Raw genomic sequence first — 115,343 nt, 5'->3', positions numbered from 1 at the left:
ACAGATATGGTATCAGGAGATATGAACCTGAATGCTTATGGTTATGGTTGGTATCGTGATATTGCAAATCTAACTGATTTACAAAATCCTTCTTCAACAACTAATCATAAACCATGGAGATTTTATTACTTTATGGTCCGTGCTACAAATTTAATTATTGTTGATTTAGCTGGACAAGATGGTAATGGAATTCCAACTTCAGATAAAGATAAAGTAGTATTGGCAGAGGCAAAAGCTTTACGTGCGTATATGTATTACAATCTAGTTAATATGTATACTGCTGGATATGATGCAAATGAGAAGATATTGCCTATCTATGAAGCTCCTATCTATACAAATACTCCTGCTAAGAAAACACAGGAAGTGTTTGCACTTATGGAGAAAGATTTGAAATCATCACTTTCTTTGTATGAAAGTGCTGGTGAAGATAGAGTGAAAGATCGTATTTCAGTTGATTATTTCGTAGCTAAAGGTATTTTAGCTTATGTATATGCCGCTAAAGGGACATCTGACGCATTGCTTGAAGCCGCTAAACTTAGTAAGGACGTTATTGAAGGAGGAGGATATTCTCTAGCTACTAAAGAGATTCTTTTAAAAGGATTTAATAAAGTAAATGACAATCCTAACTGGATGTGGGGAGGTAAGATTACTACTCAGACTGACTTAGATTTGGTCTCTTGGTGGGGACAAGTTGATGTGTTTACATATAGTTATGCAGCTATTGGAGATACGAAAGGTATGAGTGAACAATTGTATAATAGTATTCCAGAGAAGGATGTTCGTAAAGGTCAATTTAGTAATAAGAAGACTACTGACGTTAACGGAGATGTACGTGATTTTGGTGCTACAGCATATGTTGCGTATAATAAATTCTATTCAGCAACAGGTAGAATATTTATGGGACAAAGAATTATTGAATCTGATTACTTGTATATGAGATTAGAGGAGATGTATTTGTTAAATGCTGAAGTTAATGCGCGTGTAGGTAATGAAGGTGAGGCTAAAAATACTTTAAAAGAATTGATGGCTATAAGAATTGCTGATACTTCATACATTGATGGTTTGAGTTCAACAGGATTGGTTGATGAAATTCTTAAACAAACTCGTATAGAGCTTTGGGGTGAAGGTAAAGTTTATGCTGCTATTAAGCGTAATAAGAAATCATTCCAATATGGTTCTAATCATTTATTCTTAAGAGATAAAGTTTATAATTTTAATGATAAACAGACTACTTGGAGAGTTCCACAAGATGAATTGTTGAATAATCCAGTATATAATAACTAGTTATTTAAATAGTAAATTTAAGCCTGCTTCGTAAGAAGCAGGCTTTTTTATTTCTATAATTCATGATTTTATTAAGAAATTTTTAATTATTATTTTTTTGCAAATCTTTGTGACCTTGGTACTTGATAATGTGTTAAATAGAGTGGAAAGCTTTAAATAATATGTTTGTGATTGTATGTAAAATAACTGTTATTTATAATGCTTTTAGTTGTTAAAATTTAAGTATTGGTTTGTTTCATTTGGTTTATTTGTATTTAATTTAGTTTATTATATGTTTATTTTTTGTGAATTATTATAATTTTTGGTTTAATTTTTTTATTTAATGTATAATGTTTTGCTTTTTTAAAAACTTAAACAAAACTTAAAATATGTAAAATATTTTGTTAGATTTGCCTGCATAACTAATCAATAATTAAAATGAAATCAAAGTTTAAATGGATCTTGGTTGGCTCACTTGCTTTTCTAGTACAAGTGGGTTTTGCTCAAGAAAAGACTTTTAATGGGGTTGTAAGCGAGGGAGGTTTACCTCTTCCTGGTGTTTCCGTTACGATTTCTGGTACTACTGATGGTACTCAGACTGATTTAGATGGAAAGTATTCATTAAAAGTAAAGAAAGGTGATGTGATCATCTATTCTTTCGTTGGAATGAAAGATATCAAACACACTGTAGGTGGTGAAGCTATTTACAATGTTACTATGGCTGGTGATGATGAGATGTTAGATGAGGTAGTAGTAACTGCTCTTGGTATTAAACGTGACAAGAAGAAGTTAGGTTATTCTTCACAAGAGGTAAAGGGTGAAAACTTGTCTGATGCAGGTCAAGCGAATGCAGTTAATGCATTATCAGGAAATGTATCAGGTATCCAAGTTACTTCTCCTTCTTCTATGGGAGGATCTACTCGTATCGTGATGCGTGGTATTAAATCTGTGACTGGAAATAATCAACCACTTATCGTTATTGATGGTGTGCCATTAGACAATAGTAACTTTGCTAACTCTAATACTCAGAGAGGATCAGGTGGACGTGATTATGGTGATGCTACAGGAGATATTAATCCAGCAGACATTGAGTCAGTAACTGTACTTAAAGGTGGACCTGCTTCTGCTCTTTATGGTGCTCGTGCTGGTAATGGTGCAATTATTTATACAACTAAATCTGCTAAGAATGGAAAAGTTGATATAGAATTTAATACAGGGTTATCTTTTGAGAGTATTAATATTATGCCAGACCTTCAGAATTCTTATGGAGGAGGTATTAGCCAAACTTTCAAAAAGCAATTAATTAATGGTAAGGAGTATAACTTAGCTGATTATGCAGCTGATGAAAGCTGGGGGCCAAAGTTTGATGGTACTATGTATCTTCCATGGAATGCATTTGACAAAGAATTTGCAAATGATTATATGAAAGAAGTAGCATGGGAAGCTTCTAAAAACGATGTAAAAAAATATTTTAGAACTGGTATTACACGTAATAACTCATTCGCGATAGGTAAGTCTTATCAAGATGCAAGTGTTAGAATGTCATTTAATAATAATATGACGGATGGTATTTTACCAAATTCTAAATTAACACGTAATAACTTTAGTATTAATGGATCTGTAAAGCTTTCAGAGAAGTTAAAAGCAGAAGGTAACGTTAGTTATGTTCATACAAAAGGTTTTAATAGACCTGAGGTAGGTTATGGAGATAATTCAGTTGCAAAAAGTTTCTTCCAATGGAACCAAAGACAGTTAGATTATAGTGATCTTAGAGACTATAAACTAGCTAATGGACAACAAAGAACATGGAACAGAACGTCATGGAGTGATGCGACTCCTAAGTATATGGATAACCCATATTGGACGGCGCATATGAATACTTCTTCAGATGTTAGAACACGTACATTCGGTAATGCTAAGTTAACTTATAACTTTACACCAGAGTTTTATGCTGTTGGGACTGTGTATGCAGATAGTTATAGTTTAACGGTTGAAGAACGTACTGCTGTTGGTTCTAAAAAAGAATCTAAGTATTACTTAGCTAAGAGAAATGTTTCTGAGTTTAACTATGAAGGACGTATTCACTATGATAAAAATTTAACAGATTTTACTTTTAATATTTTTGCTGGAGCAAATAGATCTGAAAGAAGAAGAGATCATGTTGTAGCAGAAACACAAGGAGGATTAATCTTACCAGATTTATTTACGTTGAAAAATGCAAAAGGATCAGTTAGTGATAATGCATCTTTCCACAGAAGAGTAAATAGTATTTTTGGATCGGCATCGATTGGTTATAAGGAATTCTTATTTTTGGATTTAACTACTCGTACAGACTGGTTCTCTACAGTTACTAAATCTTCAACATATAATTCTGTAACAGGATCATTTATCTTCTCTAATATTGTTAATGCTTCTTGGCTTAACTTTGGTAAGTTGCGTTTAGGATGGGCACAAGTTGGAAATGATACTAATGAATATCAATTAGCAGATTACTATAATATAGAGCAATCTTTCCAAGGTGATCCTATGTATAGTGCAAAACTACAAGCTAATAATCCTAATATTAAACCTGAAACTCTTGAAACAAAAGAGATTGGTTTAGAGGCAAGTTTGTTTAATAATAGAGTTGGATTTGAAGTTTCATACTATGATATTTTAACTAAAGACTTAATTACTCCATTAGAGATTGATGCAGCTACTGGTTACACTAGTAAATTGGTAAATGCTGGAGAAATGAGTAACCGTGGTATAGAAGCTACATTAAACTTAACTCCAATTAAAAAAGGAGATTTCCAATGGGATATTACTTGGAACTTTGCTAAGAATAAGAATAAGCTAAAATCATTATATGATGGAGCTGAAACTTTAGAATTAGCTAAAGCGCCTTTCCGTGTTAGATTAATGGCTCAAGTTGATCAACGTTATGGACAAATCTTTGGTACTGATTACGTTTATGATGATAACGGAAATAAAGTAATCGATAGTAATGGTTTATATAAAGCGACTACTGATTTAAAACCATTAGGATCAGTTTTACCTGATTTCAATATGGGAATTCGCAATAGTTTTACTTATAAGAATTTTAGATTTGGATTCTTACTTGATATTCAAAAAGGTGGACATTATTTCTCTACTACTCATATGTATGGTATGTCTTCTGGTATGTTACAAGCTACAGTTGATGGAAATATTCGTGAGACAGGTGTAGTACTAGAAGGTGTTACAGCTGATGGAAAGAAAAATGAAAAGGTTGTTACTGGCCAAGATTATTCTAAAGGATTTAAGTCTACTGTAGATGCACAAAACGTTTTTGGAGCAGATTATATTAAATTAAGAGAAGTTACATTAGGATATGACTTACCAACTAAGTGGACTGGACCTTTTAAAGGAATTCAATTGTCTGTTTTTGCTCGTAACTTATTTACTTGGAACTTAGATTGGAAAGGTATGGATCCTGAAATGGCATCTTACGGAAGTGGTAATATCCAAGGTTTAGAGGGAGGTTCATTACCTTCAACTAGAAATTATGGGTTAAATGTTAAATTTAAATTCTAATTACAATGAAAAAATCAGTATTTAAGATTGCTTCATGTGTTTTATTTCTAAGTTTAGTTAGTTGTGATAAAAACTTTGATAGTATTAATACAAATCCTAACGAACCTGAAGTAGTAATTACTTATGGACTTTTTAATAGTGCAAATAAAAGATTAATAGATGGAACTCGTGGGCCATTCCCTTCAGGTCGTATGATCTTACCATGGGTACAATATTCTGCACAAAACAATTATACAGAAGAGGATAGATATCAGTTTAGACCTGATTCAAATTCTAACTTATATAATGCTATCAATAGATCTATTAAAGGATATAAAAATATTATTGATTTAGTAACAGATCCAAAAACTTCAGAACAAATGAAGTTATATGGTGATTTAGATAATCAATTAGCTGCAGCTCGTATTATGTTAGCTTATTCTTATTTACAATTAGTAGAGTTATATGGAGATGTTCCATATTATTCTTTTGGAAATAAAGATGCAGATTTTGAGGCACTAACTGTTGGAACTGATAAAGAGGTTATCGCTCCTAAATTTGCTCCACATGAGAAGATTTATGCTGACCTTTTAACAGAACTAGAGGCTTCTAGTAAATTAATTAATACAAAAGAAGAAAAGGTTTTCGCTAAAGGTGATTATGTTTTTGGTACTACTGTTAAAATGAAACGTTTTGCAAACTCTTTGAGATTGAGAATCGCTATTCGTGTTAAGGATGTTGTGCCTACAGCAGAGGCTCATATAAAAGATGCTATTGCTTCAGGAGTGATGGAATCTAATGCTGATAATGTTGGATTACAGTATGAAAATAATAATATCATGGGAAGTCCTATGTATATGGCTTATTTTGCTGGAAGTAAACGTGATGATTTTAATATCACCAATACGATGGTAGATTTATTAAAAGGTGAAGGTAAGGTTTCTGCTTTGAAATATCCAGCTGACCCTCGTTTACAACAGTATGCTGCACCTGTCGGAACAGCTGTAAAGAATTCAAGCAAGACTCCTATAAATGTTGAATTAGGTAATTATAAGGTTACTTATGATTTAAGTAAATATGCTGGTTTACCTTATGGTTTACCAAATAATATGGTTCCTTCTCAGGTAGGAAGTGCTTCTATGTTTAGTTATAATTATTTAAAAGCTGATTATAAGGAGATGTTGATGGAGTATTCGGAAGTAGCATTTTTATTATGTGAAGCTAGTAAATTCCAAGATGAATCTTTTTATGTTGCTGGTATAAAAGCTTCAATGGAAAAATGGGGGGTACCTGCTGATAAGATAGCAGAGTATCTTAAGAATAAACCTCAAATGAATAAAGAGAATGTAATTACACAAAAATACATTGCTTTATTCTTACAACCTATGGAAGCATGGTCTGAGTACAGACGTACTGGATTCCCTAATACGTTGTTAAAACCAGGAGAGACTTATAAATTAATAGCTGATTATAAAGATAAAGATGTAGTGACTAAAGAGTATAAATTTAATTCTCTTGTTACAGATCTAACAGATTTACCAGCTAGGGTTACATATCCGTCGCAATTAACGACTTTAAATGCCGCAAACTATCAAGCAGCTTCTGCTCGTATGGGTGGTGACAAAATGAATACAAAACTTATCTGGGCTAAGAAATAGTTAGCTTACTAAGTGTAAAATAGAAAGCCATCTTCGGATGGCTTTTTTTATTTAATTCAAAAATAAAATTACCTTTGTCCAAATTATAATTTTATGCGAAAGTACTTAAGTGTATTTCTAGTGTTTTTTTGTTTTGTAACTGCTAATGCACAGTTCCAAACTTTAGATATGCAGGGTAGTTACCGTCCTGACGGTGATCCAAATAAAAAAGAGAAGAAAGAGATAGGGAGCCTTAGACAGAAAGCTAAGAAAGACTCTGTTGCTCCTATTAGAGATTATAAGATTATATCAATTAAGAATGATACCATAGCCGTTGATACTGCTCTATCAGTAAAGAAACACTATGAGTTTAATTATTTAAGAAAAGACCCTTTTGGATTATTGCAATTCGCAAATGAAGGACAGACTTATAACATCCTTAAGTATAATTATAAAGCTAATAATGTTTTGCCTGGATTTGGATTCGAAGCTAAGCAGATGGCTTATTTAAATGTAGAAGATATCAAGTATTATTCTGCACCTACTCCTTATACGGATCTATATTATAGATCTGTAATGAAGCAAGGTCAAAACTTAGACGCTTTTATCACTTTGAATACAAGTAAAAACCTTAACTTCTTTGTGGGGTATAAAGGACTTCGCTCATTAGGTAAATATATTAATCAACTTTCTTCAACGGGGAATTTTAGAATTGGGTCTAGTTACCAATCAGAGAATAAAAAGTACTTGATGCGAACGCACTTCACTGCTCAAGACATTATGAATAAAGAGAACGGTGGTATTCGTGATCTTGATCTTTTTGAGTCGAGTGTCAAACCGTATAATAAGCGTGAGCGTCTTAATGTTTATTACCGTGATGTAGAGACGATGCTTAAAGGAAAGCGTCTATACTTGAATCATCAGTATCAGTTGAATAATTCGTTTGAGAATGGACTGTTATTAACGCACGAGTTTACTTATGAAGATAAGTTCTTTGAATTTAAACAGGAGAATATCAATAATCAATACACCGATAAAAAGCACTTCGGTGATGCGTTTCAAAGTACTATAAAAAATAAAACACGTTATTACAATATATTTAATAGAGTTGGAGCTGCTTATCAGTCTGATGTTGTAGGACGCTTTGAAGGATTTGTAGACTTTTATAAGTATAGATATAATTATAAGAGTATTGCGCATGTTAATGGAACTTTAGTTCCTGACCAATTAGAAAAGAATATTACTATGATTGGTGGACGTTATATCTACCATAAGGATAATTGGAAAGCGAATGCATTAATCAGTACTTCTTTAGGAAATGATAAGACTAGTAATATTGAGGCAAGCTTAAATTATAAGTTTTCAGAAGAAATAGCATTTGACCTAGGGTATCAAAACCTTAGTAGAATGGGGAATCTTAATTACTATTTATACCAAAGTGACTATGTAAATTACAATTGGTATAATGAATTCAAGAACGAAAAGATTAATCAATTTGATGCTTCATTTACTACACCTTGGGTAAAGTTATCAGGTACATACTCTGTCTTAAAAGACAAGCTTTACTTCTCTAACGATGCTACAGAATTTGATAAGTTTGGTATTCCTCAACAAGTGTTAGTTACTCCTAAACAATACAATGGAACAATCAACTATTTGTCTCTTCAAGCAGAGAAAGACTTTCGTTTTGGGAAATTTGGTTTAGATAACACAGTATTGTATCAAAAGGTAGATCAGAATGACAATATTCTAAACGTGCCTCAGTTTGTAACTAGAAATACGCTGTATTTTACAGATGCATTCTTTGATAAAGCATTAAAGTTCCAAACAGGTATTACGCTTAGTTATTTTAGTAAATACTATGCTAATGACTATAACCCTCTGATCGGTGACTTCTTTGTACAGGATAAAGTAGAGATAGGTAATTACCCTGTGTTTGACTTCTTTATTAATATGAAGATTAGAACTGCTAGGATATATATAATGCTTGAGCATTTTAATTCTAGTATGACGGGTTATAAGTACTATTCTGCACCTAATAATCCTTATAAAGATTTTACATTTAGATTTGGTGTTACATGGAATTTCTTCTCTTAAACGGGAAGTTTATATAAATAAGAAGAGCTGTTTTAAACTTGATTTAAAACAGCTCTTTTGTTATTCACCAAAGAGGACTCCGGATACATTCCAATAGCTAAAACTAGTGCCCTCTCTTCTGCCTTGCGGTATTTTAACCTCTATAGTATGTGTTCCCTTTTTAATATCTCCTAGAGGTACCCATATAGGAGGTGTAACAGTGCCTGGGCACCAATTAGAGCGGCTTAAGTCTGATGATGATAATCCTGTGTCAAAGTTGCCTGAAGCAGGATTGTATTCTCTATAAGAACCGCAGTCTTGTCGCCAAGGATAATAATCTAAGATCTTATTTTGATCTAATGAGATAGAGTTAAGTTTAGGGTTAAACTCATCTCCATTTTCCCAACCTCCATGACCTGTTGTGATATATCTTAATTTAGCATTCTTTATATCTGTAGTAGCAGTGAAGGTTATCTTTAAGCCCTCAGGTGAAGCGAACATAATAGGGTAATTCTGTCCTGCCATTTCCATTAGATTAGTGGTATTAAAAATAGGCATCATCGTTGTTACTTTATTCTTCTCTTCTTGTCCATCGGGGTGGATAGTGATATCAGCACTTATTTTATGCCCTCCTTTATCATAGTTGCCAATATAGACACCTACATACCATTCACTATTACTTAGTAGCGGTAAGAACTCTGTAATCTCTTGTCTGTAGTAGGCTTTGTCTTGCCATTTGTAATCTAAGACATCGATATGATTAAACCCTTTTACACCAAATGGTGTGAAGAAACGCATTAACTCAATAGGAGGGGTGTAGTTATTTGTCGCTATTACTCCTTGAAATTTCTCTGATGAGTCCTGATTTTGGTAGATAGGCAGTACACCTATACCTTGCTCTAATGCATCCATAAATGAGATTTCGTGGTAATGTGGTATTAAGAACACACTACCTGTTCTATCATAAGCATCTCCATTAGATTGTTCTGTTAAGTTAATAAATAGCTGATCAGTTGACTTTAAGGCAGGGATCTTTACTTTAGTGACGATAACTGTACCTTTAGCAAACCTCATTAAGTTTGGCTTGTTGATAACAGAGTCAGAGAAATTAACTATGTCATCTTCAAATAACTTTATGGTGGTAAATCTACTTTTCCAAAGTTCTGTTTTGTAATCTTTGGGATCTAATAATCTACTGTCTTCTAAGGTAAAGTAATCTTTGAGGTCTAGTTTAAGATCAGTATTGATTTTACTAGCTAGAGTTTTGTAGGTACCATTTCTATCAATTTCTAATACTACGCCTAAATTGGTGCCTAGTGTCATTGGACTTGCTTTAAACTTGAAGTCATTCGTGTACCACAGCGTGATGTTGTTAGAGTTAATCGTGATGGTTGTTTTTTTACATTTATAACCGAGTATAAGCTTCGTCTCATTGTGAAGTGTAAAGTTTTGCTTGGCTTCAGGTAGTAGCATCTTGATCTTGTTTTTCTTCGTAAGATGAGCTATGCTATATTGTGTTTTGTTTTTGTAGTCAGTGAAGGTCTGCTCATAAGGATATTTCTCAAGACCTATATTTAGTTGTTTTTTCTTTGCAATAAAGGAGGTTTGCTCATTTGCAATTACCATTATAGGGTCATCAGCATTAATTATTTTGCCATTTGAGTAAGTAAAGTATTCTATAACTGTGTTTTGGTTAGGTTTTTGTGCGTATATAACACTAGAAAACAAGGTCGTAGTAATACAAACGAAGTAGAATAGTATTCTCATAAGTTTGGTTGGTGTGATTATAGTTTTTTATAAAAATAGAGAAAACCATTTGATTATAACCAACACACTAAGACTTTTATGAAGGAAGCCTTCTTACACTACGTTTGGGCTAATAAGCTCTTTAATACTGACGAGCTACATACCGCTTCTAACGAATCATTAAGTATTATTTCATCAGGTACTTTCACAGGACTAGATGGTCCTGATTTTTTTAACGCTCGTATACTAATTGGTACTCAGGAATGGGCAGGTAATGTAGAGATACATATTAATGCCTCAGATTGGTACGCACATCATCATGAGGTAGATCAACGCTATGATAATGTTATACTTCACGTAGTTTGGGATAATGATACTCCTGTATTTAGAGCAGATGGAAAGGAAGTGACAGTGTTTATTCTTAAGAATTATGTGGATTCAGATGTACTCGCTAAGTGTAATGAACTCTTTATTCGCAAGCCTCATTTTAACTGTGATCAGGTTATCTCTAATGTACCTTCACATATATGGATGAACTGGAAAGAGAAGTTGTTCTTAGAACGCTTAGAAGAAAAAATAGTACCAATCCAAAATTTGTTAGCAGTAACTAATAATCATTGGGAGCATGTGTTCTTTTGTTTTTTAGCTAAAAGCTTTGGTCTTAATGCCAATGGGGAAGCATTCTTTGATGCAGTAAAGAACTTACCTATACTCTCTATCTATAAGCAATCTCAATCCTTACTGCAGATAGAAGCCTTGTTATTTGGTATTACTGGTTTGTTAGCAGAGGAGCAGGAAGTAGAGGATAGCTATGTCAAGGAATTAAAGAGAGAGTGGGTATTCTTAAAGCACAAGTATAATATAGAGGAACAGTCAGCCGCTGTTATTCGTTTTTTTCAGTTGAGGCCACCTAATTTTCCGACTATTCGCCTTGCCCAATTAAGTAGTTGGCTATTTCATCATCAGATACCCGTGCAGACTATTCTTACGTCTAATGATTTGACGTATTTTTATACTTTGTTTGATGTTAGGGTAAGTGAATATTGGGAGACACATTATGTGTTTAATAAGGAGAGTAAGAAACAAGCAAAGAAGGTGTCTAAAGACTTTATAGACCTTGTTATTATCAATGTAGTCTTACCAATGCAGATAGCCTATAAGCAATCTGCAGCTATTGATGAGTATGACGTAAGTGAAATAATAGACCTTGCTCTCAAGATAAAAGCAGAAAAGAACAGTATCATTACTTTATTTGAACAGTATAAAGTAGAAGTAGATAATGCATTAGATAGTCAGGCTTTAGTGCATCTTAAAAAGAATTATTGTGATAAAGACAGGTGTCTTGAATGTCAGATAGGCAAGCAATATCTAAAACAAAAGTAAGATATGCCTATAATAGTAAAGATAAAGACAGTGTAGTAAAATAATCCTTACATTTGCTATAGTGTATAAATAAGTTGATATGGTTACAGGATTAAGACATTATTTTGAGAAGAGAGGCTTTAGGGTTTCTAGTCGTGTGGCTGATAGATTAGGGATGCGTGCTACTAGTGTGCGCTTATTTTTTATCTATTTATCATTCTTTACACTAGGGCTAGCATTTGCCTTATATCTTACTTTAGCCTTTTCAGCTCGTATAAAAGACTTAATATATACAAAGAGATCATCTGTTTTTGACCTATAAGATACTTTGAATACTATATGTTTACCTATAGTTATTCTCGTAATTTTCGGGTAAAACAAAACTATGTTTTCAAACTATAGGAAAAGGTTTTACTACTACAGTAAGTCACAAAAAAGGGGATTATTCTTTTTAATTCTCTTAGTTATCTCAGCACAAGTATTTGTCTACTATTATCCTAGACAGAGCAAGGAATCTGTACAAGAGAAATATCCCACTTTATTTAGTGAAGAGTATTATGCTAGAGTGAGAATACTTGACAGTATCAATGCGATTAGTCAAAGTAAGCGAGATACTATCTATCCCTTTAATCCCAATTTTATTACTGACTATAGAGGTTTTATATTAGGAATGTCTACAGAAGAAATTAATAGATTATTAGCCTTTAGGAAAGAGAATAAATATGTGAATTCAGCAAGAGAATTTCAACAATTGACCAAAGTTTCTGATGAGTGGCTAAGTAAATATAGCTCTTATTTTAAGTTCCCTGATTGGGTAACTAATCCGAAAGGAAAAAGAGAATATGTGGATTTTAATAAACCGAAGGAAATAGTGCCGATTATTCCTATTTGTATAAATAGTGCAACTTTAGAAGACCTACAAAAGGTAAGAGGCATAGGACCATACTATGCTGAGAAGATTATAAAAGAAAGAGATAAATACGCTGGTTTTGTTTCTGTTCAGCAACTTAAGTTTATCTATGGTATATCAGATGAGACATTTGCGGAATTGTCTAAGTACTTCATTGTTGAAAAAGCGCCTACTGTAATTAGATTAAATGTCAATGAAGCAACGGTAAATCAATTGAAAGAAATACCTTATATGAACTACTATATAGCAAGAGAAGTGGTGAAGCACAGAAGTATGAATGGCGATTTTGTTAATAAAGATGAATTCTTGCAAATTGAGAAATTCCCTATTGACAAAATTGATATAATTAGTTTATATTTGAGATTTACGAATTAAAACTATCAACCATGAATTTTGAATACAATGAAACTCAAGCAATGATTGCTCAATCTATAAGAGACTTTGCAGAACAACATATTCGTCCACATATTATGGAATGGGATGAGGCTCAAATCTTTCCTGTAGACTTGTTTAAGAAGCTAGGTGAGATGGGGTATATGGGTGTTTTAGTTCCTGAAGAATATGGAGGGTCTGGATTAGATTATCACGAATATATCACTATAGTTGAAGAAATCTCTAAAGTAGATTCATCTATCGGACTATCAGTAGCAGCACACAATTCACTATGTACTAATCACATCCTTACATTTGCTAATGACGAGCAAAAGAAGAGATGGTTACCTAAGCTAGCGACAGCTGAGTGGATAGGTGCATGGGGATTGACTGAACACAATACTGGATCTGATGCTGGTGGAATGAGTACTACAGCGGTAAAGGATGGAGATCATTGGATTCTTAATGGTGCGAAGAACTTTATTACACACGCTATCTCTGGTGATGTTGCGGTAGTTATCGTACGTACAGGAGAGAAAGGTGATTCTCGTGGAATGACAGCTTTCGTAGTTGAGAAGGGAACTCCTGGATTCTCTAGTGGTAAGAAAGAAAATAAATTAGGAATGCGTGCTTCTGAGACTGCTGAACTAATCTTTGATAACTGTCGTGTGCCTGATACTAACCGTTTAGGTGAAGTAGGTGAAGGGTTTATTCAAGCGATGAAAGTATTAGATGGTGGACGTATCTCTATTGGAGCTTTATCATTAGGTATCGCTAAAGGGGCGTATGAAGCGGCTCTTAAATATTCTAAAGAGCGTATCCAATTTGGTAAACCAATCAGTGAGTTTCAAGCTATCAGTTTCAAATTAGCGGATATGGCTACAGAAATAGAGTGTTCAGAATTGTTATTACACAAAGCTGCTTTCTTAAAAAATAACCACAAACCAATGACTAAAATCGGCGCGATGGCGAAGATGTATGCGTCTGAAGTATGTGTGAAGGTATCTACTGAAGCTATCCAAATCCACGGTGGATATGGATATACTAAAGACTTCCCTGTAGAGAAGTTCTTCCGTGATTCGAAGTTATGTACTATTGGAGAAGGAACTACTGAAATACAGAAAGTAGTTATCTCTCGTAATATTTTAAAAGATTAAACCATGTATTTAAATACAAAAAAGGAAGCTATACAGCTTCCTTTTTTTGTTTTCGTTCATGAAAGGCTGTAGCCATAAGACTTAGAGCACCATCACCTACGATATTACAAGCAGTACCAAAACTGTCTTGCAGTGCGAATATAGTCAGTACTAAGGCTATCCCTGTATCGTCAAAACCTAATAATGAGGTTATCAACCCTAAGGATGCCATCAGCGCTCCTCCTGGTACTCCCGGAGCACCTAAGGCGAATACACCTAATAGCAATACAAATATAATTAGAGTTCCTACATCAGGTAGATGTCCATACAATACTAGTGATACGGTCATCACAAAGAAAGTCTCTGTTACCATAGCACCACATAGATGTACATTAGAGAAGAACGGAATCGTGAAGTTCGTTATTTCAGGTTTTAATATTTTACTCTTATGAGCAGACTGTAAGGCTACACCTAGACTAGCTGCTGATGACATAGTACCTAACGCTGTTAGATAGGTTGGTCCGTAGTGCCTAAGAACCTCCCACGGGTTCTTTTTAGCATATAGTCCTGCTATGATATATAAGACCGCTATCCATACGATGTGGGCTAGGATAACGATGAGGATTACCTTTAAGAAGATAGGTAATTGTGATTGTATTGTACCAACATAGCTTAGTAGTGCAAAATTACAGGCTATGTATAAAGGTAACAAAGGTACCAATACTCTATTGACTAGTAGTAACACAATATCTTTAAAATGATCGAAGGCTACCTCGAGTGGTTTAGATTGCGTCCATAGTATTCCTAGTCCTATCATTAGAGCAAGTACTAGTGAAGTCATGACATCAAATATAGGTGGGATATCTAATTTAAACAGCATAGTAGGTAATACTCTACCCGTAGTAGCTGATGCAGGGATATCTAACCAAGGCAATATAGTATAGCCTAGTGTACCACTAAAGAATCCTGCGCCTATACTGGATAGGTAAGCTATAGCCAATGAAAATCCTATAATCACTGAAGACTTCTGATCTAGTTTAGCGATAGAGGATACGATAAACCCTAGAATAATAAGCGGAACTAAGAACATAATGAGTTGCCCTAATATGTGTTTAGTTGATAAGATGATTTGCAGTACTATCTCGTTGAGGTAGGGACCTAATAGTAGCCCGATGATTACTCCTGAGATTAGTCTGACGATAGTGTTATTAGCTAGTTTCTTAAGCATAGTCTATTTATAATAAAAAAGGGAAGACATAATCTCCCCTTAAATATAGTTATTTTTCACTGTATTTGGTTACCATAAGGCTGAGCGCTCCATCACCTGTGATATTACACGCTGTACCAAAACTGTCTTGTAGTGCAAATATCGTTAATGTAAGTGCTATCCCCGCATCATCAAATCCTAAGACAGAAGCGATAATACCTAAGGATGCCATTACTGTTCCACCGGGTACACCCGGTGCCCCGATAGCAAATATCCCTAGTAAGAGTACGAAAAGAATCATGGTTCCTAGAGTAGGTATTGTACCATATAATACTTGAGAGACGGTCATCACGAAGAATACTTCTGTCAATACAGATCCACATAAGTGAATATTAGAGAAGAACGGAATCGTGAAGTTCGTTATTTCAGGTTTTAAGACTTTGCTTTTGTGTGCGGATTGAAGAGCCATTCCTAAAGATGCAGCCGAAGACATCGTTCCTACTGCTGTTAGATATGCAGGTGGATAATGCTTGATTACTTCCCAAGGATTCTTCCCTGAGTATAATCCCGCTATAGTATATAACACACCTAACCAAATAAAATGAGCTACTATCACGATTAATATCACTGTTAGGAATACAGGTAACTGTGACTGTATAGATCCTTCATAACTTAATAAAGCGAAGTTAGCCATAATGTAAAAAGGCAATACAGGTACCAGTACTCTATTCACTAATAACAATACAATATCTTTAAATGAATCAAAGGCACGTTCTAAGGGCTTAGACTCTGTCCATAGAATACCGATACCAATCATTAATGCTAGTGTAAGTGAAGTCATTACTCCGAATACTGGTGGGATATCTAACTTAAATAACATCTCAGGTAGTTCTTTAAGAGTCTCTACATTAGTCTCTATTTGTAAATGTGGGATGATGTTAAAGCCTAGTGTAGTACTAAAAAAACCTGCCCCAATACTTGAGATATAAGCAATGATAATAGAGAATCCGATAATACTAGTCTGCCCTTTGTCTAGCTTAGCGATAGACGATACCACAAAACCTAGTATGATAAGCGGAACTAAGAATAGGATAATTTGTCCTAAAATATGTCTAGTTGATAAGATAATCTGTAGCAAACCACTGGTAAGGTATGGACCTATAAGTAAACCTACGATCACTCCTAATAGCAATTTTACTATTGTATTATTAAAGAATTTCTTCATATTGCTTTCTTTGCTTTTTGTTTAAAGTACTAATAAATATCGTGCAAAGATATAGAATTGCATCAGGTTTTATTATTGTTTTAAGCAATATACCATATTTGTGGTATGTCTATTCTACTGGGGTAATTGGCTATTTTGTTGTGACTCATAGAGTAGCGATTAAACGTTAGCTTGTCAATCTTGTTGAGTGTGTCTACTTCTACCTTGTTCTCTGTACTTGTTTCAGAATAAGATAAGAGTTATACCCTAGTCTTTGAAGAAATTCTATCTCCTAATCAGTAGTGTAATAAATACCATACATTATAATTTGATATTCTATTTTTAGTTTTTGTACAAATATTAGTCATTTTAAAGCCCTTTTTATTTCTATTTAGCTCTACTTTTTTTCTAAACAACTTGATTTAAGCTCTAAATGGTTCTGTTTCTAAAAATAGTTGCCATTTTTTTTGAATGTCATATTTACTTATTACGATGTTATTTGGTTGTATTTTAGGTTGTTAGTGTTGAGTTGGTAAATGTAGCTCAATATCTTCAATGGCTCTTAATCGTAGTAAAGACAAGGCTTGACAGCAAGTTGTTCGACAATTCATGGAGTATAGTTAGTGAATAGTGGTAGTTAAGTGGTCATTTGTCCAAGAACTCTCCTTTTATAGTTCTTCTATTCTTCAATAAGTAGGCAATTAATTTAAACTTAGTATAGAGAATGTTTCTTTGTGGTAATTTGGATAGGTTAGTGGAGTTAGTATGATTGTCAATGAGAAAATCACCTTGTTAAGAAATAGTCGTTATCTTAGTTTGAAATTTTAGAGAAGGAGAACAATGGGATTTATAATAGAAACAGAACGATTGCTATTAAGAGAGTTGACTACAGATGATGCAGAGAACTTCTATCAGTTAAATCTAAATCCTAATGTAATACGTTATACAGGTGATGATGCATTTAGTGATGTAGAAGAAGCATATACTTTCTTAGTGAACTATGGCGATTACAAAAGAAATGGTTTTGGAAGATGGGCTGTAATACGCAAGGAGGATAATGCTTTTTTAGGATGGTGTGGATTAAAGCATAATGCTGATATAGGTGAGACAGATATCGGCTTTCGCTTCTTTGAAGAGTTTTGGAATAAGGGGTATGCTACAGAGAGTGCTAAGGCTTGCCTAAACTATGGCTTCAGTCAATTAAATCAAGAGATAATCATCGGTAGAGCAATGAAAGATAATATTGCTTCGATAAAGGTGCTGGAGAAGATAGGACTGCGTTATGATAGGGATTTTGACTTTGATGGTCAGGATGGAGTAGTTTATTTGGGAACATTTTAGAGACAGTTACTTTGCGTCTTACATAACATAATACAAAGTGAAATAATAATGAGAGCATATATACAAACAGATAAAGAAGGTGATTTCTATAATGTGAATGCCTTTATTGCAAATGAGGGGTTTAAACACTTTGGTTATGAAGTGATCAAATATTTTGATGTTGAGGCTATAGAGGAGATTGATCCTGAGGATATCTTAGTCGGAGGTATTGGTAATGTGAGAAAGCGTCTAGTCAATGTGGGGATAGATTTAGATCTGTCAGGAATAGATTATCCACTAGAACTAAAGAAATACCTAAAGAGAGAAATTTGGAAAAGTACTTTAGAAGAGATCTTAGAACAGAAACGCTTTGGGATATTTGTAAAGCCTGATGTGGAAACTAAGAAGTTCGCAGGTAAGGTATTTAACAGTGAACTTGATTTTATAGGATTAATAGATAAGGATAAACCTACTGTAGTGTTGTGCTCGGAGCTAGTGGATTTTAAGACAGAGTTTAGATGCTTTATACGTTATAGAGATATTCTGGATATCAGACGATATAAAGGCGATTGGGATAGAGTAATAGATGTGGAGGTAGTGCGACGTGCAATAGCAGATTTTGATACCCAACCTAACGCTTATGCTTTAGACTTCGGAGTGACTGAGACAGGAGATACTGTTCTAGTTGAGGTAAATGAAGGACACTCATTAGGTAGTTATGGATTATCACCACAACACTATGCTAAGTTCTTATCAGCTCGGTGGGCAGAGATGACAGGTACAGTTGATTATTTGAATTTTTAGAAGATAAAAAAAAACGGATAATAGCATAAGAGTTATTATCCGTTTTTTGTTTTTATTCGTTGATAAACTCAATAGTAGTTTTCAAGTTGGGTGCCCATACTTTTTATGGAGGTAGAGTGCTTTAGCCTCTTTCTTTTGTGCCAAATTTAGTAACATCACCAAAGTCTGTATGTATTTCTGCTAGTGTTGTTTCTTTATTAGTAGTGGTAATACCTAAAAGGTAGAAGTCGCTTTGGGTATCCACTTCTATTATTACATAATTCTGTGGCAAGTGCTGTTTATAAGCATTGACTAAGTATGTAACAGCGTCACCTCGTTGTAGATTGCCTTTGTCAAATTCTTGATACATTGTCTTGTAGATAGAAGCTGTGTCAATATTTATAGTTTGCTCTTCTAAAGCTAAACGCTCTATAAGAAAATCATATAATTGATCTTCATCATCTTCTCCTGTCCAATCTAAATAGAGTAAACTTTCGTACTCTTCTACTAGTATCTCATATAGGCTGTCATAGTCTAATGGAGTGTCTTTTATTATTTGATATTGTTTTTGTGTTAATAATAATTCTGCAATTTTTTGATAATCAGTGTTCATATCTTTAATATTTTAAGTAAAGTTAAACATCTTGAGAGAATTTGTAATGGTGTTTTTTGTGGAATAGATTAAAGTCAATAAGAATCATTCAGTTCGCTTAGGCTGTCAACTGTCAGCCGTACACTGTCAACCCTTCTCCCCATTCGAGCATTAAAACTAACCATTCGCGCAGGTACTTTTTTTGAGGAGGGAGAGGTGGTGTAGGTTTGTGGTAGAATTAATCGATAAGAAAGATGAGAACACTACTATGTATATTATTGACTTTGTGTATAGGTACTATGCAGGCGCAGCAGGTACAACTATCGGGTACGGTGGTAAACGAAAAGAATAAACCAATAGAGAATGTGAATGTGTATCTCGAGGATAGTTTTGACGGGGCGTTGACAGATGCTAAGGGATACTTTTCTTTGGTAGTGAATGATACAGTGGTGAGAGGAGTGCTTAAGTTGATGCATTCGCAGTATGGTAACTTGGATATTGAGATAAATACTAAGGAGAGTCTTAGTGAGCATTATGTGTTGCGTAAACAAGATGAGGTAATGGGAGAGATTATTATTACTGCAAATAGTAAGAATAAGCGAGGACGTGCAGAGAGTATTGGGTTTACCGCTATGGATGTAGTGAGTACTGCTGGTAGTCCGGGTAATATTATGGGGCTATTAAGTACGATGCCTGGTGCGCAGACTAATGGAGAAGATGGGCGTCTGTTAATACGAGGAGGTAGAGCAGAGGAGAGCGGGATATTTATTAATGGAGTAAAGGTGTTCCAACCTTACACAGCATCTGTAGGTAATGTGCCTGTGCGTTCTAAGTTTAGCCCGTTTCTGTTTAAGGGGATGTCTTTCTCAGCAGGTGGGTATAGTGCTGAGTTTGGAGATGCATTATCAGGAGTGTTGCAGTTAGATACATCTGATGATATAGATGTATCGCGTAAGGATATCTCTATTTCTACGGTAGGAGTGAGTTTTGCACAGACACATCAATGGGAGAAGAACTCTCTATCTTATAGTCTAAACTATATGAATTTGGGTGCTTATACAGCTGTGGTCAAACAACGTTATAATACGAATAAACCTTTTAATACGGCATCTGCTGAGGTAGTGTATAAACGAGAGGTTAAAGATGGTGGATATAAATTATATACTGCTGTGGATTTCTCCTCGATTGATTATGAGCAAGAGATCAAGCCAAGTAATCGAGTAGATACTTTAGCATTCAAATCAAATAATGTCTATATGAATAGTGTGTACTTCAAAAAGCTATCGTCTTATATGCGATTAGATATAGGGACAGGGTTAGGATATGCTGATTATAGAGGAGATAATAACGATAAATACATAAATAAGAACAGTTGGGATGTGAATCAGAAAGTAAAACTGACTTATCAATGGAACGGAAAGTTACAATCGTTTATAGGAGTAGATGTACAGTTGTCTAAATTAGATTTGACAAGAGGGATGGAGCGTTTCTCAGAGCGATTAGATACAGATGCGAATAGGTGGGCATTGTTCTTTGAGAATAATTATAAGGTGACTACAGACTTAACTTTAAGAGCAGGAGTGAGAGTAAGTAAATATTCGGCTATATCGGATTGGGCAGTAGAGCCACGTGCAATGTTGACTTATCAGATGAATACTAAACAGCAAGTGTCTTTTTCGTATGGAATGTTTAATCAAGCGATGAACTTAGAACAGTCTTTATCTCTAAAACAAGAGGACTGGATGCAGGCAAATCACTATATCCTAAACTATACGTATGAGTTTAAAAAACGTATGCTAAGAGCGGAGTTGTTTTATAAAGATTACAGTAAGTTACTGTTAACACCATTAGGGAGGCCGAGTGAGTATTCTCAGTTAGGAGAGGGATACGCCAAGGGATTTGATTTGTTTTGGAAAGATAATATAACCTTTAAGAACTTTAATTATTGGGTTACCTATACTTACATAGATTCTAAGCGAAAAGAGATGTATTGGAATGAAAATGTACAGCCTTCTTATGTGGTTAAACACAATGTATCTGTGGTGACGAAGTATTGGATAGAGCAGTGGAAGTCTCAGGTGAGTATGACGTATAATTATAGCAGTCCACGTCACTTCTATGATATAGATAATGCTAATAAAACGATCTATAAGAGTAGCCCAATACACAATGTGAGTGTGAGCTGGGCATATCTATTCAGCGGACAGAAGATACTATTTGCCTCTGTTGATAATCTATTAGGTAGAGATCCTGTCTATGCGTATCAGTTTAATCAAAGAGTAGGACGAGCAGATAATATTAATGCATCTGCTAAGCGCTTCGTGTATATCGGATTTATGTGGACAATCAGCGCTAATAAGAAAACAAACCAATTAGATAATTTGTAACTACAACTTAGACAAGAGAAACAACCACTCGCGCAGTTCGTTTTCTTGTCTTGTGATAATCAATATATTTTTACTCCTTAAATCTGCAGATAACATTTAAACGAGAATGAATTATACAAAACAGAGCTAATTGAAGTTATGTAAAGTAGAATTTATTCGCAGTAAATGGTGGTTGTAGATTTAAGGTTAATGTATAATCAAAACAATAAGTCAAATGAGAAAGTTATTTATTTTAGTATGCAGTGTATTTAGCGTAGTGTGTTTCGGACAATCTAAATACGAGTTGGGAATGCAGAAAGCATTACAGCAATGGCAAAGTGGACAACCTAAGGAAGCAATCGCTATCTTAGATCGCATAGCGGTATCAGATCAGGAGAATTGGATACCTGTTTATTATAAAGTGTTTATAGAAGTGACAGGAGGGCTTAATAATCCTAAAGGTACAGATGTAGAAGATATCGTAGAACGCAATCGCCTATTGATAGAGCAGTGGTTAGAAAAAGGAGGAGCAGAATGGTATGTATTAAAAGGGATGAATGAAACGTTAGAGTTGATTACTGATCCAATGAGTAAGGGAATGACACAAAGTCCAATTATCAATAAGGCATATGAGACGGCAGTAGCATTAGATCCTACTAACCCAAGAGCAGTATATTCGTTAGCGAGTTTTCATCTGAATAGCGCTAAATTTATGAAAGTGGATGTAGCATACTATTGTACAATGGTAGAGAAGTCGATCACGTTATTTGATCAACAGAAGAGCGATGTGTCTTTCTATCCATCTTGAGGAAAAGATTGGGCTGTGAAATCATTGGAACAGTGTAAAGGGAAGTAATAAATATGTAAATTAGATACTTTAAATAAAAGCAATATGGTTGTTAATTGGCGTCGACATATAGTATTTGCCTTGAGTTTTGGGGTGCTTCTAAGTTTAGCAATATCTTATTTTTCCTTTCAGGATAAAGGGAGTTTTGTTGAGCTATTAAGTAACACTAAGTTTAAGAAGGCAGCATTCTTCTCATTTGTTCTATCTGTACTGATTTATTTAGCTAATTTCGCTACTAGTACGCTAGTTGGATATAGTATAGCTAGACGTGAAAAGAAGATAAATGCACAGCTGAGTAAGAAGGTTAAGAACATTGCTTTCTTTATAAATGGAATGGTGACTTCAGTATTATCCTATTACTTATTTTTAGCTGTGATGCTCAATCTCTTTTATGGGCTTTCTTACGCTGATTTTTACAAAGGAGACCATATGCGTTTTGGCAATTTTTTAGCCATTATATTGATTAGTGTTTTTGTATTGCTGATAGTATTTGTCTTTGCATACAATGATCAGATGAGATTGTTAGAGTTGAAAAATAAAGAAATTGAGATAGCGTTACAAAAAAGTCAGATAGCGAGTATGAAAGAGCAGTTGTCTCCACATTTTTTGTTTAATAATATGAACGTGCTGATTAGTACTATTCAGGAAGACCCTGTGAAGGCGGAACAATTCGCCCGATCATTCTCTAAGATATATCGCTATGTGTTAGAGAAGCTAGATTATACGTCGTGTGCGCTATCTGATGAGCTGAAGTTTATAGCAGACTATGTGTATTTATTGAATGTGAGATACGAGGATGCTATTGACTTTAGGATTGATGATGAGGTATTGAAATATGGAGATGTAGAAGTGCCAACATTGAGCTTGCAGATATTAATAGAGAATGTGGTAAAGCACAATACTATTCCGTCAGAGGGGAAGATTCGTGTAGAATTGAAAATAAGAGAGGAAGGACTAGTGCTGTGGAATGAGAAATGTGCTAAGCCTAAACAAGTAGATTCGTCAGGAGTAGGATTACAAAACTTGTCTAGAAGAAGTCAATTCTTGTTTCAACGAGACATTGTGATAACGGATTTAGAAGATAGCTTTAGTGTAGGAATTCCTATGCCGTTTATAAAGGAGAAGATATGAATATAGTTATAATAGAAGATGAGAAGCCTGCTGCGAGGTTATTGACACGAGAGTTAGAGAAGTTGGGTTTTACAGTACAGCATATACTCTATTCAGTGAGTGAGGCTATCCCTTGGTTTGTACAGCATGAGCAGCCTGATTTGATCTTTGCGGATATACAGTTGGCGGACGGATTGTCGTTAGAGATATTTGAGCAAGTGGACTTGAAGAGTGCCATTATCTTTGTGACTAGTTTTGATCATTATGCGATAAAGGCATTTAAGTTGAATAGTATAGATTACTTGCTTAAACCCATAGAGCCCTCAGAGCTGTTGGGCGCTATTAATAAGTATAAGGCTCAGCATAGTATTTCACCTTCGAAGGTACAGGAGTTGAGAGAAAGTATCGGCGGTACGAGTTATGCTAAACGCTTAATGATAAAAGTAGGGATGCAGATAAAGATGGTCTTGGTAGATGAGGTGGTGTGTTTCTATAGGGAAGACAGAGGAGTGTATATCTCAACAGTAGAAGGGAAGATTCATCTGTTAGAAGAAGGTTCTATAGAAGCAGCTATAAAGATGGTTAATCCTGAGAAGTTCTTCCGAGTGAATAGATCTCAAGTGGTGTGTATAGACTTTATCGAGCAGATCGTTCAGTTATCTACTTCTCGCTTGAAGCTGTCTATGAAGAATTATAAAGAGGAGGTAATAGTTAGTAGAGAACGGGTGAGTGAGTTTAAGAGTTGGTTAGCGGAGAATTGATGACAAGTAAAAAGGATAATAGTCGTCATATATTTATTTAGTAATTTGGCGAGAATAAATAATGTAGATTGTTAATGAACGAAGATAAAGAACAGATGTCTGAAGGTAGTTTAAAAGTATCTGCTCATACACATAATAGTTTAGGGGTATTAGGGACTTATATGAAGTTCGTCAGTTATGTGATGATGTTGCTTTCATTAGGTGGTGCTGTCTATGCATTATATTATCTGAAGTACAAGGTCGAACCGCCTATGTTTGATAGCCCCTCATTAGATGATAGAATAATGACAGAGGGTACTTGTGTAGTGATAATGATAGTGTGTTTAGTTGTCTTTCTGATAAATGTACACCTGATGAGTAGTAGTAAGAAAGTGAGAAAAGCTGTAGAGGTGGATAACTCACTGTTATTAGAGAGTGGTTTAATGTCAGTGAGTAGAAGTATGAGAATTATGGGGATGTTTATTCTATTGCTAGTATTGTCTTTTATAGGATGGATTGCCTATATATTAATTGCAATTGATTTACCTTAATTTGTTTAAAGAATAATGACAGAAGAATTTGTATTTACCCCGAAGTCACTATCATACTTGCGTAGCATAGGTAGGTGGGGAGCTTTTATAGCAGTGTGTAATTTGGCATTGAGTGTTTTGTTAGCAGTTGTGTTCGGAATGGCATATTCAGATAAGATGGTAGTCGTTTTCGTTTTAGCTATTTTATTCTTGATGCAGATGGTTTCTGTGATAGGGATGTTAAACTATAGCATCGGTTTAAAATCTGTTATTAGGGATAAAGACATTGAGAAGTTAGATAATGCGATAGCAGGATTTAAAGGCTATTTTAAGTATCTGCTGTTTACACTGTGTTTAGCGTCTTTGGCTTTAGGGATAGGATTATTAGTTATCGGATAGAAATATATGGAAGTTGACTGTTAGGTCAGCTTTTTTTATGCACCATTATTATAAGAAGTTAGAAAAGTAAGCTATATGTATTGTCTTTGGGATAATATGAGCTCTTAGTATTCGTGCATAATCCTTGAGGTGCTGTTGCTGATAACTGCTGTTTTGGGAGGGGAACCTCAAGGAATGGGCACTTGTTGGGCAGTTAACCGCAAGAACACTTACTTATGCATAGATTAAAAAAAACATTCTTTAGAGATATTGTTTGTGATATATCTGTTATATTTATAACTAATTAACTTAAATTACGTGTAAATATATGGATTTAGAGGGCGTTGTTAATAATAAGCTTGTTATAGTTCCTGTTGAGACTAGGAGTTATTTAAAGAAATCTAGTACATATGCGAAGTGGATAAGTATTATAGGATTCATTTTTTGTGGATTATTGATCTTGGTCGCTTTAGGGTTATTGTTAGGTTTGTCATATATGGAAAGTGTTATCCCTGGGTTTGGATTGCTCTGGATATTAGGTGGAGATAAGTTTATGTACTTTGGAGTTGGGATTTTGGTATTTGTGGGAATTATGATTTTATTATTGATCAAGGTTTTTAAGTTCTCGGCGCTAACTTCCTCTAGTCTTTTGAATGAAAATAATGAAGAACTTGAATTAGGGCTTAAGGAATTAAAGTCATATTTTGTTTTTATTGGAGCATTAGTTATCGTAGGAATAATTTCAGGATTAGGGTTGTTGGTATTTGCTATGAGCGTAATAGCAAGGATTTAGTTGTCAAGTTAATTGTTTTAAAAGAGTTATTATGGATTTAGAAAATAAGAAATTAGCTTTTACAGTTAATGCACAGCGTTACTTAAATACAATGGCGGGCTGGGGAATGTTTATTTCAGTGCTTGGACTTATAGGAGGATTTATGTCGATGGGGAGTATTGTAAGTGCATTTACTTTAAGTATTGTGTTTGGTATATTTAGTTTAGGTAATTTGTTTGTTCAGGTTTTATCAGCAGTTGGGTTATTCCTTTTCTCGTTAAAGATAAAGTCCGCACTAGGAGGAGATGATGCAGTAGGCATAAATGAGGCGTTTAAAGGGTTAATGCGTTACTTTCTATTTGCGTCGATATCTATATTGGTTAGTTTTAGTATGTTATTCGTTGTTCGTTACTTTGTAGAATTCAAGTTGTTTTGAAAAAAAGTTATTTTTTTGTTGCGATGAATTAAAAAAGTTTTACTTTTGCACCACTAATGAGAGGAGGTGTATGAAAACATGTTAATCATTCCAATTAAAGACGGAGAAAATATTGATAGAGCACTTAAGCGCTATAAAAGAAAATTTGACAGAACAGGAACTTTACGTCAGTTAAGATCTCGTCAGGCATTCCATAAACCGTCTGTAGTTAAAAGAGACAAGATGCAAAAAGCTGCATATGTACAACACTTAAGAGATGCAGTAGAAATCTAGTAAGTAGTGAACAAAATTTATAACCGTTGTAATAAAGTATTAACTTTGTTGCAACGGTTTTTTTTATGTCAGAAAATTTAGAAAAGTTTATCGAGTATTTACAGAAAGAACGCAATTATTCGGATAAGACTATAGGAGCTTATCAGAATGATATTGGCGATTTTGTTTCTTTCTTGGAACAGCTGTCTTTAGATTATTTAAAGGTGGGGTACGATGGTGTGCGGTTATGGATCGTGGAATTGTCAGAACAAGGGTTGACTAATCGTTCAATTAATAGAAAGACAAGTGCGCTTAGTTCATATTATAAGTTTTTGCTTAAGATAGGAGAGGTGGATACTAATCCTCTTTATTTACATCGATCTTTAAAAGTTGAAAAAAAGCTACAACTTCCATTTTCTATAAAAGAAATTGATACAGTTCGGGCGATGTTTGAGGGAAAAGACGATTTCGAATCATTAAGAGATTTGGTTATTGTTGAGATGTTGTATTGTCTTGGTTTGCGAAGAGCCGAATTAGTAGCTTTAGAGTTAGTGGATGTTGATTTTTACTTACATCAAGTAAAGATCTATGGAAAAGGTTCTAAGGAGCGTGTTGTACCTATGTTGGATAATTTGGAAGGTTTGTTGAAATTATATTTAGAGTCTAGAAGTAAGGTTGTGGGAAAGACAATGGAGGAGAGGGCTCTTTTAGTGAATATTTCGGGTAAGAAAATTGACGAAATGTTTGTATATCGTATAATAAATAGTTACTTTAGTAATGCAACAACGAAGGAGAAGAAAAGCCCTCATATGTTGCGTCACTCTTTTGCAACGCATCTCTTAGAAGGAGGGGCTGATATTAATTCGATAAAAGAATTAATGGGACATGAGAGCTTGTCAACTACACAAGGATATGCACAAATAAATCTGAGTGAGTTGAAGAAAGTTTATCAGAGTTCGCATCCGAGAGGAAAGAATAGTAAAAAATAACCTTTTAAAACCATTAATTATGAAAGTTAACATTCAAGCAATTAATTTTAATGTAGATCGTAAGTTGGTAGATTTTGCAAATGAACGTTTGTCTAAGATTGAGAAGTTCTATGATAAAATAGTTTCGGTAGATGTATTTTTTAAACTTGAGAATACGGCAGACAAAGAAAATAAAATTACAGAGATAAAATTATTGATTCCGGGAGACGAAATAATCGTTAAGAAGGTATGTAAAAGTTTTGAAGAAGGAGTTGATGCTGGAGCAGAAGCTGTGGAAAGATTAGTGGTAAAACATAAAGAGAAAATGAAAGCTCATTAATTTAAAAAAATAGGTAAATTGTTTTTTTTAATCAATAAAATATATACATTTGCAGTCCGTTAGAAATAGCGGACTTTTTCTATTGAGTGATTTTGCCGGTGTAGCTCAGCTGGCTAGAGCAGCTGATTTGTAATCAGCAGGTCGTGGGTTCGAGTCCCTCCACTGGCTCTAGGAAAAGTAAATCAAACAAAAGTTTGAGGGGAGATACTCAAGCGGCCAACGAGGACGGACTGTAAATCCGTTGGGTAACCTTCGCAGGTTCGAATCCTGCTCTCCCCACAGAAGTAAATAAGAGGCGCAAGCCGGTGTAGCTCAGGGGTAGAGTGCTTCCTTGGTAAGGAAGAGGTCACGGGTTCAAATCCCGTCATTGGCTCAGGTTTTTTTATTATATTTGAACACTAATTATATAACTAAGATTAAATTATTAAATCATGGCAAAGGAAACTTTTGACCGTTCGAAACCGCACTTAAACATCGGTACTATCGGACACGTTGACCACGGTAAAACGACTACTACTGCTGCTATCACTAAAGTATTAGCTGACGCAGGTTATTCTGAGGCTCGTTCATTTGATTCAATTGATAATGCTCCAGAAGAGAAAGAACGTGGTATTACTATTAATACTTCACACGTAGAGTACCAAACTAAAAATCGTCACTATGCTCACGTTGACTGTCCAGGTCACGCGGATTATGTGAAGAACATGGTGACTGGTGCTGCTCAAATGGATGGTGCTATCTTAGTAGTTGCTGCTACTGATGGACCAATGCCACAAACACGTGAGCACATCCTTTTAGGACGCCAAGTAGGTATTCCAAGAATGGTTGTATTCTTAAACAAAGTTGACTTAGTTGATGATGCTGAATTATTAGAGCTAGTTGAAATGGAAGTAAGAGATTTATTATCTTTCTACCAATATGACGGTGATAATGGACCAGTAGTTCAAGGTTCTGCTTTAGGAGCTTTAAACGGAGAGCCACAATGGGTTGACGCATTATTGAAATTAATGGATGAAGTTGATGCTTGGATCGAAGAGCCAGTACGTGACAACGAGAAACCATTCTTAATGCCAGTTGAAGATGTATTTACAATTACAGGACGTGGAACTGTTGCTACAGGACGTATCGAAACTGGAGTTGCTAATACAGGAGATGCTGTTGAAATCATCGGTATGGGAGCTGACAAATTAACTTCTACTGTAACAGGAGTTGAGATGTTCCGTAAAATCTTAGACCGTGGAGAAGCTGGAGATAACGTAGGTATTTTATTGAGAGGTATTGACAAAGCTGATATCCGTCGTGGTATGGTTATTTGTAAACCAGGTTCAGTAAAACCACACGCTAAATTCAAAGCTGAGGTTTATGTATTGAAAAAAGAAGAAGGTGGACGTCACACTCCATTCCATAACAACTACCGTCCACAGTTCTACGTACGTACAACTGACGTAACTGGAACTATCCAATTACCAGAAGGAGTAGAGATGGTTATGCCTGGAGATAACTTAACTATCAATGTTGAGTTGTTAAGCCCAATCGCATTATCATTAGGTCTACGTTTTGCTATCCGTGAAGGAGGTAGAACAGTAGGTGCTGGTCAGGTAACTGAAATTTTAGACTAATTATTTTAGGATAAATAAATCACTAAAGTCAGTGGTTTCGGCCACTGACTTTTATTAACAAACGGGTGTAGTTCAAGGGTAGAATAGCGGTCTCCAAAACCGTTGATGGGGGTTCGAATCCCTCCACCCGTGCAAAAACAATATTAACATGGCAAAGGTTTTTAATTACATATCAGATGCTTTCACAGAGTTAAAAAGTAATGTTACTTGGTCTCCGTGGTCAGAAGTTCAGCGATACACTATAATAGTTGCTATTTTTGCAATTTTGTTTTCTTTGGCAACGTGGGGTGTAGACACTGCGTTCGGAAGAGTTTTAGGGGTATTTTATAATTGGGCTACAGCATAGAGAAATAAAAAAGATATTATGGCTGATACAAGCGTCAAAAAATGGTATGTGGTTCGTGCGGTAAGTGGACAAGAGAATAAGGTTAAGAATTATATCGAAACTGAAATAGCTCGCTTAGGTTTATCAGATTACTTATCACAAGTATTAGTACCTACTGAAAAAGTGGTTACTGTAAAGGATGGCAAGAAGAAAACTACAGAACGTGTTTACTTCCCAGGTTATGTTATGATTGAAGCTAACTTAACAGGAGAAGTTCCTCATGCTATTAAATCGATAACAGGAGTTATTGGTTTCTTAGGAGGTGAAAGAGGTGGTGATCCACTTCCTTTACGTGAGTCTGAAGTAAACAGAATGTTAGGTAGAGTTGATGAATTAGCTGTTAAAGTTGAGGCAGGATTAATTCCTTATGAAGTAGGAGAGTCAGTTAAAGTTATCGACGGACCATTCAATGGATTCGATGGAACAATCGAAAACATTAATGAAGAAAAACGTAAACTTGAAGTAATGGTTAAGATTTTCGGAAGAAAAACACCATTAGAGTTAAGTTTTACACAAGTAGAAAAATTATAATGTTACAATAATCACATCTTTGCTTCCAATAGAGATGTGCCAAATTTTTTTAAGAAATGGCAAAAGAAATTAGTAAAGTAGTTAAACTACAAGTTAAGGGAGGTGCAGCGAATCCTTCGCCACCGGTTGGACCTGCTTTGGGGGCTGCTGGAGTTAATATCATGGAGTTCTGTAAGCAATTTAATGCTAGAACACAAGATAAACCCGGTAAAATTTTACCAGTACAAATTACTGTGTACAAAGACAAATCATTTGACTTTGTTGTTAAAACGCCACCTGCTGCTGTTCAATTATTAGAGGCTGCAAAAGTGAAATCTGGATCTGGTGAGCCTAATAGAAAAAAAGTAGCTAGCGTGACTTGGGAACAAGTTCGTGCTATCGCAGAAGACAAAATGCCTGATTTAAATGCATTTAGTATTGAAGCAGCTATGAGTATGATTGCAGGTACTGCAAGATCTATGGGAATTTCTGTAACTGGAACTGCTCCTTTTTAATTGTAAAAGAAAGAAGAAATGGCAAAATTAACAAAAAAGCAAAAAGAAGCTGCAGCTAAAATCGAGAAGAATAGATTATATTCTTTGAAAGATGCATCTGCATTGATTAAAGAAGTTGCTTCTGCAAAATTTGACGAATCAGTAGATATCGCAGTACGTTTAGGAGTAGATCCACGTAAAGCAAATCAAATGGTGCGTGGTGTAGTTACATTACCTCACGGAACAGGTAAAGATGTAAGAGTGTTAGCATTGGTTACTCCAGATAAAGAAGCTGAGGCTTTAGCTGCTGGTGCTGACTATGTAGGATTAGACGAGTACTTACAAAAGATCAAAGACGGTTGGACAGATGTTGATGTTATCATCACTATGCCTGCTGTTATGGGTAAATTAGGTCCTTTAGGTCGTATATTAGGACCAAGAGGTTTAATGCCAAACCCTAAAACAGGAACTGTTACTATGGACGTAGCGAAAGCTGTTCAAGAAGTGAAAGCTGGTAAAATCGATTTTAAAGTTGATAAAACTGGTATTGTTCACGCATCAATCGGTAAAGTTTCTTTCGAAGCTGATAAAATTACTGAGAATGCAGCTGAATTAATCCAAACATTAATCAAATTAAAACCAACTGCAGCTAAAGGTACGTATATCAAGTCTATTAATATATCTAGTACTATGAGCCCTGCTATTGCTTTAGATCCTAAAGCAGTATAATTGGTAAATTAATAATTATTCGTATGACTAGAGAACAGAAAGCAGTAGCGATAGAAGATTTAAAAGCTAAGTTAGCTGACGCTAATATCTTCTATATCGCAGATATATCAGGATTGAATGCTGAAGTTACTTCAAACTTAAGAAGAGCTTGTAACAAAGCTGGAATTAAAATTGAGGTAGTTAAAAATACATTGCTAAGTAAAGCAATGGAAGCTTCAGATAAAAATTACGAAGAGTTACCTTCTACTTTAAAAGGAAATAGTGCTATCTTATTTGCAGATGTTGCAAATGGACCTGCTAAAATTATCAAAGATTTTAGAAAGAAATCAACGATTCCAGCTTTGAAAGGAGCTTACATCAATGAAGAAATCTATGTTGGAGATGAGAATTTAGATGCATTAGTTGCTCTTAAATCTAAAGAAGAAGTTATTGGAGAAATCATTGGATTACTTCAATCACCAGCTCAAAGAGTTATTTCAGCTCTTAAAAACCAATTTAAAGACGAAGAATAGTCTACGACTAGATCTAGTTTTTTAAGTTCATTAGAACGCACATTAATAAATTATATTTTTACAAATCATTAAAAGATAGAAAAATGGCAGATTTGAAACAATTCGCAGAACAATTAGTTAACTTAACAGTTAAAGAAGTTAACGAATTAGCAACTATATTAAAAGATGAGTACGGAATCGAACCAGCTGCTGCTGCTGTAGTAGTTGCAGGTGGAGCTGCTGAGGCTGCTGAAGAGCAAACTGAATTCACAGTTGTATTAAAAGAAGCTGGAGCTTCTAAATTAGCTGTAGTTAAAGCTGTTAAAGAATTAACAGGTTTAGGATTAAAAGAAGCTAAAGATATCGTAGATTCTACACCAGCTAACATCAAAGAAGGAGTTTCTAAAGATGAGGCTGAAGGTCTTAAAAAATCATTAGAAGAAGCTGGAGCTGTAGTAGAGCTTAAATAGTTTTTTTCTAAAAAATATTTTAGGTTTAGGTCTTGGGAGCTTCCCAAAGGCCTAAACCATTTTGCGTATAAAGAGATTTATAAGTAAAATACAATTCAAATTCTAATCAAAATTTTTTGTCCATTGATGATTACAAATCAGACTGAAAGATTAAATTTTGCCTCTACAAAGAATATACCTGCTTATCCAGATTTTCTAGATATCCAGGTTAAGTCTTTTAAAGATTTCTTTCAATTAGAAACGAAATCAGAAGAGAGAGGTAAGGAAGGTTTATACAATACCTTCATGGAGAACTTCCCGATTACTGATACAAGAAACCAGTTCGTGTTGGAGTTCCTTGATTATTTTGTTGATCCTCCTCGTTATTCAATCGAAGAATGTATTGATAGAGGACTAACATATAGTGTTCCGCTTAAAGCGCGTTTGAAATTGTACTGTACTGATCCAGAACATGAGGATTTTGAAACTATCGTTCAAGATGTTTATTTAGGGACAATTCCGTACATGGCGCCAAGTGGTACATTCGTAATCAATGGAGCTGAGCGTGTAGTAGTTTCACAACTACACCGTTCACCAGGTGTTTTCTTTGGACAGTCATTCCATGCAAATGGAACTAAGTTATATTCGGCGAGAGTAATTCCTTTTAAGGGATCATGGATTGAGTTTGCTACCGATATTAATAGCGTAATGTATGCTTATATCGATAGAAAGAAAAAGTTACCTGTTACAACATTATTCCGTGCTATAGGATTCGAAAGAGACAAGGATATCCTAGAGATTTTCGACCTAGCAGAGGAAGTTAAAGTATCGAAAACAGGACTAAAAAAATATAACGGAAGACGTCTTGCTGCACGTGTATTAAACACTTGGCATGAAGATTTCGTAGATGAGGATACAGGAGAAGTTGTTTCAATTGAGAGAAATGAGATTATCTTAGACCGTGATACAGTCCTAGATAAAGATAATATCGAAGAAATCATTGAGGCTAACGTTAAAACTATCCTTTTACATAAAGAAGATAATAATCAGGCAGATTATGCCATCATACATAATACGTTACAGAAGGATCCTACTAACTCTGAAAAAGAGGCAGTAGAGCACATCTACCGTCAGTTGCGTAATGCAGAACCGCCAGATGAGGAAACTGCACGTGGTATTATAGATAAATTGTTCTTCTCTGATCAACGTTACAATCTAGGTGAAGTTGGTCGTTATAGAATGAACAAGAAACTTAATCTTGATACTCCAATTGACAAACAAGTTTTAACAAAAGAGGATATTATCACTATTGTTAAATACTTGATTGAATTAATTAACTCTAAGGCAGAGATTGATGATATTGACCACTTATCTAACCGTCGTGTTAGAACAGTAGGAGAGCAATTATCAGCTCAGTTCGGTGTTGGTTTAGCACGTATGGCTAGAACAATTCGTGAGCGTATGAATGTACGTGATAACGAGGTGTTCACACCAATCGACTTGATTAACGCTAAGACTTTATCGTCGGTAATTAATTCATTCTTTGGTACGAACCAGTTATCTCAGTTCATGGATCAAACCAATCCATTAGCAGAGATTACACACAAACGCCGTTTATCAGCTTTAGGACCTGGAGGTTTATCTAGAGAGAGAGCAGGTTTCGAGGTACGTGACGTTCACTATACTCACTACGGACGTTTATGTCCTATTGAGACACCAGAGGGACCAAACATTGGTTTGATTTCATCTTTAGCTGTTTATGCTAAAGTAAATAATATGGGATTCATTGAGACACCTTACCGTCCAGTTGTTGATGGTCAAGTGGATATCGTGAATGCACCAGTTTATTTAAGTGCTGAAGAAGAAGAAGGGATGTTAATCGCTCAAGCGAACATTGCTGTTGATGAAAAAGGATTCATCACTGAACAAAAAATAGTTGTTAAAGAGGAAGGGGATTTCCCAGTAGTTGAACCGAAAGATATTCACTTTACTGACGTTGCTCCTAACCAGATTGCATCTATTTCAGCTTCTTTGATTCCTTTCTTAGAGCATGATGATGCCAACCGTGCATTGATGGGATCTAACATGATGCGTCAAGCGGTTCCATTATTACGTCCTGAATCTCCTATCGTAGGTACAGGATTAGAAAGACAAGTTGCTTCTGATTCACGTGTTTTAATTAACGCAGAAGGAGAAGGAACAGTTGAGTATGTTGATGCTCAGAAGATCATCATTAAGTATGATCGTACTGATGAAGAGCGTTTAATTAGCTTTGATCCAGATGAGAAATCATACAACTTGATTAAGTTTAGAAAAACTAACCAAAGTACAAGTATCAACTTGAAGCCTATCGTTCGTAGAGGAGATAGAGTAACAAAAGGTCAAGTACTTTGTGAAGGATATGCTACTCAACAAGGAGAGTTAGCTCTTGGACGTAATATGAAAGTGGCGTTTATGCCATGGAAAGGTTACAACTTCGAGGATGCTATCGTTATTTGTGAAAGAGTGGTACGTGAAGATATCTTTACATCTATCCATATTGATGACTATACTTTAGAGGTAAGAGATACTAAATTAGGTAACGAAGAGTTAACTAATGATATCCCTAACGTATCTGAAGAAGCAACAAAAGATTTAGATGAGAACGGTATGATCCGCATTGGTGCTGAAGTTAAGCCTGGTGATATTCTTATTGGTAAGATCACTCCTAAAGGAGAGTCTGATCCTACTCCAGAAGAGAAGTTACTACGTGCAATCTTTGGTGATAAAGCAGGAGACGTTAAAGATGCTTCATTAAAAGCTTCACCATCATTAAGAGGTGTTGTATTAGATAAGAAATTGTTCGCAAGAGCAGTGAAAGATAAACGTAAACGTTCTAAAGATAAAGACGAATTGGCTTTATTAGAAACAAGATTTGAAGTTAAATTCAATGAGTTAAAAGAGCGTTTAGTTGAAAAATTATTCTTCATCGTGAATGGTAAAACATCTCAAGGTGTATTGAATGATTTAGGAGAAGAGATTTTACCAAAAGGTAAGAAATTTACTCAAAAAATGTTATTTGCTGTAGAAGACTTCGCACACTTAACTAAAGGACAGTGGACAACTGATGAGGATACAAACGGTATGATTACTGATTTAATCCACAACTATAAAATCAAGTTAAACGATCTTCAAGGAGTTCTAAGAAGAGAGAAATTCATGATTACTGTAGGGGATGAGTTGCCTTCTGGAATTTTGAAATTAGCGAAAGTTTATATTGCTAAAAAACGTAAATTACGTGTAGGAGATAAGATGGCTGGACGTCACGGTAATAAAGGTATTGTAGCTCGTATCGTAAGAGATGAGGATATGCCTTTCTTAGAGGATGGAACACCAGTAGATATCGTATTGAACCCATTAGGGGTACCTTCTCGTATGAACATTGGACAGATTTATGAAACAGTATTAGGATGGGCAGGTCAAAAACTTGGAAGAAAGTATGCGACTCCAATCTTCGATGGTGCTGAATTAGATCAGATCAATGCGCTTACAGATGAGGCAGGTATACCACGTTTCGGACACACTTACTTATATGATGGAGGTACAGGGGAAAGATTCCACCAACGTGCAACAGTTGGAGTTATCTATATGCTGAAACTTGGTCACATGGTAGATGATAAGATGCACGCACGTTCTATAGGACCATACTCATTAATCACGCAACAACCATTAGGAGGTAAAGCTCAGTTCGGTGGTCAACGTTTCGGAGAGATGGAGGTTTGGGCATTAGAGGCATATGGAGCATCTAGTACATTACGTGAGATCTTGACGGTAAAATCAGATGACGTTATAGGTAGAGCTAAAACTTACGAAGCAATCGTTAAAGGAGAAACTATGCCAGAACCAGGATTACCTGAATCATTCAATGTATTAATGCATGAATTGAAAGGTCTTGGACTAGACATCAGATTAGAAGAATAAACTAAGGTTATAGAGTAAGCTGGTAAAACAGCTTACTCTTTATCATACACTTTAACAAGTAAGTTTACCATGAATAAAAATAAAGAGAAAAGTACCGTAAAAAGGTTTAATAAAATCTCAATCGGTTTAGCTTCACCTGAATCTATTCTTGCAGAAAGTAGAGGGGAAGTTTTAAAACCAGAAACAATCAACTATCGTACTCATAAACCAGAACGTGATGGTCTTTTCTGTGAGCGTATTTTCGGACCTGTAAAAGATTACGAATGTGCTTGTGGTAAGTATAAGAGAATCCGTTATAAAGGTATCGTTTGCGACCGTTGTGGTGTTGAAGTTACTGAGAAGAAAGTACGTAGAGATAGAGTAGGTCACATCAATTTAGTTGTGCCAATCGCTCATATCTGGTATTTCCGTTCTTTACCAAACAAAATAGGTTATATCCTAGGACTTCCTTCTAAGAAGTTAGATATGATCATATACTATGAACGTTATGTAGTAATCCAAGCTGGTATTGCTAAGAATGTTGATGGTGAATCAATCAATAGATTAGATTTCTTAACTGAAGAAGAGTACTTGAATATCTGTGATACTCTTCCAATGGAAAACCAATATTTAGATGATACAGATCCAAATAAATTCATCGCTAAGATGGGTGCGGAGTGTATTATGGACTTATTAGCTACAACTGATTTAGATCAATTGTCGTATACTTTACGTCACGCAGCTAATAATGAAACATCTAAACAAAGAAAAACTGAGGCGTTAAAACGTCTTCAAGTAGTTGAGTCTTTCCGTGATTCTAATTTGAATCGTGAGAATAGACCTGAGTGGATGATATTGAAAGTTATTCCAGTTATTCCACCAGAATTACGTCCATTAGTTCCACTAGATGGAGGTCGTTTCGCTACATCTGATTTAAATGACTTATACCGTCGTGTGATCATCAGAAACAACCGTTTAAAACGTTTAATGGAGATCAAAGCTCCTGAAGTAATCTTACGTAATGAGAAACGTATGCTTCAAGAAGCTGTAGATTCACTATTCGATAACACTAGAAAATCTTCTGCTGTTAAGACTGAATCTAACCGTCCATTAAAATCACTTTCTGATTCATTAAAAGGTAAACAAGGTCGTTTCCGTCAAAACTTACTTGGTAAACGTGTTGACTATTCAGCTCGTTCAGTAATTGTTGTTGGACCAGAATTAAAATTATTCGAATGTGGATTGCCAAAAGATATGGCAGCTGAGCTTTACAAACCGTTCGTTATACGTAAGTTAATCGAAAGAGGTATCGTTAAGACAGTTAAGTCTGCTAAGAAAATTATAGATAAAAAAGAACCAGTTGTTTGGGATATTTTAGAAAACGTAATTAAAGGACACCCAGTTTTATTAAACCGTGCTCCTACGTTACACAGATTGGGTATTCAAGCGTTCCAACCTAAGTTAATCGAGGGTAAAGCGATTCAATTACACCCATTAGTGTGTACGGCTTTCAACGCCGATTTCGATGGTGACCAGATGGCAGTTCACTTACCTCTTGGACCAGAGGCAATCTTAGAGTCTCAACTATTAATGTTGGCTTCTCACAACATCTTGAACCCTGCTAATGGTGCTCCTATTACGGTACCATCTCAGGATATGGTTCTTGGTTTATATTACATGACTAAGTCACGTAAATCTACTCCAGAAGAAATCATTAAAGGTGAAGGATTGACTTTCTATTCTGTAGAGGAAGTACATATTGCAATTAATGAAGGTAAATTAGATCTTAACGCTAACGTTAGAGTTAGAGCTAAAGATTATAATGCTGAAGGTGAATTAGTATATCAAATTATTGAAACTTCTGCAGGTAGAATTTTATTTAATGAAGTAGTACCTGAAGTAGCTGGATATATAAATGAGGTATTAACTAAGAAGTCTTTAAGAGATATCATCGGTCGTATTTTAAGTATTACTGATGTACCTACTACAGCTGCTTTCTTAGATGATATCAAAAACATGGGATATGGATACGCGTTCCGCGGAGGATTATCTTTCAGTTTAGGTGATATTATGATTCCTGAGCGTAAACAAGAGTTGATTGATGATGCTAACCAACAAGTAGATCATATTACTATGAACTATAACATGGGACTTATCACAAACAACGAACGTTACAACCAGGTAATTGATGTTTGGACATCTACTAATGCTATGTTGACTGAGTTAGCGATGAAGAATATCCGTGAGGATAAACAAGGATTCAACTCAGTATATATGATGCTTGATTCTGGAGCCCGTGGTTCTAAGGAGCAAATTCGTCAGTTAACAGGTATGCGTGGTTTGATGGCTAAGCCTAAAAAATCAACTGCAGGTGGTGGTGAGATTATTGAGAATCCAATTCTTTCTAACTTTAAAGAAGGTCTTTCGATTTTAGAGTATTTCATTTCTACTCACGGTGCTCGTAAAGGTCTTGCCGATACAGCATTAAAAACAGCCGATGCTGGTTACTTAACTCGTCGTCTACACGATGTTGCACAGGATGTAATTGTTAATTCAGTTGACTGTGGTACATTAAGAGGTATCGATGTTAAGCCACTTAAAAAGAATGAGGAAGTTATCGAATCACTAGGAGAAAGAGTTTTAGGACGTGTTGCTCTTAATGATGTAGTTAATCCTTTAAATTCTGAAGTATTAGTTGGTGCAGGTGAAGAAGTTACTGAGGCAATTGCTAGAGCTATTAACGCTTCTCCAATAGAATCTATTGAAGTGCGTTCTCCATTAACTTGTGAGGCTAAAGTTGGTATCTGTGCTAAATGTTACGGACGTAACTTAGCTACTGCTAGAATGGTTCAAAAAGGTGAAGCTGTTGGTGTTATTGCTGCTCAATCTATTGGGGAGCCTGGTACACAGTTAACATTGAGAACGTTCCACGTAGGGGGTACTGCAGGTAACATCTCTGAAACATCTAGTGTAAGTTCTAAATTTGCAGGTCGTTTAGAAATAGAAGACTTAAAAACTGTAAAAGGTGAAGATAATGAAGGAAAAGCAATTGATATTGTTATCTCTCGTTCTACAGAAGCTAAATTATATGATGCTAACACAGGAATTCTATTAACAACAAATAATATTCCTTACGGATCTACTATTTTTGCTAATGACGGTGATGTAGTTGAAGAGGGTAAAATATTATTCAAATGGGATCCATATAATGGTGTAATTGTTTCTGAGTTTACTGGTAAAGTTGCTTATGAAGATATCGAACAAGGACAAACGTTCATGGTTGAAATCGATGAGCAAACAGGATTCCAAGAAAAAGTTATTACTGAATCAAGAAATAAAAAGTTAATTCCTACTTTATTAATTTATGGTAAAGATGGTGAGTTAATTCGTTCATACAACTTGCCAGTAGGTTCTCACTTAATGGTTAATGATGGAGATAAAATTAAAGCTGGTAAAGTTTTAGTTAAGATTCCTCGTCATACATCTAAAGCAGGGGATATTACAGGAGGTCTTCCTAGAATTACTGAGTTATTAGAAGCTCGTAATCCTTCGAACCCAGCTGTAGTTTCTGAAATTGATGGTGTTGTTTCGTTCGGTAAGATTAAGAGAGGTAACAGAGAGATTGTAGTTGAATCTAAAACGGGAGATATTAGAAAGTATTTAGTTAAGCTTTCTAACCAAATCTTAGTTCAAGAGAATGACTACGTGAAAGCTGGTTTACCACTTTCTGATGGAGCTATTACTCCTGACGATATTTTAAGAATCCAAGGACCATCTGCTGTTCAACAGTATTTAGTTAATGAGATTCAAGAAGTATACCGTCTACAGGGGGTTAAGATTAGTGATAAACACTTTGAGGTAGTTATCCGTCAAATGATGCGTAAAGTTAGAATCCAAGATCCAGGTGATACTTTATTCTTAGAAGATCAATTAGCTCACGCAGCTGACTTTATCTATGAGAATGATAGATTATATGGAATGAAGGTTGTAGTTGATGCTGGTGAATCTGATAATTTGAAAGAAGGACAGATTGTTACTATGCGTGAACTACGTGACGAGAACTCTTTACTTAAACGTGAGGATAAAAACTTAGTAGTTAGTCGTGATGTTATGCCTGCTACTGGTACTCCTGTGTTACAAGGTATTACTCGTGCATCGTTACAAACTAAATCATTCATCTCTGCAGCATCTTTCCAGGAAACTACGAAAGTGTTAAACGAAGCAGCTGTTGCAGGTAAAGTTGATGGTTTAAACGGATTAAAAGAAAACGTTATTGTAGGTCATAGAATCCCAGCTGGTACTGGTATGAGAGAATACGAAGAGATTCTTGTTAGTACTTCTGATGATGAAGGATTTGCATCTAAAGAAAATGATTTAAATTTCTAATACTATGGATACAGAACAAGATCAATTCGGCCTTGAATTAGATGAGACTACCGCTGAAGGAGTATTCTCTAATTTAGCGATTATCAATCACTCTAGTACAGAGTTTGTGGTTGATTTTGTGACAGTAATGCCAGGTATGCCTAAAGGTAAAGTGAAATCTAGAATAATCTTGACGCCGCAACATGCTAAAAGATTAATGAATGCTTTACACGAAAATGTGCAACGCTATGAAAGTAGTAACGGACCTATAGTAGATTTAGAAGCTTCTAGTGAGCTATCATCTATAAAGTTTGGCACTAAAGGCGAAGCTTAAATCAAACAATATCGTTGAGCAATCAACAACTAAAAAGGTCTACAGCGATGTAGACCTTTTTTATTTAAGGAGGTTTTGATATTCTTCTTTATAGATTATGGCTTTACTAAATTTTGAAATAAAACCTCCTTATTATTTTTTAGATTAACTAATGAGCTAGTATTTCTTTGTATTCCTTCAACTGGTTTATTATTGTATGATTGTCATTTAAGATGCTTTCTAATTTCTCGATATACGTATTAGTCTTAATGACTAGAGCTTGATGCTTATCTTTTTGATCTTCCCTTTTGTATAGTATAGCTAGTCTTAGATTAGTTTCTATGTACTGCAGATAAAGATTAATACCGATCTTAAGATGTGCTTTATAAGAAGTACATAGTAGTTCTAATCGACTAATAGCTTCTACGTAATGATAAATTGCACTATTGTTATCCCCCTTATCTTCTTGCTCTAGAGCTAACTTCTGTTTTAACTGATAACTATTCTCTAGATGTTGAATACACTCTACACTCATTTCTTCAAGTTTTGATTAACGAAGTCCCAATTAATAACTTCCCAAAAGGATTGGATGAATGCAGGTCTAGCATTTCTGTGATCTATATAATACGCGTGTTCCCATACATCTAGTGTAAGTAGAGGTTTTTGATTATGTACTATAGGCGTATCAGCATCTTTTAAGCTGACTATTTCCAAAGTATTTGCCTGAGTAAGTACTAACCATACCCATCCACTTCCAAAAAGCTTAGTAGCTGCTTCTGTGAACTTATCTCTTAAGTTATCTAGTGTACCAAAACTCTGTGTTATTAACTCTAGTAACTCTTCATTTGGCTTACTACCTATCGTAGGAGTTATAGAGTTCCAGAAGAAACTGTGGTTGTAATGTTGAGCAGCATTGTTAAATAGTGCCATCTCTCCCCCGTTGAATGATTTGGTGATAATGTTCTCTAAACATTCATCTGCCCATTTTGTGTTTGTTATTAAATGGTTAAGGTTATTTAAGTAGGTCTGATGATGTTTACCGTAGTGGTAATTAAACCCTTCTTCTGAAATGAAGGAATTGAAAGATTTTTTATCATATGCTAAATCAGGTAGTTTGAATTTCATTTGTTTTATATTGAAAATTAGACAAGGCTAAATTAATTATTTAGTCTCGACTAAAAAAGTATAAAGCACACTATTTTTACTTTACAATTAGATAATATTGATTTACCGTTTAGTAATGGTTATTAATTGTGACTGTATTTGACATTTCATTCTTTTGTGATGGTATTATATCTGGGATATGTAATACTAATAACACCACAATTTTTAGTAATGAAAAAAGTTAGGCGTAATTGTCATCAAGTTTGTTTGATTGTAGCAAGTATGTTTTTATTGCAATCAAGTTCTTTATTTGCTTCTAGTACTACATCAGTTGTCACTGAAAGCATAAGTACTAATTCAGTTTCTTCTTATAGAGAAAATAGTACATCAATAATAAAAGGAAAAGTAATTGATAATTATGGATTGCCACTACCAGGAGCCATTGTTCAATTAGTTGGTACGAAAGAAATCGCCTCTACAGATTTAGATGGAGTTTTCACGCTATCTGTTTCGGATTCTTTCTCGATGGGTGAAGTGTTAGTCTCTTTTATTGGTTTTCAAGATCAAAAAGTTAAAGTCACAAAAGGAAAGCACGTAGATGTAACGTTGGTTGAATCTACTGATATGCTTAATGAAGTAGTGGTTACTGCACTTGGTATTAAGAGAGAAGAGAAACAACTTGGTTTCTCTCAACAGACTTTGAATAGTGAGCAATTAGAAAATTCTAGATCTAACACTTGGTCTGATGCACTAAAAGGTAAAGTAGCGGGAATGACAATGACTTCTGCTAGTTCAGGGCCAATGAACTCAACTCAAATCAAACTGCGTGGAGATCGTTCTTTGAATTCTAATGCCAATGGTGCTTTAGTAGTAGTAGACGGGGTTATCGTTAATAGTACTTTATGGAGTAGTGGAGCAGGTGACGCATATATAGGGACGGATGCTCCAGTAGATTATGGTAATGGTATATCAGACATTAATCCTGATGATATAGAGAGTATATCAGTGCTTAAAGGACCAGGTGCAGCTGCTTTGTACGGAGCACGAGCTAGTAATGGTGTATTAATGATCACTACTAAGTCAGGAAAGAAAGATAAGGGACTAGGGATAACATTTAACTCTGATGTAAGCTTTGACGTAATTCAGAGATGGCCAGATTATCAATATGAGTACGGTCAGGGATCTGGGAAAAGTTTTAATAAAGCAGGTGATCCATATTACTCTTATGGATTATCTGAAGACGGAGCTAACACAGGAAGTACAAGTAGCGCCTTCGGACCTAAATTTGACGGACAATATTATTTCCAATATGACCCAACAACAGAAGGACAGGGAGCAGAGAGAACACTGTGGAAGCCGTATAAGAATAATATTAAAGACTTCTGGAGAACAGGTATGACTACTACTAATAGTCTGGGGTTATCTGGAGGAAGTGATAAAGGAGATATCAAAGCTACTGTAACGCATTCTAAGAATGAATGGATAATGCCAAATACAGGATTTGATAGAACGACTATCTCTACTAAAGCGAAATATAAAATATCTAATGCCGTAACAGCTAATGCTAATATTAGCTATACGAACAGACAGAGTGATAACTTACCAGGGACAGGATATGGTAACCATACGATAGGTTACTTTATGATCTTTCAGAATCCTAACGTTGACTTAGATTGGTATAGACCGATATGGAAGAAAGGATATGATCAAGTAGATCAGATACACCCTTTCAGTTCTTATATAGAAAATCCTTTTCTAATCGCACACGAAACTACAAACCCAGTAAACACTAACACTATAACAGGTAGCTTATCGACTGACATTACTTTCACACCTAAATTAAAATTAATGATTCGCGGAGCATTAAACTCACGTAATGATAAACGCGAACAAAGAAGACCTTATAGTACAACCAAATTTGGTAAAGGATACTTTAAGACACAACAAATTAACTTCCAAGAAATCAATACTGACTTCTTATTAACTTATACAGAGAATACCTCTGATGTATTTACATACAGCGCGTCTGTAGGAGGGAATATGTTAGACTCTAAATATCACAGTGTATCTGCTTATGTAGATGGCCTAGTGACTCCAGGAGTATATATGTTAGCGAATGGTATTAATAACCCTATTACTACTGTTGATGATGATAATTATAAAGTGAACTCTATCTATGGAATGGCATCTTTTGGGTATAAGAATATGGTGTTCTTAGACGCTACTATTAGAAACGATTGGTCAAGTACATTACCTAAAGAGAGTTGGTCTTTCTTATATCCATCTGTGAATGCTAGTTTTATTCTGAATGATATTTTTAGAATGCCATCTGTGATTGACTATTCTAAATTAAGAGTATCTATTGCTGAAGTGGGGAATGGTACTAGACCTTACCAAACTTTAAAGTATTATTCTAACAGTGCTTTTGCTAGTTCTGCTACCTCACCGACGACTTTACATAACACAGACTTAAAACCTGAGGTAACTAAATCAATAGAATTTGGTTATGAACACAAGATGTTTAAGAATAGATTAGGCTTTGACGTTACTGTTTATGAAACAAATACAAAGAATCAAATTATAACTGTTCCTTTAAATTATGTGACTGGATATAGTAAAGCTGTGATTAATGGAGGGGATGTACGCAACAGAGGGATAGAAGTTACTTTAAATGCAACACCTGTTAAAACAAAGAACTTCTCTTGGAATACATCTGTGAACTGGGCGAAGAATAAAAATGAGATTAGAAGTTTAGCTGATGGATTTGACGGTGGAGATCAGCAGGTATTAGCAGAGTCTGGTACAGCGTCTATTATCGGAAAAGTAGGTGGTACTACAGGAGATTTATACGGATATAAGTTTGTACGTAGTAGCGATGGTCAGATAGTATATACTAATAAGGGATTGCCAGAACAGTCTAAAGAACTAGAGTACATCGGTAGTGCTTATGCTGATTGGACGATGGGGTGGACGAATACCTTCAAGTATAAAGGATTTAGATTTAGTTTCACGTTAGATGGTCAGTATGGAGGTAATGTATATTCTCAATCTCACCATAAATTAAGTGAACAAGGTAAACTAGAGCATACTTTATATGGTAGAGAACAAGGTTTTATTATTGGCGATGGTGTAGTGCGTAATGGCGATGGTACATTCTCTCCTAATACAACTAAAGTGAACCCAGCAGATTATTATGGAGAATATTATAGAAGAGCAAACTTAGAGTCTAACACATTCGATGCTTCTTATATCAAGTTAAGAGAAGTAAGTTTAGAATACAGTTTCTCTAAAGAGACATTAACTCGCCTAAGACTAAAGAAACTTAGTGTTTCTGTATATGGAAGAAATTTGGCGATGTTATCTAACTTCCCTCTTTTTGACCCTGAGACAGCTGCTTTAAATGGAGGTAGTATGATGCCTGGAGTAGAAATGGGGCAGATGCCTTCTGCTGCTACTTATGGATTTAATATCAAACTTGAGATCTAATATTTTACAATCAAAGAAATGACAATCAAACATATATTTTTAGGTATTGCAACTACGATGTTATTGACAACTAGTTGTACCTCTGATTTTGAAGAGAAGAACATTGACCCAAATAGATTACAACAGATCAGCCCTGCTACACTACTTAATCCTATTATCTATGAGGTAGGTAGTCATAATATGTACAGAAGCTGGTCTCATAATAACCACTTAATGCAAGATATCGTGGTATATCCTAGTGAGGTACCAGGGTTACAGCGTTATGATCTAAGTGATGATGTAGGTGCATCTTCTTGGAATGCATACTATAGATGGATGAAGAATGCTAAGGATATGGAAGCAGAAGCGATAAAGGCTGGTGATGTGAATTATCAAGCGATTGCTATTACACTTAAAGTATGGGTTACAGCTAATCTTACTGATATATTCGGTGCTGTACCTTATTTTGATGCTTCTAAGGGAGATGAAAAGTTGCTATACCCAGCATTTGATGACCAAGAGAAGATCTATGATAGCCTACTAGCTGACTTAGAGAAAGCTAATGCGCTATATGATGTGAAGCGAAAGATGATATATAATCCAGATGTATTGTATACTGATTCAGCTACATATTGGTCAGATTGGCAAAAGTTTACGAACAGTTTACACCTGCGTTTGTTATTGAGGATTTCTAATAAGACAGAGAAGAATTCTTACCAACGTATGTTGACGATTATTAATGATCCAGTGAAATACCCGATTATTAATGATGTAAAATCTCAAGCTAATCTTAAGATTACAGGAGTTACTCCTAATGTTTCGCCTTGGAGTCGTGTGCAGGATTTTACACTTAGCCGTAAGATGGCTTCATTCTTCTTAGACAACTTAAATGACTTTAAAGATCCTCGTTTACCTCTATATGCTACAGAAGCTTATAGAGTAGAAGGTAAGAATAAAGTGATAATAGGATATAAGGGAATACCTAGTGCTTTTGATGGTAACGATTCTCAGTTTAATTATGAGGCATCGACTCTTAATAATATTATGGCTGCTAACCCTACAGAGTCTCCTGTCTTAACGTATGCCGAAGTACTGTTTATGAAGGCGGAGTTAGCACAGAAGGGATATCTACCAGGTGCTGAGTCATATTATAAAGAAGCAGTAAAACTGGCTATTACCTCTAAAGGTCTAGTAATGCCTACTAATTATTTTGATTTAGAAAGTACGAAATATAACGGGACGTTAGAGCGTATTATGTTACAGAAGTATTATGCTTTATATATGAATGATTATCAACAGTGGTTTGAGTATAAGCGTACAGGATACCCTGTGTTACCAAAGACCAAATCAATGCTTAATGAAGGTAAGATGCCTAGTCGTTTCCCTTATCCTATCTCTATTCGTACGCAAAACAAAACGAATTATGAGAAGATAGTATCTCAAATGGGAGGGGATAATATCAATTATAAAATGTGGTGGCAAAACTAATAACAAAGGAGTATTATGAGTTCAAGACGTAATTTTATTAAGAATATAGCGCTATCAGCAGGAGCAACTTCTTTGATTTCAATGAATACAATCACTGCATCAGCATCAGAAGATCTAGTGTTGGTAGAAGGCAGTTCAGCTAATTTTAAGGCTATCAAAGTTGAAGGGCGTGTAGTCACAAATGGCAAGGGAATTAGCAATGTTAGTGTATCTGATGGAACTCAGGTGGTATTAACGGATAAGAATGGCTATTTCTCTATCATAACACATAATCAGAGAGAGTTTGTGTTTATCTCTATTCCATCAGGTTATGAGATTAAACAATTGGCTAATGGTTCGGCTGATTTCTTTTATCGCATTAATAAGACGAAGACTACTAATACAGTTGAGTTTACTCTTAAACCAGTAGCAGAGTCAGATATAAACCATCACTTTTTAGTATTAGCTGATCCACAAATCCAAAAAATTGAAGAAGCAGAACAACTATTGACAGAATCAGTTCCGGATATGCAGAAGACTATTGCCTCGTTAGGCAGTACGAATGTATTCGGTATCGGATGTGGTGATTTGATATGGGATAAGCACGAGTTGTTTGAAAAATACAATCAAGCCGTGAAGAACTTGTCTATACCATTCTTTCAAGTTTTTGGTAACCACGATGCAGATCTAGGTCAGCGCAGTGATGAGAAGACACATACTACATTTAATAACCTTTATGGACCACAATATTATTCGTTTAACAGAGGGGAGATTCACTATGTGGTTATAGATGATGTATTCTTTATCGGTAAAGGAAAAGAGTATATAGGGTATATCACAGAAGAACAATTGGCTTGGTTAGAACGTGATTTAGCAAATGTGCCTAAGGGATCTACTGTTATTGTTTCTCAACATATACCTTCTTATACAGGTTATTTTGAACGAAACCCTACAAGTTCATCTCTTGGAGCGATGGTGAGCAATAGAGAGCATTTATATCAAGTATTAGAAGGATATAATGCACATTTAATGTCTGGACATACTCACTTTAATGAGACTATTGTGATTAAAGATAGATTAGTAGAGCATTGTCACGGGACTGTATGTGGAGCTTGGTGGAGTGGGCCTATTTGTTCAGATGGTACACCTAGTGGATATGGCGTTTACACTGCTAAGGGATCTCAATTAGAATGGTACTATAAAGGAACAAATCTTGATAAAAATATCCAATTTAGAGCTTATAAAGCAGGAGAACACCCTGACTTTAAGGACAACTGGAGTGTGAATATATGGAACTGGGATGCCAAGTGGCAAGCCTATTGGTATGAAGATGGAGTACGTAAAGGGGAGCTAGTACAAGTCACAGGTAGGGATCCGCTAAGTATTAAACTACACGAGGGACCTAAATTACCAGAAAAGCGTAAGTGGGTAGAACCAGAGCTTACAGATCATTTGTTTTTGTTTAGACCTTCTAAGACAGCCAAATCTATTACTATAGAAGTGATAGACCGCTTCGGGAAGGTGTATAGTGAATTATATAGTTTATAATGTTTGCAGGGAGTTCGCGTAAGTGAGCTCCTTTTTTTGTGCTGTTAGTTAGCTATTAACTATTTGTTTTTGAGTTTAGGCAATTAGTGTATCCTCCCTTACATTGAGAAAGAGAGTCTTAGTGAGAAATATTGAAAGAGTTGACGATTTTAGAACAACTTAGAACTGCTCTAGCTTAGATCTGTATTATCTCATTCTTTCTTTTCCTCCATCATGTTTAAAACCTCTAGTATCGATCGCGCTTCTTCTATGATTTCTTCATTAGGTAGATCAACTTGTGCTTTAGGTTCTGTGTTTTTAGCCTGCTTGATAATGTCTTTATTTACTTTGCGGATATAGCCAGGTGGAGTCCATTTTTTTACTTTCTTATCTTCGGTAGTAGTAATTGGAGGCGGGGTAGTTTCCCTTTCTTTATTATTCTGCTTTAAAGGCGGGGTAGAGTCTCCTTCTTTAGGAGTATTCACTTCTTCTAGATACTGTTTTAAGGCTATTTCTCGTGCTTGTTCGATAGGAATAACTTCTGTTACTTCTGTTACTTCTTGATTCTCGTTCTCTTGTTCTGTTATATTATCGATGTATTGTGTCTGTACCTGATGTAGTTCGTTTGGTACTGTATTCCCTGCTTCCAGTTCCTGGTTTTTATCTTTTTGTTCCCCGTTTCTTGTTTCCTGTTTCTCTTTTTCTAACTCTATAATTCCGTGAAAACAGCTTGTGCTGTTGACACTGCCATCAGCCGCTTTCCACATACTCCAGAAGTAGACAGTACCCTCAGCCCAATTAGTAGGTATACTGAAGTGAGCATACTTATCTACTCGATTTCCCACATTTGGTATTGCTGTGAACTGGTCTAATGTCTCGTTATACAGCATCATCGTCAGTTGATCTGTATTAAGCGTTAAGGCGTTAATCAATCCATTTTCCCATTGGACTTTAAACTTGCCTGTTTTTAGTCGATTGATTTTCTTGATTACAGCGGGAGCAAGGTTTCCAATAGATAACAAAGCTTCTTCTACTTTGATATGTTGTTCTCCATTACTTAAGCCAATACCTTGAGTCATTAACCTAGAGATCATCTGCTCTTTACCTGCTATCCATTTTTTACCCTTCAGCACAGGTGGGCAATTGGCATTGACAAATTCCCTAAACTTACTTGCAAATGTTGAGACCAAGCTCATCTTATCCCATTGAAGCAATTGCTTCATTGTTGGTTTTTTGCTTGACTTGCGAGGTTTAGCGCGGATGTAATTTACTCCTCTCCACGTTGCACCAACTACTGTTCCTACTTTGCCATTTACTGGACCTAGTATACCCTGTTTGATTTCTGCCATAACTTATGTTTTTTTGGTTTTTCGTGATTTTGGTTTTTTGTGAGATTGAATAGCAATTTGCCATATCATTCCCGTTTTGTAATATATAAAAATCAGCATACCAAGTACATAAGTAGCGAGAAATATTTATAGGCTGTTCAGCCCTTAGTGACACTGTCTTGATGGCTGAATGCGAATTAATTAGACGTGATAAAAGCTTAAAATATTTTCATTTTCAGTCAGATTTCTTCTTATACAGACGCTAATTCGATTTAAAATTATTGGCGCATTGGAGCAGAATAAGAGTAGAATGAAAGCTGAATTCTTGGAGAAATAATCTTTATCGCCTGTTATTGTCCTATCATTCTCCTATAATTGTCCTAGGATGGGGTAACGAGGTGCTTATATACTGAGGTGAAAGGGTGTTAGATGTATTACAATAAATCAGAATTTTTATTGTAATGTGTTGTTTATTAGTATGTTATTTGTTTTTTTTTTTTCTAAAATAAAAACTGAAGATATTTTTAGATTAAAGCCTGCTAAAGAGTCTAGAGGGGCATTGGAAGATAAAAACAAGGAAATAAGTACCTCTAAAAGGGATCTTTTAGAAGCTGAAGGGGTGGGAAAGTAAAAAAAACACTTTAATATTTGAGGAGGGTATTCTAGTGAAGGAGTAGGGTAATAGAGTAGGGTTAGCTATTGATATTGCTATAGATATTAGTGTATTGATGATTTGATGTACTACTAATTAGGATGTTGTTGCTTGAATTTTTCAGGTGACAGTTGTGTATTCTTCTTAAAGAATCTACTGAAGTAAGCAGGATCATCAAAATTTAGTTCAAAGGCGATTTCTTTTATTGTCATTTCACTTGAAATCAACATTCTTTTCGCTTCAAGGATAAGGCGTTCATGTATCAATTGAGTAATTGATTTGTTCATTTTTAGTTTGAGAATTTGGTTTAAGCGTTTAGCTGATATTCCCATATCAGTAGCATAGAAATCAGCATTGCGCTGTTCCTTAAAGTATTGATCAAGTAGTATGATGAACTGATAAATTCGTTTTTGGTTTGTGTCTTGCTCAAGAAAATGCAAGTTGTTAAGGCGAATTAGATTTAATAGATAGACTTTTATCAAAGCTTTTAAAATGAGATAGGTTCCATTGGGATTAAAGTATTCATCTTTAATGAGACTACTTATTTGAAATAGTATATCTGCTGATTCTTTCTCTATGCTTAGATGCGTAGATTGTCCTTGAATATTAAACAGATTGAATACATCTAAGGCATATTCTTTGTCATCTTCCTCTAAGTAATCGCGCTTAAATGCTATAAGATACCCTTGTTTCTTTGTATTAAATGTACTCGCTCTATAAATAGGAATTAAGTGAATATCAACATAAGCATCATTCTCAGAATCAAACTGACAGATAATTTCAAAAAAGGTATTTCTCTCTTCACCGTTCAAATAACTTTCAGGACAGCGTTCTAATTCAAAATATACTATTTTGAGAGGATCTATTTGATGACTGTTTTTCATATGATGACTGATTTTATAAATCAGATAGCTCGATTAAACCTAAGCAAGCTATCTGATGATATAACTAAATTAGAAAATTACTTTCTTTCCTGTTTCTTGCTCATATAATTTAGGTAAAAATAAATTAAAATTACTCATTTCCTCGTGACAGTGTTTACATAATCCTGCTCCTATATGATCAGGATATATTTTTAGGCGAGTTTCTAGATCATTAGTTAAGTCACTGCCTTCAAAATAACCTAACCAAAAACGACTTCTCATCTCACAGCCATATTCAGTATCTCTAATATAATGCACCATTTTAGCAGCATATCCATCCATACCGTCTATTCCTAATCTAGCGTGTATGGCAGTAGCACGTTGTTCTGGAAATAGCGAGACGTCTAATATGTTAGAGGGTTCTAGAAAGTTGATTTTTAGTTTGTGAATTTCTTCTCCACCTAATCTCTCGTGTGCAATGTGTGTACCACCGATGTAGTTACCTGTTCCTCTTTCACCTATCCAGTCACTGTAAATATGGTCGTCTTTATGCCATAATAGATATTGTTCTGTATTCTGTACGTGAGAGAACCACCATTCTATCATTGCTCCATTTATGTTAGCTAGCGATGATCTAGCAGCGACTACTAATAGTCCGTCATCATAGCGTTTCCATCCTGCTTCAAAAGGTAAGTAACCTGGTTTTAAAAGCTCGTTTGCTTCTTCTATTCTCATAAGTTTTTAGTTTTACTTGTTATATTTTGTTGTCATTATTAGTAATAAAATTGTTGTGCAAGCTGATATAATAGTTGCACTTAATAAAGTGAATCTTACTTCAGTCGAAATTTGGGTAATAAAGGAAGATAGAAATTGCCCTCCAAATATTGCCATTGAGTAGTAGCTTAGATTCTTTCCCATATTTTGGGTGTTGCTTTCTTCTATGGTCATATGATTTAATAGGGGAACTGTAAACCCAAAACCTATACCCATAGTTAGACCTCCAATAAACAAAGTGGTGTTCGAAGCAGAAATAAAAAAACAAAATAGCCCTGCTGTGAAAGCTAAAAAGCCAAGGGATAGCGTTAATAAATTAGATGTCCGTTTAACGAAATTAGGCATTTGACTTGCTGATAAAACAGCTATAAGGGATATATAGGCAAGGAAATACCCAGTCTCTGATTCAGAATAATTAAATAATGATGGGAGATATAGGGGAAGGCTAACAAATGCTACAAAGAAGAGAATCATAGCGAGTGTAGAAAATAAAAGTATGCAAATAAGACTTTTAGAAAGCTTATTCTGATTTGTGTTCTCGATAGGATTTTCTAATTCCTTATAGTGTGTCTTGTCTTTTTTTATTGAGATAGAGAGTAATGTACTACAGATTAATCCCAGTAGATAGATCACAAAGGGATATTTCCAGCCTAACTCACCTAGTACCCCTCCAATGCTTAAAAATGTTACACCACCTAGTTCTATTGCCATTCCTTGCCAAGCGATGAGTTTCATTCTTTCTTTACCAGAGAAGAGAATGGCTATTAATCCAGTAGCAGAAGCTTGTATTAATGCTGTGGCAGCACCTAATAGAATTCGATCTAGGATAACTAGATAAGGATTGTTTAAAAATGCACCTCCGAATCCTAATATAGCATAGGGAATTAACCCCCACTTAAGCATCATATAAGCCCCTTTTTTATCAATTAATTTACCTGCAAAGGGGGCAAAAAGGACAACCCCTAAAGAGGGTAAAGTGATTAACCACCCAGGATTTTCTTTAAATCCTAAGTGAAGAGATATTTCGTTTAGTGAAGGAGCTATCACAGTTCCCACCATTATCGTTAAGCTACTTGTCAGTAGTAAAGTGAATATTCCCAATCTTGATATTTGATTCATCTTGTTGTTTTTTGCTTTACAAAAGTCAGTATTAAGAATCCAATCAATAGGTGTAATTATCCCATTGTCTTGTACTTTTTGGAAATTATTTACTACACAGTGATATGAAGTAATTTGTTGCTGAAGGTTTCTCTTTTGTACCTGATAATTAGAAGATAGTGCAAGGCGTAGGCTCTAAGCCTATTTTACTTTTACAGAAACTTTTAACCCAAATAACAGAGGTGAAGATGTCTTGAGTTAGATGGGGGAGTCTTGTGAATTAAGGATTATAAATAGTAATAATATATAAATTATGGAAGCACAGAATAAAATAGAACAAGTAGCGCTTAAGGATATAAATTTACTTTTAGCTGCTAAGCCACTTTATTTAGAAGCAGGTCTTAAGAGATTAGAGAATGGAATGCTACATGTAGCAATGAGAAATAACTTAGTAGGGTGCAAAGGGAAAATGCTAGACTGGTGGTTTACCTATTTTGAAACAACAGAGGATTTGAAACTTTGGCATCCACATGATCATATTGATCACGGGGGATGGGATGAAAAATGGGTAAAACACAAGAATTATATAGGAGCAACTATCCATGCAACAGAAACTTTAGGAGACACCCCACCTGTGTCAGCTACTATTAAGTTTCACGATGCTAAAGATGTTTTTGATCCGACGTTATTAAGTAAAGCTTATGCTGATGGAGAAGTTAGTGCTATTATTTATGGAAGAATAGGTTTTGGGGAGAATACTCCCTTAGATAGTAATGGTGATCCTATCGATGGATATATGCTACATGTTGTTAGAGATACTTTAGAAGGATGTGTGCTGAGAAGTCATTTTTATTTAGGTGCTTCAGGGATAGCAGAGGGACATTTGTTACCAGATGAGATAGGATTTGGTTTAATGGAGCATTGTTATAGTGAGTTTACTTACTTATCTCATAGCTTGCCATCATTATATTATGCTAAAAATCAACATGGAGATAAAGCACCTCTTCTTTGGTAATAACCAGTATTAATAAATAAACGTCATGTAATAAGGTATTGCATGGCGTTTTGTTGTTAAAAGACTTTTCGTTTCTAGACTATGTACTTTGGTTATTGTGGAATTGTCTAAAAGCGTAAAGAAGAGATTTAGTTTGACTATTTATGTCTGTTACTTTATGGCTTATCTTGGGTATTATATTTTAAATGAGCTAGATAATAATTATCGTTTAAATGTTATAGTACTTTTAAAAAGCAATAATGGGCTATTTAGGTTTAGAAAGTAAAAATTAGATGTTTAATTAAAGCGTCTAATTATAAGGTATTGTTAAATTATTTGTTTAAAATCTTATCAAATATAAAATACTTCAAATAAATTTTTCAGTCTAACGTAGATATATTATTTTTGCTTCTCCACAATTAGTGTGGTTAAATGAGAAAGTCTGTATTTTAAACGGAAGACCGTTTATGAAAAGTAAAGTCATATGAGAGAAATTACAAAAGAAGTTTATCTAAAGTGGTATGAAGACATGCTATTTTGGAGAAAGTTTGAAGATAAGCTTGCTGCTTTATATATTCAACAAAAGGTAAGAGGATTCTTGCATTTATATAATGGGCAGGAAGCAGTATTGGCTGGAGCTTTACATGCAATGGACATGTCTAAAGACAAGATGATTACAGCATATAGAAATCACGTTCAGCCTATCGGATTAGGAGTAGATCCTAAGCGTATTATGGCTGAGTTATTAGGAAAAGGAACAGGTACATCACAAGGTTTAGGTGGATCTATGCACATCTTTTCTAAAGAGCACCGTTTCTATGGAGGTCATGGTATCGTAGGGGGACAAATCCCTGTAGGAGCTGGATTAGCATTCGCTGATAAATATTTTGATAGACAAGCTGTGACTATGTGTTACTTCGGTGACGGAGCAGCTCGTCAAGGATCTCTTCACGAGACATTCAATATGGCGATGAACTGGAAACTACCAGTAGTATTTATCGTTGAGAACAATGGATATGCTATGGGTACTTCAGTAGAGCGTACAGCTAACCATACTGATATCTGGAAATTAGGATTAGGATACGAAATGCCTAGTGGACCTGTAGATGGTATGAACCCTGTTAAAGTAGCTGAGGCTATGTACGAGGCTATTGAAAGAGCTCGTCGTGGAGATGGACCTACTTTCTTAGAGATGAAAACATATAGATATAGAGGTCACTCTATGTCAGATGCTCAGCACTACCGTACTAAAGAGGAAGTAGAAGAGTACAAAAAAATAGATCCTATTACGCAAGTATTAGACGTAATTAGAGAAAAAGGATATGCTACAGAGGCTGAGATCGAAGCAATGGATCAAAGAGTAAAAGATCATGTAGCTGAGTGTGAGAAATTCGCTGAAGAATCTCCATTCCCTGATCAAAACGTAATGTACGATGTAGTATATGAACAAGAGAACTATCCTTTTATACCTCACAGATTATAATAATAAGAGAACATGGCAGAAGTAATTACAATGCCTCGCTTAAGCGACACTATGACAGAAGGTGTTGTTGCAGCTTGGTTAAAAAAAGTTGGAGATAAGATTTCAGAAGGAGATATCCTTGCAGAGATCGAAACAGACAAAGCAACAATGGAGTTTGAGTCATTTAATTCAGGTACATTGTTATATATTGGATTACAAGAAGGTGAATCTGCTCCTGTAGATTCGTTACTTGCTATTATAGGTACTGAAGGTGAAGATATCTCTGCATTAATCAGTGGTGGTGCTAGCGCTGCTCCTGTAGCTGAGGCTCCTGCTGCACAAGTAGAAGTTAAAGCTGATGCACCTGCTCCTAAAGCGGCTGCTATGCCTGCTGGAGTTAAGATCATTACTATGCCTCGTCTAAGTGATACGATGACTGATGGTACAGTGGCTACTTGGATTAAAAAAGTAGGTGATAAAGTACAAGAGGGTGATATCCTTGCAGAAATAGAAACTGATAAAGCAACTATGGAGTTCGAAGCTTTCGAGGCTGGAACTTTATTATATGTAGGTATTAATGAAGGAGAATCTGCTCCAGTGGATAGCGTATTAGCTATCTTAGGACCAGAAGGAACTGATGTATCTGCTATCGTAGCTGGTAGTTTTGCTGTTGAGGCTTCTGTAGAAGAGGCTCCTAAAGCTGCAACTCCTGCTGCAACTGTAAGTGTGGAGGCTACTGCTTCAACTAATGGGAGAGTATTCATTTCTCCGTTGGCTAAGAAGATTGCTGAAGATAAAGGAATAAACATTACTGATGTTAAAGGGTCAGGTGAGAATGGACGTATCGTTAAACGCGATATCGAGAACTTCACACCAGCTGCTAAGACAGTATCTCCTGTGGCTGCTGCTACAGCTGCTGTACCTGCAGTTAAGGCTTTTGTACCTGCTGGTGAAGTAAGTGTAGAGGAAGTGAAAAACTCACAAATGCGTAAAACTATTGCTCGCCGTTTAGCTGAGTCTAAGTTTACTGCTCCTCACTATTACTTAACTATCGAGTTAGACATGGATAATGCTATTGAATCTCGTAAGATTATTAATAATCTACCTGATACTAAAGTGTCATTTAATGATATGGTAGTGAAAGCATGTGCTATGGCACTTCGCAAACACCCTCAAGTAAATACGCAATGGACTGATAATGCAACTATCTATAATCACCATATCAATATAGGTGTGGCTGTAGCTGTAGAAGATGGATTAGTAGTGCCAGTATTGCCATTCACAGATCAAATGTCTCTTACTAACATCGGTGGTAAAGTAAAAGAATTAGCTGTTAAAGCTAAAACTAAAAAGCTTACTCCTGCTGAGATGGAAGGAAGTACATTCACTGTATCTAACTTAGGTATGTTCGGTATCCAATCATTTACTTCTATTATCAACCAACCTAACTCTGCTATTCTATCAGTAGGTGCTATTATAGAAAAACCAGTAGTTAAGAACGGTCAAGTGGTAGTTGGAAACACGATGGTAGTAACTTTAGCATGTGACCACAGAACAGTGGATGGTGCTACAGGTGCTCAATTCTTACAAACATTTAAAGATTATGTAGAGAACCCAGTTACTATGTTGGCGTAATCTATTTATAGTATAATACAGAGCCCTCATTCATAATGAATGAGGGCTTTTTTATTGCGATATTTTATACTATTTCGTTGCTATCCAAGAGCATTTATTTTTCATTAGTTAATATCCTTTTTGTATTTTTGATGAAAATATTTACAAATGAGATTTTTAGGTTTATTGGCTACAGTGTTGTTAGTAGGATGTGCTTCTGCTAAGGCTCCAACTGTTGCTAAAGTTAATGCTGAACAAAAGAATATTAAAGAGACGTTATACTATTTAGCTTCTGATGAATTATTAGGTAGAGATACTGGTAGCGAGGGAGGTAAGCTAGCGGCTAATTATTTGGCTAAACATTTAGAAGAGTATAAAATAAAACCTTACTATACGAGTTATAATGATACATTAAAGAATGTAAAAGAGGCTTGGAATATAGTAGGAGTTATCCCTGGTACAGATGCTGTCTTAAAGAATGAGGTAGTCGTATTAGGAGCACATTATGATCATATAGGAATAGAGAAGCCGGTAGATGGTGATTCTATTGCTAATGGTGCTAATGATAATGCAGCAGGTAGTGCTATCTTATTAGAGTTGGCTCGTAACTTAAAGCTGCAAAATAATAAGCGTACTATTATTATCGCGTTCTTCACAGGAGAGGAGAAAGGATTATGGGGATCAAAACATTTAGCAGAACGTCTAAAGGCTGAAAATGTGAACGTAGTATCTATGCTAAATTTCGAGATGCTAGGATTAGCGATGAAGAGAGATTATACTACTTATTTGACAGGATATGATCTATCTACTATGGCAACTAAGCTAAATGAATTAGCAGGTAAGTCAATCGTGGGTAAACTAGAGAAGGCAGAGGAGTTTCAGTTGTTTAAAAGATCTGATAACTATCCGTTCTATCAAATGTTTAAAGTACCATGTCAAACGTTCAGTTCTTTTGACTTTGAAAATTATGAATATTACCACCATGTAAAAGATGAAGCTCATTTAATGGATTTAAACTTTATGACTTCTTTTGCACAAGATATAATACCGGTTGTAGCTAAACTTGTTAATTTAGCTCCGGGAGAAATTAGAATGTATTAAAATGAAAAATGTAATTGTTACAGGGACAAGTAGAGGTATAGGCCTAGAGTGTGTGCAGTGGTTGTCTAAATTAGGTCATAATGTATTGGCTGTATCTAGAAAGGTATCTGACAAATTAGTAGGTTTAGATAACGTTACTTGTTTAGCTGTTGATATAACAAAAGAGGAAGACTTGCAACAAGTAGTCGCTTTTGTACAAGATAACTGGAGTCATGTAGATATCTTGATTAACAATGCAGGAGCTATTGTTAATAAACCTTTTGAAGAGATTACACAAGAAGACTTTCAATATGTCTACAATGTGAATGTATTCGGAGCAGCTCGTCTAATGCAGTTGACAGTGCCATTTATGAAAGTCAATAGTCATGTGGTAACTGTGAGTAGTATGGGAGGAGTTCAGGGAGTACTTAAATTCGGAGGCTTAGCAGCGTACAGCTCTAGTAAAGGAGCTGTGACTATTCTTAGTGAATTGCTAGCAGAGGAATATAAGGATAAAGGTATATTCTTTAATGTAGTAGCTTTAGGAGCTGTACAGACAGAGATGTTAGAAGAAGCTTTTCCTGGATACCAAGCGCCACTTATGCCAGACGAAATGGCTGAGTATATTGTGAACTTTAGTATTCATGGTAATAGATTCTTTAATGGTAAAGTGTTGCAAGTATCAACAACAACCCCTTAAAAAAAAGAAGTAATTGATAGAAACGTTACGTCCATATTTGCCGGAGCAATCTGTAGAAGCTGTATTTGAGTTGATAAAGCATTATCATGTACATTTAAAAATAGTACATGAGCGTGTTACTCGTCATGGTGACTATACACGTAATCACGATGGAAAGCATTTAATCACGATAAATTCTAATTTGAACCCTTATCGTTTTTTGATGACCTTAATTCACGAGATCGCGCATTTAGTGACATATCAAAAGTATGGTGGAAGGATAAAGCCTCATGGGGTAGAGTGGAAGAGTACCTTTCAGTTATTGATGCTTCCTTTTTTGAGAACAGAAGTATTTCCTAGTGCATTATTGCCTTTATTAGCGAATCACTTTAAGAATCCTTCAGCGAGTAGTGATACAGATGAACGTCTCTCTATAGCAATGAAGCGATATGATGTACAGGATATAAATAATAAAACGTGTTTTATATATGAGATTCCTTTGGGAAGTCATTTTAAAACATATAATGGAAAGATATTTAAACGTGGACCTATCAGGGTGAAACTGTTTGAATGTTTAGAGGTGTCAACGGGCCGTAGCTATACTTTTAAAGCAAATGCTGAAGTAGAGTTGCTTACCCATTATGTTGTAAATAGATAAGATATATGAGTTCAAATTATTATGCAGTGATAATGGCTGGTGGAGTAGGGTCACGTTTTTGGCCAGTAAGTACTCCTGAGTTTCCAAAACAATTTCACGATATGTTAGGATCTGGTGATACCTTGATTCAGAAGACGTTTAAGCGCCTGTCTCAAGTAGTGCCTAAGGAGAATATTCTTATTCTAACACATGCGAATTATAAAGAAATGGTAATGACTCAGTTACCAGCAGTACACGAGAATAATATTATATTAGAACCGGATATGCGTAATACAGCACCCTGTATACTATATGCGGCTATGAAGATTAAAAAGAATAATCCTGATGCAGTGATGGTGGTAGCACCTAGTGATCACTGGATAGAGGATGAATTACAATTCGTGTCTAACTTACAACGTACTTTTGATGTATGTGAGAGAGATAAGGTATTGATGACTTTAGGTATCTTACCTACATTTCCTAACACAGGTTATGGGTATATAGAGTTCAATAAACTAGATTCACGTCCGATTAAAAAGGTAGTTCAGTTTAGGGAGAAGCCTGACTATGTAACAGCTCGTAAGTTTGTTCAAAGTCGCCACTTCTTGTGGAACTCAGGTATCTTTATTTGGAGCGTAGGTGCTATATTAGATGCCTTTGCTGAGTTTCAACCTGCAATGATGGAATTGTTTAATGAAGGATATGATTTGCTAAACACAGATGGTGAAAAGGCGTTTATAGAAGAGAATTACTCTAAGGCAGAGAATATCTCTATAGATTATGCTGTTATGGAAAAAGCGAATAACGTATATGTACAACCCGCTACATTTGATTGGAACGACTTAGGAACTTGGGGGTCTTTATACGATAAGTTGCCTAAGGATGAGAATGAGAATGCTGTGGTGAATGCAACTGCATTCTTTAATAACGCTACTAATAACATCGTTAGAACGGCTAAGGGGAAAGTAGTAGTAGTAGATGGTCTTAATGACTATATTATCGTAGATAAGGATGATATCTTACTGCTATACCCTAAGAAGAAAGAACAAGAAATCAAAGTAGTAAGTCAGCTAGTGTCTGATAAACTGAAAGAATAGTAATAAAAATATACTATATAAAAAAAGGAGTAATGTTAATCACATTACTCCTTTTTTACATTTATTTCTTCTCGTTTCCGATTTGTCTCATTGCTTGACGAACCATTCTAAAAAGTTCTGATGAGTATACGAAGTCTACTACATCTTCATTGTCTGTCTGAATGATTTCTTTGTGGTTACCAGACCATGCTAATACACCATTCTTTAAGAATACGATATGCTCACCTATTTCTAGTACAGAGTTCATATCGTGTGTGTTGATAACAGTCGTGATGCCATACTCATGTGTGATCTCTTGAATTAAGTTATCGATAACGATAGCTGTTTTCGGGTCAAGACCTGAGTTAGGTTCATCACAGAATAAGTATTTTGGGTTATTTACTATTGCTCTTGCGATAGCTACCCTCTTCTGCATACCTCCTGATATCTCTGACGGTTTCTTTTTATTTGCATTGATAAGGTTAACTCGGTCAATAACTTCGTTAACTCGTTGTGCTACTTCCTCGTCAGATTTGTTAGTAAACATTTTTAGAGGGAAAGCGATATTTTCTTCTACAGTCATAGAGTCAAATAGAGCACTTCCTTGGAATACCATTCCAATTTCAGTTCTTAAATCTCTTCGTTCAGAAGAGGTAAGTTCTGTAGATATTCTACCATCAAAACTAATTATTCCTGAATCAGGAGTGTGTATACCTAATAGTGTTTTAAGCATTACTGTTTTACCAGAACCACTTTGTCCGATGATAAGGTTTGTTTTACCTGTTTCGAATGTAGTACTAATACCTTTAAGTACCTGCGTACCATCAAACGACTTTTGTATGTTTTTTACTTCAATCATTTCTTAGTTGCTTAAAAGTAGAGAGGTTAATATATAGTTGGTTAAGATAATAGCTACACTCGTCCATACGAATGAAGTAGTACTCGCTTTACCTACTTCTAATGCTCCACCTTTCATATAATATCCAAAGTAAGATGGTATAGTTGCTAATAAGAACCCAAATAAGAAGGTCTTAATAAAAGCATATGTAACGTGGAATGGTGTAAATGAATCTTGTAAACCAATGATAAACTGCTCAGATGTAACGAAGTTACCCATAACACCACCAAACCATCCACCAACAATTCCTAAGAACATACTGATACCGATCACAAAAGGATATAACATTACCGCTACTAGCTTAGGAAATACCAAATAGTTTAGTGAACTAACTCCCATTACTTCTAAAGCATCTATCTGCTCTGTTACACGCATCGTACCAATACTAGAAGTAATAAATGATCCCATCTTACCTGCCATAATGATAGAGATAAAGGTAGGAGCGAACTCTAGGATGACAGATTGTCTAGTAGCGAACCCGATAAGATACTTAGGTATAAGTGGGTTAGTTAAGTTAAGTGCAGTTTGGATAGCTACAACACCTCCAACGAAAAACGATAGGAACGCTACAATACCTAAAGATCCGATGATTAGATCGTCTATCTCTTTAAATATAAGTACTTTCATAACCTTCCATTTGGTCATTTTGCTAAACATTTCCTTTAGCATTATAAAGTACTGTCCTATATGTGTTAATCCAGATTTTATCATAAATATTAAAATATCGGCTAAATTACCAATTACAAATGAGTTTTAAGTTTATTAACGCAAAAAAATGGTTAGACCAGTTTTGATTTAATCTTTTTCCAACGGTAATTGCGAATGAATGTACCTTGCTCATCTGTCACTAAGTAAGGTTGTTTTTCATTCTTTGCTTTATAGTATCCCTTTATGTAGTCAATAAATAAGAAAGGCTTCTGCTTTTTCATTGCTAGTTTAAGAGCGGCAATAGACGTAATGACAATACCGTAATGCAATCTATAGAACGCTTCACCCTGTTTATAACGTGCAGCCTTGTTATACATTGCTCCGGTAGGTTTAAGATGTTTGACTTTTAGCGTATCTATAGTGACTATCTTCCAGTTATAGAATCTACATAATAGTTCATCTACGGTATCCCATCCCATAGCTGGCTTAAGACCTCCTATCTGTTTAAAGCATTCTATTCGATATGCTTTAAATGCCCCTCTAATATGATCTTTATCTGTCAAGCTCTCTATTACCCATTGGTTGTCTTTCTCGATGTATGCAAATCCCCCCACCATACCAATAGATTTATCTTTCTTAAATTGGTTAGCGATAGTCATAAAGTAATCAGTTGGCAAGATAAGATCTGCGTCTAACTTTACGATGAAGTCATAGTCTTCTAAATTATCCACTTGTGCTAAGCCGTAGTTAAATGCCTGTATAACCTTGCTTCCTGGTAAGTGAATTGCTTCTGAAGCCTTATTGATTAGGCCTATATATGGTACACTAGCATAACTTGTCTCAACTAGGTTAGCGGTATCATCTGTAGAATTATCATTCACGATTATTACACGAGAGGGTAACAATGTCTGCTGTGTTAAACTATCTAAAGTCTGCTCTATAAAAGCCGACTCATTATAAGCAGGCATGATAACTAGGTATTTCATGTAATGATATTTGTACAACTATAGTACTCTACAATAAAGAACTAAGCTGCTTAAGATTTACAAATTTAAAAAAAATAGTAGTTAAGCACTTATTAGCAAGTATATTTGTATTTGATTAACAGAGTTACGCATTATTATGCAGGATAAAATATCAACTAAACAGGCATTTCTTTTTACCCTTATCAACTACATCGGTGTATTGATAGGAGTGGTGTCGACTGTATTAGTCTATCCTCAAGATAAAGAATTGCTAGGTATTATCCGCTTTGTAGATGCGTGTGCGCAGATTATGTTCCCGATCATTGTATTGGGAAGTACACATGCATTGATTAACTTTTATCCTAAACTTAGTGAACGCCTGCAGGGTAAACTCTTTAGTTTTAGTCTGCTCTCTATGGCCAAATTAACGATAGGAGTAGGGGTGCTACTCTTTTTGGGTTCTTTTGTGTATCAAGGAGCAGAGATGAAATACGTTATTATGGGGTTCATATTAGCGATTTCTATGGCGTATATCGAACTCTTTAGAAGACAAGCAACCAACTTACAGCGTATATCATTCCCTACATTCTTTGAGAAAATAATCCCTAAGATAGCTTTGCCTACTGTGTTTCTGATGGTAATCTATACAAGCTTCTCAGTAGATCAAGCAGTTTGGTATTATATTATAGCCTATTATATCATAGCTATCGTTATCGGTAGTTATATACATAAGCATTTTAAATACAGTTGGCATTGGAAGTATGAAGACTTGTTCGCTTACGTAGGGAAGAAGGAATACTATGCTTATAGTCTATTTGCTTTTGCAGGAAGTTTTGGTTCTTTCTTTGCGTTTAGAGTGGACTCTCTGATGATTCCTTACTTTATTTCGTATGAAGCAAATGGGACATATAATATCGGAGTTACTTTAGCGTCAACACTTGCTATACCTGCTACGGGGGTATTTGCCTTATATGCACCTATTATCTCAGATTTGATTAAGAGAGCAGAGTTGCGTACGTTAAATATGAAATATAAAGAGGTCGCTCGTAATCTATTCTTTATAGGGATGCTTTTGTTTAGCTGTGTTGCAGTTGGTATAGAGCCACTTTTTAAACTATTGCCAACGTATGATAAGTTAGCTCCCTCTATTCCTATTATATACTTATTGGGGATTAATGTAGTGATTAATATGTCGACAGGCTTTAGTACAGAGATTATCTCTTATTCTAAGTATTATCGTTTTAACCTTGTCTCTATTTTGAGCCTGATGGTTTTAAACGTTGTGCTGAACTATGTTTTACTTGCGTATACAGATTTAGGAATATTCGGTGTGGGACTAGCATCATTGTTGTCTCTAACATTGTTTAATGTAGCTAAGACCTATTATATCTATCAGAAGATGAAGTTGTGGCCATTTGATAAGAACTTCTTTCTATTGTTCTTATTAATGCTTGTGTTTGGAGTAGTTGTATTCTTTATCCCTGCTAGTTCACATACGCTGATAGATTTGATTGTAAAGGTAGGTTTAGTTATAGTGCTTAACTTTATCATTGTATTCAAGACTAATTGGGTGACAGGAGTAAAGGCCATGTTAGATAAACTACTTCGCAAGTTTGGGCTGTAGTGAATTGCTAGCCAATATTTTTTGTATAAACCCAAAACAGTATTAGCTAAAGACACTATACAATTCTACTTCCTTACTCTTTAATCATATTGAAAATTAACAATTAAAACCTTTTTTTGTATTATTGCTTTTGGTTTATACGGCTATTAGATATTCTATGTTTAACCATAAGTTCATTATTTCAACACTAGCTCAACACTGCTTCAAGATTAGTACTACTAATAGGCTTATATGTGGAGAAATCTTGAAGAAATGTTGAGGTAATTCTATCAATGACAGATTTGCTCAAGTCTTGTGCCAACATTGCATATTAGCCCAATAACGCAGATGAATTCTACTTCATAGTTCTAAAAGCATACTATAGCATAGTTTAGTAATCTAATTCTAACCTATTTTGTATACTTGCTTTTCGTTTATAGGTCTATCGAAAAGGTGAAAAAAAATACGCGAGGCCTTATAATAATTGACCTCGCGTAATACATTAAAACTCTTTATTTCCGTTATAATCTCAATTCTCCGGAATAACTTTCTTCTTAATCTTCGTTAGAAGGAATATCGTTGCTATAATACACAGACTTCCCAAGTAATCCATTAATTCAAAGTTGACACCGAAGTATGTTACTGCTATTAATGTAGCTGATAAAGGCTCTGCACAGGCTAGAAGGCTAGCGCGCTGTGGACCGATATTTTTAATCGCCATTAGGAAGATATAGAATGGTATCAGTGTCCCTAAGAAGATGATAAATAGCACGGCTAAGTAAGTATCTCTATCCCATATACCTTCTAATTTATGCGGAGGATGTATGATACTCATCGCTATCCCTGCTATCAGCATACTCCATCCTATAATAGCGATAGGGCTATATCTATCTAATAAATGTATAGGCATCAGTGTATATACTGCTAATGCGATAGCTGATGCAATACCCCAAGCTAAAGCTGTAGGTGTGATGTTTAGTGTGTTTATATCTCCATGTGTCACTAGTAAGAAAGTACCTAACATCGCCATACCGATAGCTAAGAACTCTATAGGTTTAGGCCATTTCTTCAGTCTTAATGCTAGATAGATGGCTATAAATACTGGGCCGGTATACTGTATCACTGTAGCTGTAGCTGCGTTAGAGTGTAAGATCGTTACGAAGTAAGTGTACTGGACAGTTAGCATCCCTAGGATACTAAATAAGACAAGCTGTATAGCATACTTCTTGTCTTTCCAAATGTTCGTTATATCAGGATTCTTCTTAACGATTCCGAATAACAACATTAATACACCTGAGATAAGAAGACGAACAGTCACTAACCATTCTGCGTTAAACTCTTTTTCTCTAAAAAGGAACTGAGCAAAAGCTCCTGAAACTCCCCATAGCATCGCTGCGAATATAGCAGATGCGAAGCCTACAAACTTATTATTTAATTGCATTTTTAACAACGTACTCTAGGTACATTTAAAGTTGAACGATATAGTAATACCTTAAATCTGCAACTACTATTTACTGCGAATAAATTCTACTTTACATAGCTTCAATTAGCTCTAAAACCACACTACAGTGTGCTTTAATCACTAATATTGCTCTGTTTTGTACAATTCATTCTCGTTTAAACGTTATCTGCAGATTTAAGGTGGTAGAAAGACTCTCTCTACCTAAACACTTGGACAAAATTACAGATAATTAAGTGTGTTATTTAATAAAATCTAGATGAATATAAGAATTACCTACTCCATATATAATGTAATATTTTAAGAAGGGTATTTCTAGTTTAAACACAGAAGCACTACACATTCGACAATATATTTTTACTTTCACAACTGCCATAATTTGGTAGTCTGTAATAGCAATGTTGACGAAGGTGTAGTGCTTGCTTATTTAAAGCCTAATGAATGCGTGTTGTTATGTAGCTGACTTCTTCTCTTTATTATAAAGTTTGATACTAATTAGAATAGCGAATAGTAGGGCGATAGCGACTAGTAAGTAACGTATCCCTAATTCTGATGACGAAGTTATCTTACCTGTTGACGAGATTAGAAGTGTCATAAATGAAGTCAAGACATATACTAGTCCTCCCATTAATCCACCTGCTGTACCTGCATTATTTGGGAACTGCAACATTGTAGAGGTAAAGAAGTTGTTAAACAACGTACCTGAACAGATGTGTATTAAGAATAGGAATCCTATCAAGATAGGTAAACTTTCTATCCATAGTGTAGAGCATAGTAGTAAGGCGATAAGTGAGACCTGTACTAACGAGGGGTGTAGTGCTTTAGGTTTTAAATCTAAGTGCATTCTTCTTTTTCCGATTACGCCTCCTAACATCCATGAGAACCCTAGTACTAGTGTACAATAGCCGATAACAACAGAGTTAAACTTAAAGGTATCTTCTATTAAGAAAGGTCCTGCTATATTAAAGATCATTACGATAGAGTAACTTAATCCTAGTATTAATGTACCGATCATAAATCTCTTCTCACTCAGCATCATCTTATATAAGCCTAATGTATCTGATAGGTTAAACTTCTTCTTCTCAGGAATACTTTCTCCGCTTATACACAGGTCTAAGATTAGTAGTACACCTGCATAGATGGCTAGGAAGTAGAAGTTAGCATGCCAATTAAATAGCTTCTCTAAGTATCCACCTAAGAACGGCGCTAATATAGGGCCACATGACCATACAATAGTAAAATAGCTTAGGTAGTACTGTCTCTTAGTTTCATCATAGATGTCTATAAAGATAGCTCGTGTAGCAACTACTAAGGTAGAAATAGCCATACCTTGTATTATTCTCATTATACAGATATAGAATATGCTATCCATCTGTGTAATGCTTAAATTAGTAATAATTAGGATTAGTAAGGCTACTAAACGCGGTTTATAACGACCGATGTTATCTAATAGACTACCTACGAATATCTGTGAGATTCCATAGCTTAATAGGTAGCAGGTAAGTGTGAGTTGTATATCTTGTTCTGATACTGCTAATCCTTTTGCCATAGCAGGGAAAGAGGGTAGGTATATATCAGTGACAAAGCCCGATAGGGGAATGGAACAAAAGGCTAGTATGGTGGCTAGTTTTTTTCTTTGTTCGCTTGCTTCTCTTAGCATAAATTACAATTGTTGTTTCAGAAGCAAAAGTAAGTTTATAGATGATTCTGTCAATTAAATATCTCAAAGGGATAATTGCAAAAATCAAAGATTGATTACATTGGGCTTTTATATTTCAAAGGTGTAATACCTGCGTGTTTTTTAAAGAAGTTATTAAAGTGTGAGGGTTGATCGAAGCCTAATGTATATCCTACTTCTGCTATATCCCAACAGGTGTTTTTAAGTAGATTCTTTGCTTCGTCAAATAAACGTTCTTTTATTAGCTGTGTTGTGGTCTTGTTTGTAGCCAATTTAATAGATGCATTTAGATGATTGACATGTACACTTAGTGCTGTCGCATAGTCAGATGCGGTCTTTAGATTTAAAGGATAAGCAGGTGAGTCTAGTGGAAATTGCTTATTTAGCAAGGCATCGAATTGTCTATATAGCCTAGTGCTACTAGTAGATTCTTCTAGTTTTACATCTTCCACCTTAAGTTGTAATGCTTGATGTAAAAGTAGTGCTAAGAGGTTTCTGATAATCTCAAACTTTAAGGGATAGTCACTCTGTGCCATCTCATACATCTGTTTAAAGTAAGTAGAGGCAAGCTCTTGCTGTACTTCATTTAAGAAAATAAAGGGGTTGCTCCATTCTTTAAATAACGAAGTTTTCTTAAAGAATTCTATCGTGCTGTGCTCTACTAGGAACTCTTGGTTAAATAGACAGAAGTATCCTTCTTGTTGATTGCTTAAGCATTCCCATTCATAAGGTATCGTAGGGCAGGGTAAGAATAAAACAGGTTTATCGATTACTATTCTGTGATCTCCATATTTAAATACCCCTTCGCCTATGATTAAGCAGACTTTATAGTAATCACGTCTGTTATAGGGAGTATTAAAGTTACAGTATTTGCGGATGTTAATATTAAAGTGTGATTTGCCACATTGATAGTCAGATATATCAAAGGCATAATGACTTACTGTATTCTCTCTGTAGTGATCACTGATCGTCTCTAAGTCTTTACTCATAGCTTAATATATATCTGAATGAGGAGCAAAGTTACTAAAATCAAATAAGTAAGGATATAGTTATGCTGATAAAATAACGAATAGAGGAGTTTTTATTATTTGTGAGTTCAGTTAGAAAGCCTAGTCTGTTTTTATATTAACTCTACAACTTTAGGAGATTAACAGGATTGCATTTAAGGTTATCTGTTTTGATCAAGTTGTTGCGATAGATGCCTTCTTTATAAGCATCTAGGTGGTTTTTTGCTATTATTATATTTAATTTGGTAAAAAGTGAAAAGTATTGATTTTTACTAAATTATTTCATGTGTTATGTGTAGTAAAGTGCATTTTGTGTAGTTTGTTTTAAATTTTGTTAATAGGTTATCTTCTAAAATACAGCCGTTTATTTAAAATTGGCACTACTCTTGCTATTAAATAAGTACTACTTATAGTTCATTTTTTGATACAAAAGATGAAGTATAGGAATAAAAAAGTTGTTTAATAGAAACTAGTGTGTCTTGAGTAATTTAGATCGTTTATTAAAGTTTATCATGGCAGTAGCAACACTGCTATTGATTATTGATCTCTTTGATTTTTTTAATAATAGGTTAGTTCGTTATACATGTTACTTAGTTTTAGGAGTTTGTGCTGTAGCACTATTTTATCTAAGCAAACATTATGAAGAAGAAAAACAAGAAAATGAAGAGTAATAGTATGGTGTTTAACAGGAAAAAGTAACCCCAAAAGAAAGATTGTTCTCTCTTTTGGGGTATAGTATTTATACTTGATAAGTAAATGCATTAATATTCATTCCTGCTCCAACTGAAGCAAATAGAATAACATCTCCTTTCTCTAGACAGTGAGATTCAAGTTGTTTGTTGACTAACATATCGTATAGTGTAGGCAATGTAGCTACACTGCTGTTCCCTAACTTTTGGATATTCATAGGCATAATATGCTTAGGCATTTCCATGTTGTATAGCTCGTAGAATCTTTTGACAATAGCCTCATCCATCTTTTCATTGGCTTGGTGTATCATCACCTTTTTTATTTTAGTAATATCCACTCCACTTTTATCTACGCAACTCTTCATAGCTAAAGGAACATTACTAAGAGCGAACTCATATATCTTACGACCAAACATTTTGATATATTTAGTGTCCTTATCTAAGTCAGGATTATAAGACTTACCGAAGTGTATAAAGTTAGCTTCATCATAAGTAAAACTAGCTGACTCTACTGACAGTATACCTCCTTCTTCATTCGTTAGCTCTAGTATCGTAGCACCTGCTCCATCAGCATAGATCATAGAATCTCTATCGTGTAAGTCTACAACTCTAGATAATGTCTCAGCACCTATTACTAGACAGCGTTTTGCCATACCTGCTTTCATAAAAGCATATGCTTGAATCACACCTTGTAACCATCCTGGACAACCGAATAATATATCGAATGCGACACATGAGGGATTGTTTATCTTAAGATTGTGTTTTACTCTTGAAGCTAGACTAGGTACACTATCAGACTGTATTGTACCATGTTTTACATCACCGAAGTTATGAGCTAGAATAATATAGTCTAATGTCTCAGGATCTATGCCTGCTTTTTTAATTGCATTTTCTGCTGCGATTGTAGCTATATCACTACTTACAAGAGTGTCTTCTACATATCTTCGCTCTTCTATACCTGTAATCTGTTGTAGTTTATATGATATACGTGCATTAGTATCTTTTAGAGGTGTACCATGTTCATCTCTAAAGTCAAATAGTTCGAAGCTATTATTATCTATTACTTTAGTTGGGATGTAAGATCCTGAACTCAATATTTTTATATTCATAGTATCAGCTTAAGGTTATAGGAGGGGTCAAACTTAGAATATTCTTCTGATTAAATATATGATTTTTTTCAGCTTTTTGAATTATTCTAAGTATCAATGTTTAGATAGTCGTTTTTATATATAGCACTACCTATGATAATGCTAATAAAATCTATTTATTGTGTAATATGATTTAAAGGTACTAAAATAAATGATAATACGATACATCTACCTTATTTCTTATAAAGTGAGTCCTTGTAAGTAGTGATAATATCTGCTAATTCTTTATTATTAGCGTTGCTGTAAAATGTTATGACAGTGTCTAAATATTTCTCAGTAGGTATAAAGTTGTAATGCATTGATTTACTTAGTTTCTCAAATGAATCTTGTATTAATGTTGGATTCGTTTTAATATCTTTAAAATTAATCTGATAACCATCGAAAATATATCTCAGTCCATCTAGATTACCCTTCATCGGTATACTACCATGGTCTTCGCCATCATATTGTGCATATTTATAAGCGAGATTAGTCAGAGTTTTACTACTAAGTAATTCATTAAAAGAACGTATAGCATTATAGTGATCTGATAGATGACCTTTGTTTTCACTTTCACCTACTTGAGTTAAGTATAGCCTTCTGTGTTTAAAATCTTTATTGGGTTTAGAAGTATATTCTTTCAATATAACCTTATCGTCCCACCAAATACTTGGATCATGTACGATATAAGCATTAGACATATCGGTATAATTAAGTAGGTTATTTAAAGCAGTAATACCACCAAAAGAATGACCAATAAACACCTTGTAATCTAAGGTTCTATCGATGTAAGGAAATAACTCTTGATTTATGAATTTAAAAAACTCAGTATTACCTCCATTATCACCTTTTATTTTGCTAGCCTGCTCTTTAGACATATTTTCAGCAAGAACTTTAGTAGGAGTAAGGTCTCTTGTTCTGTTTGTATTTATGATACCAACTATAATCATTTCGGGAATAGCAGGATAAGGATATTTGCTAAGTTTATCTATATAAGCTGTTAGATAGTTAAAGTTAGTTTCACTATCTAAGAGATAAATCACAGGATACTTCTGATGAGGATATTTAGTTTCATTGTAACCTGGAGGTAAGTAGATCTGAATAGTTCGATCCTCATTTAGTATACTTGACTTTATAGTGTAAGACTTACCTATTTCTATTGGTTGTTGTGCATGTATATTTAGAGAGAATAGAGCATTCAAAATGAATAAAGTAGCACATATTATTTTGGTCATGATATCAGTTTTGTAGAATTCTATTAATAGTACAAATATAGTGTGTTATTTATATCGGTTCTATTTTGTTAAAAAATAAGTTCTTTTACGGGTCATATAATATGTAGTTATTATCTTGTACTAACTAAAGAGAAGTTTGAAAATGAATAGATTAGTTGTTGTTTTTGTTGCGCTAATGAGCGCATTTTGTATGTATGGTCAGAGTGTAAAGCCTAAGGTAGAACTTAAGGTGTTAGACTCTAAAGTTACTGATAATAGCCTAGTAACGATAGTGCTAATGAATAATACTGACGATACGTATTGGTTTCCATGGGATACATCAGAGTTAGCTTATGCAGCTAGTATCGGTAGTACATACGAGAATCAAGTGTATGTATTAAGACAGAGAGTTTACAATGAAAAAACCAAGGTAGACGAGCCTACATTAATGAGTGGTGATTATGATTCTGAGGATTTATTAAAGAGATGGAACGAGAGACTTAGCGCTAAGAAAGTTACTGATTATGTGATTGTAAAGCCTAAAAACTTCGTGCAGCTTCGATTACCTTTTAAAGTTGTTCAAAAGATTGCACCTGCTTGGTATGCTGCAAAAGAAAAAGTAACTGAAGGGGGTTATAAATATTATGTGAACTATACGTATAATGCTAAAGCGGTAGAGCAGATAGTTAATCCTGAATTGTTAGAAGAAGTAAATAAATTAGGATATAAAATATATCACGAGCCACTGGAATCTAAGAAAGTAGCAATAGTGAAGAAATAAAAAAAAGAGAAGTATATCCCATATACTTCTCTTCTTGTTAAAAAACAGCTGTATAAAATTATACGAATTATTGGCACTTGTAAAATTAGCTATAGTAGTTGTTAAATTATATGATAGTTATCAGTTTAGAGAATTTTTTAATTTATCTCTGAAACTTATATAATTACCGTGTCATTTTTATCACAATATATAGCAAGTCCTAAAGTTATAGTATGGGCTTATTTGCTTTAGACTCCTATATATTCGGTAGTAACATCAATGTCAAAAACCAAGTATGTATAAAATGTTTGAATTGTATCTCTATTTACTAATAGTTGTTTGAAATGTTATAACTATTGAGAGGTTAGCTATCTTACTTTTGTACTAGGTGATAATGATGCATTCATTTTTAATGAGATGTTTGTTATTTAAAAGAATTGTCTTAGTGCTAGGCAATTCTTTTTTTTGTATTTACCTGATGTTTCTTAAACTGTGAAATCTAGTTTATCTTTGAGTTTTTAAATTCCAATTCAGTTGCCTTATGCTAGATAATAAACATACTTCACTATACTTTAATTCTCTAGTAGACATCATGAATAGTAAGGATATGACTACACGTTCTAGATACAGACTGCTAAGAGGGCTATTAGAGAAGATATGTAAGTATGTTACGAAAGATGAGGTAGTACAGTTTTCTAATTTATTTTCTCGTGTGTCATTTATTTGTAATAAGTATCAGGCTAGCCGTGTGATCCATAACTTTAGGATGATTAGCAACGAGCTAGGGAAGCACGATTCTGCTGATTTAGATCGATACTTCGCTACCTACTGGATGGATGTGAATAACTTCATCTCGTTTATTTATGACGTTCCTATCCCTGATGAGAATAGGCAGCACTTTGCGTTTAACATACTTCGGTTAGAAGTTAAGCATATCGAATTTGAACAAATTATCGATAAACTTCGTGTGAATGTCATCGACCTAAAGGGAAATACCCTTATCTGTGAGGTAGAGGATGCTGCTGATGATATACCTATCAAAGTTCAGATTATGGAAGAGGGAGTGAACAGTGCATTTAATACCATAGATCAGATATGGGCAGGAGCAACACTTCACTTAATAAACATAGGGATAGATGATCAACAAATTTACCACCCTAAGATATTTATACTAGAGCCAGACTATCTTATCGATGTATCTGCTATAGCAGAATGTTTTCAAGACTATGGAACGTCTTCTCTGAGCTTTATCAAATCAAAGTTTGATGAGATTCCTAATAATAAGCATTTATTACTGGGAAACTTTGCCAATGCTGTGATGGATGAGCTGGTAGGTGCGGAGGATGCATCTACTGTACTGTTTAATACAGTATTCATTAATCACTTTGAGAACTATCCTTTCGAGCATACCGCTTGCCCGGATATATTAGATATAAAGAACTTTAAACAGTATACGCTAGACTGTGAGACACACTTTAATACAATCAAAAGAGTGTATCTAGAGGAGTTTGTTTATTACGGAATTACTAAGGAGGGGGATATCAGTCTAGAGCCTAGCTTTATGTGTAATGTATATGGTGTACAGGGGCGACTAGATTTGTTGCATAGCGTACGGACAGATCATCTAAAGACAACTATCGTAGAACTTAAATCAGGAGGAACTGTGTATCCTGATGATGGTGTAGGGGTGAAGCCTAATCACGCTGTACAGTTATATTTATATCATCTGATGCTGTCTGTAGTTAATAAAATACCTTACAAAGATATCGGTAATGAGAAATATTTAAGTGGTTTTATCTTTTACAGTAAAACAAGGACAGGTAATCTACGTACGGATCGTATCAACTTAAGTAGGGTACAAGAGATCTGTGAAGTGCGTAATAAGATTATACTCAATGAACAAGTCTTAAAGTCTGATGATCTAGAGAAGATAGCATCAAGGCTTGATTATATAAAGGGGGAGTATATAGTACGTGATCCTAATGTGAATACGAAGTTTAAGGCCATGCTGTATAAGCAGATAAACGAGTTTACACAGGTGTTAGAACGATGTAGTTCATTAGAACGTGCTTACTTTTATTCATTTGTGAGTTTTATCGCAAGGGAGCAGTATATCAGTAAACTTGGTGCAGGTAATCAAGAGGGAAGTCACGGTTTGGCGAGTCTATGGATAGATTCTGATGAGGTAAAGAGAGACAAGTATAGTATCTTAAGTGATCTTGAGATTAGGGAAAATAAAATATCTGAACACGAGAAGATGATTTGCTTTAATCGTACGTTAGCAGACGACTTTGTTAATTTCAGAAAGGGTGACGTATGTGTCTTATATCCTCGTAAAGATGAACGCGATACAGCTGCTAATCATCAAATATTTAAGTGTACTATACAGCAGATCAGTAAAGAGAGTGTGACAGTAGTGTTTAGGCATAAACAGAGGAGTATAGCCTACTTTAATCAGTATAATCGATGGGCGTTAGAACGCGATTCTATGGATTCTTCGTTTACAAGTATGTATAAGAGCTTATATGCTTTTATGAGTGCTCCGAAGTCTAAACGTGAAGTAATACTAAATGTACTTCCTCCTAAACAAGGTGTAGATTATGGATATTATAAATCGACATTATCTATCGAGCAAAATAGAATACTTAACAATGCGCTATCTACAGAAGACTATTATGTGCTAAATGGCCCTCCGGGTACAGGGAAGACTTCTCATATTATTAAGGAACTAGTAGAAGAACTATACACGAATACAAAGCAAAATGTACTGCTATTAGCGTATACGAATAAGGCAGTGGATGAGCTATGCGGTGCGGTAGAAGAGGCGCTTGCTGATGTAGAGGATATAGATAAATATGTGCGCATCGGTAGTCCGCTATCTAGTAGTAGCAAATACGAACATAGATTACTAAATACAATTATCAATAGGGAGAGTGAGACATTAGAGCTGACAGGGCGTAAGTTTACTCGTAATGTATTGGCAAATATTATTCGCAAAAACAGAGTGTTCTTATCTACGGTAGCGACAATGTCAGGTAAGAATGATGTGTTTAAGCTAAAGCAATTTGATACTGTGATTATAGATGAGGCATCTCAGATATTAGAACCTCAAATCATAGGGTTGTTACCTAAGTGTAAACGGGTGATTATGATAGGTGATCATAAACAATTGCCTGCTATCGTGGTACAGAGTGAAGTACTGTCTAAAACGAATAACTCTCTGTTAGAACAAATGGGGCTAGTGGATAGACGTAACTCACTATTTGAGCGTCTATATAACTTCTGTCAACTGCATAATCTAAACTATGCGTATGATACGCTAACGTATCAAGGACGTATGCATAGAGAGATAGCAGCGTTTCCGAATATTGCCTTTTATGAGGGGAGGTTAAAAGAGGCATATACTTTAGAGAATTTGACTGCTGAAGCAAAAAAAGGACTGAGCAGACAGTTAGCTCCTCTAGCATTTAAGGTTATAGAGAATGATACTTTAGGTAATTTATTAGGGCAAAATAGAGTATTGTTTATCAATGTAGAGGAACAAGAATTGGGTCTTCAAAAGAAAACGAGTATTAGTGAAGCAACGTTTATTATCAAAGCTCTTCAGAAGATAGTAATGTTATATCAATCTAATGGTGAGGTAATCGACCTGAGTAAACGTATTGGGATTATAGCTCCGTTTAAAAATCAGATCGCTCTAATCAAGAATAAACTTGAAGAGAGTGGGGTAGAACAAGCGGCTGATATCGTAGTGGATACAGTAGAACGCTTTCAGGGTGGGCAACGCGATATTATCATTTACTCTTTTACAGTCAATGAGGTACTACAACTAGATAGTGTCGTTAGCTTTAATGAAGATAAGACTGTAGATAGAAAACTGAATGTTGCACTAACGCGTGCTAAAGAACAAATGATTATTATAGGTAACGCTAGTGTACTTAGTCACAATCCACTGTATAAAGACTTGATCACTTTTATAAAAGAGCAAGAGGGGTATTATGATTTGAGTGCTTTAGAGTAATCAGTAAGATTGTTAATAAGTGTGTTGATAACCCTGTTTATAAGTAGGAGTAGTCTAGTATGTATTGTTAATAACTCTGTACTCCCAGTTGGAGCTTTGTTATTGGTTTAAAGTATTTAATTTTTTATTATTCAGAGTGTTATGTTTTTTGTGTGGTACTTTTAATATTGTTTATAACTGTTGATAATAGATTTTAAAGTTATTAACAATGTTGTTGATAAGTGTAGTGTAATGTTTTTTTTTGAATGCAATGATTTTAATACTATTTTAGTTATTCTAACCAATAGTATTAAAATTATGACAAAAGTGATTAAAATTTCAAGCTTATTATTTCTAGCTTTTCTAAGCTTAAGTTGTAGTGCAACTAATAATATAAAGCAAAAAGAAAAGATTCGAGCATTGACAACTAGGCAATTTGATGCCAATTCAAAAGAAGTATTTAATGTTATGCTTGATATTCTCAAAGATGAAAATGTGCAGATTTATTCAGCAAATGAAAATACAGGAGTTCTATCTGCAAAGAGTGTAGATAAAGTGCCTTTTGGATTACAAATGCTTAGTACAATAGCTGTAGGTAGTACAACAGAGCGCTATGTTTATACTTATTCGTTTTCAGTGAAAGATTTAGGTAATAATAAAACTGAAGCTAAATTATTAATTTATCAAGTTAGTCATGATAATGATTTTACAGGAGATAATGTAGTGCAGACTAGTAGTGAAGGTTTATTAAAAAGCAAAAAGTTATATAAGCATTATTTTGAGTTAATCCAGAATAAACTGTAGACATAAAAAAAACGCCATCGTAATGATGGCGTTTTCTGTATAGTTAAAGCGGTTAAGCTTAGTTCTCCATATAAACTTCGATAGGAGCACAAGAACACACTAAGTTTCTGTCACCATAAGCGTCATCAATACGACGTACAGTAGGCCATAACTTGTTCTCAGCTACGTAAGGAAGAGGGTAAGCTGCTTTCTGTCTAGAGTAAGGAAGATCCCAGTTATCAGCTGTTAATAAAGCTAATGTATGAGGAGCATTCTTAAGCTCGTTAACAGGGTTATCAAGCGTTGCATTCTCGATCTCTTGACGAATAGATGCCATTGCATCACAGAATTTGTCAAGCTCTTGTTTGCTTTCACTCTCTGTAGGCTCGATCATTAAAGTACCAGCAACAGGGAAAGAAACAGTAGGAGCGTGGAAACCGTAATCGATAAGACGTTTAGCGATATCCGTTACTTCAATACCTTTTTCTTTAAACTCACGTACATCAACGATCATCTCGTGTGCAGCACGTCCTTTCTCTCCTGTATATAGGATAGAATAGTGCTCCTCAAGACGAGACTTCATATAGTTAGCGTTTAAGATCGCTTGTTGAGTTACTTTAGTAAGTCCTTCAGTACCTAACATAGTGATATAACCGTAAGAGATTAAACACACTAATGCAGACCCATAAGGAGCAGCAGAGATAGCTGTGATACCTTGTTCACCACCTACTTTAACCACAGGGTTAGTTGGTAAGAAAGGTACTAAGTGCTTAGCCACACAGATAGGTCCTACACCAGGTCCACCACCACCGTGAGGGATAGCGAAAGTCTTGTGTAAGTTTAAGTGACATACGTCAGCCCCGATATTAGCAGGGTTAGTGATTGCCACCTGCGCGTTCATATTCGCACCATCCATATATACTTGTCCTCCGTTATCGTGGATGATTTGAGTAATCTCCATAATAGCAGACTCATATACACCATGTGTAGATGGGTAAGTAACCATAAGACAAGATAAGTTGTCTTTATATTGTTCAGCTTTAGCTTTTAAGTCAGCCACGTCGATGTTTCCTTCAGGAGTTGTTTTTGTAACAACTACTTTCATACCAGCCATAGCCGCAGATGCAGGGTTAGTACCGTGTGCAGATGCAGGAATAAGAGCGATATCACGTTGGAAGTCATTTCTAGAGTGGTGGTAAGCACGGATAGCCATAAGACCAGCGTACTCTCCTTGAGCACCAGAGTTAGGTTGTAACGTAGTACCAGCAAAACCAGTAATCACGTTTAATTGTTGCTCTAAACCGTGTAACATTTCTAAATATCCTTGTGCTTGATCAGCAGGAACGAATGGGTGAACATTGTTCCACTGTGCGTTACTCAAAGGCAACATCTCAGCAGCAGCATTTAGTTTCATTGTACATGAACCTAAAGAGATCATAGAGTGGTTAAGAGCTAAGTCTTTACGCTCTAGTTTTTTGATATAACGCATCAACTCAGTTTCTGAGTGGTAGCTGTTAAATGCAGCGTGTTGTAAGAACTTAGAAGTACGTTTTAACTTCGCTTGGTATTTTACTTCAGTGCTTAATGCAGTAACTTCTACAGCAGGTTTACCTACTACTTGAGCGAATACATTAATGATAGCATTAACATCAGCTACTTCTACTGTTTCGTTTAACGAGATAGAGATAGTGTTAGCATCGATATAGTTGAAGTTGATATTATTTGCTTCAGCGATAGCTTTTACTTTAACAGCATCAGCTTTCACTAAGATAGTGTCAAAGAAGTTAGCGTTAACTTGCTCGATACCTAATTTACCTAATTCAGTAGCTACAGTTACAGCTTTAGCGTGGATTAAAGAAGCGATAGTAGTCAATCCTTTAGGTCCGTGGTACACTGCGTAGAAACTAGCCATAACAGCTAATAATACTTGAGCAGTACAGATATTAGATGTAGCTTTCTCACGTTTGATGTGTTGCTCACGAGTCTGTAAAGCCATACGCAATGCGTGGTTACCATCAGCATCTTTAGATACTCCGATGATACGACCTGGCATACTACGCTTGTACTCTTCTTTAGTAGCGAAGAAAGCAGCGTGAGGACCTCCGAATCCTAATGGAATACCAAAACGTTGAGTAGTACCTACTACTACATCAGCACCCATTTCTCCTGGAGGAGTTAATAGCACTAATGACATAATATCAGCAGCTACAGCTATTTTAATATCTTTTGCTTTTGCTTGGTTGATAAAGTCAGCATAGTCAGCAACTACACCGTGTTTACCTGGGTACTGTAAGATAGCTCCAAAGAATTCTTCTGAGAAGTCAAATTCTTCGTGGTTACCTACTACTAATTCAACACCAAAAGGAGTAGAACGAGTCTGTAATACAGATAAAGTTTGTGGTAAGATTTCTTCAGATACGAAGAATTTCACTACGTTGTTTTTCTTTTGATCTCTTGTTCTAACATCGAATAATAAGATCATTGCTTCAGCAGCAGCAGTAGCTTCATCAAGAAGAGAAGCATTTGCAATCTCCATACCTGAAAGCTCGATAACAGTAGTTTGGAAGTTTAATAAAGCTTCTAAACGACCTTGAGCTACTTCAGCTTGGTAAGGAGTATAAGCTGTGTACCATCCTGGGTTTTCGAATACATTACGAATAATAGCTGCTGGAACTACCGCCTCGTTATATCCTAACCCGATGAAAGTACGGAATATTTTATTCTTGTTTCCCAATGCTTGTATATGAGATAAATACTCATACTCAGTCATAGCTGGAGCAAGATTTAAGTCTTCTTTTAGACGAATAGTGTCTGGGAAAGTTTCGTTGATTAATTGATCAATGCTGTCAGCTTTCACTGTTTTAAGCATTGCTGCCATATCCTCAGGACGAGGACCAATGTGTCTTAATGCAAATGCGTTTGTTTTCATTTGGACAATAAATAAAAGTTGTGTTTAATCACACAAAAATAACCATTAATCTGACAATTGTATATTTATATCGATTAATTTTGGCAAGTTGTTGAAAACAACCTATTCTAACTTGTGTAGTATATGGATTTAATGAAGAATAAACTTATCGATTTTTACTTAAATGGTAGTTTCCACGTTGCATTTTCTGCTTTAGCGATGACGCAAATGACCTATTATTTATGTCATATTCCCTTTGATTATAACGTTTCGATAATGGTATTCGCAGGTACATTAGCTTCTTATAATTTTATTAAGTTCAGCTCACTGTGGTATAGAAAGAAGAGTGAATTATCGCCTAAGTTTAAAGGCATATTCTTTATAAGTTTAATAGCCTTAGCTGTTGCTACTGTTACGTTCTTCAGTATAAGTCTAAAGGCGCAACTGACTACAATAGCACTAGGATTGTTATCTATACTATATGCTGTGCCACTAGGAAATAATCTTCCTAATCTGCGCAATGCCGCAGGAATAAAAGTATATGTTGTTTGTTTTAGTTGGGCAGGAGTTAGTCTGCTAATACCCGCTTTTAATGCTGGACTAGACTTTTCATTAGATATTTTTATCAAGTTCGTACAGCGATTCTTACTCTGTTTTATTATTATGGGAGTGTTTGAAATCGTTGATTTGCAGTTTGATAGTTCTAAATTACGCACATTACCACAGGTATGGGGGGAGAGAAAGACTAAGATTATCGTGTCTCTACTATTGATTCCTTTTTATGTGATTGAGTTCTTTAAGGTTGGCTTTCAACCTATACAAGCGTGGAATAATCTATTTATAGTACTACTGACTTTAGTATTTATTGCCTACGCATCACCAAAACGCTCTAAGTTCTTCACCTTGTTTTGGGTAGAGAGTGTTCCTATTATATGGTGGTTAATCGTTGTTTTTCAGGGCAATGCTTTTGTGTTAGAGTAATAAGTATTGTTTGTTTACGTTATTATACTATGTCTATATCAAGTAGACAAATAGAGAGTAGTATGAAAGAACAAAAGGAAAATGACGATAGTAAAGAGGAATTATCAGCTGTTTATAACTACATTATTTTAGGAATAATTAGTTGTTTTTGGTGGTATTATACTCCTGAGATAGTAGGAGATGCAATTTTTGAATCTTTTTATTATGCACTTAAGGTAAATGAATTGCTTGTTCTGATTATATTGCCTGTGTTAGTGTTTTTACTACCTAATGCACTATATTTCGGAATAGGCATTGGGATCGATCGTATGTTTAAGAAGAGCAAATCTTCTCAGAATACTTATTACATAGTGTTAACTATGTGTTTGGTTTTTACAGCTATTTTGTATGTTTATTATATCTGTGAAGGTTTAAAAAATGGACGTTACTAAAAAGACCAAGCATAGTGCTTAGTCTTCGTTTACATATTCTAATATATCTGCTGGTTGGCAGTCAAGTTCTTTACAGATAGCTTCTAGTGTACTAAAGCGGATTGCCTTAGCCTTATTGGTCTTGAGTATAGATAGGTTACTCACGGTGATACCTACACGCTCAGCCAAATCATTAAGCGATATCTTACGCTTCGCCATCATTACATCTAAGTTTACTATTATTGGCATATCGTGGGGTTATATGATTAAATCTGCTTCTTCTTTTAAACGTAAGTGTTGTTTAAGCACTTCTACTATCATCAGCAAAATTACGGGAATAAAGAACGAGGTTATATCATATTCACTTTTTCCTAGGGTCAAATTATAAAAGCTGGCTATTTTTTGATTGTGTAGGTTATCTGTTAATATTATAAAAGCCTCCATTATAGCATAACCTAGATGTGCGTAACCTAAGAATTTTAGGTTGTTAATTTGTCTTTTACTAACTATATCTCCTTTAAATAGATTTGTGAAAAAGATATATAGAATGATAAACATTGCTGGAATTAGTAGAACGAAAGCAATCATTACAATTCCTCTTGGTATTTTAAAGTAATCAGGAATATAGTCTTTGGTTTCAATTCTTATTCTTTCTGTTGCAACGTCTTTAGTGATTGTTGTATTAGCATTAGGTGTTAGAACTTTAATGTTATCTAAATTGTCTTGATGTTCAATTCGTAGACTATATATTTCTGTTCCATTTATTGCCGCACAATTACCATCATTATAACCTCTAGCGAAGTCATTAAAGTGTGCTGTAAATGATAAAATATAAGTTATAAGAAAAATTATAGTTAATAATTTCAGTTTCATCGTATTAAATTTTAAAATAAGACATTTAATATCTTTTCGCATAACTCTACTAATAGAGAACCTAATTGTATTAATATTTTAATCATAGCACATAATGTTAGTTGGTTAATAGTGATTCAAAAGTAGAAGTTATTTTTTATTAAACAAATAATATTTATTGTTTTTCGATAAATAATAGTCTTATTACAGTGAATATATCCTTTTGAGATACTTTAGATATATTGCCACACATTTAATAGTAGCTCTTTTTTAGTTGAGTCTAAAAATGTTATATTTGCCATAACATAAATTGACAGAGATGATACAATTAGTAAATAACATTAAGGTAAACGGGAATGTAGTTTTCGTTTTAAGTAATGACAATAAAGGAACTGTTGAGGTTCCTGCACTTTTAAATGACTTCGTAAAAGCATTTGAAGAAGGAAAGAAAGAAGAAGATTTCGCTAAAATAGGAAGTCAATATTTCTTCTTTGTGAAAGAGAACGCGGCTTTAGAGAAAATGCGTTTAGCAGGTAACAATATCCGCAAACAATTAGACAAAAAGGCTGATAACTTGACTATCGTTGGTAATGGTGCTTCTACACTAGCTTTAGTAGAAGGATTTATGTTGTCTAATTACCAATTCTTAAAGTACTTCAAAGAAGCAGAAGATATGAAGTTCGCTTTATCAAATGTTGAGGTAAAAGGTGACTTCACAACGAAGCAAATCAGTGATTTAAACAATACAGTAAAAGCAGTGTACTGGGCACGTACTATGGTAAATGAGCCAGTAAGTTTCTTAACTGCTACACAATTATCTAAAGAAATAGAGTTATTAGGTAAAGAGGCTAACTTCTCTGTAAAAGTATTAGGACGCAAAGAGATAAACGAATTGAAGATGGGTGGGTTAATCGCTGTGAACAAAGGTTCTATCGAGCAAGCGACTTTCACTATCATTGAGTACAAACCTGCTAACCCTATCAACAAAAAACCTATCGTATTAGTAGGTAAAGGTGTGGTATATGATACAGGAGGATTAAGCTTAAAACCAACTGCTGGATCTATGGATTCTATGAAGAGTGATATGGGAGGTGCCGCTTGTATGGCAGGTACTATCTATGCTGCTGCTTTAAATGAAGTGAATGTACACGTAATCGGATTAATCCCTGCTACAGATAACCGCCCAGGTGGTGATGCGTATGCTCCTGGAGATGTTATCACGATGTATGATGGTACTACTATTGAAGTATTAAATACAGATGCTGAAGGGCGTATGATCTTAGGTGATGCTATCGCTTATGCTAATCAATATGAGCCTGAGGTAATCATTGATGCGGCTACGCTTACGGGTGCTGCGTTAGTAGTAGCAGGAGATATGGCTGCGTGTATTATGGGGAATGCTGAACAAACGATGGATGCTATTATCGCTTCAGGATATAACGTACACGAGCGTCTTGCTAAGTTGCCTTTCTGGGATGACTATAAAGACTTGCTAAAATCTAATGTGGCTGATATGAAGAATATCGGTGGACGTTATGCAGGTACTATCACAGCAGGTAAATTCTTAGAGCACTTCGCTAAAGCACCTTATGTACATATGGATATAGCAGGTCCAGCTTGGATGGATGCACCTAGAGATTATAAAGGTAATGGTGGTACAGGAAGTGGAGTACGTACTCTAGTTGACTTCTTGACTAACTATAAAGGATAATATTCATAGAGGATATATACCTTAAATCTGCAAGTACCATTTACTGCGAATTATTTCTACTTTACATAGATTCAATTAGCTCTTAAACCATACTTCAGTATGCTTTAATCACTAATTTCACTCTGTTTTGTACAATTCATTCTCGTTTAAATGTTATCTGTCTGATTTAAGGTATAAAGTGATATAAACGAGGGTAGTTTTGACTATCCTCGTTTTTTTTATTCTAGTTTTAAGTTTTATTGTATTTTCGTGTTTCTATAAAATGATTAGAACAATGAATAACTTAGCAGAAACAACAAAATATGTACCTGTAGATATAAATAACATAGACCTTATCTTGCCTTTAGCAGAGAAGATATGGGAGGATACGTACCTTGATATTATTGGACAAGAGCAGATAAACTATATGCTACCGATGATGTATGGTACAGAACGTATCTTAGGTGAATTAAAAGAGGGATACCAATGGGAACTGCTAATGCAAGGGGAGGAGTTATTAGGATATACGAATTATAAGCTTATGGAAGACAACCGTGTATTCCTTTCTAAACTATACACTAATGTGTATAAGGAAGTAAAGGGATTAGGTGTGTTTATGTTTGAGCACGTAGTAGAGTATGCTAGACGTGAAGGGGCTACTGCGGTATATCTTACCGTAAATAAGAATAACCAACGCGCTATAGACTTCTACATTCGCAATAATATGAAGTGTATTGACTCTAAGACTTTCGATATCGGACAGGGATATGTGATGGATGACTATATCTATCAATTGGATTTGTAAACATAAAGGTTAGCCATCAGCTAACCTTTTTTAGTATGTTTTTTTTGCATAATAGGCGAAGATATCTTTCCCTCCTCTAAAATAATCAAAACCTTCTGGTTTGAAGTTTTCTGTAGATGTTAGATAGGTACTATCATAGTAATCACTTTCTGTTCCAATTATTGACTTAATTAAATGATAACCTTTATAACTATATTCTAGATTCTCAAAGAATGTCGCATATTTATCACTAAACAGATTATGCTTTCGCATTAATATTCCTTCATCCATTGGTTCTAGCAACGAGTAGTTAACTGTTGTACCCTTATAAGGACTTTCTATGTTGGTGTATTTAATATTGATTTTATCAGGGTATACTCTAGCGATATAATTGACTGATATTAGGTTATTACTCTGATCGTATTCATACTCTTTAATAGCATTATACATATTATCTGGATCAGTATATTTTGTTATAATAGTACTTACTTGCCCTTTAGTATTATATTTTAATGTGGTTGTTTTACCTACCTCATTTATAGTCACTATCTGTTGCTTATCATTATAGATAAAAGTCTTGATTGTAGTAACATTGTTTATTGTTGTTGTTTCTTTTTCTAAAAGATTTGTGTTTGTATTGTAAGTAAATATACGGACCACTATTTTTTGTTCACGTTTATTTGGGTACTGATTATTGGTAGAGTTGTATTCCCATATATTCCTATAATCTTGTTGTGAATGAATACTATTCGTTTGATTTCTTTGGTTGTAATTAAAAGTGGTATTTGATATAAAGAAGAATGAATTTGGACTAGCCGTTTCTGGACTATCCATAGTTGTCCTTACTTCTAATTTCTTGATCAGATTATTACTTACTTCTTTATTCTTGTTGTCATCAGAAGAACAGTTGCTTATTACCAAAGCTATAAGTGTGATAGATAATATTTTAAAGTACTTTTTCATCATCAAATGTTTTGTTAAATTTAGTAAAAATACTTGATGTTAATAAAAGTATTTATAAACAAACAAGGTTAACCATCGGCTAACCTTGTTATTATTCTGTAATCTCTATTTCTTTATACACGAATTCATACTCATAGATACTTGGTTGATCAGTAGGATCTGATTTTATCACTGTCTTTACTTTAGCAGTTAGTGGCAAATCTTTAGTGTTATAGGTATAGTCAATAGTAGTTAGTAAGTCTTCATTATGCTCTATCTTCACTACATTGTTTTGCTGTACATAATTAGTAAATGTTAGCTCAGAGGCACTTAGATAATTAGAGATGTTAAACGAGTAAGGCAAGTATGCAAAGGCATATTTCTTTTTGTCATACGTATAAATAGTCTTGTTGTTATCTAAGTTTACAAGCTTCACATTGTTATTCGGATCGTAGATAAAACTTGTAGTTTCAGGGTCTGAATATTGAGGCGAAGAGGTAATCTCTATCGATCCGGGTAAATCAAGCTTGTTATAGGTGATCTTGCTGACTCTAGATTCATCATAGTATAAGTCTTTAAATTCCGTAGACTGTAATACATTGTTTTCATACATTAAGTCAAGACTCATCTTATTCTCTCCGTATAAAACCTTATTTAATTGGTTCTTGTTACTTGACTCAAGCAAAGTGATAAATGGATCAGTAGGTTGCCCATTTTCTACGAGATAAGATTTGATTGAGGTTAATTGACCTGCGTTATTATAAGTGAAGTCATATTTAGTGATAGATATTACACTATTGGTACTAGGTCCTGTTACTACATTCACATCACCTACTAGAGTTGTCTCTGATGAATGAACGTGATTCTTCTCTATTAGCTGACTTACAACAGTCATCTTTTTAGTCTGCTGACTGAATGCATTTCCTACAGTTAGTAGTAGCACAGGGATTAATAATAAACTTCTTTTCATAGCTTTTTGGTTAGTTGGTATTGTTATTTAGTGATAGGCACTTCTATCTCTTTATAGTGAAACTCCTGTTCGGCAGTCACTCTACTATCTTTATTATTTGACTTAGAGGTCTTCGTAATCTTAGCTGTTAAAGGCATATCTTCCTCATTATACGTATAGTCAATGGTAATTATATAGTCATTATCTTCTGCCTTGATGATGTTATTCTTAGGGCTGTAATGCGTAAATGTCAACCAATCTATTGATAAATAATAAAATGGATTATTATAATAAGGCTGCCCACTCAGTAAGTATTTTTTATCATCATAAGACAGTGTCATTACTTCATTAGCATAAGTACTAACTTTTACATTCTGCTTCTCATCATATTTAAAGCTTAGATCTATTATCTGATTCGGTTTAGTAGCATTACCTAACTGTGCTTTAACAGGTAGTTTCTGCTTATCATAACTATATGTAGTAAGCACTAACTCTTTAAACTCAGGATCATAATGTGAGATCTGGTGTAGTAAGTTATTGTCATACACTACTTTTAGTTTATCTGCATCATCATCTAATGATAACGTCGTAATTTGCTTTTTAGTATTAAGTTCTACTTCTAAATTAGAGGGGTTGGTCTCTTTATCTTGTTGAATACTACAAGAATAGGTATTGATTATTTGACCTTTTTGATCATAAGTAAATAAGAATTTACGCTCTTCTACTTCGGTAGTTGTATTTTCTTTAGTGTTGTTGGCTTTTTTAGGATCTAATATTGTCTCTGTCACTAAGAGATGGCTTTTCTCTATGGCATAGTCTAATACAATTATCTTTTTAGTTTTGATTTTTTTTGCATTGCGTGCAGTATTAGAAGTACCGCAGTTCGCTAGCATTAAGAATAGTGGGGCTAGTATAAATATTTTTCTCATTGTTGTTCTGACTTGGCATTAAACCCAAAATCAGCACTAGCCAAATGCTACAAAGTAATTCTACTTCATAGTTCTTTCATTAACTCAATAACCATACTGTAGTATGCTTAAATCGTTAATTCAGAACTATCTTGTATAATTACTTTTCGTTTATCTGTCTAATGCTGGTTCCGGGTTAAAAGTACAATTAATTTCAAAATACAAAAGTTGTAGTCAAGTTAATTCCGTTTGATTATACGACATTGTGTATAAGAGTAGTTTTAAGTTGTATAATCTTGTTAAAGAGTGTTCTTATTTTTATTTAGTTTAAATAATTTATTATCTTCGCTTCATAAAATATATAAGAGATGAGTTCAGATACAATAAACCCAAATTTTGACCAACATAAAGTAAAGCCAAAAGCACCTAAGGTTGCAGAGTTAGTTGATTCATGCAAGTCAGTGATGATGGCTACTATCAGTGAAGATGGTACACCACTAGTAAGTACTGCTCCATACTCTAGAGTAGGGAATGAGTTTCAGATACTAGTGTCTTTTATGGCAAAACACACAAAGAACTTACGCGACCGCAAACAAGTATCGTTTATGTTCGTAGAGGATGAGGCTGCTTCTAAACAGTTGTATGCTAGACACCGCCTTACATTAGATACGCAAGCTGAATTAGTAGAGAAAGACAGTCCGCTATATGAGCAAGCTATCGCTGATTTAAAAGTGAGACACGGTAAAGTAGTAGAGATATTAGATAATCTTGAAGACTTCATCATGTTTAACTTTAAACCTATCAAAGGATCATATGTAAACGGATTCGGTAGTGCATACTTCGTAGACGAAAACCTTGAAGTAATGGAACACAGAAGAGGTGCTCATGGTCAACATAACGTAGAGCAAAAGTAAAAACTATATTTTTTTTAACGGAAGAAGCCTTTAAGCCCTTTTAGGGAGTGGAGGCTTTTTTTTATTGTATCAGAAAGCAGTAGCTTTGAAGATTAAGCTTAAAACCCTGTCATGTCTAAAGGCCAAGTTCATATTCGTTGCTCTAGTTGTGGAACATTTAATGTAGATGTAGAGATCTGCGCTACATGCGGTCATTCTTTAAATGTGATAAGACAGAGAGAACAAGTACGCAAAGCTGCTGAGCGAGAACGTATCGCTAAAGTTCTAGCAGAAGAACCAAACTTGATAGAAAAGTTCTTATTAAAGATGACAGAGCATCCTTGGCTAGTCGTTCGCTTATTTTTTAAAGTCATTTATGGAGTATGGTTTGCCGTTATGGCGATAGCTATGTTCTTAGCATGGTTAATCGGAATGATAGTAGCATGAGGGTGTTAAGACATTGGACTTTTATAGGAATGGCATTAGTAGGGATGCTTATCTATATTCTTCAGCGATTAGGGATACCATTGCCTTTGATTATCAATAACTATCTTAATGATACGCTGTCTATTCCCCTAACCTTATTTATTATATTAGGCATAGTTCGCACCTGGAGAGGTAAGGGTTATCTATTATCTGTTCCTATGATCATAAGTGTTGTGGCGTATTATGCTATCTATTTTGAATATTACTTACCCCAACATAATCCTCGATATACAGCTGATCTACTTGATGTCAGTTGTTACTGCTTAGGAGGTATACTATTCTATTTTATCCAAAAGTGTTTTTTGACTAAACAACATTGATTTAGGACAATTACCAACTTTCTATTTACGTACTATAGATCATAACGTTTATCAAAAAAGATAAATGTTTTTTTTGTTTTCCAATCAAAAACAATGGTTCGAAAAGGTAGTACAACTAATCTTGAGTTGTTTTTTTAGTAAAACAACCTTGTTTTAGAGTTATTCATCATCAAAAACTAGAAATAATAATATTTTTTTTTAAAACAGTTTTTATGTTAATGTGTTGATTTTTAATTATTTGTTTCTCTTTTGTATAAGTCACTATTTAACTTATGCAGTTCTTAAGCGTAGTAAATTCGGGCTTTTTGGGGGAATTCTAGGACAATCCTAGGAGAATACCTTGAGTATTATGGGGTAGAAAGACTTTTAGTCGAAAAAATCTCCTTTTATTCTCCTGCTATTGTTCAAGTAAACAGTGTGATAAACACAATAAAGGGGGGACAGATGTAACGCAACTTGATATAGACAGAAATAAGCATACTTCTACAAATGAAAAAACAATACCTTTGTGATCTTACTTGTGTGGAGATCATTAAAGACTATGCAGCACTAGTGATGTTTATAAAGAAAGCAGACTATGATTACAGTATTTTATACCGATTATTATGAGCATGTCTCAGAAGAGAATCTAGAGTTAACACTAGAAGAATGTGTAGAGTTATTTGATGAGACTATAAACCTAGTAGATAACTTCGTAGGTATTCAGGTGGGGAAGCACACGATGCAGTTTCACTGTGATGAGGATCGAATCTTAGTTGAGGTTATAAATCCCTCTACATTAATTAATCCTCAGATGTATGCTGATAAGGCACAGTGTCTAGAGATCATCAGAGAGATATATGATAAGCAACAACTATTCGTCTATCCACAGATGAAGCTAGTTGATGTACAGAAAGAAAGTCTTGATGATGTTTTAGAACGAGGAGATCAGTAATTATACAGATCTAGAGTTAGAAGATAAAATATAAAAGCCTGCTAGTAAGATATTGCTAGCAGGCTTTTTATATTTATACAGATGACTGTTTTATATTTTTAGTCCTTTTTTGATATGATAACTAATGTAACAGCCCCTAGTACGAATGCTAGACCTAGTGCAGACATCCAATCAAAGTGCTCCGCAAAAAACAGTGTACCCACTAATACAGCTACTACTGGCTCCATTGATCCTAAGATAGAGGTCACTGTAGATCCTGCGTGCTTCACTGCTAGTACTAGACATAAGTCAGATATAAACGTGGCGAATACCCCAAGTAATATCAGATTTATCCAATCACTTCTTAATACTATAGGCTGTATCCCTGAAGTAAATAAGCAGTAAAACAAGAAGATCAGACACCCCATTAGTAGCACATAGAAGGTCAGTGAATCAAAGTTCATCTCAGAGATTCTGCTCTTGTTAAGCCCTACGATGTATAGTCCATAGGTAAATATCGTTAAGGCAGATAGTACTAATCCTGTGAATAGTGAGGGAGAAGCCTCTCCATGTATACACATCATCCCTACACCTATCAGTGATAGAAGAGACGCTATGATAAGCGCCATCGACTTCTTTTCTTTATAAAGCATAATCATCACTATACTGACGAATATCGGGTATAGGAAGTGCACCGTGGTAGCTAGTCCGCTATCTATATACTCATAAGCATCAACTAAGAATTTGGCTGTAGCGGCATATAGTAATGCCAAGAAAAAGACGACTGCAAGATCCTTAATAGATATTTTTAAGCTCGTTTTTTTGTATAAACACACTGCACCCATCGTGACAGATGAAAACAAAAATCGGTAAAATAGAATGGTCGGTATACCGATAGCTACCATTCCTTCTGGTCGCAAGTTAGGCAGGATCAATGGCAGGGAAAATAAAGGTACCAAGCCAAATGTACCTGATGAAATCAATGCGAATAGAATTCCTTTAAGGTTTTTCATTGTTTTAAATTAAATTCTGCACAAAGGTAAGACTTCATTATTGCCTATAGTAGTGAGTGTGTATTATTGTTAATCTCTTATTCTACCTAGGATATAGATGTGTATTTCAGTAAGAGAATAGTTAGTGAAAAAACAAGATGATAATGTTTTTCGTAATAATTTTAGAATAAGATAATTAAGGAATAGTGTATCTTTAACATAAAATTCGATATGAAGAATGTGTTGATATTGACTTTTATGTTTATTTCTGCCTGTTGTTTTGGGCAAATACCTACTGATTGGCAAGTAGATGGATTAAAGGGGAAAGTGAAGAAGAATACGACTTCTTGGCTTTTATCAGATACAGCTATAGTAATAGAAGAAACTTCTTATAATAAACAGGGGTTTAAGACTGAGATAAGACATTATGACGACTATTCTTTTAGTGAACAGCAGAAAGGTATAAAGCCAAAGTGTACTGCACTAGATAAATTCAGTGTATTAGACACTACTAGTAAACGAGAAGTGATTACGTATGATTGTTTTAGTAAGAAGGTGCTTAATAAAGAGGTTAAGCGAGTAGAGTATTGGGAGTCAGATAAGATATATGTTATCAGTGAGGAGTATTTAGATAGTAAAGAGATCAGGTTTACTAAACTGTATTTTGAAGGATATAGGTTGATGAAGTCAACGAGTTATGTTAGTTCATCACAGGATGATAGTAGTGATAATAGTGATAATAGGCCTACACCGACAGCCTACTTTTATAATGAAGTAGGGGACTTAGTGAAGACACATACATACTTCGATATGGTAGACAGTACTGGAGATAGGATAACTACTATAGCTGTAGTCAATAAAGATGAGAAGGGGAATGTAGTGGAGTATAAAGAACGCGTAGAAGGCACAGAATTAGGTTCTAATGTAAGTTGTAAATATGAATATTATGAGTAAGATAATAACGCTGCTGCTGTGTATGATACTATGTCTATCAGTACAGGCGCAGGTACCTAGTGATTGGCAAGTGGATGGATTAAAAGGTAAGGTGAAGACATTGACTAAGCTGTATAGTCTTGACTCGGGTAAGAAGTATATGGAGAAAATTAACTATGACAAGGCTGGTTTTATAACTACTAGAGTTAGTTATACTAATATTGACCCTGAGCATTATTACAGCATGGAGTTAATAAAGGATAAGGAGTATAGTTATTCTTCTTATAAGGGTGATAAACGACTAATAAAGGTCATTTCATTTGACTATGTAAAGAGGACGCCTACATATACTGAAAAACACCAAGAAGAATGGTTAGCAGGAAGGAATCAGTATATCTATGTCTTTGGAGAGAAGTCTAGTGAGGGGAATAGCTATGTAGTGCGTACTTATAATACTAAAAATCAGTTGACCACTGAGGAGTATTTTAATGAGAATAAGAAGTCAGAGGGTACTAATACGTTCTACTATACGATGTCAGGTGATATCAGTAAGAAGAAGTATAACCGCAATAATCAATATTATGTATTAGATGGAGATGAGGTAAATAGTATTGAAATAAAGAAGGATAAGAAGAACAACGTTATAGACCAATATTTTAAACGCAAAAGCATAGACGGATTCTATACAGAGCAGAGTACTTACGAATATTATTAAGGTATGAGAATTATAAAGAAGAGATCGTCTTTAATGGAGAAGAAGGACTATTACGATTAATAAAAATTGCTAAAAAGAAAAAGAATGAATAAGTGTTTAATATTTATGCTAGTGATCACACTAGTTAGTTGTACTAAAGAAGTGATTACACCTGTGCCTGATACTGCTATTGAGGGAATAAGGAATGTGAAGACAATCGTGATAGAGTCTTATAACTTAGAATTTGATAGTTATGATAGGACTACAGAGCACTTTGATAAAGACGGATTCTTGACTAGAGAGGAGTACGCGATAGGAGTAGTCATAGATGATGAAGCTTCGGATGAGTATTTCATAGAATATAGAGTTCATGATGTTATTAATTATACCCCTTATAATGCTAAAGGTATGCGTAGAGGTGAGTGTATAAATGAATTTGATGTTATAGAGTACAGTATAGTTCGCTCATGGACTAAGCAGAATGAGTATAAAGACGTGATTAATTATACGAATACTTCTGAATATATTACTACAGTAAAGGGAACGTTAGATGAGAAGAGAATATTGATGGCAACTGAGGAGAAGAAAGCGTCTACTACTGTTCCTAGACTTATCTCGATGCAATATGTGTCATATACATTCGATGATAAAGGGTATGTGACTCCTGCATCAGTTACTTATAAAAGTGAGAAAGATGATAAGAATGCAGTGACATATAAGATTGAGAAAGGTAAGAGAGATAGTCATAATAATGTGTTAGAACGTACATTTATAGATACTAAAGGAGAGATAGTAAAAGAGAATACGTATACATACGAGTATTATTAGACTTATGAGAAAGATATTGTTTTTTATGTTAGTGATTGCACTAGTTAGTTGCGCTAAAGAAGAGATTACACCTGTAGCAGATACACAGATAGAGGGCTTAAAAGGGAAGGTAAAGAGTCAAGTAACTACTAGTTCTAATTCCTTTTTCGGATTAGCAGGTAAGCATGTTACGACATATGATGAGCAAGGATATAAGGTGTCAGAGGAATTGTTGATAGATGAAAGTAAGACTGGTGAGTATACTTTATTGGCTAAAGTAGAGTATGTTCCTTATCTAAATAATAGTAGAAGTAGTAAAACGTATGGAGCTGATCATAAGCTATATAATATGACGACAACTAAGTGGTTAACAAACCAATCTTATAGTGTCGTTCTTGAAAATGTGAAAGATAAAAATTTCATTAATATAGAAGAGGTAAGTATAGATGATAAGGGAGGACAAGTATATATTGAATCGAGAAATGAATATGTAGATAAGAGCCAAGAAAACACAAAGGTTAGAACAAAGTTCTTATATGATGATAGAGGATATAAGATTAGTGAAAAACAAAGTTTTAATGACGATCCTTACCGAGAGGTTAAAGTGATTAATTTGGCATTTGATAAACAAGGTAACATAACTAAACAGAAGATGGTTAGTGATGAGGTAGATGCTAATTATGAAGTAGAATATATATATGAGTATTATTAAGCTTATGAGAAAGATATTATTTTTAGTGTTGTTATTAGGGCTGCAAGGATGTAAGGCAGAGGTAAGCAATATTCCTCCTACAGATTTGCAACTTGAGGGATTAAGAGGTAAAGTGAAGAAATTAACTGAGGTTACTCGTATGCCAAATACAGCTGTAGTGACTCAGCAGGTGAGTACTTATGGGGTAGATGGATATAAAACATCACTAGAATCATTAGATAACGAGTTAGATACTGAAGTGTTAGAGTTTAGTACAAACGGTATCGTTAAGTATGAACCCTATATTAATTTGATGCGCAAAGTAGCTAGTTATGACTATGAGGGTAAACAAGTAAGTGAAGGAAAACAGAAGTGGTCTACTCTTAATGAGTATACACAGACAACTACCTATATCACTACTCCTAATATCATCACTACTTTAAAAGGAAAGAGTAATAAGGAAGGATTGCTAATGTCGATACAGATAATCAGCAAACTTACAGCAGATAATCAGGAGCAGTTAAACGTTCTTAGTACAATGACCTATGAAGGGAATGGTTATCAGAAGGGATTAGTTCAGAAGGACGTTATCCTAAAGACTGAACAGAAATATGAGGTAGCAAATAACGCTTTTGATAGTTTTGGCAATGTCACTCAACAAGTTATTTATACGAATGAAGGGGTGTTGTTTCAGGAGAAGACGATAAGTTATGAGTATTATTGATTGTGATTATTATAATAAAAAGTAGTAAGTTTTATATATTGGATTGTTTTGGGTAGAGATTATTGTGAAATCATTTGTATAATCTAGTGTTTTAGGGTGGAATGTGAATTGTAAGGGTTGGTTATTTGAGTTAAATGTGTAATTTGCCAAGCTAAACAAAACACCAAACAATAATGAAATTAACCACTACGATTACAAAGTCGATAGCACAAGGAGTATTAGGGGTAGCGATATTCTCTAGTTCACTAGCTATCGCACAAAAACAAGATCCTATAGTAGACGCTATAGTAAAAGAAGGAACAACTAACTCACAGTTGAGAAACTACGCATTTGAACTAATGGATGTGATAGGGCCTCGCTTAGTAGGGACACCACAAATGATGCAAGCGCATAACTGGGTGAAGAATCAATACCAATCTATGGGATTTGACGCTCGCAATGAAGAGTATGGAACTTGGAAAGCTTGGGAACGCGGTACTACGCAAATCACAATGACTTCTCCACGTATCAAATCAATGGAGGGAATGCAGCTAGCTTGGAGTCCTGCTTCTAAAAAAGGTGGAGTAGATGGTGAAGTAGTAGTACTAACAGATGCAAAAACAAAAGCAGAGTTTGAAGCTTGGTTACCATCTGTAAAAGGGAAGTATGTATTAATATCTATGCATCAGCCTACAGGGCGTCCTGACTACCAATGGAAGACGTTCGCCACAGAAGAATCATATACTAAAATGACAGAAGAGAAGGCTGTAGCTGAAAAAGCTTGGGCTACTCGTATCAAGAATACTGGATATACAGCTAAAGAGTTACCTAAAGTATTAGAAGATGCTGGTGCAGCAGGGATAGTGATGTCTTACTGGACTGGTATTATGGGAGCAAATAGAATCTTCGGTGCTGAGACTAAAAAAGTACCGACTATTGATATCGCTGTGGAAGACTATGGTATGCTATATAGGTTAGCTGAAAATGGTAAAGCACCTAGAATTACAGTTAACGCGCAATCTAAAGATTTAGGTACTGCTAAGACGTATAATACAGTAGCAGAATTAAAAGGTGGAGCTAAGGCAGATGAGTATGTTATCTTATCAGCACACTTAGACAGCTGGGATGGTGGTACAGGAGCTACGGATAACGGTACAGGTATTATCACGATGATGGAAGCAGCTCGTATCTTAAAAGCAATATTGCCTAATCCTAAGCGTACAATACTTATTGGTAACTGGGGAAGTGAGGAGCAAGGACTTAATGGGTCTCGTGCATTCGTAGCTGATCATCCTGAATTACACAATAAAATACAAGTAGTATTTAACCAAGATAATGGTACAGGTCGTGTGGCTAATATCTCAGGACAAGGATTCTTAAACTCTTACCAATATATTACAGATTGGTTATATGCAGTACCTGAGCAATATAAGAAAGAGATTAAGACTAGTTTTCCTGGTTCACCATCAGGGGGTGGTTCTGACCACGTATCATTCGTGAGTAAAGATATCCCTGGGTTTATGATGAGTTCTCTTAGTTGGGGGTATGGTAACTATACTTGGCATACTAATAGAGATACAGCAGATAAGATCGTGTATGATGATGTACAGAATAATGCTATCCTAATCGCTATTATGGCTTATAAAGCTAGTGAGGAAGCAGAGTTAGTATCTAGAGAGAAGATAGTACTTCCTCTAAATAATAAAGGAGAGCGTCAAGAGTGGCCTGAGTCAAAAGGACCTAAACGTACAAATAATTAATATAGTAGAAGGATGTTCGAGAGAGCATCCTTTTTTTATAATCAGCAGGCTGTCTGATAGATGATATATTTCAGACTGAGTATGTGTTATTTATTTAGTTTCTAATATTACTATGTGTTATTTGGTTTATAATTAAATGAAGTGTATTTTTTAATCTTAATTTTATTGTTTTCTATTTGTATTTTTAGTTAAATATGGTTTTTATAACATAAACTCTTATTGTTTTATTTTACATTGGCGACTTAATATAATAGAAATATGAAAAATATAAGTTTGGTTGTTGTGATGTTGATTACTGTGTTATTAGCTAGTTGTTCTAAAGAGGATATGCCCGCTAATGATAGAGATATCAATGTTCAATACACAGGTACCTCAGTAGAAAACAGAAGTGCGAAAGAGTACACTAATTTTTACTTTACAGTGAAGTCTAAAGTACAGGCTCCTATGGAAGGATATGTAGAAGCAGTAACGACTATGAATGAAAAACTAAAGACGGAGAGATTCTCTCTAAGTATAGGGGAGACGAAAGAAATCTCTATTAAGAAGGAAGGGGTTATAGTTGATAAAAATTATATCAAAAGTTATAAGGTCTATGCTATACCTGTCAATTTGAACCCTGCATTTCCTAATAAAGGAGTACCTGGCTTTATTAATAATCCCATAAATAGCTTTCCAGTGAGATGGAAAGATGCTAAATAACAAAAGGAGCTCATCGAGCTCCTTTTGTCTTTAAATAGAGTATCTTATTTGAAGATATCTTTTATCACTTTACCTTTACTGTATTCTAGTTTTACACCTAATAACTCAGCCATTGTATTTGCTACATCTATTTGCTCATAGCTACCAGTGCTGATTGTTGTATTCTGTTTGAAGTCTGGCCCCATAGCGAAGAATTCGATATGACGACATCCTATACACGCATCCCCGTGGTTAACGAAGCTGTCTTTAATCCCATCAGAGTGACGTCCGTGGTCATTAGATACCATTAGTGTAGTTTTGCCTTTATAATCAGGCTGAGATTGTAAGAAGTCCCAAATCTCCTTGATACTTTGATCAGTAGTTTTGATTGCTTGGATATACTCTTTCCATTTGTTAGCGTGTCCGTAGCTATCTACATCTTTTAAGTTTATCACTACTACGTTAGGTTTGTCAGTAGAAATTACCTTTTTAAAGTTAGCGATAGTCACAGCGTCCTCTCTATATCCAGATGGGTTACCAGATATACCTGCATCTGCTTTAGGCATAAACTTACCATTCCATTCTTTGTTTTTTGTATTGTTAAGTACTTCTAATTTGTCTTTAGATACGATAACCCAAGCTTTGCTATTATCTTTCTTAGATTGTTGTAACCAATGTTGTAATACAGATGGGTTAGTAGGAAGTTCTTTACCGTTGTTCTGTATGCTGTCATAGACTCCTGTGATAAGGGCTGTATGTCCTGCATTAGTATTAGTAAGACCGTTGTTTCTAAAGTTGCTAATAAATACCCCTTCTTTTAATAAAGCTACACGGTTGGGAATAAGCTCTTGGTTTTTACCTTGCCAAGTCTCAGTCATTCTAGGACCATCTATAACCAACAGAACTACATTCTCGGTTTTGTATTTCTTGTCTTCTTTCTTTTCGTTTTTATTATCATCACTTGAACAAGCAAATAGTGATGTGCATACTAATAGACTTAGAATAATCTTTTTCATTTCTTATGTTTTTTTGAATAGGTCAAAGTAACTTCAATTAGAAAGATATAGAAGCCTTTCTTGTGTTATGGATTTATCACTATTAGGTTAGGTTAATGTTTAGTATTACATAAGTACACTTACCCAATAAATGGACAAGTAAGTCAAAAAGGGGCAAATAAATCAGTGTGTTAAAACGTTTAAATAATTATTTCTACATTGGCAGTAATTAAAAAAGGAAAGTGTCGTTAGATTTAAGTAATTTAGAGACAGTAAAATAAAGATTTTATATATGAAAAAAGTAAGTCTATGTTTAATGATTTTAGCTCCTATATTGGGTTTTGGGCAACAGCCAAATAGCCGAATAAAAGAGCTTTGGGATATTATTCAGAAGCAAGAAGTGAATGCTGAGGTAAAAAGTATGTTACCTAATATTAAAGAAGTATTGACTTTATCTAAGAAGAATAAGGATTATCCGAGTATGATGAAGGCGATGTTCTATGAAGCAAAGGTTAACATCATTATTCAAGAAGACGAGAAGTATGATGTTAATACTATTATAGATCAGTTTAAAAAAGAAAGCAATACCGCGACAGGTTCTACTAGAGCGATATTAGATACTTATATAGCTGAAATATACAAGTTGTACTTCGATGCCAATAGATATAAACTGAGAAATAGAACTGCTATAGAAGGAGGAACCTCTTCTTCTATAGAATACTGGACAGAAGCAGATTTTAAACGCGAAATAGATAAACTGTATAACAGAGGATTAACTCTAGCAGCAAAAGATCAGCAAGCGCTTATCGGTAGTTGGGCTGATGTGTTTTACCTTTCGAATCAGAACCTAGGGATAGACTGGACTAAGTTTACTGTATATGATGCACTAAGATTAAACTTCATAGAGAACTTACAGTATAACTCGTTTGACTTATCGGATGACGAAAGTGTATTAGTTAAGAATAAGAAAGAGCAACTAGAGACGGAGTTATTAAAAGACTTAAAGGCTAGAGTGAATACTTCTATGTATGTTTATGTACAGATGTATCTCGCAGAGGCAAAGGGTGATGAAGATGTAATCAAGAAAACATACGCTTCTTTATTAGAAGAGTTTCCTAAAGAACCCTTAGTGTATGAGGGATATGCTAATCATCTTAGAGGAGTTGAGTTAATCGCTTTAGTGGATAAAGCTGTAAAGCTATTCCCTAATACAGATACAGCAGAGGACTTGTTAACAATGAAACAGTATGCTGAAGCTAAGCGATTAAACTATACGCTTAATGCTTATGTGTTAGATGAGCAGGCTATTCCCTTAAGTATAGGGCATCAAAATACAGATAAAGTATATGTGAAGATCCTAAAGAATACAAGTAATCTTAAGAGTACAGATGAACACTTCTATTCAGGTGAAGAACGCTACCTGAAGTTACTAAAGGATTATCCTGCTGTAGATACGTATGAACTAAACTTGAGTGCATTTAAAGACTATGAGATGCACAGAACGATAGCAGCTCTTAAGCCTTTAAAGGAGGGGAGATACTATGTGTTAATATCTAGTGTACCTTTTAATAAGGTAGAAGAAGATAAAACGGATGTACAGATCAGTCATGTCAATGTAACACCTAACATCATAGAGGTTAACAATGGTAAACTAAGAGCATATAACCGCAAATCAGGTAAGCCTCTTAGCAATACCAAGATTCACATAGCAAATGAAGACGAGAGACGTGACAATAATAATTATTGGGAAACTGTCATCACTACGGATGCTAATGGTCAAGCTAGCATAGATACATCTAAGTTAGGACATTATCTTTATATGAATGTAAAAGGAGAAGAGGTATACTACTCTCCTTACGCATCTAGTAACTATAATGACGACGATGACTTAGAAGACGACGATGTTTCGTATAAAGCAACTATCCTTACTGATAGAGCAATATACAGACCTGCTCAAGTGATGTACTTTAAGTCTATCGTAGGTAAGAAAACATTGACTACAGAGCAAGTAGTAGGTAAATCTAAAGTAACAGTACTACTAACAGATGCAAACGGTACTGAGGTCTCTAAACAGGAGCTGACTACGAATGAGTTTGGTTCTGTTAATGGGCAGTTTATATTACCTTCATCAGGAAAGCTGGGTTACTATGGTCTAGAAGTGAAGCTAAACGAAGAGTCTATCGGATGGAGTAGTGTACGAATGGAAGAGTATAAACGTCCGAAGTTTGAGGTGGCTTTTGATGAGCTTAAAGGGATTTATAAGCTAAACGAAGAAGTAGCTGTTACAGGTAGCGCAAAGGCTTTCTTAGGAGCGAATATAGATAAAGCGAAAGTGGTGTACCGTGTAGTACGCCAAGAGATATGGCCTCGATGGATATGTGGTACTTCATTTCCTTATAGATACGATAAGGGGGAAACAATGATACAGGGTGAGACTGTGACAGATGCTTTAGGTAAGTTCACTGTGAGCTTTAAGGCATTGCCTAAAGGAGAAGCGACTTCTACATTACCTCGTACATTCACTTATACTGTATATGCGGATGTGACTGATCAGAATGGGGAGACACATAGTCAGAATCACAGTGTAGTAGTAGGAGAGAAGAATATAGAGCTAAGTGTAAACTTGCCTGTGATAACGACTGCTAAAGATTTAAGTAATTTTACTATTAGTACAAGAAACTTAAACGGTATAGATTATGCTTCTCAAGGGGAGTTAACTATCTATCCGTTATTAGCTCCTAATCCTAATCGTATTACTGATGAGTTCGGATTGGTTACAGGAGATTATCAGTTGTATAACTATGACGAGTTCGTAGCCTTATTCCCTAATCTAGTATATGGTGAAGAGAAAGATAGTTCTAAGTGGAAAGAAGGAGTATCTGTGTTTAATACTTCATTTGATACAGCTAAAGGAAATACTATCGTATATAACGGAGCAAAACAATTGACTTCTGGTAATTATATCGTAAAAGGGTATGTACTAGAGAATGGTATAAAGAATGAGATAGAGAAGACTTTTATCTTAAGAAATGAAGAGCTTAAAGAAGCACCGAAGGCATTAGTAGAACTTAAATCAGAACAAAAAACGTATAAGGTAGGGGATAAAGCTACAGTAGAAGTAAGAAGTGCTGAAGATAATACGTATGCTTTCGTTGAGGTAATGGCTAATGGAAAGACTGTTTCTCAAAAAGTAATGAAGATCAGTAAGAAAGGAACGAAAGTAGATATTCCTATCAAACTAGAGTATAAAAAGGTAGATGTGTACGCACTAGCTTTAAAGCATAATATGGCGGTACAAGATGCTGCTGAGATAGCTTTAAAAGAAGATGCGGATAAACTACAGATAGTAATAGAATCGTTTAGAGATAAGGTAGAGCCGGGAGCGAAAGAGAAGTGGTCTCTAAAAGTGAAGGGGGAAGAGAAAGAGCAAGTAGTAGCTGAGTTATTAGCAACTATGTATGATGCTTCATTAGATGAGTTCGTTTATCACAACTTGAATGTTGGGTTAAAAGAACCAAAGTATTATTATAACTCACCTTCATTTAATAAATATAACTTCGGTACACTGCGCAGTACAGGATATTTTAGTTCGTTAATGAGTGAAAGGATAGATCAGAGTACGCTGACAGTAGATAGACCTGTTATTTTAAATACGTTTGGACTTAGTATATTTAATAATGGATATGGACGCCGAAGAGTTATGGCAGCAAGTCTTAAAAGGGATCTTAGTTATGATTCCGATAGCTCTTTGTCAGAAGTAGCTATAACAGGTGCGCCTAGTGCTCTACAAGGTCAAGCAGCAGGAGTAAGTGTTTTGGAAGAAAACGCTGTAACAGAGACTAAAGCAGTAGGTGGAGCAAGTGATAACAAAGAAACAACACCTGCGCCTACAGTTCGTAAGAACTTACAGGAGACAGCATTCTTCTATCCTACGTTAAAGACTGACGAGAACGGTGATGTGAAGTTTGAGTTCACGATGCCTGAGGCATTGACCAAGTGGAAGTTTATGGCTGTTGGTCATACTAAGAACTTACGTCAGGCGTATACAGAGCAGACAGTAGTAACGCAGAAGGAATTAATGGTAGTGCCTAACTTGCCTCGTTTCTTACGTCAAGGAGATAAGTTGACTTTATCGACTAAGGTGGTGAATCTATCTGATGGTTTGCGTAAAGGTAAAGCAACATTACAGTTGTTTAACGCTTACACGAATGACTTAATCTTAGAGAAGTCAGGAGAGTTCTCTGCTAATAAATCTGAGTCAACTGCCGTTAATTGGGATATAGAAGTTCCTAATGGTGTAGATGTAGTGACGTGTAGAGTAGTGGCAGTATCTGATAACTTCAGTGATGGAGAAGAGTCTGCATTACCTGTATTATCTAATAGAATACTCGTGACTGAGACAATGCCTATCTTTGTGAAAGAGGGGCAGAATAAGCTATTCTCGTTTAAAGCATACGAAAAGGAAATTAGCAATACACTACAGAATCACAAGTTGACGCTAGAGTTAACTGCTAACCCGATATGGAATGCGGTATTCGCTATTCCGTATTTACAAGAGTATCCTTATGATTGTTCAGAGCAGTTGTTTAGTAAGGTATTTGCTAATGCAGTGGCTACTAAAATAATGAATGACAATCCTAAGATAAAGACTGTTTTTGACCAATGGAATGCCAAAGGACAAGTAACCTCTAAACTTGAGCAAAATCAAGAGTTAAAGAGTATCTTATTAGCGGAGACGCCGTGGGTGAGAGAGGCTGTAAGTGAAGAAGAACAAATGAAACGTATCGCTATCCTGTTTGACTTGAATAAAATGCGTATGGATTTACAGACAGCATTAGAGAAGTTAGCAGAACAGCAGAATAGCGATGGAGGATTCACTTGGTTTAAAGGAGGAAAGTCTGACTTATATATTACACAGACTATCGTAGAAGGTTTTGGAAACTTGAAGAAGATAGGTGTGTTAGAAGAGGATTGGATTAATGAACTAGGTTATAAAACACTTTTATCAGATGCGATTAAGTACATCGATGCTACTCAATATGCTGATTATCTAAACAGAGATAAGAAGGTTAACCCTAATGAGGTGACGAGTATTAATACACATTATCTATATGCACGTAGCTTCTTTATTGGAGAATATGGGATCAATGAGAAGTACGCTCCGATGGTAGCTTCTATCCGCAAGGGAATAGAGAGTGAGAAGCCGTCAGGTAACTTGTATAAAGACGCTATGCGTGCGGTAGTAGCGAAGAGATTTGGATTGGTGAAGACTGCAGATACCATTATCAAGAATATTATGGAGACAGCCGTATCATCTGATGAGATGGGAATGTACTGGAAGCATAATGTATCAGGATGGTTATGGTATCAAGCACCTATCGAAACGCAAGTGGCAATTATAGAAGCTGCTAATGAAGTCGATAAAGACAAGTATGCAAATGATATTGAGCAAATGAAAGTTTGGTTGCTTAAGAATAAACAAACTACAGGTTGGTCTTCTACGAAAGCGACTACTAAGGCTGTGTATGCTTTAATGTATACAGGGAAGTCTTGGATTGATGCTGAGAAAGGACTAGAAGTAAAAGTAGGCGGTTATCCTGTTGACTTGACTAAAGATGCTCAGTTAGGTAGTGGTTATATTAAACAGACTTGGTCTAAAGCAGAAATGACAGCTAAGAAAGGTATTGTTGAAATAACGAAGACATCTCCGGGTGTTGCTTATGGAGCGATGTATTGGCAGTATTTTGAAGATATAGATGCAGTTAATTCTGCTAATACAAGTATCAAAATGGCTAAGAAGCTTTACATAAAGTCAAATACAGATAAGGGGCAAACTCTTTTTGAGATTACGAAAGACACTCCGATTAAAGTAGGAGATTTAGTAACAGTACGATTAGAGATTAGCGTAGATAGAGATATGGATTATATCCACTTAAAAGATATGCGCGCTAGTGGATTTGAACCAACAAATGTATTGTCAGGATATAGATGGAAAGGAGAGTTTGGTTATTATGAAGAAACAAGAGATGCTTCTACGAACTTCTTTATTAATAGACTGAGAAAAGGAAACTATGTGTTCGAATATGAATTAAGAGCGAATGTAGGAGGTAACTTCTCTAATGGTATTACTACTATGCAGAATATGTACGCTCCTGAGATGAGCGCTCATAGTGAGGGTGCTAGAGTAGAGATTAAGAATTAATATGTAACAGAGTTTATAGGAAGAGGTTTGCTAAGGCAAGCCTCTTTTTTTGTGCCTATCCTATACAGATATAGCATAGTATTCTTCTTGTTGTAGATTAAGTGTTTAAGGCTTGATGAGGTTGTAAATTTGTAATACAAAAACAAAGAGATATGAAAACAAGAAATATTAAACAAATCGTAGCACCACAGCCTGCACACTTTGTAGGAGATGGTTTTAGAGTGCATAACTTTATACCAAGTATGCCAAATATGAATATGCAACAAATGGATCCGTTCATTATGTTTGATTACAATTCAAAATATACATTCGGTCCTTCAGAAATACCTAGAGGAGTAGGTGTACACCCACATAAGGGATTTGAGACAGTGACTATCGCTTATAAAGGACGTGTAGAGCACGGAGACAGTAGTGGAGGTGGAGGAGTTATTGGTGAGGGTGATGTACAGTGGATGACTGCTGCTTCTGGAGTATTACACAAAGAGTTTCACGAAACGGAATGGAGCAAAACAGGTGGAGAGTTTCAGATGGTACAGCTTTGGGTAAACCTTAAGAGAGAAGATAAGAAGGGACCTGCTAAATATCAAGCTATTGAGAATAAAAGTGTAGCGAAGTATCCTTTAGAAAATAATATGGGAGTAGTAGAAGTAATAGCAGGAGAGTATAACGGTACTAAAGGTACAGCGACTACATTCTCACCTATACATATGTACAATCTAAAAGCAAAAGCAGGTGCAAGTACTAACTTTGCTTTCCCAAGTGGATATACTACCTTATTATTAGTATTAGAAGGGGAAGTAAAAGTAAATGGAGAAGTGGTCTTAACAGATCACGTAGCACTTATGGAAAGAGAAGGAGAAGAGTTCTCTGTTGAGGTGACTAAAGATGCTGTAGCACTTGTGATTTCTGGAGAACCATTAAATGAGCCAATTGCACACTATGGTCCTTTTGTAATGAATACATCAGATGAATTAGTACAAGCAGTGGATGATTTTAACTCTGGGAAATTCGGGGACTTAATATAATTAAAATGTCATAATAAGTAGTGAGGCTATATTTTTATAGTGGTTTTGTTTTGGTTAAGGGAGAGGAGTTGATTACCTCTCCTTTTCTTTTTTGTATGTAAAATAGCTGTTTATAGCTATTGCATATTTAGTAAGTATGGTTTTACATTTGTGCATTAATAGACAGGTATGAAAAAACTTAGTATAATAGTAGTAGCACTATCTCTTTTTACAGTTAGTTGTAAGGATAAAGAAGCAGAAACAACAGTGGTTGAAGAAAGTCAAGTAGTAACTCCACAAGAACAACCACAAGTCACAGAATTAAAGTTATCTGGTGACAATATGGATATCTATCTAGAGTCAGAGAATAAGATGATGTTGTCTCTAGGTGAAGCAGATCAGTTACGTCTTCAAAAGGCAGTTCAGATTATTGGAAATCTGAATGTGATCTACGCAGAAGATGATGGAATAGACCATGACAAAACAGATGCTGCATTCTTAAAGCAAGTAGGAGGTAAAACATTTAAAGAAGTCTGCGTAGTAGCAGAAGCTTATTTAAAAGCAGATCAACAACGTGAATTTGATCGTATCAATACACTATTAGGTAGTATAAAAGATCCTAAGGCTACTTCTGATACACAACGTTATAATGAAGCACAGCACGATCTTAAAGAAGCTAATAAAATACCTGTTACATTAGATGCTTATACATATAGTGAAGAGTGTTTTTTATAGTTAACAGTTGATGGTTAACAGTTGACGGTTAACAGTTGACGGTAGTAGAGGCGGCCATACATTGTGTCTACCACCCAGTAACTATAATATAGATAATCTTTTATAAAATAAATAAGCCCATTGCAACGCAATGGGCTTATTTATTTTATGGTTGAGGTTGTAACTAACAGTCTACAGCTGTTAACTGTAAACCGTCCACCGTTAACCTATAGTAACTTGTGCATTTGATGAAAATGTCTGTCATTGTGATAAACCACTATACGTAGACCATCACCTACTTTTAGTTTAAACCAAGTAGAAAACATTGTAGTAATTCCCTTTTTATTTAATACTTCTATAGGCATTATACTTATAATCTCTTTTAAGGTAATTAGATTGTTCTCCATCTCAGAGAGAACAACTATTGATAAGTTGTTGTTATTAATAGGATTAGTGTTTTTTGGGCTTTTAATCTTCTTTTGGTTTTCATTATACTGTAGTACATTAGCAAAGTAATTACCAACAATGCCAGGTTTGAACTCTTGATTAGAAGTACTTATATGTAGCTTAGTTGCAACAGTAAACTGAGGCAAGTAGAAATCGAAGTAATGGTTGAGGTGTGCTGCACATTGTAGAATATTCCATTGTTCTAAAGTAGGAGCATACTCTAATTGAGCGATGGGAAGTTCTTTTATTCGTTGTAATTGCTCTATATGTTTCTCCGTAAGTAAACGTAATTCATCTAATACTTGTTGGTTTGTCATAGCTTATCATATTTGTAGCAAAGGTGCAATAATACTTTATTGCAAATCTTGATTCAAATCAAGCTTTTTTAATCGAGAGAATGTCTCTGGTGTCATTCGTAAGTAACGAGCGATGTACTTCTGTGGTACTTCTTGAAACAAAGTAGGAGAACGATGTAGAACCCTTCTGTATCTATCAATTGGTGAATCTGTCAACAAGTCTATTTCTCTTTCTTGAAACTGCATTACAAGCTTCTTTAGTCTTTCCATATCATTTAGTAATGCTGTTGTTTCTTCAAGTGAAGGAACCATAACTTCGGTCTGTCTAATGGCTTGGAGGTAATACACGGTAGGTTGGTGAGTTATCAAACTATCTAAAGCACAGATATAACTTCCTTTATATCCAAAACGGATAATGCGCTCCTCACTTTGATCTAAGATATAGAGTTGTAGACATCCACTTACGACATAGTATAATAACGTATTTACATCACCTGCTTGAAAGAGGTAGTCTCCTTTTTTAAGCGTGATGCTCTTTGCCTTGTCAGTCGTTAAAGGAGGTATGCTCATAGATAAAATAATTTAGCTAACAGCTAACGGTCTACAGCTGTTAACTGTAAACCGTTCACCGTTAACCTATAGTAAACCTGCTCTTTTTAATAAAGCATCAGGTGTAGGTTCTTGTCCTCTGAACTTTTTGTATAATGTCATTGGATGATCTGTACCTCCTTGAGACAATACATTATTCATAAACTTAGTAGCAATCTCTTTATTAAAGATACCATTCGCTTTAAAGTAAGCGAATGCATCAGCATCTAATACCTCTGCCCATTTATAGCTATAATATCCAGAAGAATATCCACCTTGGAAGATATGTGAGAATGAAGGACTCATCGCGTTTTCTGCTACATCAGGATATTGTTGAGTTGAAGCGAACTGTGTTGATTCGAACTCTTTTAAACTCTTGATAGCAGTAGGGTCTTGTCCGTGCCAAGCCATATCTAATAATCCGAAACTCAATTGACGCATTGTAGCCATTCCCTCTAAGAAGCTTGCGCTCTCTTTAATTTTTTCGACTAATTCCATAGGGATAGTCTCACCCGTTTGGTAGTGCTTAGCGAATAGCTCTAAAGCCTCTTTCTCATAACACCAGTTCTCCATTACTTGACTTGGTAACTCTACGAAGTCCCAGAATACATTAGTACCTGATAGTGAAGGGTAAGTAGTATTGGCTAATATTCCGTGTAATGCATGTCCGAACTCGTGGAATAAAGTCGTTACCTCATTAAATGTAAGTAACGAAGGCTTAGTAGCTGTTGGCTTAGTGAAGTTACACACATTAGAGATATGTGGTCTTTCATTAATCCCATCTTTCATATATTGATTCTTGAATGAAGTCATCCAAGCTCCGTTTCTCTTTCCTTTACGTGGGAAGAAGTCAGTGTAGAATACAGAGATAAACTCTCCTTGCTCATTCGTAACCTCAAAAGTACGTACGTCAGCGTGGTATTTCTCTATATTGTGTACTTCTGTGAATACTAATCCGTATAACTTATTTGCCACTTGATAAGCTCCATCTAATACGTTCTCTAATTGGAAGTAAGGTTTTAATAACTCATCATCTAAGCTAAAACGCTCTTGTTTTAACTTCTCAGAGTAGTAAGAACCATCCCATTTCTCTAAGCGGTCTATGTTGTCTAATTTCTTAGCAAATGCAGTTAACTCCTCAAACTCTTTATCAGCAGCAGGCTTTGCCTTTGCTAACAACTCATTTAAGAACGCATTTACCTTATCTGGGCTTTGTGCCATACGCTCTTCTAATACGAAGTGAGCGTGTGTAGCATAACCTAGTAGATTAGCTCTTTCGTGACGTAGGTTAACGATGTTTAATACATTCCCTTCGTTGTTGTGTTCATTGTCTTGAAATGCTTTTTTACCTGAAGCAATCGCCATTTCCTTGCGCAATTCACGATTATCAGCATACGTCATAAACGGAATATAACTTGGATAGTCTAATGTGAATACCCAACCCTCTTTTCCTTCTTGCTCAGCTAGTGCTTTCGCTTCTTCTATAGCACCTTCTGGTAGTCCCGCTAAGTCTTGCTCAGCAGTAATGTGTAGTTGGTATTTATGTGTCTCCGCTAATACGTTCTCTCCAAACTTAAGAGCAGTAGTTGATAATTCTGAGTCTATAGCTCTTAAACGTTCTTTCTTATCCTCTGATAACAACGCACCATTGCGTACAAAGCTTTTATAATTCTTTGTCAACAGGGTTTCTTGTTCAGTATTTAAGTTCAAGTTGTCTTTTTGTTCATAGACTGCCTTGACACGTTTAAATAGCTCTTCATTAAGTGAGATATCATTGCCTAGTGCTGATAACATTGGGGCTACTTCTTGTGCTATTTTTTGCATCTCATCATTTGTCTCTGCAGAGTTGAGGTTAAAGAAAATATTAGATAACACATCTAATTCCATCCCTGAGTAAGCTAATGCTTCTAGTGTATTCTCAAAAGTAGGAGTAGCACTATTAGAAGTAATAGCGTCTATTTCGTTCTTTGTATCTTGTATTTTTTTTTGAAAAGCAGGTATATAGTCTTCCGTTTTAATTTGAGTAAATGGCGCAGTGCCGTGTACTGTGTTAAATGGATTATTTAATGTCGACATAAGTTTTAATTTCTCTAAATTATTATACTATAAAAGTAAGGTTTTTTTAAAGAACGCAATGTTAGGGATAGTTTAAAAGTTTAGCTTGTACCTTAAATCTGCAAATAACATTTAAACGAGAATGAATTGTACAAAACAGAGCAAAATTAGGGATTAAAGCACACTGTAGTGTGGTTTTAGAGCTAATTGAAGCTATGTAAAGTAGAATTTATTCATAGTAAATGGTTGTTGCAGATTTAAGGTTGTTGTATTTACCGATAGTTTAGCTCCATACAAGTTCCTATTTTAGTATGATATACGTCTATTTTAAAATATTAAAGTGATTTAGAGTAAAAGTGGAATGTTTTTTGCACTATATGAGAATAATCACATATTAATAGTACCTTAGAGCTGAAGTAAATATTTAAACGAGAATGAATTGTACAAAACAAGGCGGTATTAGCGAGTAAAGCAAACTGTAGTGTGGTTTTAGAACTAATTAAAGGTATGTAAAGTAAAATTCGTTCGTAGTAAATGATCATGGTAGATTTAAGGTAATAGTTAAATTAATATGTTTATTCTAATAGATAATTAATCAATGTACTATGTTGGAAATTACAACAGAGGATCTAGAAATCCTAAGAAGTGAAGTTAAGGAAGCAAAAAGAGTAGGAACCCTTACAGAGAAACAGCTAAAGGTAATTTACAATAATAAGTTGTTTAATATGTTTGTACCTAAAGAATTCGGAGGATTGGGACTTCATTTAATAGAAGCTTTACAGGTGGAAGAGCAGTTAGCTAGGATAGATGGAAGTCTTGGATGGACTGTAACGATGTGCTCTGGAGCTAATATGTTTGTTGGCTATTTAGAGAGCTTTATGGCTAAGATGATTTTTCAAGACAGTAAAGTATGTTTTGGAGGAAGTGCCCAAATAGATGGTATAGCCACTGTATCTAAAGATGGTTATATCATTAATGGTATGTGGGATTATATCGTTGGATTGCCACATTGTACAGTACTAACATTGAATTGTCACATTGAGGATAAAGGTAAACTACTATATAAGGCTGATGGTTCACCTTATTTTAAGAGCTTCTTTTTGTTTCCTAAGGAGGTGACTATTATTGAGGATTGGAAGTCTATAGGACTACGTGCTACAGCGAGCAACAGTGTGAAAGTAAATAAGTTTAGGGTCAGTGAGAATAGGGCTTTTGAGATAGATAGCACGAACCCTGTTATTAAGGATCAAACCTATCAATTTCCCTTTGAGCAGTTTTCTCTACTTACATTAACAGCTAATCATCTTGGAATGCAGGAGCATTTTATGGATGAATTAAGAAAGTACTTTACAGGTGAATTATACAATAAGTACTTTGAGTTTAAAGATGAGATTTTCTATCAATATGAAGAGAAGTTCTTAGAACGCAGAACAGATTTTTACAGTATAGCAAGTGATGCTAGTAAAGAAATATTATTAAATGGTCAGTTATCTTCAGAAATGATAGTTAACATTGATAAGATGTGTAAAGAACTAGTGTATAAAGGACGTAATTCTATTCTAAAAGTTGTCCCTTATCTTGGGATGGCGGTGATGGACTATACTACAGAAATGAATCAGATCGTAAGTGATCTTCTTACTGCAAGTCAGTTTAATCTGTTATTACCAGAAAATTTAGAATAAAGAAAAAGATATAAATAGAATGTATTTTATCGGTACTACTGAAGAGGTCTCTTTTGTTTATAGTGTTTTAATGCGGTAGCTTTGTTGTTGACAAAACAACATATTATGAGACAATATATAAGTGATACTGATGTGCAAATACTTAAAGACAATATAACTAAATCAGAAGAGATTGGCCATCTAACAGAGGAACAACTAGAAGTGCTGTATAGAAACAATTTATTCAATTTATTTGTACCTAAACAATATAATGGATTAGAATTAGACTTTATAGATGCATTAAGAGTAGAAGAACAGTTAGCAGCTATCGATGGAAGTTTAGGATGGACTGTTACGCTATGTTCAGGAGCTAATATGTTTGTGGGCTTTTTAGACCCTAATGAAAGTGATAAAGTTTTTCAGAATGCAAAAGTGTGTTTTGGAGGAAGTGGTAAAGTAAGTGGAGTAGCAAAAGAAGAAGATGAATGTTATCTTATTAATGGTACATGGGATATTGTTACAGGACTGCCTCATTGTACCTTGTTTACAGTGAATTGTCACCTTGAAATCAATGGGACATTACAGTATGATGTAGAAGGAAGACCTGTTTATAAGTCATTTTTCTTTTTGCCTTCTGAAGTAACGACTAAGAGCAGTTGGGATACTTTAGGGTTAATAGCGACTGGTAGCCATTCTATCATAGCAAAGGAAGTACGCGTGCCTAAAACACGTAGCTTTAGTATCACTAGGGAGGCATGTACCATCGATACGCCACTATATAAGTTCCCATTTTATCCTTTTGCTAAATTCACATTATCAGTGAATCAAGTAGGAATGCAAAAACACTTTTTACAAGAGATGGAGGTTTACTTTAATCAACTTAAAGGCGGAGTATATGAACAATTCCAAACAGAGTTGTTAGTTAAATTAAATAGAGCATATGATATTCGTAAAGAAGCTTTTTATAGTCTAGCGTCTTCTACATGGCAGAAAGTACAAGAGGGAATTGATTTGACAGATGAGGAGTGTGATGCCATCAATAAACTCTGCAAAGAAGTTGTTTATCAAGGACGAGATGAAGTGATACAAAATCTACCATATCTTGGGATACATGGAGTGAGTAATAGTTCTCCTATCAATAGAATAGTAAGAGATATGCTAACCGCATGTCAACATAGCTTGTTTCTTTGATTACGAATTTGTTGTGCGTGTTAGAAGTGTTTTGTTTATGAGAGTACTTACTGAGTACTTGAATTTATATATTAATAGTTAATTTGTATTTGATTATTGTATATTTTTTTTGTTGATGAGGATTAATTTTATCATTATAATTTTAAATGCATTAATATGAAAAATGTAGTTCTTTTTATCAGTTTGTTATTTGTAATGGCTTGTAGTAGTAATGATGAATTAAAACCAATGGTTATTGATACTTATTATACTATTATGCTTAAGGATGTAAGTGGTAACAATTTGTTAGATCCTTCATTTAAAGGCTCATTCGCTCATAAGGAAATAATATTATATGGTGCAGATGAAAAAGGTGTAAAAACATCTGTTGTTCTCGAAAAGGGAACTAACGTAATAAAGTCTGTATCTATTAATGGTAAGGATGAATATTATATAGGAGTAAATGTTGGGTCATATGTTGCTCCTAATAAGAGTATAGTATACTTGTTATTGCCAAATGGCGACTTAGATAGGTTAGAAATGAAGTATAAACAGAGGGGAGATAGTAAAATGAAATATGAAATTTATTATAATGATAAAATGATATGGAGTGAAGGAGGCGTTGATTCAAGTTTTGTTATAATCAAGTAAATAGATATAAAAAAGGGAATAGTTGATAATCTTTATAGATCGATTTATCACTTATTCCCTTCTTTTGTATGTAAAATAATTCGTAATTATTTTATGCTTTCTGCTGCCTTAAGAACAGCTTCTTTTAGTCCGTTTTTATACTCAATCATTTTGTTTAGAATATCTTGGTCTTGACTACCTAAGATTTGTAATGCTAGTAACCCTGCGTTCTTAGCGCCATTAAGAGCTACTGTAGCTACTGGTACACCACCTGGCATCTGTAAGATAGACAGTACGCTATCCCATCCATCGATAGAGTTGCTAGATTTAACAGGTACACCGATCACAGGAAGTGGAGACATAGAAGCCACCATACCTGGTAAGTGCGCTGCACCACCAGCTCCAGCGATGATCACGTTATAACCACGTAAATGTGCATTAGCCGAAAAGTCAAATAACTTCTCAGGTGTTCTGTGAGCAGATACGATATCTACATCTACTTCCACACCGAATTCTTTAATAATATCGATTGCATCTTGCATTACAGGCATATCAGATGTACTGCCCATTACTACTGCTATTTTCATAAGATTTATTTGCTGATTACTTTAATAGTTTCTTTTACAGTTTGAGCTATTTGTCTAGCCTTAGTCATATCGCTATTCACGATAGTTACGTGTCCCATCTTTCGGAACGGACGAGTTTCTCTCTTGCCATAGATATGGGGAGTAACTCCATCTATCGCTAAGATATCTTCCATCCCCTCGTAGAAAACCTGACCTGTATACCCTTCGGCACCTACTAAGTTAACCATAATACCTGCCACTTTACTATCCGTATTCCCTAAAGGCAATCCTAGAATAGCGCGAATGTGTTGTTCGAATTGTGATGTATAACTCGCTTCGATAGAGTAGTGTCCAGAGTTGTGTGGACGTGGAGCTACCTCATTAACTAAAACATCGTCTTCTTGTGTTTGGAACATCTCCACAGCAAGTAATCCTACATGGTTAAACTTCTCTGACACTTGAAGTGCGATAGCTCTAGCCTTATCAGCCACAGCAGTATCTATACGAGCAGGGCATATTACATACTCTACTTGATTCGCCTCAGGATGAAACTCCATTTCTACCACCGGATAAGTCTTAATCTCTCCAGTAGCAGAACGCGCTACGATAACAGCTAATTCATTTTTAAAAGGAACCATTACTTCTGCGATACACTCTACATTAGGCAATGTATCAAGATCAGTAATCGTGCGAACTACTTTTACTCCATTACCATCATAACCAAACTGTGCACATTTCCATACGAATGGCATAGTTACCTCATTTGCCACTGTAGCAGCCTTAAGTTCTTCTATCGTAGAGAATCTCTTATAAGGAGCAGTAGGGATGTTATGAGTAGTATAAAAGTCTTTTTGATTTCCTTTATTTTGGATAAGACGAAGCGTTTTGGGAGAAG

98 protein-coding genes and 4 tRNA genes (2 of these 102 cut by a window edge) are annotated in these 115,343 nt (G+C 35.0%); 71 read left to right on the top strand and 31 right to left on the bottom strand.

From position 1 onward, the window contains the following. The 4 genes from CF599_RS00835 to CF599_RS00820 form a co-directional block, all read left to right on the top strand. Nucleotides 1–1,284, top strand: partial view of a RagB/SusD family nutrient uptake outer membrane protein gene (locus CF599_RS00835; protein ID WP_121964150.1) — the 3' portion only. Its footprint begins 240 nt before the window's first position; the window shows 1,284 of its 1,524 coding nt (coding positions 241–1,524); its start codon lies off the left edge, out of view; its stop codon occupies nt 1,282–1,284. 417 nt (nt 1,285–1,701) lie between these two features. Further along, on the top strand, nt 1,702–4,818 hold the full coding sequence (locus tag CF599_RS00830; RefSeq protein WP_121964149.1) for a SusC/RagA family TonB-linked outer membrane protein: 3,117 nt from the start codon (nt 1,702–1,704) through the stop codon (nt 4,816–4,818). A gap of 5 nt (nt 4,819–4,823) precedes the next feature. Continuing rightward, the gene (locus tag CF599_RS00825; protein ID WP_121964148.1) at nt 4,824–6,455 is read left to right on the top strand and encodes a SusD/RagB family nutrient-binding outer membrane lipoprotein; all 1,632 of its coding nucleotides are present in this window, start codon (nt 4,824–4,826) and stop codon (nt 6,453–6,455) included. A gap of 93 nt (nt 6,456–6,548) precedes the next feature. Further along, nucleotides 6,549–8,531 (top strand): putative porin, encoded by a 1,983-nt coding sequence (locus CF599_RS00820; RefSeq protein ID WP_121964147.1) that lies wholly within the window; start codon nt 6,549–6,551, stop codon nt 8,529–8,531. 60 nt (nt 8,532–8,591) lie between these two features. Here the strand turns inward: CF599_RS00820 and CF599_RS00815 are convergent, their stop codons facing one another. Beyond that, complete coding sequence (locus CF599_RS00815; RefSeq protein ID WP_121964146.1) at nt 8,592–10,277, bottom strand: PNGase F N-terminal domain-containing protein; 1,686 nt, start codon at nt 10,275–10,277, stop codon at nt 8,592–8,594. A gap of 78 nt (nt 10,278–10,355) precedes the next feature. On the opposite strand from CF599_RS00815, the gene CF599_RS00810 reads away from it, so the two are divergent. The 4 genes from CF599_RS00810 to CF599_RS00795 all read left to right on the top strand — a co-directional run bounded on the left by CF599_RS00810 (nt 10,356) and on the right by CF599_RS00795 (nt 14,057). Beyond that, nucleotides 10,356–11,639: a DUF2851 family protein gene (locus CF599_RS00810; protein ID WP_121964145.1), complete on the top strand. Its 1,284-nt coding sequence runs from the start codon at nt 10,356–10,358 to the stop codon at nt 11,637–11,639. 79 nt (nt 11,640–11,718) lie between these two features. Continuing rightward, a complete protein-coding gene (locus CF599_RS00805; RefSeq protein ID WP_121964144.1) occupies nt 11,719–11,940 on the top strand; it encodes a PspC domain-containing protein in 222 nt (73 codons plus the stop codon). A 63-nt stretch (nt 11,941–12,003) separates the two neighbouring features. Then, the gene (locus tag CF599_RS00800; RefSeq protein ID WP_121964143.1) at nt 12,004–12,903 is read left to right on the top strand and encodes a helix-hairpin-helix domain-containing protein; all 900 of its coding nucleotides are present in this window, start codon (nt 12,004–12,006) and stop codon (nt 12,901–12,903) included. 11 nt (nt 12,904–12,914) lie between these two features. Next, a complete protein-coding gene (locus CF599_RS00795) occupies nt 12,915–14,057 on the top strand; it encodes an acyl-CoA dehydrogenase family protein (protein WP_121964142.1) in 1,143 nt (380 codons plus the stop codon). A gap of 28 nt (nt 14,058–14,085) precedes the next feature. Here CF599_RS00795 and CF599_RS00790 read toward each other — a convergent pair whose 3' ends face one another. Next, nucleotides 14,086–15,264: a cation:dicarboxylate symporter family transporter gene (locus CF599_RS00790; RefSeq protein WP_121964141.1), complete on the bottom strand. Its 1,179-nt coding sequence runs from the start codon at nt 15,262–15,264 to the stop codon at nt 14,086–14,088. Between the two features lie 49 nt (nt 15,265–15,313). Next, complete coding sequence (locus CF599_RS00785) at nt 15,314–16,468, bottom strand: cation:dicarboxylate symporter family transporter (protein WP_121964140.1); 1,155 nt, start codon at nt 16,466–16,468, stop codon at nt 15,314–15,316. An 819-nt stretch (nt 16,469–17,287) separates the two neighbouring features. Between CF599_RS00785 and CF599_RS00780 the strand changes: the two genes are divergently transcribed. Continuing rightward, nucleotides 17,288–17,788, top strand: a complete 501-nt coding sequence (locus CF599_RS00780; protein WP_121964139.1) for a GNAT family N-acetyltransferase — start codon at nt 17,288–17,290, stop codon at nt 17,786–17,788. A gap of 48 nt (nt 17,789–17,836) precedes the next feature. Beyond that, entirely contained in the window at nt 17,837–18,571 is a 735-nt protein-coding gene (locus CF599_RS00775) for an ATP-grasp domain-containing protein (protein ID WP_121964138.1), read from the top strand. A gap of 121 nt (nt 18,572–18,692) precedes the next feature. Here the strand turns inward: CF599_RS00775 and CF599_RS00770 are convergent, their stop codons facing one another. Further along, a complete protein-coding gene (locus CF599_RS00770; protein WP_121964137.1) occupies nt 18,693–19,163 on the bottom strand; it encodes a hypothetical protein in 471 nt (156 codons plus the stop codon). Nucleotides 19,164–19,396: 233 nt separating this feature from the next. Between CF599_RS00770 and CF599_RS00765 the strand changes: the two genes are divergently transcribed. From CF599_RS00765 to CF599_RS00645, 25 genes are all read left to right on the top strand, one after another. Further along, nucleotides 19,397–21,529 carry a TonB-dependent receptor gene (locus tag CF599_RS00765; protein ID WP_121964136.1) on the top strand — a complete coding sequence of 711 codons (2,133 nt, stop codon included), beginning with the start codon at nt 19,397–19,399 and terminating at the stop codon, nt 21,527–21,529. Nucleotides 21,530–21,743: 214 nt separating this feature from the next. Then, complete coding sequence (locus CF599_RS00760) at nt 21,744–22,316, top strand: tetratricopeptide repeat protein (RefSeq protein ID WP_121964135.1); 573 nt, start codon at nt 21,744–21,746, stop codon at nt 22,314–22,316. Between the two features lie 84 nt (nt 22,317–22,400). After that, the gene (locus CF599_RS00755) at nt 22,401–23,486 is read left to right on the top strand and encodes a sensor histidine kinase (RefSeq protein ID WP_121964134.1); all 1,086 of its coding nucleotides are present in this window, start codon (nt 22,401–22,403) and stop codon (nt 23,484–23,486) included. Beyond that, entirely contained in the window at nt 23,483–24,226 is a 744-nt protein-coding gene (locus CF599_RS00750) for a LytTR family DNA-binding domain-containing protein (RefSeq protein ID WP_121964133.1), read from the top strand. The genes CF599_RS00755 and CF599_RS00750 overlap by 4 nt, the downstream gene beginning before the upstream one ends. Before the next feature lie 74 nt (nt 24,227–24,300). Then, nucleotides 24,301–24,756, top strand: coding sequence for a hypothetical protein (locus tag CF599_RS00745; RefSeq protein WP_121964132.1), 456 nt, complete (start codon nt 24,301–24,303; stop codon nt 24,754–24,756). Nucleotides 24,757–24,771: 15 nt separating this feature from the next. After that, a complete protein-coding gene (locus CF599_RS00740; RefSeq protein WP_121964131.1) occupies nt 24,772–25,134 on the top strand; it encodes a hypothetical protein in 363 nt (120 codons plus the stop codon). A 307-nt stretch (nt 25,135–25,441) separates the two neighbouring features. Then, a complete protein-coding gene (locus tag CF599_RS00735) occupies nt 25,442–25,906 on the top strand; it encodes a hypothetical protein (RefSeq protein WP_121964130.1) in 465 nt (154 codons plus the stop codon). A 31-nt stretch (nt 25,907–25,937) separates the two neighbouring features. Further along, nucleotides 25,938–26,321: a hypothetical protein gene (locus tag CF599_RS00730; protein ID WP_121964129.1), complete on the top strand. Its 384-nt coding sequence runs from the start codon at nt 25,938–25,940 to the stop codon at nt 26,319–26,321. A gap of 78 nt (nt 26,322–26,399) precedes the next feature. Continuing rightward, nucleotides 26,400–26,594, top strand: a complete 195-nt coding sequence (gene rpsU, locus CF599_RS00725; protein WP_121964128.1) for a 30S ribosomal protein S21 — start codon at nt 26,400–26,402, stop codon at nt 26,592–26,594. Nucleotides 26,595–26,659: 65 nt separating this feature from the next. After that, nucleotides 26,660–27,562 (top strand): tyrosine-type recombinase/integrase, encoded by a 903-nt coding sequence (locus CF599_RS00720; protein WP_121964127.1) that lies wholly within the window; start codon nt 26,660–26,662, stop codon nt 27,560–27,562. A 19-nt stretch (nt 27,563–27,581) separates the two neighbouring features. Beyond that, nucleotides 27,582–27,881 (top strand): ribosome hibernation-promoting factor, HPF/YfiA family, encoded by a 300-nt coding sequence (hpf, locus tag CF599_RS00715; RefSeq protein WP_121964126.1) that lies wholly within the window; start codon nt 27,582–27,584, stop codon nt 27,879–27,881. A gap of 94 nt (nt 27,882–27,975) precedes the next feature. Further along, nucleotides 27,976–28,049: transfer RNA gene (locus tag CF599_RS00710), tRNA-Thr, on the top strand. A gap of 30 nt (nt 28,050–28,079) precedes the next feature. Then, nucleotides 28,080–28,160, top strand: a tRNA-Tyr gene (locus CF599_RS00705). Between the two features lie 22 nt (nt 28,161–28,182). After that, nucleotides 28,183–28,254: transfer RNA gene (locus CF599_RS00700), tRNA-Thr, on the top strand. A gap of 58 nt (nt 28,255–28,312) precedes the next feature. Next, on the top strand, nt 28,313–29,500 hold the full coding sequence (gene tuf / locus CF599_RS00695) for an elongation factor Tu (protein ID WP_121964125.1): 1,188 nt from the start codon (nt 28,313–28,315) through the stop codon (nt 29,498–29,500). Nucleotides 29,501–29,561: 61 nt separating this feature from the next. Continuing rightward, a tRNA-Trp gene (locus CF599_RS00690) sits at nt 29,562–29,632 on the top strand. Between the two features lie 16 nt (nt 29,633–29,648). After that, nucleotides 29,649–29,846, top strand: a complete 198-nt coding sequence (gene secE / locus CF599_RS00685; RefSeq protein WP_006259595.1) for a preprotein translocase subunit SecE — start codon at nt 29,649–29,651, stop codon at nt 29,844–29,846. Between the two features lie 18 nt (nt 29,847–29,864). Continuing rightward, nucleotides 29,865–30,416 (top strand): transcription termination/antitermination protein NusG, encoded by a 552-nt coding sequence (gene nusG, locus CF599_RS00680; RefSeq protein ID WP_121964124.1) that lies wholly within the window; start codon nt 29,865–29,867, stop codon nt 30,414–30,416. A 56-nt stretch (nt 30,417–30,472) separates the two neighbouring features. After that, nucleotides 30,473–30,910, top strand: coding sequence for a 50S ribosomal protein L11 (gene rplK / locus CF599_RS00675; protein WP_121964123.1), 438 nt, complete (start codon nt 30,473–30,475; stop codon nt 30,908–30,910). A gap of 18 nt (nt 30,911–30,928) precedes the next feature. Next, complete coding sequence (rplA, locus tag CF599_RS00670; RefSeq protein ID WP_121964122.1) at nt 30,929–31,618, top strand: 50S ribosomal protein L1; 690 nt, start codon at nt 30,929–30,931, stop codon at nt 31,616–31,618. Nucleotides 31,619–31,641: 23 nt separating this feature from the next. Continuing rightward, the gene (gene rplJ / locus CF599_RS00665; RefSeq protein WP_121964121.1) at nt 31,642–32,130 is read left to right on the top strand and encodes a 50S ribosomal protein L10; all 489 of its coding nucleotides are present in this window, start codon (nt 31,642–31,644) and stop codon (nt 32,128–32,130) included. An 83-nt stretch (nt 32,131–32,213) separates the two neighbouring features. Further along, on the top strand, nt 32,214–32,579 hold the full coding sequence (rplL, locus tag CF599_RS00660; RefSeq protein ID WP_121964120.1) for a 50S ribosomal protein L7/L12: 366 nt from the start codon (nt 32,214–32,216) through the stop codon (nt 32,577–32,579). A gap of 126 nt (nt 32,580–32,705) precedes the next feature. Beyond that, entirely contained in the window at nt 32,706–36,518 is a 3,813-nt protein-coding gene (gene rpoB, locus CF599_RS00655) for a DNA-directed RNA polymerase subunit beta (protein ID WP_121964119.1), read from the top strand. A gap of 69 nt (nt 36,519–36,587) precedes the next feature. Then, on the top strand, nt 36,588–40,883 hold the full coding sequence (rpoC, locus tag CF599_RS00650) for a DNA-directed RNA polymerase subunit beta' (RefSeq protein ID WP_121964118.1): 4,296 nt from the start codon (nt 36,588–36,590) through the stop codon (nt 40,881–40,883). Between the two features lie 4 nt (nt 40,884–40,887). After that, nucleotides 40,888–41,196, top strand: coding sequence for a DUF3467 domain-containing protein (locus CF599_RS00645; protein WP_121964117.1), 309 nt, complete (start codon nt 40,888–40,890; stop codon nt 41,194–41,196). A gap of 148 nt (nt 41,197–41,344) precedes the next feature. Here CF599_RS00645 and CF599_RS00640 read toward each other — a convergent pair whose 3' ends face one another. Next, the gene (locus CF599_RS00640; RefSeq protein ID WP_121964116.1) at nt 41,345–41,710 is read right to left on the bottom strand and encodes a hypothetical protein; all 366 of its coding nucleotides are present in this window, start codon (nt 41,708–41,710) and stop codon (nt 41,345–41,347) included. Further along, nucleotides 41,707–42,300, bottom strand: coding sequence for a superoxide dismutase (locus CF599_RS00635; protein ID WP_121964115.1), 594 nt, complete (start codon nt 42,298–42,300; stop codon nt 41,707–41,709). Before CF599_RS00635 ends, CF599_RS00640 begins: the two co-directional genes overlap by 4 nt. Before the next feature lie 210 nt (nt 42,301–42,510). On the opposite strand from CF599_RS00635, the gene CF599_RS00630 reads away from it, so the two are divergent. Genes CF599_RS00630 through CF599_RS00620 form a run of 3 tightly spaced genes read left to right on the top strand, consistent with a single transcriptional unit; the run spans nt 42,511 to nt 48,759 of the window. After that, complete coding sequence (locus tag CF599_RS00630) at nt 42,511–45,765, top strand: SusC/RagA family TonB-linked outer membrane protein (protein WP_121964231.1); 3,255 nt, start codon at nt 42,511–42,513, stop codon at nt 45,763–45,765. A gap of 18 nt (nt 45,766–45,783) precedes the next feature. Continuing rightward, nucleotides 45,784–47,232, top strand: coding sequence for a SusD/RagB family nutrient-binding outer membrane lipoprotein (locus tag CF599_RS00625; RefSeq protein ID WP_121964114.1), 1,449 nt, complete (start codon nt 45,784–45,786; stop codon nt 47,230–47,232). A 15-nt stretch (nt 47,233–47,247) separates the two neighbouring features. After that, entirely contained in the window at nt 47,248–48,759 is a 1,512-nt protein-coding gene (locus tag CF599_RS00620; RefSeq protein WP_121964113.1) for a calcineurin-like phosphoesterase family protein, read from the top strand. A gap of 191 nt (nt 48,760–48,950) precedes the next feature. Here the strand turns inward: CF599_RS00620 and CF599_RS00615 are convergent, their stop codons facing one another. The 4 genes from CF599_RS00615 to CF599_RS00600 form a co-directional block, all read right to left on the bottom strand. Further along, nucleotides 48,951–50,087, bottom strand: coding sequence for a DUF6266 family protein (locus tag CF599_RS00615; protein WP_121964112.1), 1,137 nt, complete (start codon nt 50,085–50,087; stop codon nt 48,951–48,953). Between the two features lie 723 nt (nt 50,088–50,810). Beyond that, nucleotides 50,811–51,602 (bottom strand): helix-turn-helix domain-containing protein, encoded by a 792-nt coding sequence (locus CF599_RS00610; RefSeq protein ID WP_121964111.1) that lies wholly within the window; start codon nt 51,600–51,602, stop codon nt 50,811–50,813. Between the two features lie 69 nt (nt 51,603–51,671). Further along, nucleotides 51,672–52,316 carry a DAPG hydrolase family protein gene (locus tag CF599_RS00605; RefSeq protein WP_121964110.1) on the bottom strand — a complete coding sequence of 215 codons (645 nt, stop codon included), beginning with the start codon at nt 52,314–52,316 and terminating at the stop codon, nt 51,672–51,674. Nucleotides 52,317–52,328: 12 nt separating this feature from the next. Beyond that, nucleotides 52,329–53,474 (bottom strand): MFS transporter, encoded by a 1,146-nt coding sequence (locus CF599_RS00600; RefSeq protein WP_121964109.1) that lies wholly within the window; start codon nt 53,472–53,474, stop codon nt 52,329–52,331. A gap of 292 nt (nt 53,475–53,766) precedes the next feature. Here CF599_RS00600 and CF599_RS00595 point away from each other — a divergent pair, with 292 nt between their 5' ends. From CF599_RS00595 to CF599_RS00565, 7 genes are all read left to right on the top strand, one after another. Beyond that, the gene (locus CF599_RS00595) at nt 53,767–54,468 is read left to right on the top strand and encodes a DAPG hydrolase family protein (protein ID WP_121964108.1); all 702 of its coding nucleotides are present in this window, start codon (nt 53,767–53,769) and stop codon (nt 54,466–54,468) included. Between the two features lie 463 nt (nt 54,469–54,931). Beyond that, nucleotides 54,932–55,930, top strand: coding sequence for a pyruvate dehydrogenase (acetyl-transferring) E1 component subunit alpha (pdhA, locus tag CF599_RS00590; protein WP_121964107.1), 999 nt, complete (start codon nt 54,932–54,934; stop codon nt 55,928–55,930). A 12-nt stretch (nt 55,931–55,942) separates the two neighbouring features. Next, nucleotides 55,943–57,544, top strand: a complete 1,602-nt coding sequence (locus CF599_RS00585; RefSeq protein WP_121964106.1) for a dihydrolipoamide acetyltransferase family protein — start codon at nt 55,943–55,945, stop codon at nt 57,542–57,544. 147 nt (nt 57,545–57,691) lie between these two features. Continuing rightward, nucleotides 57,692–58,624, top strand: a complete 933-nt coding sequence (locus tag CF599_RS00580; protein ID WP_121964105.1) for a M20/M25/M40 family metallo-hydrolase — start codon at nt 57,692–57,694, stop codon at nt 58,622–58,624. Between the two features lies 1 nt (nt 58,625). Further along, nucleotides 58,626–59,303 (top strand): SDR family oxidoreductase, encoded by a 678-nt coding sequence (locus CF599_RS00575; RefSeq protein ID WP_121964104.1) that lies wholly within the window; start codon nt 58,626–58,628, stop codon nt 59,301–59,303. 13 nt (nt 59,304–59,316) lie between these two features. Continuing rightward, nucleotides 59,317–59,940, top strand: a complete 624-nt coding sequence (locus CF599_RS00570) for a SprT-like domain-containing protein (RefSeq protein WP_121964103.1) — start codon at nt 59,317–59,319, stop codon at nt 59,938–59,940. Nucleotides 59,941–59,945: 5 nt separating this feature from the next. Next, entirely contained in the window at nt 59,946–61,016 is a 1,071-nt protein-coding gene (locus tag CF599_RS00565) for a mannose-1-phosphate guanylyltransferase (protein WP_121964102.1), read from the top strand. A 61-nt stretch (nt 61,017–61,077) separates the two neighbouring features. Here CF599_RS00565 and CF599_RS00560 read toward each other — a convergent pair whose 3' ends face one another. The 3 genes from CF599_RS00560 to CF599_RS00550 all read right to left on the bottom strand — a co-directional run bounded on the left by CF599_RS00560 (nt 61,078) and on the right by CF599_RS00550 (nt 63,527). Further along, entirely contained in the window at nt 61,078–61,854 is a 777-nt protein-coding gene (locus CF599_RS00560) for an ABC transporter ATP-binding protein (protein WP_121964101.1), read from the bottom strand. Between the two features lie 3 nt (nt 61,855–61,857). After that, entirely contained in the window at nt 61,858–62,604 is a 747-nt protein-coding gene (locus CF599_RS00555; RefSeq protein ID WP_006259573.1) for an ABC transporter permease, read from the bottom strand. 68 nt (nt 62,605–62,672) lie between these two features. Beyond that, nucleotides 62,673–63,527 carry a glycosyltransferase family 2 protein gene (locus CF599_RS00550; RefSeq protein WP_173835500.1) on the bottom strand — a complete coding sequence of 285 codons (855 nt, stop codon included), beginning with the start codon at nt 63,525–63,527 and terminating at the stop codon, nt 62,673–62,675. Between the two features lie 136 nt (nt 63,528–63,663). On the opposite strand from CF599_RS00550, the gene CF599_RS00545 reads away from it, so the two are divergent. Beyond that, entirely contained in the window at nt 63,664–65,130 is a 1,467-nt protein-coding gene (locus CF599_RS00545; protein WP_121964100.1) for a lipopolysaccharide biosynthesis protein, read from the top strand. 508 nt (nt 65,131–65,638) lie between these two features. On the opposite strand, the gene CF599_RS00540 is transcribed toward CF599_RS00545, so the two are convergent. The 3 genes from CF599_RS00540 to CF599_RS00530 form a co-directional block, all read right to left on the bottom strand. Then, the gene (locus tag CF599_RS00540) at nt 65,639–66,550 is read right to left on the bottom strand and encodes a DMT family transporter (RefSeq protein WP_121964099.1); all 912 of its coding nucleotides are present in this window, start codon (nt 66,548–66,550) and stop codon (nt 65,639–65,641) included. Nucleotides 66,551–67,019: 469 nt separating this feature from the next. Continuing rightward, nucleotides 67,020–68,228 carry an MFS transporter gene (locus tag CF599_RS00535; RefSeq protein WP_121964098.1) on the bottom strand — a complete coding sequence of 403 codons (1,209 nt, stop codon included), beginning with the start codon at nt 68,226–68,228 and terminating at the stop codon, nt 67,020–67,022. Nucleotides 68,229–68,323: 95 nt separating this feature from the next. Beyond that, complete coding sequence (locus CF599_RS00530) at nt 68,324–69,235, bottom strand: AraC family transcriptional regulator (RefSeq protein ID WP_121964097.1); 912 nt, start codon at nt 69,233–69,235, stop codon at nt 68,324–68,326. Nucleotides 69,236–69,765: 530 nt separating this feature from the next. Between CF599_RS00530 and CF599_RS19470 the strand changes: the two genes are divergently transcribed. After that, the gene (locus CF599_RS19470; RefSeq protein ID WP_158221759.1) at nt 69,766–69,924 is read left to right on the top strand and encodes a hypothetical protein; all 159 of its coding nucleotides are present in this window, start codon (nt 69,766–69,768) and stop codon (nt 69,922–69,924) included. A gap of 68 nt (nt 69,925–69,992) precedes the next feature. On the opposite strand, the gene CF599_RS00525 is transcribed toward CF599_RS19470, so the two are convergent. Together CF599_RS00525 and CF599_RS00520 are read right to left on the bottom strand one after the other, a co-directional pair. Further along, nucleotides 69,993–71,051, bottom strand: coding sequence for a 3-oxoacyl-ACP synthase III family protein (locus CF599_RS00525; RefSeq protein ID WP_121964096.1), 1,059 nt, complete (start codon nt 71,049–71,051; stop codon nt 69,993–69,995). Between the two features lie 212 nt (nt 71,052–71,263). Continuing rightward, on the bottom strand, nt 71,264–72,304 hold the full coding sequence (locus CF599_RS00520; RefSeq protein ID WP_121964095.1) for an alpha/beta hydrolase: 1,041 nt from the start codon (nt 72,302–72,304) through the stop codon (nt 71,264–71,266). A gap of 142 nt (nt 72,305–72,446) precedes the next feature. Between CF599_RS00520 and CF599_RS00515 the strand changes: the two genes are divergently transcribed. The 3 genes from CF599_RS00515 (at nt 72,447) to CF599_RS00505 (ending at nt 77,847) form a co-directional block, all read left to right on the top strand. After that, the gene (locus tag CF599_RS00515; RefSeq protein WP_121964094.1) at nt 72,447–73,064 is read left to right on the top strand and encodes a hypothetical protein; all 618 of its coding nucleotides are present in this window, start codon (nt 72,447–72,449) and stop codon (nt 73,062–73,064) included. Between the two features lie 520 nt (nt 73,065–73,584). Then, a complete protein-coding gene (locus CF599_RS00510) occupies nt 73,585–77,064 on the top strand; it encodes an ATP-binding protein (RefSeq protein WP_121964093.1) in 3,480 nt (1,159 codons plus the stop codon). A 297-nt stretch (nt 77,065–77,361) separates the two neighbouring features. Then, on the top strand, nt 77,362–77,847 hold the full coding sequence (locus CF599_RS00505; RefSeq protein WP_121964092.1) for a hypothetical protein: 486 nt from the start codon (nt 77,362–77,364) through the stop codon (nt 77,845–77,847). Nucleotides 77,848–77,905: 58 nt separating this feature from the next. On the opposite strand, the gene gcvP is transcribed toward CF599_RS00505, so the two are convergent. After that, nucleotides 77,906–80,755, bottom strand: a complete 2,850-nt coding sequence (gcvP, locus tag CF599_RS00500; RefSeq protein ID WP_121964091.1) for an aminomethyl-transferring glycine dehydrogenase — start codon at nt 80,753–80,755, stop codon at nt 77,906–77,908. A gap of 123 nt (nt 80,756–80,878) precedes the next feature. Between gcvP and CF599_RS00495 the strand changes: the two genes are divergently transcribed. After that, nucleotides 80,879–81,715, top strand: a complete 837-nt coding sequence (locus tag CF599_RS00495) for a hypothetical protein (protein WP_121964090.1) — start codon at nt 80,879–80,881, stop codon at nt 81,713–81,715. A 62-nt stretch (nt 81,716–81,777) separates the two neighbouring features. After that, entirely contained in the window at nt 81,778–82,146 is a 369-nt protein-coding gene (locus tag CF599_RS00490; protein ID WP_143824780.1) for a hypothetical protein, read from the top strand. Nucleotides 82,147–82,164: 18 nt separating this feature from the next. Here the strand turns inward: CF599_RS00490 and CF599_RS00485 are convergent, their stop codons facing one another. Both CF599_RS00485 and CF599_RS00480 read right to left on the bottom strand, forming a co-directional pair. After that, the gene (locus CF599_RS00485) at nt 82,165–82,374 is read right to left on the bottom strand and encodes a helix-turn-helix transcriptional regulator (RefSeq protein WP_121964088.1); all 210 of its coding nucleotides are present in this window, start codon (nt 82,372–82,374) and stop codon (nt 82,165–82,167) included. Nucleotides 82,375–82,383: 9 nt separating this feature from the next. Continuing rightward, complete coding sequence (locus CF599_RS00480) at nt 82,384–82,998, bottom strand: DUF2975 domain-containing protein (protein ID WP_158221758.1); 615 nt, start codon at nt 82,996–82,998, stop codon at nt 82,384–82,386. 298 nt (nt 82,999–83,296) lie between these two features. On the opposite strand from CF599_RS00480, the gene CF599_RS00475 reads away from it, so the two are divergent. Together CF599_RS00475 and CF599_RS00470 are read left to right on the top strand one after the other, a co-directional pair. Then, the gene (locus CF599_RS00475; RefSeq protein ID WP_121964086.1) at nt 83,297–84,688 is read left to right on the top strand and encodes a M17 family metallopeptidase; all 1,392 of its coding nucleotides are present in this window, start codon (nt 83,297–83,299) and stop codon (nt 84,686–84,688) included. A 274-nt stretch (nt 84,689–84,962) separates the two neighbouring features. Next, complete coding sequence (locus CF599_RS00470) at nt 84,963–85,472, top strand: GNAT family N-acetyltransferase (RefSeq protein WP_121964229.1); 510 nt, start codon at nt 84,963–84,965, stop codon at nt 85,470–85,472. 30 nt (nt 85,473–85,502) lie between these two features. Here the strand turns inward: CF599_RS00470 and CF599_RS00465 are convergent, their stop codons facing one another. From CF599_RS00465 to CF599_RS00455, 3 genes are all read right to left on the bottom strand, one after another. Then, nucleotides 85,503–86,417, bottom strand: coding sequence for a hypothetical protein (locus tag CF599_RS00465; protein WP_121964085.1), 915 nt, complete (start codon nt 86,415–86,417; stop codon nt 85,503–85,505). Nucleotides 86,418–86,505: 88 nt separating this feature from the next. Next, nucleotides 86,506–87,363 (bottom strand): hypothetical protein, encoded by an 858-nt coding sequence (locus CF599_RS00460; protein ID WP_121964084.1) that lies wholly within the window; start codon nt 87,361–87,363, stop codon nt 86,506–86,508. A gap of 23 nt (nt 87,364–87,386) precedes the next feature. Then, entirely contained in the window at nt 87,387–88,271 is an 885-nt protein-coding gene (locus tag CF599_RS00455) for a hypothetical protein (RefSeq protein ID WP_121964083.1), read from the bottom strand. Between the two features lie 347 nt (nt 88,272–88,618). On the opposite strand from CF599_RS00455, the gene CF599_RS00445 reads away from it, so the two are divergent. The 4 genes from CF599_RS00445 (at nt 88,619) to CF599_RS00430 (ending at nt 90,883) form a co-directional block, all read left to right on the top strand. Beyond that, the gene (locus CF599_RS00445) at nt 88,619–89,164 is read left to right on the top strand and encodes a HugZ family protein (protein ID WP_121964082.1); all 546 of its coding nucleotides are present in this window, start codon (nt 88,619–88,621) and stop codon (nt 89,162–89,164) included. A gap of 111 nt (nt 89,165–89,275) precedes the next feature. After that, nucleotides 89,276–89,590 (top strand): hypothetical protein, encoded by a 315-nt coding sequence (locus tag CF599_RS00440; RefSeq protein ID WP_121964081.1) that lies wholly within the window; start codon nt 89,276–89,278, stop codon nt 89,588–89,590. Continuing rightward, on the top strand, nt 89,587–89,949 hold the full coding sequence (locus tag CF599_RS00435) for a hypothetical protein (RefSeq protein ID WP_121964080.1): 363 nt from the start codon (nt 89,587–89,589) through the stop codon (nt 89,947–89,949). Before CF599_RS00440 ends, CF599_RS00435 begins: the two co-directional genes overlap by 4 nt. Before the next feature lie 577 nt (nt 89,950–90,526). Further along, nucleotides 90,527–90,883, top strand: coding sequence for a hypothetical protein (locus CF599_RS00430; protein WP_121964079.1), 357 nt, complete (start codon nt 90,527–90,529; stop codon nt 90,881–90,883). 98 nt (nt 90,884–90,981) lie between these two features. On the opposite strand, the gene CF599_RS00425 is transcribed toward CF599_RS00430, so the two are convergent. Beyond that, entirely contained in the window at nt 90,982–91,875 is an 894-nt protein-coding gene (locus CF599_RS00425) for a DMT family transporter (RefSeq protein WP_121964078.1), read from the bottom strand. A gap of 210 nt (nt 91,876–92,085) precedes the next feature. Between CF599_RS00425 and CF599_RS00420 the strand changes: the two genes are divergently transcribed. From CF599_RS00420 to CF599_RS00390, 7 genes are all read left to right on the top strand, one after another. Beyond that, complete coding sequence (locus CF599_RS00420) at nt 92,086–92,808, top strand: hypothetical protein (protein WP_121964077.1); 723 nt, start codon at nt 92,086–92,088, stop codon at nt 92,806–92,808. Next, nucleotides 92,801–93,502, top strand: coding sequence for a hypothetical protein (locus tag CF599_RS00415; protein ID WP_143824778.1), 702 nt, complete (start codon nt 92,801–92,803; stop codon nt 93,500–93,502). The genes CF599_RS00420 and CF599_RS00415 overlap by 8 nt, the downstream gene beginning before the upstream one ends. Before the next feature lie 84 nt (nt 93,503–93,586). Beyond that, entirely contained in the window at nt 93,587–94,309 is a 723-nt protein-coding gene (locus tag CF599_RS00410; RefSeq protein WP_143824777.1) for a hypothetical protein, read from the top strand. Between the two features lie 4 nt (nt 94,310–94,313). Further along, entirely contained in the window at nt 94,314–95,000 is a 687-nt protein-coding gene (locus tag CF599_RS00405; RefSeq protein ID WP_173835498.1) for a hypothetical protein, read from the top strand. Between the two features lie 4 nt (nt 95,001–95,004). Continuing rightward, nucleotides 95,005–95,703 (top strand): hypothetical protein, encoded by a 699-nt coding sequence (locus CF599_RS00400; protein ID WP_121964228.1) that lies wholly within the window; start codon nt 95,005–95,007, stop codon nt 95,701–95,703. A 173-nt stretch (nt 95,704–95,876) separates the two neighbouring features. After that, the gene (locus CF599_RS00395; protein ID WP_121964073.1) at nt 95,877–97,442 is read left to right on the top strand and encodes a M20/M25/M40 family metallo-hydrolase; all 1,566 of its coding nucleotides are present in this window, start codon (nt 95,877–95,879) and stop codon (nt 97,440–97,442) included. A gap of 258 nt (nt 97,443–97,700) precedes the next feature. Then, nucleotides 97,701–98,141, top strand: a complete 441-nt coding sequence (locus tag CF599_RS00390) for a hypothetical protein (RefSeq protein ID WP_121964072.1) — start codon at nt 97,701–97,703, stop codon at nt 98,139–98,141. A 44-nt stretch (nt 98,142–98,185) separates the two neighbouring features. Here the strand turns inward: CF599_RS00390 and CF599_RS00385 are convergent, their stop codons facing one another. Continuing rightward, nucleotides 98,186–99,136, bottom strand: a complete 951-nt coding sequence (locus CF599_RS00385; protein WP_121964071.1) for an alkaline phosphatase family protein — start codon at nt 99,134–99,136, stop codon at nt 98,186–98,188. Nucleotides 99,137–99,407: 271 nt separating this feature from the next. Between CF599_RS00385 and CF599_RS00380 the strand changes: the two genes are divergently transcribed. From CF599_RS00380 to CF599_RS00370, 3 genes are all read left to right on the top strand, one after another. Next, nucleotides 99,408–105,317 (top strand): alpha-2-macroglobulin, encoded by a 5,910-nt coding sequence (locus tag CF599_RS00380; RefSeq protein ID WP_121964070.1) that lies wholly within the window; start codon nt 99,408–99,410, stop codon nt 105,315–105,317. A 152-nt stretch (nt 105,318–105,469) separates the two neighbouring features. Beyond that, nucleotides 105,470–106,342, top strand: coding sequence for a pirin family protein (locus CF599_RS00375; RefSeq protein WP_121964069.1), 873 nt, complete (start codon nt 105,470–105,472; stop codon nt 106,340–106,342). A gap of 168 nt (nt 106,343–106,510) precedes the next feature. After that, entirely contained in the window at nt 106,511–107,056 is a 546-nt protein-coding gene (locus tag CF599_RS00370; protein WP_121964068.1) for a hypothetical protein, read from the top strand. A gap of 206 nt (nt 107,057–107,262) precedes the next feature. On the opposite strand, the gene CF599_RS00365 is transcribed toward CF599_RS00370, so the two are convergent. The 3 genes from CF599_RS00365 to CF599_RS00355 all read right to left on the bottom strand — a co-directional run bounded on the left by CF599_RS00365 (nt 107,263) and on the right by CF599_RS00355 (nt 110,442). Next, nucleotides 107,263–107,799 carry a DinB family protein gene (locus CF599_RS00365; RefSeq protein WP_121964067.1) on the bottom strand — a complete coding sequence of 179 codons (537 nt, stop codon included), beginning with the start codon at nt 107,797–107,799 and terminating at the stop codon, nt 107,263–107,265. A 36-nt stretch (nt 107,800–107,835) separates the two neighbouring features. Next, nucleotides 107,836–108,348 carry a Crp/Fnr family transcriptional regulator gene (locus CF599_RS00360; protein ID WP_121964066.1) on the bottom strand — a complete coding sequence of 171 codons (513 nt, stop codon included), beginning with the start codon at nt 108,346–108,348 and terminating at the stop codon, nt 107,836–107,838. A gap of 66 nt (nt 108,349–108,414) precedes the next feature. Beyond that, entirely contained in the window at nt 108,415–110,442 is a 2,028-nt protein-coding gene (locus tag CF599_RS00355) for a M3 family metallopeptidase (protein WP_121964065.1), read from the bottom strand. 584 nt (nt 110,443–111,026) lie between these two features. On the opposite strand from CF599_RS00355, the gene CF599_RS00350 reads away from it, so the two are divergent. The 3 genes from CF599_RS00350 (at nt 111,027) to CF599_RS00340 (ending at nt 113,903) form a co-directional block, all read left to right on the top strand. Next, nucleotides 111,027–112,103: an acyl-CoA dehydrogenase family protein gene (locus CF599_RS00350; RefSeq protein WP_121964064.1), complete on the top strand. Its 1,077-nt coding sequence runs from the start codon at nt 111,027–111,029 to the stop codon at nt 112,101–112,103. 105 nt (nt 112,104–112,208) lie between these two features. Continuing rightward, nucleotides 112,209–113,273, top strand: coding sequence for an acyl-CoA dehydrogenase family protein (locus tag CF599_RS00345; RefSeq protein ID WP_121964063.1), 1,065 nt, complete (start codon nt 112,209–112,211; stop codon nt 113,271–113,273). A gap of 156 nt (nt 113,274–113,429) precedes the next feature. Next, complete coding sequence (locus CF599_RS00340; protein ID WP_121964062.1) at nt 113,430–113,903, top strand: hypothetical protein; 474 nt, start codon at nt 113,430–113,432, stop codon at nt 113,901–113,903. Between the two features lie 86 nt (nt 113,904–113,989). On the opposite strand, the gene purE is transcribed toward CF599_RS00340, so the two are convergent. After that, nucleotides 113,990–114,469 carry a 5-(carboxyamino)imidazole ribonucleotide mutase gene (gene purE, locus CF599_RS00335; protein ID WP_121964061.1) on the bottom strand — a complete coding sequence of 160 codons (480 nt, stop codon included), beginning with the start codon at nt 114,467–114,469 and terminating at the stop codon, nt 113,990–113,992. A gap of 5 nt (nt 114,470–114,474) precedes the next feature. Beyond that, nucleotides 114,475–115,343, bottom strand: the 3' portion of a protein-coding gene (locus CF599_RS00330; RefSeq protein WP_121964060.1) for a 5-(carboxyamino)imidazole ribonucleotide synthase. The gene runs 286 nt beyond the window's last position; 869 of the gene's 1,155 nt are visible here — the last part of the coding sequence; its start codon lies beyond the right edge, outside the window — the gene reads right to left on this strand; its stop codon occupies nt 114,475–114,477.

This window comes from Myroides sp. N17-2 (assembly GCF_002286775.1).
In the GTDB taxonomy this organism is placed as follows: Bacteria; Bacteroidota; Bacteroidia; order Flavobacteriales; family Flavobacteriaceae; genus Flavobacterium.
Note: the sequence above shows the minus strand (reverse complement) of the source record. Positions and strands in the feature narration are given on the sequence as shown.

What these genes read in the sequence shown, in the direction of transcription:
- CF599_RS00535 (WP_121964098.1), bottom strand. Translation starts at nt 68,228, where the DNA reads ATGCTAAGAGAAGCAAGCGAACAAAGAAAAAAACTAGCCACCATACTA.
- CF599_RS00520 (WP_121964095.1), bottom strand. Translation starts at nt 72,304, where the DNA reads ATGACCAAAATAATATGTGCTACTTTATTCATTTTGAATGCTCTATTC.
- CF599_RS00595 (WP_121964108.1), top strand. Translation starts at nt 53,767, where the DNA reads ATGGAAGCACAGAATAAAATAGAACAAGTAGCGCTTAAGGATATAAAT.
- CF599_RS00765 (WP_121964136.1), top strand. Translation starts at nt 19,397, where the DNA reads ATGAGAACACTACTATGTATATTATTGACTTTGTGTATAGGTACTATG.
- CF599_RS00825 (WP_121964148.1), top strand. Translation starts at nt 4,824, where the DNA reads ATGAAAAAATCAGTATTTAAGATTGCTTCATGTGTTTTATTTCTAAGT.
- CF599_RS00630 (WP_121964231.1), top strand. Translation starts at nt 42,511, where the DNA reads ATGAAAAAAGTTAGGCGTAATTGTCATCAAGTTTGTTTGATTGTAGCA.
- CF599_RS00390 (WP_121964072.1), top strand. Translation starts at nt 97,701, where the DNA reads ATGAAAAATATAAGTTTGGTTGTTGTGATGTTGATTACTGTGTTATTA.
- rplK (WP_121964123.1), top strand. Translation starts at nt 30,473, where the DNA reads ATGGCAAAAGAAATTAGTAAAGTAGTTAAACTACAAGTTAAGGGAGGT.
- CF599_RS00640 (WP_121964116.1), bottom strand. Translation starts at nt 41,710, where the DNA reads ATGAGTGTAGAGTGTATTCAACATCTAGAGAATAGTTATCAGTTAAAA.
- secE (WP_006259595.1), top strand. Translation starts at nt 29,649, where the DNA reads ATGGCAAAGGTTTTTAATTACATATCAGATGCTTTCACAGAGTTAAAA.
- CF599_RS00580 (WP_121964105.1), top strand. Translation starts at nt 57,692, where the DNA reads ATGAGATTTTTAGGTTTATTGGCTACAGTGTTGTTAGTAGGATGTGCT.
- nusG (WP_121964124.1), top strand. Translation starts at nt 29,865, where the DNA reads ATGGCTGATACAAGCGTCAAAAAATGGTATGTGGTTCGTGCGGTAAGT.
- CF599_RS00610 (WP_121964111.1), bottom strand. Translation starts at nt 51,602, where the DNA reads ATGAAAAACAGTCATCAAATAGATCCTCTCAAAATAGTATATTTTGAA.
- CF599_RS00455 (WP_121964083.1), bottom strand. Translation starts at nt 88,271, where the DNA reads ATGAGAAAAATATTTATACTAGCCCCACTATTCTTAATGCTAGCGAAC.
- CF599_RS00410 (WP_143824777.1), top strand. Translation starts at nt 93,587, where the DNA reads ATGAATAAGTGTTTAATATTTATGCTAGTGATCACACTAGTTAGTTGT.
- rpoC (WP_121964118.1), top strand. Translation starts at nt 36,588, where the DNA reads ATGAATAAAAATAAAGAGAAAAGTACCGTAAAAAGGTTTAATAAAATC.
- CF599_RS00425 (WP_121964078.1), bottom strand. Translation starts at nt 91,875, where the DNA reads ATGAAAAACCTTAAAGGAATTCTATTCGCATTGATTTCATCAGGTACA.
- CF599_RS00645 (WP_121964117.1), top strand. Translation starts at nt 40,888, where the DNA reads ATGGATACAGAACAAGATCAATTCGGCCTTGAATTAGATGAGACTACC.
- CF599_RS00445 (WP_121964082.1), top strand. Translation starts at nt 88,619, where the DNA reads ATGAGTTCAGATACAATAAACCCAAATTTTGACCAACATAAAGTAAAG.
- CF599_RS00515 (WP_121964094.1), top strand. Translation starts at nt 72,447, where the DNA reads ATGAATAGATTAGTTGTTGTTTTTGTTGCGCTAATGAGCGCATTTTGT.
- purE (WP_121964061.1), bottom strand. Translation starts at nt 114,469, where the DNA reads ATGAAAATAGCAGTAGTAATGGGCAGTACATCTGATATGCCTGTAATG.
- CF599_RS00470 (WP_121964229.1), top strand. Translation starts at nt 84,963, where the DNA reads ATGAATAACTTAGCAGAAACAACAAAATATGTACCTGTAGATATAAAT.
- CF599_RS00495 (WP_121964090.1), top strand. Translation starts at nt 80,879, where the DNA reads ATGGATTTAATGAAGAATAAACTTATCGATTTTTACTTAAATGGTAGT.
- CF599_RS00815 (WP_121964146.1), bottom strand. Translation starts at nt 10,277, where the DNA reads ATGAGAATACTATTCTACTTCGTTTGTATTACTACGACCTTGTTTTCT.
- CF599_RS00480 (WP_158221758.1), bottom strand. Translation starts at nt 82,998, where the DNA reads ATGAAACTGAAATTATTAACTATAATTTTTCTTATAACTTATATTTTA.
- CF599_RS00400 (WP_121964228.1), top strand. Translation starts at nt 95,005, where the DNA reads ATGAGAAAGATATTATTTTTAGTGTTGTTATTAGGGCTGCAAGGATGT.
- CF599_RS00565 (WP_121964102.1), top strand. Translation starts at nt 59,946, where the DNA reads ATGAGTTCAAATTATTATGCAGTGATAATGGCTGGTGGAGTAGGGTCA.
- CF599_RS00370 (WP_121964068.1), top strand. Translation starts at nt 106,511, where the DNA reads ATGAAAAAACTTAGTATAATAGTAGTAGCACTATCTCTTTTTACAGTT.
- CF599_RS00360 (WP_121964066.1), bottom strand. Translation starts at nt 108,348, where the DNA reads ATGAGCATACCTCCTTTAACGACTGACAAGGCAAAGAGCATCACGCTT.
- CF599_RS00545 (WP_121964100.1), top strand. Translation starts at nt 63,664, where the DNA reads ATGCAGGATAAAATATCAACTAAACAGGCATTTCTTTTTACCCTTATC.
- CF599_RS00795 (WP_121964142.1), top strand. Translation starts at nt 12,915, where the DNA reads ATGAATTTTGAATACAATGAAACTCAAGCAATGATTGCTCAATCTATA.
- rpsU (WP_121964128.1), top strand. Translation starts at nt 26,400, where the DNA reads ATGTTAATCATTCCAATTAAAGACGGAGAAAATATTGATAGAGCACTT.
- CF599_RS00810 (WP_121964145.1), top strand. Translation starts at nt 10,356, where the DNA reads ATGAAGGAAGCCTTCTTACACTACGTTTGGGCTAATAAGCTCTTTAAT.
- CF599_RS00540 (WP_121964099.1), bottom strand. Translation starts at nt 66,550, where the DNA reads ATGCAATTAAATAATAAGTTTGTAGGCTTCGCATCTGCTATATTCGCA.
- CF599_RS00780 (WP_121964139.1), top strand. Translation starts at nt 17,288, where the DNA reads ATGGGATTTATAATAGAAACAGAACGATTGCTATTAAGAGAGTTGACT.
- CF599_RS00340 (WP_121964062.1), top strand. Translation starts at nt 113,430, where the DNA reads ATGAAAAATGTAGTTCTTTTTATCAGTTTGTTATTTGTAATGGCTTGT.
- CF599_RS00510 (WP_121964093.1), top strand. Translation starts at nt 73,585, where the DNA reads ATGCTAGATAATAAACATACTTCACTATACTTTAATTCTCTAGTAGAC.
- CF599_RS00490 (WP_143824780.1), top strand. Translation starts at nt 81,778, where the DNA reads ATGAAAGAACAAAAGGAAAATGACGATAGTAAAGAGGAATTATCAGCT.
- CF599_RS00430 (WP_121964079.1), top strand. Translation starts at nt 90,527, where the DNA reads ATGATTACAGTATTTTATACCGATTATTATGAGCATGTCTCAGAAGAG.
- CF599_RS00790 (WP_121964141.1), bottom strand. Translation starts at nt 15,264, where the DNA reads ATGCTTAAGAAACTAGCTAATAACACTATCGTCAGACTAATCTCAGGA.
- CF599_RS00355 (WP_121964065.1), bottom strand. Translation starts at nt 110,442, where the DNA reads ATGTCGACATTAAATAATCCATTTAACACAGTACACGGCACTGCGCCA.
- CF599_RS00405 (WP_173835498.1), top strand. Translation starts at nt 94,314, where the DNA reads ATGAGAAAGATATTGTTTTTTATGTTAGTGATTGCACTAGTTAGTTGC.
- CF599_RS00345 (WP_121964063.1), top strand. Translation starts at nt 112,209, where the DNA reads ATGAGACAATATATAAGTGATACTGATGTGCAAATACTTAAAGACAAT.
- CF599_RS00525 (WP_121964096.1), bottom strand. Translation starts at nt 71,051, where the DNA reads ATGAATATAAAAATATTGAGTTCAGGATCTTACATCCCAACTAAAGTA.
- pdhA (WP_121964107.1), top strand. Translation starts at nt 54,932, where the DNA reads ATGAGAGAAATTACAAAAGAAGTTTATCTAAAGTGGTATGAAGACATG.
- CF599_RS00600 (WP_121964109.1), bottom strand. Translation starts at nt 53,474, where the DNA reads ATGAATCAAATATCAAGATTGGGAATATTCACTTTACTACTGACAAGT.
- CF599_RS00420 (WP_121964077.1), top strand. Translation starts at nt 92,086, where the DNA reads ATGAAGAATGTGTTGATATTGACTTTTATGTTTATTTCTGCCTGTTGT.
- CF599_RS19470 (WP_158221759.1), top strand. Translation starts at nt 69,766, where the DNA reads ATGGCAGTAGCAACACTGCTATTGATTATTGATCTCTTTGATTTTTTT.
- CF599_RS00755 (WP_121964134.1), top strand. Translation starts at nt 22,401, where the DNA reads ATGGTTGTTAATTGGCGTCGACATATAGTATTTGCCTTGAGTTTTGGG.
- CF599_RS00635 (WP_121964115.1), bottom strand. Translation starts at nt 42,300, where the DNA reads ATGAAATTCAAACTACCTGATTTAGCATATGATAAAAAATCTTTCAAT.
- hpf (WP_121964126.1), top strand. Translation starts at nt 27,582, where the DNA reads ATGAAAGTTAACATTCAAGCAATTAATTTTAATGTAGATCGTAAGTTG.
- CF599_RS00440 (WP_121964081.1), top strand. Translation starts at nt 89,276, where the DNA reads ATGTCTAAAGGCCAAGTTCATATTCGTTGCTCTAGTTGTGGAACATTT.
- CF599_RS00740 (WP_121964131.1), top strand. Translation starts at nt 24,772, where the DNA reads ATGACAGAAGAATTTGTATTTACCCCGAAGTCACTATCATACTTGCGT.
- CF599_RS00465 (WP_121964085.1), bottom strand. Translation starts at nt 86,417, where the DNA reads ATGATGAAAAAGTACTTTAAAATATTATCTATCACACTTATAGCTTTG.
- CF599_RS00760 (WP_121964135.1), top strand. Translation starts at nt 21,744, where the DNA reads ATGAGAAAGTTATTTATTTTAGTATGCAGTGTATTTAGCGTAGTGTGT.
- CF599_RS00830 (WP_121964149.1), top strand. Translation starts at nt 1,702, where the DNA reads ATGAAATCAAAGTTTAAATGGATCTTGGTTGGCTCACTTGCTTTTCTA.
- CF599_RS00750 (WP_121964133.1), top strand. Translation starts at nt 23,483, where the DNA reads ATGAATATAGTTATAATAGAAGATGAGAAGCCTGCTGCGAGGTTATTG.
- CF599_RS00820 (WP_121964147.1), top strand. Translation starts at nt 6,549, where the DNA reads ATGCGAAAGTACTTAAGTGTATTTCTAGTGTTTTTTTGTTTTGTAACT.
- CF599_RS00485 (WP_121964088.1), bottom strand. Translation starts at nt 82,374, where the DNA reads ATGCCAATAATAGTAAACTTAGATGTAATGATGGCGAAGCGTAAGATA.
- CF599_RS00770 (WP_121964137.1), bottom strand. Translation starts at nt 19,163, where the DNA reads ATGAACACTGATTATCAAAAAATTGCAGAATTATTATTAACACAAAAA.
- CF599_RS00730 (WP_121964129.1), top strand. Translation starts at nt 25,938, where the DNA reads ATGGATTTAGAAAATAAGAAATTAGCTTTTACAGTTAATGCACAGCGT.
- CF599_RS00615 (WP_121964112.1), bottom strand. Translation starts at nt 50,087, where the DNA reads ATGGCAGAAATCAAACAGGGTATACTAGGTCCAGTAAATGGCAAAGTA.
- CF599_RS00550 (WP_173835500.1), bottom strand. Translation starts at nt 63,527, where the DNA reads ATGAAATACCTAGTTATCATGCCTGCTTATAATGAGTCGGCTTTTATA.
- tuf (WP_121964125.1), top strand. Translation starts at nt 28,313, where the DNA reads ATGGCAAAGGAAACTTTTGACCGTTCGAAACCGCACTTAAACATCGGT.
- CF599_RS00585 (WP_121964106.1), top strand. Translation starts at nt 55,943, where the DNA reads ATGGCAGAAGTAATTACAATGCCTCGCTTAAGCGACACTATGACAGAA.
- CF599_RS00350 (WP_121964064.1), top strand. Translation starts at nt 111,027, where the DNA reads ATGTTGGAAATTACAACAGAGGATCTAGAAATCCTAAGAAGTGAAGTT.
- CF599_RS00745 (WP_121964132.1), top strand. Translation starts at nt 24,301, where the DNA reads ATGAACGAAGATAAAGAACAGATGTCTGAAGGTAGTTTAAAAGTATCT.
- gcvP (WP_121964091.1), bottom strand. Translation starts at nt 80,755, where the DNA reads ATGAAAACAAACGCATTTGCATTAAGACACATTGGTCCTCGTCCTGAG.
- CF599_RS00530 (WP_121964097.1), bottom strand. Translation starts at nt 69,235, where the DNA reads ATGAGTAAAGACTTAGAGACGATCAGTGATCACTACAGAGAGAATACA.
- CF599_RS00505 (WP_121964092.1), top strand. Translation starts at nt 77,362, where the DNA reads ATGACAAAAGTGATTAAAATTTCAAGCTTATTATTTCTAGCTTTTCTA.
- CF599_RS00475 (WP_121964086.1), top strand. Translation starts at nt 83,297, where the DNA reads ATGATACAATTAGTAAATAACATTAAGGTAAACGGGAATGTAGTTTTC.
- CF599_RS00575 (WP_121964104.1), top strand. Translation starts at nt 58,626, where the DNA reads ATGAAAAATGTAATTGTTACAGGGACAAGTAGAGGTATAGGCCTAGAG.
- CF599_RS00800 (WP_121964143.1), top strand. Translation starts at nt 12,004, where the DNA reads ATGTTTTCAAACTATAGGAAAAGGTTTTACTACTACAGTAAGTCACAA.
- rplA (WP_121964122.1), top strand. Translation starts at nt 30,929, where the DNA reads ATGGCAAAATTAACAAAAAAGCAAAAAGAAGCTGCAGCTAAAATCGAG.
- CF599_RS00460 (WP_121964084.1), bottom strand. Translation starts at nt 87,363, where the DNA reads ATGAAAAGAAGTTTATTATTAATCCCTGTGCTACTACTAACTGTAGGA.
- CF599_RS00720 (WP_121964127.1), top strand. Translation starts at nt 26,660, where the DNA reads ATGTCAGAAAATTTAGAAAAGTTTATCGAGTATTTACAGAAAGAACGC.
- CF599_RS00385 (WP_121964071.1), bottom strand. Translation starts at nt 99,136, where the DNA reads ATGAAAAAGATTATTCTAAGTCTATTAGTATGCACATCACTATTTGCT.
- CF599_RS00560 (WP_121964101.1), bottom strand. Translation starts at nt 61,854, where the DNA reads ATGATTGAAGTAAAAAACATACAAAAGTCGTTTGATGGTACGCAGGTA.
- CF599_RS00785 (WP_121964140.1), bottom strand. Translation starts at nt 16,468, where the DNA reads ATGAAGAAATTCTTTAATAATACAATAGTAAAATTGCTATTAGGAGTG.
- CF599_RS00380 (WP_121964070.1), top strand. Translation starts at nt 99,408, where the DNA reads ATGAAAAAAGTAAGTCTATGTTTAATGATTTTAGCTCCTATATTGGGT.
- CF599_RS00375 (WP_121964069.1), top strand. Translation starts at nt 105,470, where the DNA reads ATGAAAACAAGAAATATTAAACAAATCGTAGCACCACAGCCTGCACAC.
- CF599_RS00365 (WP_121964067.1), bottom strand. Translation starts at nt 107,799, where the DNA reads ATGACAAACCAACAAGTATTAGATGAATTACGTTTACTTACGGAGAAA.
- CF599_RS00395 (WP_121964073.1), top strand. Translation starts at nt 95,877, where the DNA reads ATGAAATTAACCACTACGATTACAAAGTCGATAGCACAAGGAGTATTA.
- CF599_RS00735 (WP_121964130.1), top strand. Translation starts at nt 25,442, where the DNA reads ATGGATTTAGAGGGCGTTGTTAATAATAAGCTTGTTATAGTTCCTGTT.
- rplL (WP_121964120.1), top strand. Translation starts at nt 32,214, where the DNA reads ATGGCAGATTTGAAACAATTCGCAGAACAATTAGTTAACTTAACAGTT.
- CF599_RS00775 (WP_121964138.1), top strand. Translation starts at nt 17,837, where the DNA reads ATGAGAGCATATATACAAACAGATAAAGAAGGTGATTTCTATAATGTG.
- CF599_RS00620 (WP_121964113.1), top strand. Translation starts at nt 47,248, where the DNA reads ATGAGTTCAAGACGTAATTTTATTAAGAATATAGCGCTATCAGCAGGA.
- CF599_RS00435 (WP_121964080.1), top strand. Translation starts at nt 89,587, where the DNA reads ATGAGGGTGTTAAGACATTGGACTTTTATAGGAATGGCATTAGTAGGG.
- rpoB (WP_121964119.1), top strand. Translation starts at nt 32,706, where the DNA reads ATGATTACAAATCAGACTGAAAGATTAAATTTTGCCTCTACAAAGAAT.
- CF599_RS00555 (WP_006259573.1), bottom strand. Translation starts at nt 62,604, where the DNA reads ATGATAAAATCTGGATTAACACATATAGGACAGTACTTTATAATGCTA.
- CF599_RS00415 (WP_143824778.1), top strand. Translation starts at nt 92,801, where the DNA reads ATGAGTAAGATAATAACGCTGCTGCTGTGTATGATACTATGTCTATCA.
- CF599_RS00805 (WP_121964144.1), top strand. Translation starts at nt 11,719, where the DNA reads ATGGTTACAGGATTAAGACATTATTTTGAGAAGAGAGGCTTTAGGGTT.
- CF599_RS00625 (WP_121964114.1), top strand. Translation starts at nt 45,784, where the DNA reads ATGACAATCAAACATATATTTTTAGGTATTGCAACTACGATGTTATTG.
- CF599_RS00605 (WP_121964110.1), bottom strand. Translation starts at nt 52,316, where the DNA reads ATGAGAATAGAAGAAGCAAACGAGCTTTTAAAACCAGGTTACTTACCT.
- rplJ (WP_121964121.1), top strand. Translation starts at nt 31,642, where the DNA reads ATGACTAGAGAACAGAAAGCAGTAGCGATAGAAGATTTAAAAGCTAAG.